We start from the raw sequence: 113,721 nt of genomic DNA, 5'->3' as shown, positions 1-113,721 counted from the left end.
GCAGTTCCCGACCGTCCTGTCGGCGCTGATCGGCCTGGAGCGGGAGCTGCCCCGGCTGCCGGACTACGTCGCCCACGCGCGCGTGGTGGCCGGCGCCCTGCGCGAGGGCCTCACGGAGGCCGGGGTTCCCTTGGTCCGCGTGTTCCCGGAGGAGCCGCACACCCACCAGTTCCAGGTCTGGCTGCCGTACGAGCCGGACGTCGTCGCGAACGCGGCGCTGCGGCAGGTCGAGGAGACGAAGACCGGCCTGTTCGCCCAGGGGTGGAACCGGGGCGGCCCCGGACTGGCGTACACCGAGGTCACGGTGGCCGGGCCGGGTCTGGAGTGGACCGCGGACGACGTGAAGGCGGCGGCCCGCGCGTTCGCGGGGATGCTGCCGGACCGGACGGGCGCGTAGCACGGAGGCACCGGAGTGGCCCGGACCCCGGCCCCGTGCGGCCCGGGGTCCGGGCCGCTCCCGGAGTCTCAGCGGGCGGGCCGCCGGTGCCGGCCGTGCAGCCACCGGCTCAGCGCTCCGCGGAGGCGGCCACGGGCCGGATGCCCGGCCATCACGGCCCGGAACCGGCGGTAGTCGCGCAGCTCCCGGGCGACCTCCCGGTCGTGGCTGCCCGGTGCCGGAGGAGCGGCCTCCCCGTGCTGCGCGGCCCGGTAGCCGTCCAGGAAATACTGCTGCGTGATGCTCATGACCGATCCCCTCTCGGGACGAGGGCCGAGATCCGAGGATGCCGTGCGAATTACCTCATTTGCCCCAGTTGCCCCAGGTTGCGCTTGATCGCAGCGGCTGTCGCCCCGATTGACGGCTGCCGTCAATCGACGGCGGCCGCTGTCGGTGGCGGGGTGCACCATGGGGTCATGAGCGTGCGCATCGACATCGGCGGGCTGCGGCCGGAGCGGATCGCCGTCGTGCCGTCGCCGCTGGCCGAGCTGGGGATGGCACTGCACGCGCTGGCCGAGCCGGGACACCACCCCGGGCTGCAGGGCTGGGTGGCGGGGGTGAGCGCCGGACTCGATCCCCATCTCGCGGACCGGATGTGCGAGGCGGACTTCCTGTGGCGCACGACGTTCTCGGACCTGTTCCTGCCGTGCGCGGGCATCCCCGGCGGGGCCTCGCTGCCGGGCGCGACGCTCGCCGAGGACCTGGACCTGCTGGACAAGCTCACGGACGAGCAGTTCGTGGACGCGGCCCTGGAGTTCACCTGCGCCCTGGCCTACAGCTCCGAGGGGCCGCACGCCCTCTCCGACACCGAGGTGCAGCGGCGCGCCGTGGACCTGGCCGCCTCGCGCGGGCCGCAGCAGACGCGGTTCACCGAGCGGCTGCTGGTGGACCCGCCGGGCGTGCGGGCCTGGCTGCGGCAGTTCCTGGAGGACTGCGACGAGGCCTTCTTCGCCGAGACCTGGTCCCGGCTGCGCCACCCGCTGGCCGCGGAGGCCCGCCACAAGACGGATCTGCTCCGGCACAAGGGCCTGTCCGAGGCGCTGGCCTCCGTCTCCTCCGCCCTGTCCCTGGACGAGACGGCGCGGATCATCACCGTCGACAAACTGACCGAGGGAAGCACGGTCACGGCCGACGGCGGTCTGCTCCTCGTCCCCACCAGCCTCGGCCGTCCCCATCTGATGGTGCTGCACCGGTATCGGTGGCAGCCGGTGCTGCACTACCCCGTCAGCTCCCCCGAGCTCACCGCCCCGCCCTCCGTCGAGCAGCTCACCCTGCGGATGGCCGCCCTGTCCCACCCGGTCCGCATGCGCATCTGCCGCCACCTGGCCCGCAGCGCGTACACCACCGGCGAGCTGGCGCAGGTGCACGGCATGACCGCGCCGGAGATATCCCGGCACCTGGGCGTGCTCAAGAAGGCGGGCCTGATCACCACGCGGCGCCGCGGCCGGTACGTGCTGCACCAGCTCGACGTCGGTGTGGTGGCACGACTGGGCAGCGACTTCCTGGAGGGACTCCTGCGTTGAGGTCCGCTCCGGGTGCGGGCGGTGGGTGGGTCGGTGACGTGCCGGTGCATCAGCCCGTCGCCGTTGCGTGAGGTGTGGCCGTCGGTGGCGACGGGCATCGATGTACCGGCACGTCCCCTCACGCCGGATTCCGGCTGCGGGTCCACGTTCGCTCGGGTTCGGGCGTGAGTTTCAGCCCCTCCGGCTATTGAGGAGCGGGGTCTAGGGGCGGGGTCTGGGGGCGGGGTCTGGGGGCGGGGCCCAGGTCAGTCGAAGCGGATGTGGCGCGCGCTCGTCCGCGCGCGCCGCAGACGGCCGCGCAGGGCCCCGTCCCGGTTCGGCGTGAGCGTCAGTCCCGCGAGGACGGCTATCCGGTCGGCGGTCCTGGCGACCGTCGTCCGGTCGGTCCACAGATGCTCGGCGAACTCCGGCTCCCGCAGCCGCTCCAGGCAGTGGTCGAGCCGTCCCACGGCCCAGCTCTCGCGCCGCAGCGGGGTGTCCTTCCCGGCGACCTGCCCCACGAGGTGCCCGAAGCCGCGTTCACGCAGCCGCCGCAGGACGGTCTCACGCTCGGCCAGCAGCGTGAAGTGCCGTACGTCGTGGCCCAGTTCGCGCAGCCGCCCGACCGTCTCCCCGAAGTACCCGGGGTCCGTGACCGTCATGGGGGCGATGACCACACCGTCCCGCTTGCCGAGCGCGAGGTCGAGCACCTCGACCACACCACGCCGCCAGGACACCAAGTCCTGGAAATCACCCCGGAGTTCGGGCGGAAGCATGCGGTGCAGGCCGAAACCGGCGTGTTCCGGGTCGCAGATGACGCTGCCGGGCAGCCGGCGCTGGATCTCGTGTGCGGTCTGTGTCTTGCCGCCCCCGAAGGGCCCGTTGATCCACAGGAGCATGGGCAGACCCTAGTGCGCGCCGGTCACATCCCGGTCACGCCCCCGCGCCCGCCCCATGGCGCCCCTCCGCCGACGGCGCGGCGCGGGCCGCGGCGGCCGGCTGGCTTCAGCCGAGCCCGCCCGCCCGGACGAGCCCCGTCTCGTAGGCGAGGACGACCACCTGGACGCGGTCACGCAGTCCCAGCTTGGTGAGGATGCGCCCGACGTGCGTCTTCACGGTGGCCTCCGAGAGCACGAGACGGGCCGCGATCTCCCCGTTGGACAGCCCCTGCGCGACGAGGATCATGACCTCGCGCTCGCGGTCGGTGAGCCGTTCGAGACCCTTGTGCTGGGGCTCCCTGCCCGCGTTGGGCAGCAGCGGCGCGAACCGGTCGAGCAGACGCCGGGTGGTGGACGGCGCGACCACGGCGTCGCCGCTGTGCACGGAGCGGATGGCGGCGAGCAGTTCGCCCGGGGGCACGTCCTTGAGCATGAAGCCGGAGGCGCCCGCCTTCAGACCGGAGAACGCGTACTCGTCGAGGTCGAAGGTGGTGAGGATCAGCACCTTCGGCGGGTTCGGGTCCGAGCAGATGCGGCGGGTGGTCTCCACGCCGTCCAGTTTCGGCATGCGCACGTCCATCAGGACCACGTCGACCTCGGTGGCCCTCAGCACCTGCAGGGCCTCGACGCCGTCGCCCGCCTCGGCCACGACCTCCATGTCCGGCTGGGCGGCGAGCACCATCCGGAAGCCGGTGCGCAGCAGCACCTGGTCGTCGACGAGCATCACGCGGATCGCCATCGGGGGCCTTTCACTTCGTCGGGCCGGTCCTCAGGACCGGGTGCGTACGGACTGGCCGGTCGCGAGGACCGGGGTGGGCGGAGGACCGGGGTGTGTACAGGTGTCAGTGGGCCGCTTTGAGCGGCAGCAGGGCGCTGATGCGGAACCCCCCGCCGGGCCGCGGCCCCGCGTCCAGGGTGCCGCCGACCATGCCGACGCGCTCCCGCATGCCGATCAGGCCGTGGCCCTGCCCGTCGGCGCCGCCCTCCTCGTACAGCTCGTGGGGCGCTCCCTTGCCGTCGTCCTCGACGAGCAGACCGAGTCCGTCGTCGAAGTAGACCAGACGAACGCTCGCGCCCGCGTTCGGGCCTCCGTGCTTGCGGGTGTTGGTCAGCGCCTCCTGGACGATCCTGTACGCCGTGAGCTCGACACCGCTGGGCAGCGGGCGGGGGGTGCCCTCCACCTTGAAGTCGACGGGCAGGCCCGAGGTGCGGCACTGCTCGATGAGGTCGTCGAGCTGCTCGACGTCGGGCTGCGGCACGTACTCGCCGACCTCCTGGTGCTCGCCGGTGCGCAGCACGCCGAGCAGCCGACGCATCTCGGCGAGGGCCTGCCTGCCGGTCCCCGAGATGGTCTCCAGCGCCTTCCTGGCCTGCTCCGGGGCGGTGTCCATGACGTACGCGGCACCGTCGGCCTGCACCACCATGACGGAGACGTTGTGCGCGACGACGTCGTGCAGCTCGCGCGCGATCCGGGCGCGTTCGGCGGCGACCGCGACCTTGGCCTGCGCCTCGCGCTCCTTCTCCAGACGGGCGGCCCGCTCCTCCAGCTGCGCGAGATAGGCGCGGCGGGTCCGGAGCGAGTCGCCGAGGACCCAGGCGAGCGCGAACGGAACGGTCTGGAAGATCGCTATGAAGACGCCGCCGGGCTCGCTGGTCCCGTGCGCCGGCCAGCGGAGCTGCGCGATCGTGCCCGCGCACAGACCGCCGACCAGCGCGAGCCGGGAGGCCCAGCGGGCGCCGTTCGCGGCGACGGTGTAGATGATCACCAGCATCGCGAAGTCCTCGGGCGCCGACGGCACGTCCAGGACCAGCTGTGCGAGGCCCGCCAGTACGGCCAGGACCAGCATCTTCTCCGGCATGCGGCGGCGCAGCGCGACGACGGCGCTCAGCGCGACGGCGATCGGGAGCGCCACGGCGGTCGACGACGGTCCCGTCGCTGCGCCGTTGAGATTGCTGATGCTCACCCAGGAGATCCCGAGCAGGGCGACGGCCCAGAAGCTGTCGACCCATGTCGGGTACCTGCGGAGAAGGTCATAGAGGCGCTGCACGTAACCCAGAGTAGGGAGGCGTTCGGTGTGCCCGGGTCAACCGGAGGACCGATCCGGGACCGCCCGTCGTACTCCCCAAGGTGGATGCCCCCGCTTCGGAAGGCTCAAAGGCCCGTCCGGACCGGCCCGGGTCCGCGGCCCGGTCCGGACGGCGGCACCGCCTAGCCTGGCCCCGTGGAACGTGCGGCGACGGGTGAGTGGCGTGGGTGGCGCGAGGCGACGGAGGAGGCGCTGTACGGTCCCTCGGGCTTCTACCGGCGGCCCGAGGGGCCGGCCGGGCATTTCCGGACCTCGGTGCACGCCTCCCCGCTGTTCGCGGGCGCCGTGGCACGGCTGCTGTGCCGCCTCGACACGGCTCTCGGCCGCCCGGACCCGCTGGCCTTCGTCGACATGGGGGCCGGCCGCGGCGAGCTGGTGACCGCCGTCCTCGCCGCCCTTCCCGCCGAGGTGGCCGGCCGCACGCGCGCGTACGCGGTCGAGCGGGCGGACCGGCCCGCCGGCCTCGACCCCCGGATCTCGTGGCTCACCGAGCCGCCGCGGGGGGTCACCGGGCTGCTGTTCGCCAACGAGTGGCTGGACAACGTGCCCGTGGACGTCGCCGAGGCGGGCCGGGACGCGGTGCCGCGGCTGGTCCTCGTCCGCGGCGACGGCACCGAACGTCTCGGGGAGCCCGTCGCCGGGGAGGACGCCCGGTGGCTGCGGACCTGGTGGTGGCCGCGGTCCGGCCCACGGCCCGCCCCGGGAGCGGGACAGGGCCCCGCACACGGGCGGAAGGCACCCGGTCCACACGGAGCGGGGCCGGATCCCACGCCCGCACAGGAAGCACCCCACCCGCAGGAAGCAGGGTCAGACCCCGTGCCCGCCCACGAAGCGCCCCGTCCGCACGGAGCCCGGCCGGGCCCCCTGCCCGTACAAGAAGCACCCCGTCCACCGGGGGCGGGCGCGGCCGCCGGAGAGCCCCTCGCGCCCGCCGAGGGCGCCCGGGCCGAGATCGGGCTCCCCCGGGACCGCGCCTGGGCCTTTGCCGTGTCCACGCTCGACCGGGGGCTCGCCGTCGCCGTCGACTACGCCCACTTCGCGGACGGACGGCCGCCCTTCGGGACCCTCACCGGTTTCCGGGAAGGACGCGGGACGGCACCGGTGCCGGACGGCTCCTGCGACATCACCGCGCACGTGGCGCTCGACGCGTGCACGCTGCCCGGGGGGCGCGTGGTGACCCAGCGCGCGGCCCTGCGCGCGCTGGGCGTGAGCGGCGCCCGCCCCCCGCTCTCGCTCGCGTCGACGGATCCGGCCGCCTATGTGCGCGCCCTCGCGGGCGCCGGACAGGCGGCGGAGCTCACCGCGCCGGGCGGGCTGGGCGACTTCGGCTGGCTGCTCCAGCCCGTCGGCTTCCCCGACGGGCTCCGGGACTCCGCCGACGCCGTCCTGCGCGATGCCCTGCTGCTCGGCGTGCCCGGCCGCGAAGGCCTACTTGTCGATGTCCCCGACCACGAAGAACAGTGACCCCAGGATCGCCACCATGTCGGCGACCAGCGTCCCGGGCAGCAGCTCGGTGAGCGCCTGGATGTTGTTGAAGGAGGCGGAGCGCAGCTTCAGCCGGTACGGGGTCTTGTCGCCCTTGCTGACGAGGTAGTAGCCGTTGATGCCCAGCGGGTTCTCGGTCCAGGCGTACGTATGTCCCTCGGGCGCCTTCAGGACCTTCGGCAGACGCTGGTTGACCGGACCGGGCGGCAGCTCGGCCAGCCGGTCGAGGCAGGCGTCCGCGAGGTCCAGGGAGTTGTGCGTCTGCTCCAGGAGGCACTCGAAGCGGGCCAGGCAGTCGCCCTCCTCGCGCGTGACGACCTTAAGGGTGTCCTGCAGCTCCCCGTACGCGAGGTAGGGCTCGTCGCGGCGCAGGTCGAAGTCCACGCCGGAGGCCCGCGCGATGGGGCCGCTCACGCCGTACGCGTGCACGGCCGCCGGGGCGAGGACGCCCACACCGCGCGTACGGCCCCGGAAGATCTCGTTGCCGAGCACCAGGTCGTCGTACACGCTCATCCGCGAACGCAGCGCGGCGACGCAGGCCCGCGCGCGCGTCGTCCATCCGGCCGGGAGGTCCTCCTTGAGGCCGCCGACGCGGTTGAACATGTAGTGCATGCGCCCGCCGGAGATCTCCTCCATGACGTGCTGCAGTTCCTCGCGCTCGGTGAACGCGTGGAAGATCGGGGTGATCCCGCCCAGTTCCAGGGGGTAGGAGCCGAGGAACATCAGGTGGTTGAGGACCCGGTTGAGCTCCGCGAGCAGCGTGCGCGTCCACACCGCGCGCGCGGGGACCTCCATGCCGAGCATCCGCTCCACGGCCAGGACGACGCCCAGCTCGTTCGAGAAGGCCGACAGCCAGTCGTGGCGGTTGGCGAGCATGATGATCTGGCGGTAGTCGCGTGCCTCGAAGAGCTTCTCGGCGCCGCGGTGCATGTAGCCGATGACCGGCTCCGCGTGCTGGATCCGCTCACCGTCGAGTACGAGCCGCAGTCGCAGCACGCCATGGGTCGAGGGGTGCTGGGGGCCGATGTTGAGCACCATGTCGGTGCTCTCGGCGGCGCCGCCGACACCGACCACGGTCTCCGTCGTAGGAGTCATGGCCACAGTCTCTCGTACGTACGCTTGCTCCATGGAGACGGGGAGCGTGCGGGCCGAGGGGAGCGCGCCGGGGGAGCCGGTCTGGACCGGACTGCCTCCGGGGCTGCTGCGGATGCGAAGGCTGTTGCTGGTGGTGTGGCTGGGACTCCTGGCGATCGTGGTCGGGCTGCTCCTCGTCCTGTTCGCCGGTCCGGGCTGGGCGGCCTTCGCCCTGCTGCCGCTCGCCCTCGCCGGGTGGGGCTGGCGCATGCTGGGGCGCAACTGGCGCTCCTGGCGGTACGCGGAACGCGCCGACGACCTGCTGATCAGCCGGGGGGTGCTGTGGCGTGAGGAGACCGTGGTGCCGTACGGGCGCATGCAGCTGGTCGAGGTGACCTCCGGGCCGCTGGAACGTCACTTCGGGCTCGCCAGCGTGCAGCTGCACACGGCCGCCGCGGCCACCGACGCCTGCATCCCGGGGCTCGATCCGGCCGAGGCCGAGCGGCTGCGGGACCGGCTGACCGAACTGGGCGAGGCACGATCGGCGGGCCTGTGAGCACGGCCTCCCCGGAGCCCTCGGAGCACTCCTCCGCCGCACCGGACGGCCTCCCCGGCGCTACGGCCGGGACGGACGGCCTCTCCGGCGCCACGGTCGGGGTGGACGGCCTCCCCCGTGCCAGGGCCGGGACGGACGGCAGCGGTTCCGTGGCGGACGACGTCGGTTCCGCACCGGACGGCAGCGGTTCCGTGCACGACGGCTACGGCCATGGTTCCGTACAGGACGAGAAGCCTCTGTCCGAGCGGCGGCTGCATCCCGTGACCCCGTTCCGGCGCGCCTGGGCGCCGGTCGCCGTCCTCGCCGGCTGGGCCGTCCACGACCCGGGCCAGGCGCAGGAGCAGCTCACCCGGCTCACCACGACCGCGCTGCTCGTCTCACTCGCCGTGATCGTCCCGGGCGCCGCCCTCTACGGCTTCCTGAGCTGGTGGTTCACCCACTTCGCGGTGACCGACACCGAACTGCGCATCCGTACGGGCCTGTTGTTCCGCCGCACCGCGCACATCCGGCTCGAACGGCTCCAGGCCGTCGACATCACCCAGCCGCTGCTGGCCCGCGTCGCGGGTGTCGCCAAGCTCAAGCTCGACGTCGTCGGGACCGACGAGAAGGACGAGCTCGCCTACCTGGGCGAGGGCGAGGCCCGCAGGCTGCGCGCCGAACTCCTGGCCCGGGCCGCCGGGTTCGCGCCCGAGTCCGCCTCCGAGGTCGGCGAGGCACCGGTGCGGCTGCTGCTGCACGTCCCGCCCGCCGTCCTCGCCGCCTCCGTGCTGCTCACCGGTGCCACCTGGGCCTCCCTGGTCGGCGCGCTCGTCGTCCCCACGCTGCTGTGGTTCGCCACGCACAGCGCCTGGACGGTCCTGGCGACCGGGCTGCCGCTGCTCGGCGCGGCGGGCGCGAGCAGCGTCGGACGGTTCGTCGGCGAGTACGACTGGACGGTGGGCGAGTCCCCCGACGGCCTGCGCATCGACCACGGACTCCTGGACCGCACGCACGAGACGGTGCCGCCCGGACGCGTGCAGACCGTACGGATCATCGAACCCCTGCTGTGGCGCGGCAGATGGGTACGCGTCGAGCTGGACGTCGCCGGGTCGTCGAACTCGGTCCTCGTGCCCGTCGCCCCGCGCGAGGTGGCCGACGCCGTGATCGCCGCGGTGCTGCCCGGCGTGACCGTTCCCGCGTCCCTGGAACGCCCGCCGCGGCGGGCCGGCTGGTGCGTGCCGTTCTGGTGGCGCGGGTACGGGCTCGCCGTCACCGACACCGTGTTCGCCGCGCGCCGGGGACTGCTGCGGCGCCGCCTCCACCTCGTCCCGCACGCCAAGGCGCAGAGCGTCCGGCTGACACAGGGGCCCTGGGAGCGCTTCAAGGGGCTCGCCGACGTCCATATCGACGCCGGAGCCGGCAGGACGGTGACGGCGCGGCTGCGGGATGCCGCGGAGGCGGCGGACCTGCTCCAGGCACAGGCGGACCGGTCCCGCACCGGACGGCGGGAGGCCCGGCCGGACCGGTGGATGGCCTGAGACGCACCGGTCCGCCGGGGGCTCGAACGGGTGAGGGCAGTGGCGTGGTGCCACTGCCCTCGCTTCGTCACGTCTGCCCGGCGGCCGTCCGGCTCAGGAAGCCGCGCTCCGCAGCCCGGTCATGTCGATGTGCTCGGTCTCGTCGTGCTCGGTCAGGTCGATGACCTGACGGTCGGCACCGTCCGAAGCCTCGCCCGCGGGCCCGGCCCCGGCCTCGGCCTGGTGCGCGGCGAGCGCCTCCTGACCGACCACATCGGCGAGGTCCTCGTTCTGCACGGCCTCCATCGCGGCGGCGTCCTCCCCCTCCGTCTGCGTACCGAAGAAGTCGAACCCTCCCTCGACCGAGGGGCGCACCGGCGCGGTCTGCGGGACGACGGCCACCGCCGTCGGCACGGTGAAGTGCCCGGAGCGCTGGGCGGGTCTGGCGGGCGGAAGCGCCGCCCGTGACGGCGACGCCGTCACGGCCCGGCGGGACGTCCCGGGCGCGGCGGGCGGCGACGGCTCGGCCTCGGCGGCCGCGCGCTGGTGCTCGCGGGCCGCCTCGGACTTCCCCTGCGCCCCACCCGCCTCCGCGACGGCGTCCGAGGACGGACCCGTCTCGGCGGCCGGTGCGTTCTTCGGAGCGGCCTCGCCGTTCGCGACGAGGTCCCTCGTGGCGACCAGGTCCTTCGTGACGGCCGCGCCCTTCTGCAGCGCCGCGCGCTTCTTCGCCGCCGCGTCCCTCCGGACGGCCGCGTCGAGCGCGGACCCGCTGGGAGCGGGCATGTCGTTCAGGGACCCGGCCGTCGCCGGACCGAGGTCCGTGTCCGGCAGCGCGAGGGCCACGGACGTCGAAGCCGTCCCGGCGCCTTCCGTCCCCTCCGCGTCGCCCGCTGTCCGGCTCGACGCCGCTCCGGCCCGCAGGAAGAGCGACGAGCCGGCCGGGGAGAACACCTCGGGGGACTCGTCGGTCCCGGCACCGGCCTCCGCCTTCGCGTCCCGGTCGTACTGGGCGTCGGGGAGATCCGTGTCGTCGTCGGGTGCGATGAAGGCCTCGATGGCGTCGTCCGTCCCGCTTCCGGACGCGGACACTCCACTCGCGGAACCCGCGGAACCCGCGGAGCCCTCGGACTCCGCCGTCTCGTCGGACGACGCGGACGCCTCGGATCCGTCCGGTCCCCCGGACGTCCCGGGCGCCACGGACGTGTCCGTCGCGTCCGTGTCCACCGCTCCGGAGGAGTCGGTGGCGTCCGGAGCGTCCGGCGTGCCGTGCGCGTCCGGTGCGTCGGAGGAGTCGGTGCTCTCGATCTCGTCCGGGGCCGTCCGCGCGGCCGGCAGGGCGCGGGCCGGCACCGAAGCCTCTATGGCGAGCTGCCGACGCCCCTCCAGGGCGGTGGCCCGCTCGGTCTCCGCCGTGGCGTACCGCCGCAGCAGCGCCGCGTGCTCGTTGCGCAGGCCGGCCAGCTCGGTGCGCTTGGCGCGCAGCTTCTGTTCCAGCTTGGCGCGCAGTTCGCGCGACTCGTCGAGGTCCGTCTCCAGTTCGGCGACGCGCTCCTCATGGCGCCACTCGTCGCTCGCACGCGCGCGCGTGAGATCGGCGACGCGTTTACCCGCCGCGGTGTCCCATTGACGCAGGACGACTGCGCTGACGACCGCCGTCGCCGCGGCACCCGCGGCCAGGACACGGAGCGCGAACGCGTCCGTGAACAGCCAGGGCCCTATGGCGAAGACGAGCGACACGCCGGCGATCGCCGAAGAAGGCAGCACCCTGTGCAAGGGCGGGGAATGGCGGTGGCGTCCACGTGGCATGGCCAGAAACTTACCGCGCGTAGGCGAATCTTGGTGCCCCGCACGGTAAAAACACAGCCTCCCCGGAGGCTTTGTCCTGTACCGGTCGGCGGCAGAGCACACTACTTGTCCCACAAAGCCCGCCACGCCCCCCGATCTCACCGGCTCCTCGATCAATTCCGGCGGCTCCGGAAGTCACCGAATCGGAATCATCGGCGGACGGCATTCCCCCGCGGGACGGCATTTCTCCGTGCCGGGCAGCCCAATTGGCCCGCCCCGCAGGGCCGGTACGCCCCGTCCCGGTCCGGCACTCCCCGGCCCGGGACGGCACCGCGTCCGGGCCGCCCGGACGCGGCAGCGCACCGGCACGGCCCCGTGCCCGCACCGGAACCGCACCCGTGCGGTCCCGCGTCAGCGGTCGCTCAGCCGTCCGCTGATCCACTGCAGCGTCGCCGGGATCTCCCGCCGCCAGGTGTTGAAGTTGTGGCCGCCGCTGTCGAGGATGATCGACGAGATCCTGGTCGGCCTCTTGGATTTCACCAGGTCTATGAAGTCGAGCGTGGCCTTGTAGTTGGATTCGCCCGCTTTGCTGCTGGTGACGAGGAGCGAGGTGTCCGGCGCGGGTTTGTTCCTCAGGTACCAGCGAAGGTCCGCGCTGTTGCGCAAGGCCTTGTCGCCGCGGAAGAGGTCGCCCGTCGTACGGTCGATCGGCGCCTTGTAGTACGGCGACAGGCCGGCGCCGGCCGCGTACGTCCCGGGGTGGTGGACGGCGAGTTTCAGCGCGCAGTACCCGCCCGTCGAGTCGCCGATGATGCCCCAGCTCCGGGGATTTGTGCCCACCCGGTAATGGTCCGACACGGCTTCGGGGAGGTCCTTGGCGAAGAAGGACTCGGTCTGCGGGCCGCCGGGGATGTCCACGCACTCGGTGTCCCGCGGGGGAGCGACGGTCGGCCGCAGCATCACCAGGATCATCGGCTGGGCCCTGCCCTCCCTGACCAAACGATTCTCCGTCTGCGGGAAGTGCAGGGCCTTGATGAGCGCCTGGGCGGTGCCGGGATAGCCGGTCAGCACCGTGACGGCAGGGAACGTACGCGTGCGGTACCTCGGCTGGAAGTACTCCGGCGGCAGATAGACGTACGCCGGTGTGGCGATCCGGGTCGTACGGCCGACGATGTCGATCTTCTGGATCTGACCGCCGGTCCCCGGCCGGCCCCCGCCCGAGACCATCACCTGCTCGGTGTCCACCACCTGGAGGGGGCCGCCGCCCGGACCGCTCGCGCCGTTGTGGTCGACGACCACACCCTCGCCGCGCTCCCGGCCGAGGAGATCCGCCCAGCTGGCGTAGAACCCGAACGCCTGGTTGGCGCACAGCCCGACCGAGGCGAACAGCGTCACCTGGGTGGCCAGCAGCAGACCGATCCGCCCGCTGACGGACCACCAGGTACGCCGGGCGAGCCGCGGCCACCACCACACCGTGCCGATGAAAAGCAGCACGGCGAGCAGAACCACCAATGCCAGCACCTTGTTGCTCGTGAGACCCATGGGCTGCTCCGCCTGCGCTTTCCGTCCGGGTCCGTCCCGCGCATTGGCGAGCCCTTGCCCTGGACTTTCCTTGCCTTTTGAACCGGCTTTCCGGAAGGGAGTGAACCTGTCTCCCCAAGACACCGTCCTAGAGGGCGCAATGTCGCCGGATGCCGGAATGGCACCGGATTCAAGGTCTCTCGCGGAACCAACGGGATGCGATGTCTGTCAGGATAGATGGGGAATTGTCGGGTGGGGTTCCAGGCCGGACAGGCCGGACTCGGCGCGTACTGCGCGGTCCGAGCCCGGAGGCCGTCCCCGCCCTGATCGCCAGGGCCTGCACGCTCGTAGGTCTCCTGGACATCGCCGCGGGCGTCTTCCCGCGCTTCCGTCACAGCCGTATGCACGCCCTCGCCGAGGTGCTGCCCGGCTCGTTCGGGCCGTTCGCCGCGGCGCTGTCGCTCAGCGCCGGCGTGCTCCTGCTGCTGCTCGCCCACGGACTGCGGCGCCGCAAGCGCCGGGCATGGCGCGCCGCGATCCTGCTGCTGCCCGCGGGTGCCGCCGCGCAGTTCGCGTACCGCCACTCGGTGATAGGCGTCGTCATCTCGGCCGCGCTGCTCGCACCGCTGCTGCGCAACCGCGACGAGTTCGCGGCGCTGCCCGATCCGCGCAGCCGCTGGCGCGCGCTCGCCAACTTCGTTCTCATGGGCGCCGGTTCCCTCGTCCTCGGACTCGTCATCGTCAGCGTCCACGAGGACCGCATGATCGGCGACCCGAGCCTGGCCGACCGCATCAGTCACGTGCTGTACGGCCTGGTCGGCTTCGAAGGCCCCGTCGACTACGCGGGACCCACGTCCTGGACCGTCGCCTTCTCCCTCGGCGCGCTCGGCTGGCTCACCGCCGTCACCACGATCTACCTGGCCTTCCGGCCCGAACACCCCGCCGCCCGCCTCACGGAGGACGACGAGGCCCGGCTGCGCGTCCTGCTGGAGCGGCACGGCGGCCGCGACTCCCTCGGCCACTTCGCGCTCCGCCGCGACAAGGCGGTCGTCTTCTCCCCCAGCGGCAAGGCGGCGGTCACCTACCGGGTCGTCTCCGGGGTGATGCTCGCCAGTGGTGACCCCATCGGTGACGTGGAGGCCTGGCCCGGCGCGATCGAGCGCTTCATGGACGAGGCCAAGGCACACTCCTGGACGCCCGCCGTCATGGGCTGCTCCGAGACGGGCGGCGAGGTGTGGACCCGCGAAACCGGCCTCGACGCCCTCGAACTCGGGGACGAGGCGGTGGTGGACGTCGCGGATTTCTCCTTGTCCGGGCGCGCGATGCGGAACGTGCGCCAGATGGTCAAGCGCATCGAACGCGCAGGCTACGAAACCCGGGTACGGCGCATCCGTGACCTCGGCGAAGGCGAGCTGGAGCGGATACGGCGCGCGGCGGAGGACTGGCGCGGCACCGACACCGAGCGCGGCTTCTCCATGGCGCTCGGCCGTATCGGTGACCCGTCCGACGGCGACTGCCTGATCGCCACCGCGCACAAGACCGACGACCCGCCCGGCCCGTACGGCGACCTGAAGGCCGTCCTGCACTTCGTCCCCTGGGGCGAGGACGGCGTGTCGCTCGACCTCATGCGCCGTGACCGCGCGGCCGACCCCGGCATGAACGAACTCCTCATCGTGGCGGCACTCCAGGCGTCCCCCCGCCTCGGCATCGACCGGATCTCGCTCAACTTCGCGATGTTCCGCTCGGCGCTCGCGCGCGGCGAGAAGATCGGCGCGGGACCGGTGCTGCGCGCCTGGCGCGGACTGCTCGTGTTCCTGTCCCGCTGGTTCCAGATCGAGTCGCTGTACAAGTTCAACGCCAAGTTCCGCCCGCGCTGGGAGCCGCGCTTCGTGGTCTACGCCGCCTCCCGCGACCTGCCCCGCATCGGCTTCGCCGCCATGCAGGCCGAAGGCTTCGTGACCTTCGCCCTGCCCCGGATCCTGCGCCGCCGCGCCCCGGCCCCACGCCCCTGCGCCCACACGCCGACGGAACAGGGGATCAGGGCGGCCTAGGGCCTGTGGTCACGACCGGCCGCGTGGAGCGGCCGGGAGGTGCGGGCCGGGGGCCGTCCGCGCCCCCGGAGGGGCCCGGTGGACCGGCCGGGCGGACGGGGTCCGCGCCCTCGCGCCGAGGATCGCCGTGACCGGCCGGGGCGCCGGGAGCCTCAAGGGGCGATGAGGGTTCCCTCCGGAGGCCTAGGCTGGACGTATGAGTATTGAGCGCGGGCGCGGCCGAGTCGCGGGACTGCCGACGTGGGACCGCTGCGCGGTCATGGGGGTCGTGAACGTCACCCCCGATTCCTTCTCCGACGGCGGCCGCTGGTTCGACACGACGGCCGCGGTCAAGCACGGCCTCGGCCTGGTCGCCGAGGGTGCCGACCTCGTGGACGTGGGCGGCGAGTCCACCCGCCCCGGAGCCACCCGCGTGGACGAGGCCGAGGAGCTCAAGCGCGTCGTCCCCGTCGTCCGCGGACTCGCCTCCGAGGGTGTCACCGTCTCCGTGGACACCATGCGCGCCTCCGTCGCCGAGCAGTCCCTCGCCGCGGGCGCCGCCCTCGTCAACGACGTCAGCGGCGGCCTCGCCGACCCCGCGATGATCCCGGCCGTGGCCGCCGCGGGTGCCCCCTTCGTGGTCATGCACTGGCGCGGCTTCCTGGCCGGTGAGAACGTCCGGGGGACGTACGAGAACGTGGTCGGGGAAGTCCTCGACGAGCTCCACGCGCGCGTGGAGGCCGTCCTGGCGGGCGGCATCGCCCCCGACCGCGTCGTCGTCGACCCCGGGCTCGGCTTCTCCAAGGACCCGGAGCACGACCTGGCCCTCCTGGCCCACCTCGACCGTCTCCGCGCCCTCGGCCACCCCCTGCTGGTCGCCGCCTCCCGCAAGCGTTTCCTCGGCCGCGTCCTGGCCGGCCCCGAAGGCGCCCCGCCCCCCGCGCGCGAGCGCGACGCCGCCACCGCCGCCGTCTCGGCGATCGCCGCCCAGCAGGGCGCCTGGGCGGTCCGCGTGCACGAGGTACGGGCCACCGCCGACGCGGTACGGGTCGCCCGTGCCGTCGAGGGCGCCCGGACCGGCGGGGCGACGGGTCCCGTCGGCGGTCCGGCCGCAGAGGGAGCCCGGTGAGCACACCGCGGACCGACGTCGAACAGGTCGAACTCGCCAACACGGCGTACTACGAGGCGATGGAACGGGGTGACTTCGAGGAGCTGTCCTCCCTGTGGCTCGTCCCGCTGGACACGTCCGACGACGACGTCGAGGGCGAGGGCGCGGTCGTGTCCTGCGTCCACCCCGGCTGGCCCGTCCTGAACGGCCGCGGCGAGGTGCTCCGCTCGTACGCGCTGATCATGGCGAACACGGAGTACATCCAGTTCTTCCTCACCGACGTGCGCGTGTCCGTGTCCGGCGACACGGCCCTGGTGACGTGCACCGAGAACATCCTCAGCGGCGGTCCCGCCCCCGACGACGGCGACGAGCTCGGCCCGCTCGTCGGCCAGCTGGTCGTCGCCACGAACGTGTTCCGCCGTACGGCCGACGGCTGGAAGCTCTGGTCCCACCACGCCTCCCCCGTCCTGGCGGAGTCCGACGAGGAGGAGGACGAGGACACCGCCGGCTGAGCGGACGTACGGCGCCCGGGAGCCGAAAGGTGATTGGAATCGCCGGTCCGGGGTAGGGGCGGCGCTACCGGCCCGTGAGCCGCCGCGTTCCCCAGGGGAAACGCCCGGTGAAGCCTCGTGGCCTTCACCGGTTCGCCCGTCCCCGTGGACGAGCGTTGTCGGTGCCCGCAGGTAGATTCGTTCGAGGCCCGTGTACCGACCCCACTCGGAACGTGACGGCCTTCACCGACAATTGCAGGAGTGATTCGCGTGGATCGTGTCGCGCTGCGCGGCCTCAGGGCCCGCGGGCACCACGGCGTCTTCCAGAAGGAACGCGAGGAGGGCCAGACCTTCATCGTGGACCTGACGCTGGGCCTGGACACCCGGCCGGCCGCGGCCGACGACGACCTGGCGAAGACCGTGCACTACGGCATCGTGGCGGAAGAGGTCGTCGCCGTGGTCGAGGGCGAGCCGGTCGACCTCATCGAGACGCTCGCCGAGCGCATCGCCCGGACGTGTCTCAAGCACGACGGGGTCCAGGAGGTCGAGGTCTGCGTCCACAAACCGGACGCGCCCATCACGGTCCCCTTCGACGACGTGACCGTCACGATCATCCGGAGCCGAGTATGACCGCGTCCTTCACCGAGGATCACAGCGACCCGACCGTCCAGCCGGTGCCCGCCTCCGTGGTCGAGCAGGTCGACGCCGCCGACACGACGCTGAGCAACCCCAGGCGCGCGGTGATCTCCCTCGGGTCGAACCTGGGCAACCGCATGGAGAACCTCCAGGGAGCCATCGACGCCCTGGAGGACACCCCGGGCGTCCGGGTCAAAGCCGTCTCCCCCGTCTACGAGACCGAGCCGTGGGGCGTCGAACCGGGCAGCCAGCCCTCGTACTTCAACGCGGTCGTGGTGCTCAGGACCACCCTCCCGCCGTCCTCGCTCCTGGAGCGGGCCCACGCGGTCGAGGAGGCCTTCCACCGCGTGCGGGACGAGCGCTGGGGCCCGCGCACGATCGACGTGGACATCGTGGCGTACGCCGACGTCGTCTCCGACGACCCGGTGCTGACCCTCCCTCACCCGCGCGCGCACGAGCGGGCCTTCGTCCTCGCCCCCTGGCACGACGTGGATCCCGAGGCGCAGCTCCCCGGCCACGGCGCCGTCGCCCGGCTCCTGGACACCCTCACCCGGGAGGGTGTCGCGGCCCGCGCCGACCTGGAACTCCGGCTGCCCGAGTAGTCGTTAAGGTCAAGACGACCACAGGCCGGCCCGGCACGGGCCCCGGCCGCACGCGGGCTACCGAAGGGGCAACGTGAAAGAGCTGCGGATCAGGACACTGGCTGCCGTGTTCGTGGTGGCCGGAGTGCTGTCCTGGGCGGGCGCCCGCCTGTGGAACGCGGTGGGCACGCTGCCCCGGGTCCCGCTGGCCGCCCCCATCGTCCTCGCCCTGATCGCGATCGTCCTCCTCGCGACGGCCCTGTCGCTGCGCGCCCGCCTCAAGGCCCAGCGCGAGCGCCGCCCCGGCGCCAAGGGCGTCGATCCGCTGATGGCCGCCCGCGCGGTCGTCTTCGGCCAGGCGAGCGCCCTGGTCGCCGCCCTGGTGGCGGGGATGTACGGAGGCACCGGAGTGTTCCTCCTGGAGTCCCTGGAGGTCCCCGCCCGCCGCGACCAGGCCATCTACGCCGGTCTGTCCGTCCTCGCCGGGATCGGCGTGATAGCGGCCGCCTTCTTCCTGGAGCGCGTCTGCAAGCTCCCGGAGGACGACGACGAACACCACGGCGGGGCGGCCCCGGTGGCATAGCCACCACGCCGGGGCGCCGGGCCCCGAAGAGGGTCGTCGTCCCCGGGAGTGCCGTCCGGACCGGTCCGGATCAGACTTCGGGTCTCGGGCCCGCAGAGCCTCAGCGGGCCATGATGAGGCTCATCGCCTCGTTGCGGGTCGCCGCGTCCCGCAGTTGCCCGCGCACCGCCGACGTGATGGTCTTCGCGCCGGGCTTGCGGATGCCGCGCATGGACATGCACATGTGCTCGCACTCCACGACCACGATGACACCGCGCGGTTCCAGGATCTCCATCAGGGAGTCGGCGATCTGTGTCGTCAGCCGTTCCTGGACCTGAGGGCGCCGGGCGTAGACGTCGACGAGGCGCGCCAGCTTGGACAGGCCGGTGATCTTGCCGCTGGTGGACGGGATGTAGCCGACGTGCGCGACGCCCCTGAACGGGACCAGATGATGTTCACAGGTACTGAACACCTCGATGTCCTTCACCAGGACCATCTCGTCGTGGCCCAGGTCGAACGTCGTCGTCAGCACGTCCTCGGGCCGCTGCAGCAGGCCCGCGAATATCTCCTTGTACGCCCTCGCGACCCGACCCGGGGTCTCCCGCAGACCCTCGCGGTCCGGGTCCTCCCCGACCGCGAGCAGGAGCTCTCGTACGGCGTTCTCGGCACGCTTCTCGTCGAACTCGCCGATCACGCCCTCGCCGTCCAGCGTCACGGGGTCGGTCATCTGGTCCTCGTTCCTGTGCGTTCTGCGCGTGCCTCGACGCGTCCAAAAGGTGCGGGCACACGAAAATGCCGCGCCCCCCAGGCTAGAACCTGGGGGGCGCGGCATCCATTCCGGGCCTGGTGAGGCCGCCCGGAGCCGAGCGGACTCAGCTGTCGGCGCGGTCCTCGGGGGCCGTCTCCGTGGCGGGGACGGACTCCGTCGCCGTGGCGATGGAAGCCGTCGATCCGTTCGCCCCGTTCGTCAGCGACAGCTCCTTGGGGGAGAGCACCGGCGGGCGGGTGGACGGGGTGCGACGGGAGGAGCCGGTCCACGCGGGGCGGGCCGGGCGCTTCACGATCGGAGCGAAGACCTCGGCGATCTGCTCCTTGCTCAGCGTCTCCTTCTCCAGCAGCTGGAGCACCAGCTGATCGAGCACGTCGCGGTTCTCGACCAGGATCTCCCAGGCCTCGTTGTGCGCGTTCTCGATGAGCTTCTTGACCTCTTCGTCGACGAGCGCGGCGACCTCTTCCGAGTAGTCGCGCGGGTGCGACATCTCCCGGCCCAGGAAGGGCTCGGTGTTGTCGCCGCCGAACTTGATCGCGCCGAGACGCTCGGTCATGCCGTACTGCGTGACCATCGCGCGAGCGGTGGCCGTGGCCTTCTCGATGTCGTTCGCGGCACCGGTGGTCGGGTCGTGGAAGACGAGCTCCTCGGCCGCGCGGCCGCCCAGCATGTACGCGAGCTGGTCCAGCATCTCGTTGCGCGTGGTGGAGTACTTGTCCTCGTCCGGCAGGACCATCGTGTAGCCGAGGGCACGGCCGCGCGACAGGATCGTGATCTTGTGGACCGGGTCGGAGTTCGGGGAAGCCGCCGCGACCAGGGCGTGTCCGCCCTCGTGGTACGCGGTGATCTTCTTCTCCTTGTCCGACATGATCCGGGTCCGCTTCTGCGGGCCCGCGACCACACGGTCGATCGCCTCGTCCAGCATGCCGTTGTCGATCAGCTTCTGGTTGCTGCGCGCGGTGAGCAGCGCCGCTTCGTTCAGCACGTTCGCCAGGTCGGCACCGGTGAAGCCGGGGGTCCGGCGCGCCACCGCGGACAGGTCCACGTCCGGGGCGACGGGCTTGCCCTTCTGGTGAACCTTGAGGATCTCCAGACGGCCCTGCATGTCCGGGCGGTCGACCGCGATCTGCCGGTCGAAGCGGCCGGGGCGCAGGAGGGCCGGGTCGAGGATGTCGGGCCGGTTCGTGGCGGCGATCAGGATGACGCCGCCCTTCACGTCGAAGCCGTCCATCTCGACGAGCAGCTGGTTGAGGGTCTGCTCGCGCTCGTCGTGACCGCCGCCGAGGCCGGCGCCGCGGTGGCGGCCGACCGCGTCGATCTCGTCGACGAAGACGATCGCCGGAGCGTTCGCCTTGGCCTGCTCGAACAGGTCACGGACACGGGATGCACCGACACCGACGAACATCTCGACGAAGTCGGAACCGGAGATCGAGTAGAAGGGAACGCCCGCTTCGCCCGCGACGGCGCGCGCGAGGAGCGTCTTGCCCGTACCGGGAGGCCCGTACAGCAGGACACCCTTGGGAATCTTCGCGCCGACGGCCTGGAACTTCGCCGGCTCCTGGAGGAACTCCTTGATCTCATGGAGTTCCTCGACGGCCTCGTCCGAGCCCGCGACATCCGCGAACGTCGTCTTCGGGGTGTCCTTGGTGATGAGCTTCGCCTTGGACTTCCCGAAGTTCATGACCCGGGAGCCGCCGCCCTGCATCTGGTTCATCAGGAACAGGAAGACGACGACGATGAGGACGAAGGGAAGCAGGGACAGCAGGATGCCCACGAAGGGGTTCTGCTTGGACGGCGAGACGGTGTAGCCGTCCGGGATCTGCTTGTTCTGGAACTTGTCCTGCAGTGTGTTGGCCAGGGCCACGCCCTGGTCGCCGATGTAGCTCGCCTGGATCTTCGAGCTGCCGTCGACCTTCTCGCCGTCCTTCAGCTCGGCCTTGATGATCTGCTCGTCACCAGTGGTGATCTTGGCTGACTGGACCTTGTTGTCATTGATCGCCTGGACGACCTGGCCGGTGTCCACCGTCTTGTAGCCGCCGGACGAACCGACGACCTGCATCAACACGACCACGGCAAGGACGGCCAGCACGATCCACATGACCGGCCCACGGAAGTATCGCTTCACGTCCATCCATACGGAGCGGTGCCGCCCCGTCCCTCCTGCCATAGTGAGTTTGATAAAGGCTGTTCTTCGGACGGTACCCCAGCATTGTCACCCGAAGCCGCAGGGGACTGCTGGCAATCCCGCCCACGCATGCTCCAACGGCGCGAAACCCGCTGGGGTTCCCGAACGTCCTACAAGGACTGAGGCGTCCTCAGGAAGAGGGTGCTCAGCCGCCGTAGACGTGAGGCGCGAGCGTACCGACGAACGGGAGGTTCCGGTACTTCTCGGCGTAGTCCAGGCCGTACCCGATGACGAACTCGTTCGGGATGTCGAAGCCGACCCACTCCACGTCGATCGCGACCTTGGCCGCGTCCGGCTTGCGCAGCAGCGTGCACACCTTGAGCGAGGCGGGCTCGCGGGAGCCGAGGTTGGAGATCAGCCAGGACAGGGTCAGCCCGGAGTCGATGATGTCCTCGACGATCAGGACGTGCTTGCCCTTGATGTCGGTGTCCAGGTCCTTGAGGATCCGCACCACGCCGGAGGACTGGGTGCCCGCGCCGTACGACGACACGGCCATCCAGTCCATGGTGACGGGGGTGGACAGCGCACGCGCGAGGTCCGCCATGACCATCACGGCACCCTTGAGCACTCCGACGATCAGCAGGTCCTTGCCCGCGTACTCCGCGTCGATCTTCGCGGCCAGCTCGGCCAGCTTCGCGTCGATCTCTTCCTTGGTGATGAGCACCGACTTGAGGTCGGTGCCCATGTCTTTCGCGTCCACCCGCATCACTTTCGGTCGTCCGTCCCACTTTTTCTGGGCTCGTCACCTACAGGGCGCCGTGCAACCGGCGATGGTCCCCTTCGGCTCACCCGCGCGGCCGTTCGGACCGCCCGCGACCCGAGTGAAGGGGTCCCGGGGAGCCGCGCGAGCGGCCCCGGTGCAGGGTCCGGTTTCAGCCTTGCCGAATCACCAGTCTGCCACCCTGGCGCTGGGCGACGACTTTGCCCGGGAGATTGATGGCCCCCTGACCACGCCATCCGGTGATCAGCCGGTCGATCTCCTCGATGTGCCGGGCGAACAGCGAACCGGCCGGAGCGCCCGCCTCGATGGCCGCGCGGCGCAGGATCCGGCGGCGTACGGCGGGCGGCAGGACGTAGAGCTTGGCGCACTCCAGGAGGCCGGCCGCGTCCCGTACGGACGCCTCCGCCTGGCTGGCCCACGCGTCGAGCGCGTCGGCGTCGTCCCGGGAGAGCTGGGCCGTACGGGCGAGAGCCTCGACGACTCCCTTGCCGAGCGCCTTCTCGAGGGCGGGCAGACCCTCGTGACGGAGCCGGGAGCGGGTGTAGGCCGGATCGGCGTTGTGCGGGTCGTCCCAGACGGGCAGCGACTGGACCATGCACGCCTTGCGGGCGGTCTGCCGGTCCAGGTGCAGGAAGGGGCGGCGGTAGCGGCCGTCGGCCCCCGAGACCGCGGCCATTCCGGACAGGGAGCGGATGCCGGAGCCGCGGGCGAGGCCGAGCAGGACCGTCTCGGCCTGATCGTCGCGGGTGTGGCCGAGGAGGACCGCGGTGGCGCCGTGGCGCTCGGCGGCGGAGTCCAGGGCGGCGTACCGGGCGTCGCGGGCGGCGGCCTCGGGGCCTCCGTCGCGGCCGACGGTGACGGCGATCGACTCGGCCGGGGCGAGCCCGAGCTCGGTGAGGCGCAGCACGACTTCGTCGGCGCGCAGCTCGGAGCCGGGCTGCAGCCCGTGGTCGACGGTGACGCCACCGGCACGGATGCCGAGCTTGGGGGCTTCGAAGGCGAGGGCGGAGGCGAGCGCCATGGAGTCGGCGCCGCCGGAGCAGGCGACGAGCACGAGCGGCGCCGGGGTGACGCCCTCCCCCGGTCGGGGCCGGGAGCTCGTGCGGGTCTGGTCGTGCGGGGCGCGTGCGGGCACGGCGAGGCTGCGCCGCGTTCCGGGCGCGGGGACGCGTTCCGCGTCGGGCGCGCAGGGGCGCGCGGCACCGCGCGCGGGCGCGCACCGGGTGTCGTGGGCGGGCGGTTGTTCGGTCAGGATGTCGTGGAGTACGCGGCGGACCGCCAGGCGTATCGCCGCGACCGCAGGATGGGGACCCATGTCCGGTTCCCTTCATGAAGTTTTCGGGGGTTAGCCCGGGGATCTGTCACTCAGAGTGTGTAGATGGTGACAGAACCGGGGCGTTCCCCGAGCATTGCACGCCTACCCGTGCTTCACGGTCCCTCGGACGGGTGATAGCAGGAGCGTTTGCCTGCCATCGGCCGGATTCGTTTCACGACCGTCCCGTAGGGTTCACGACTCCGCCTTGCGGTGCACCCGCGCGACCCAGTCCGCCGGTTTGGCGATCTCCGTCTTGGTCGGGAGCGTGTTCGGCGAGGTCCACACCCGGTTGAAGCCGTCCATGCCGACCTCGTCGACGACCGCCCGTACGAAGCGCTCGCCGTCCCTGTACTGCCTCAGCTTGGCGTCCAGGCCGAGCAGTTTGCGCAGGGCCATGTCGAGGCGGGAGGCACCCTTGGCGCGGCGCTGCTGGAACTTCTCGCGGATCTCGGCGACGGAGGGGACCACGGCGGGTCCGACGCCGTCCATCACGAAGTCGGCGTGGCCCTCCAGGAGGGACATCACGGCGGTGAGCCGGCCGAGGATCTCGCGCTGCGCCGGCGTCTGCACGATTTCCACGAGGGAACGTCCGCCGTCGTCCTCCTCGGTGTCGGGGCGGGAGCCGGAGAGCGACTGCGCGGCCTCTCTGATGCGCTCCAGGACGGTCATGGGGTCGACCTCGGTCTCCGCCAAGAACGACTGGATTTCGCCCTCCAGGTGGTCGCGCAGCCAGGGCACGGCCGTGAACTGGGTGCGGTGCGTCTCCTCGTGGAGGCACACCCACAGACGGAAGTCGTGCGGCTGGACATCGAGTTCGCGCTCCACGTGCACGATGTTCGGGGCGACCAGCAGGAGCCTGCCGCCGCCGTTGCCGGAGGCGGTGGGCGCCCCCGCGGGCAGGTCCCGGGTCGCGGGCGCGAACGTCTCGTACTGCCCGAGGACCCGCGACGACAGGAACGACAGCAGCATGCCCAGTTCGACGCCGGTGACCTTGCCGCCGACGACGCCGAGGACGGCTCCGCCCGGGCTGCTCCCGCGCCGTTCCTGCATCTTGTCCAGAAGGGGCTTGAGGATCTCCCGGAACCCGGCGACGTTCGCCCGGACCCAGCCGGGGCGGTCGACGACGAGGACGGGGGTGTCGTGGACGACGTCCTCACCCATACGGGTGAAGCCCCGGACGTGTTCCTCCGAGGCCTTCGCGTGCCGGCGCAGCTCCGCGACGATGGCCCGCGCCTCGTCCCGGCTCACCTCCGGGCCCGGCCGTACGAGCCGGGTCGCGGTCGCCACCGCGAGATTCCAATCGACCATCCCAGTAGATGCAGCACCACCGATGCTCGTCATGCGTCAACCGTACGTGAGCGGGTCCGGCTGCGGTGAGGGTCCGGAGCCGTCCGCGCCCCCGCCGAGGGGCGGGTGGTGCGTGTGGTTCTCACGGGCCGGGAGGGGTCGCGTTCCGCGTACGGCGCACGGCCTGTCGGCGCGCCGGGGTTCCGCGTACGGCGTACGGCGCACGGCCACCGGCGCGCCAGGTTCTGCACGCCAGGTCCTGCGGCCCCATCCCTAGCGGCAGCCGCACGCCACCAGGGCCGTCGCCGTGTGGTCCAGCGCCGCCCTCGCCAGCGCGGCGTCGGGCGGGTTGGAGGCGTCCGAGGTCAGGAAGGCGAAGGCCAGCAGGCGGCCGTCCTTGTCGACGACCGTGCCGGCAAGGGTGTTGACCCCGGTCAGGGTTCCGGTCTTGGCGCGGACGACCCCGGTGGCGGTGGGGGCGTCGGTGTAACGGGTGCTCAGGGTGCCGGTGAAGCCGGCGACGGGCAGGCCGGTGAGGACGGAACGCAGTTCGGGGTGGGCCGCGTCGCCGGCCTTGGCCAGCAGGGCGGTGAGCAGGTCGGCGGAGACCTTGTCGGCGCGGTCCAGGCCGCTGCCGTCCGCGAACTGAGCCCCGGTCAGCGGGAGTCCGAGCTTCTTCAGCTGGGCACGGATCGCCTTCGCGTCCCCGTCGAAGGAGGGTTCCTCGCCGGCGGCGAGGGCGACCTGGCGGGCCAGCGCCTCGGCGATGTCGTTGTCACTGTTGGTCAGCATCCGCTCGACCAGGGCGGACAGCGGCGGCGAGGAGACGGAGGCGAGGGCCTGGGAGCGGCCCGTCGCCTTCGAGGGGCCGGGCGCCGTCGTGGTGATGCCGTGGTCGTGGAGCAGGTCCGCGAACTTGCCGGCGGCGTCCGCCGCGGGGTCGGCGGCGCGCCCGGCCGGCCCGCTCGTCGAGTGGTCCAGGCGCCCCTCGTCGGCCATCAGGGGCGTGACCTTCGCGATGTTCTCGTTGACCCCGATGGGGTGCAGGCCGGGGCCGGAGTACAGCGAGGTGTCGTAGGAGAGCGTCACGTGGTTCATGTGACGGGCCTTCAGGGCGGTGGCCGTCCGCTCGGCGAGGGTGCCGAGGTCCGCCCAGCCGTCCGCGGGCTTGCGGGCGGTCAGCGTCGGGTCGCCGCCGCCGACGAGCACGACCTCCTTGGTGTCGGGCTCCAGGACCGTACGCGTCTGGATGCGGTGATCGGGACCCCGCGCCGCGAGGGCGGCGACCGCGGTCGCGATCTTCGTGGTGGAGGCCGGCGTCTGGACCTGGTCGGCGCCCTTGCCGTAGAGCCGCTCGCCGGTCGCGACGTCGACCACGACGGCGGTGCGCACCGAGCCGAGGACCGGATTGGCCAGCAGCGGGTCGAGGACGCCCGCGAGCGCCTTCGCGGCGGGCGCGGGCACCGCGCTCGCCGTGCCGCCGAGGCCGGTGAGCACGAAGTCGGCGCTGGGCGCGGGCCGGGGTGACGTACGGCGCGTACCGGACGTACGTGCGTGATCTGTGCCACCCTCGGGCGCCCGCGATGCGGCCCAGTCCCGCTCGGCCGTACGCTGGCCGGTGGAGTCCCAGGGGCCGGCCACGGTCGCCGCTCCGGCCGCGAGTGCCAGGCCGACGGTGGCGGCGACGGCTGTGAGCTGCGGCGTCGTCAACCGCACGGCACGCGGCCGCACGGCACGGGTGACCCGCACCACATGCGGTTTCACCGTCCGCGCGATCCGCACCACATGCGGTCTCGCAGCCCGCCAAGCCCTCAGCTCTGGCACGACCACCAGCCCCTTTCGCGATCACCCACCTGCGTGAGGGACACTTAATCACCAGAACTATGTGCTGATCATGGAGGAGCCACCGGTGGAGTTCGACGTCACGATCGAGATTCCGAAGGGTTCACGGAACAAGTACGAGGTGGACCACGAGACCGGTCGGATCCGTCTGGACCGTCGACTCTTCACCTCGACCAGCTACCCGGCCGACTACGGCTTCGTCGAGAACACCCTCGGCGAGGACGGCGACCCGCTGGACGCCCTGGTCATCCTGGACGAGCCGACCTTCCCGGGCTGCCTCATCCAGTGCCGCGCGATCGGCATGTTCCGTATGACGGACGAGGCCGGCGGCGACGACAAGCTGCTGTGCGTCCCGGCGCACGACCCGCGTGTGGAGCACCTGCGCGACATCCACCACGTGTCGGAGTTCGACCGCCTGGAGATCCAGCACTTCTTCGAGGTCTACAAGGACCTGGAGCCGGGCAAGTCCGTCGAGGGCGCCGACTGGGTCGGCCGTGCGGACGCCGAGGCCGAGATCGAGCGTTCCTACAAGCGCTTCAAGGACCAGGGCGGTCACTGACCTCCCCGCGGGCGGTCGCTGACCTCCGCCTCTTCCGAACGGGCCGCGTGCTCCCCCTGGGGGTCACGCGGCCCGTTCGTGTGTCCGTACGCATACTGAGGCGTACGGAAGGCAAGAAGGACAACCACACAGAAGCGAAAGGCGAGGCTGGAGTTGGTGGCGGACCCGGAAGCGGAAGACCGCAAGCCGCACTCGGACGAGGCGAGGAGCGCCTTCAGTCCGCCCACGGGTGTGGCGCCGCCGGGCCCGGCGGCGGCCGACGAGGAATCGTCGACGACCTCGGAGTTCGCGCTCCCCCAGGGCCTCGACGCACCACAGCCCGCCGGTCCGGAGCAGGAGGGCTCGGCGTTCAGCACGCCGCGCACCTACAGCGCCCGGAACGCGCCTCCCGCCTTCACACCCGCGACCGGCGTCCCCCTGGTCAGCCTGACCAAGGACGCGCCGTGGCAGGACCGCATGCGCACGATGCTGCGCATGCCGGTGACCGAGCGGCCCGCGCCCGAACCCGTCCACAAGGAGGACGAGCCGGGGCCCGCCGTTCCGCGTGTGCTCGACCTGACCCTGCGCATCGGCGAGCTGCTCCTGGCGGGCGGTGAGGGTGCCGAGGACGTGGAGACGGCGATGCTCGCCGTCTGCCGCGCCTACGGGCTCGACCGCTGCGAGCCGAACGTCACCTTCACCCTGCTGTCGATCTCGCACCAGCCGTCCCTCGTGGACGACCCGGTGACGGCGTCACGGACCGTCCGCCGCCGGGGCACCGACTACACGCGCCTGGCGGCCGTCTACCGGCTCGTCGACGACCTGAGCGACCCGGAGACCTCGATCCCCCTGGAGGAGGCCTACAGGCGGCTCGCGGAGATGCGGCGCAATCGGCATCCGTATCCCGGCTGGGCGCTGACGGCCTCCGGCGGGCTGCTGGCCGGCGCGGCCTCCGTGCTCGTCGGCGGTGACGCGATCGTGTTCGTCGCCGCGGCGCTCGGCGCGATGCTCGGCGACCGGCTCGCCTGGCTGTGCGCGGGGCGCGGACTGCCGGAGTTCTACCAGTTCACGGTGGCCGCGATGCCGCCCGCCGCGATAGGCGTGGCGCTCACGGTGGCACACGTCGACGTGAAGGCGTCCGCGGTGATCACCGGTGGGCTCTTCGCGCTGCTGCCGGGGCGGGCGCTCGTCGCGGGGGTGCAGGACGGACTGACCGGCTTCTACATCACCGCGTCCGCGCGGCTCCTCGAAGTCATGTACTTCTTCGTGGGGATCATCATCGGCGTCCTGGTGGTGCTCTATTTCGGCGTGAAGCTGGGCGCGCAGCTCAACCCGGACGCGGCGCTGAACATCTCCGAACGGCCGCTGCTCCAGATCGCCGCGTCGATGGCGCTCTCGTTCACGTTCGCGATCCTGCTCCAGCAGGAACGATCCACCGTCCTGGCCGTGACCCTCAACGGGGGCGTGGCCTGGTCGGTGTACGGGGCGATGCACTACGCGGGTGGGATATCGCCGGTGGCCTCCACGGCCGTCGCCGCGGGTCTGGTGGGCCTCTTCGGACAGCTGCTCTCGCGCTACCGGTTCGCCTCCGCGCTGCCCTACACGACGGCCGCGATCGGGCCCCTGCTGCCCGGTTCGGCGACCTACTTCGGGCTGCTGTCGATCGCGCAGAACAACGTCGACAAGGGCCTGGTGTCGCTCACCAAGGCCGCGGCCCTCGCCATGGCCATCGCGATCGGTGTGAACCTGGGTTCGGAGATCTCGCGGCTGTTCCTGCGCCTGCCGGGCGGCTCCGCCGGCGGGCGGCGGGCCGCCAAGCGGACGCGCGGGTTCTGAGGCCCGGACCCGGGGGGCGGGCGCCTCAGTTCTGCGACGGGCCCTGGCCGTAGGGGTACTGCTCGGCGTCGTACGGACGCCGGGGGTCGCCCTGGGGGTGCTGCTGGGCCTGGCCCTGGTCGTAGCCCTGCTGGTAGCCCTGGTCGTACTGCTGCTGGTCGTAGCCGTAGCCCTGCTCCGAGCCGTACTGCTGCTCGGGCCGGTACTGCTGCTGTTGCGGCTGCTGGTACTGCTGCTGGGCCGGGTAGGCGTCGCCCTGACGGCCGTAGCCCTGCCCCTGGTTCCCCTGGTTCCCGTACGACTGCCTCTGACCCTGGCCCTGGTTCCCGTACGACTGGCCCTGGCTCTGGCCCTGACCGCCGTACGACGGACCGTGACCCTGGTTCCCGTAGACCTGCCCCTGGTTCCCGTACGACGGGCCGTGGCCCTGGTCGCCGTGGAACCCGGCGTGGTCCTGGCCGCCGTACGACCCGTCCCGGCTCTCGTGGACCGGGGGCACACGCAGGGGCCTGGTCGCGTCGTCCATGACAGGAGCGGCGGCGTGGGTGCGGGCCGGGAAGGACTCCGGGAAGTCGTCGAAGCCCTGCGCCTCGTACGGCTCGTAGGACTCCTCGGACTCCTCGGACTCCTGGGGCGGGTTCTTCTTGGCCTGGGAGCGGGCGCGCAGGAACTCGATCATGATCGGGACGACCGAGACGAGCACGATCAGGATCAGGATCAGCTCGATGTGCTTGTTGACGAACTCGATCTTGCCGAGCCAGGAGCCGAGCAGGGTGACACCCGCGCCCCACATCACGCCGCCGATGACGTTGAAGGTGAGGAACGGGCGGTACTTCATGCCGCTGACGCCCGCGATGATCGGCGTGAACGTGCGCACGACGGGCACGAAGCGCGCCAGCACCAGGGACTTCGGACCGTACTTCTCGAAGAACTCGTTGGCCTTGACCACGTTCTCCTGCTTGAACAGGCGGGAGTCCGGGCGGGTGAAGAGCGAGGGCCCGACCTTCTTGCCGAAGAGGTAGCCCGCCTGGTCGCCGAGGACCGCGGCGAGACAGATCAGCGGGACCGCCGCCCACAGCGGGAAGTCCATGGCGTCCGTGGCGATCAGCAGACCGCAGGTGAACAGCAGCGAGTCGCCCGGCAGGAAGAAGCCGATGAGCAGGCCGGACTCGGCGAAGACCACCAGCAGCAGGCCCCAGATGCCGAAGTTGTCCAGGAGCGTGTTCGGATCCAGCCAGCTGGGACCGAGGGCAAGCGTCATCACGGGTCCGGGCTCCTGAGGGGTGAGGGAGGTGCGGCGGTCCTTGTCGGCGGCCAAAGCTATCAACGCGTTGTGCCGACGCCAGGTTCCACCCGTGGCTCCAGGATGCACTGTGCGACGACTGGGACAAAGCTGTGGACCATGGGCATCGATGAATACGGCGGCGGCCAGGGTCCCCACGCGGACGTCCTGGTCGTGACGACGAACGACGTTCCCGGCCATCGTGTCGAGCAGGTCATCGGCGAGGTCTTCGGCCTCACGGTGCGCTCACGCCATCTGGGCAGCCAGATCGGCGCGGGCCTGAAGTCGATGATCGGCGGTGAGCTCAAGGGGCTCACCAAGACGCTGGTGCAGACCCGCAACCAGGCCATGGAACGGCTCGTCGACCAGGCACGCGCGCGTGGCGCCAACGGCGTGCTCATGTTCCGCTTCGACGTCTCGGAGGCGGCGGACGTGGGCACGGAGGTGTGCGCCTACGGCACGGCGGTGGTCCTGGTCAAGGAGTAGCCGGTGCCGGTGCGGGCGGGCCCCCACCGGCACCGGCCGGATCACGCCTCTCCGGGGTGCCTGCCGGCGTTCGCCGCGATGGCGTCCCTCAGGTGCTCGGCCAGCCCCGGCCGCATGGAGTCGTAGAACGCCTTGAACCGTTCGTCCGCGACGTACATGTCACCGAGTCCGCGGTGGATCTCGTACGTGCAGGTGTAGAACCACTTGGTGATGTGCTGCCGGTGCTCCTCGGCCATGTCCATGGCCCGCTCGCCGTCCGGCCGCTCCCCGGCCTCCATCAGGGCGTCGTACCGATCGCCCCAGGAGGCCACCTCGGCCTGCATGCGCTTCCAGTCGTCCTTGGTGTAGCGGGCTGCGCGGCGCTGCGACTCGGCGTACGTCTCCGTGCCGCCCCAGCGGCGTTCGGCCTCCTCCGCGTGCTCCTCGGGGTCCTTGCCCCCGAAGACCTCGAACTTCTCCTCGGGCGTGAGGTTGATGCCCATCGTGCGTGCCTCCATGGCGTGTTCCACGGCCGCGGCCATCTTCTGCAGCTCCTCGATCCGGGCGGTCAGCAGGTCGTGCTGGCGGCGCAGGTGCGCGCGCGGGTCCGCGTCCGGGTCGTCGAGCAGAGCGGCGACCTCGTCGAGCGGGAAGCCGAGCTCCCGGTAGAACAGGATCTGCTGCAGCCGGTCGAGGTCGGCGTCGCTGTAGCGCCGGTGACCCGCGTGGCTGCGCCCGCCGGGGGCGAGCAGTCCGATCTCGTCGTAGTGGTGCAGCGTGCGCACCGTGACTCCGGCGAATCCGGCGACCTGGCCCACTGAATAGCCCACTTCCCGCTCCTTCCTCGGTACGCCCTTCACGATGGGGCCTGACGTGACGTGAGGTGCAAGCCCGAAGTCCCGGGCAGAACCCGGAAGCAACATTCGGGGTGTTATGTCCGATTGGCGCGCTTAGGGTGAGCCCGTGACCCACGAAGCGGCTCCCCCGGGACCGACCCCCGCCCGGGCGACGCCCGCGCGGACGCTGCTGCCGCTGTTCCTCCCCTCCGTGGTCGTCGGCGCGGTCTCGAGCCTTCTGTACGTGGGCGTGAGCAAACTCGCCGACCAGCTCAAGGACGTGCTGTGGACGGACCTGCCGGACGCGCTCGGCATCGGTGGGTACTCCTCGCTCTGGATGATCACCATGCTCACCACCACCGGCATCCTGGTCGGTCTGGTGGTGTGGAAGGTGCCGGGGCACGCGGGCCCCGACCCGGCCACCGTGGGGCTCCAGGCGAAGCCGATGGCCCTCTTCATCCTGCCCGGACTGCTGGTGGCGACCGCGTTGATGCTGGCGGGCGGTCCGAGCCTCGGTCCTGAGAACCCGATCATCGCCACCAACGTCGCGCTGGCGTTCTGGGCGGGCCGCCGGTTCGCGCCCGCGGCGCCCGGCGAGCTGTGGGTGACCCTGGCCGAGGCGGGGACCATCGGCGCCCTGTTCGGCACGCCGGTCGCGGCGGCGCTGGTCATCTCCGAGGCGCTCGCCGGACGGCAGGTGAGGGGCCTGCTGTGGGACAACCTCTTCGCGCCGCTGACGGCCGCCTCGGTGGGCTCGATCACCACGGCGCTGCTGGGACACGCGAGTTTCGACCTGGATCTGCCCCCGCTCGGCAGTCCCGGCTGGGCCGATGTGCTGGCCGCGCTGGTGATCGCCTCCGCCGCGGCGGTGCTCGGCATGGCCGGGGTCTACGCCTTCCCCCACGTCCACAAGGTTTTCGGCCTGCTGCGCCATCCCATGGCGGCCCTGCCCGTCGGCGGCCTCGTGCTCGGCCTGCTGGGCTGCCTGGGCGGGCCGCTGACGCTGTTCAAGGGCCTGGACCAGGTCGCCGAGATCGCCCGGGACCCGGACGGCTGGTCGGCGGGCCGGTTCGCCCTGATGTCCGTGGTGAAACTGGCCGCGCTCGTCGTCGCCGCGTCCTGCGGGTTCCGGGGCGGCCGGATCTTCCCCGCCGTCTTCGTGGGCGCCTCGTTCGGTCTGTGCGCCCATGCGCTGGTGCCGTCGGTCCCGCCGTCGCTGGGACTGGCCGCGGGGGTTCTGGGCACGCTTCTGGCGACCACCCGGCAGGGTTGGGTGAGCCTGTTCACGGCCGCCGTCCTGGTGTCCTCGCCGTCGATCATCGCCCTGCTCTGCATCGCCTCCCTGCCGGCCTGGCTGCTGGTGACGGGACGGCCGCAGATGCAACTGCACGAGGACGGGAGCCCGGTCCGGTGAACCGCCGGGACGCCCTCGTCCGATGAACGAAGGGGACGTCCGTCCCGCCGAACCGTTGGGAGAAGCCCATGCCGCTCCACCAGGGCCAGCAGAAGCCCGATGCCCATCCGCACTCCGTCAACCCCTTCTACGGCGAGGCCAATCCGGTCAGCGGCATGATCGAGGCGCCGCCCAAGCACCGCCTCCCCGACGGCCCGCTGCCGCCGACGATCGCGGCCCAACTCGTCCACGACGAGCTCATGCTGGACGGGAACTCCCGGCTGAACCTGGCCACCTTCGTCACCACCTGGATGGAACCGCAGGCCGGGATCCTGATGGCGGAGTGCCGGGACAAGAACATGATCGACAAGGACGAGTACCCCCGGACGGCCGAACTGGAGAAGCGCTGTGTGTCGATGCTCGCCGACCTGTGGAACGCGCCGGACCCGTCGGCCGCGGTGGGCTGTTCCACGACCGGGTCGAGCGAGGCCTGCATGCTCGCCGGCATGGCGCTGAAGCGACGCTGGTCGAAGCGCAACGCCGACCGCTACCCAGGAGCGCGGCCGAACCTCGTCATGGGCGTGAACGTCCAGGTGTGCTGGGAGAAGTTCTGCAACTTCTGGGAGGTCGAGGCCCGCCAGATCCCGATGGAGGGCGACCGGTTCCACCTCGACCCCGAGGCGGCGGCCGAGCTGTGCGACGAGAACACGATCGGGGTCGTCGGCATCCTGGGTTCCACCTTCGACGGGTCCTACGAACCGATCGCGGAGCTGTGCGCGGCGCTGGACCGGCTCCAGGAGCGCACGGGACTCGACATCCCGGTCCACGTCGACGGCGCGTCCGGCGCGATGGTCGCGCCCTTCATCGACGAGGACCTGGTCTGGGACTTCCGGCTGCCGAGGGTGTCGTCGATCAACACCTCGGGCCACAAGTACGGACTGGTCTACCCGGGCGTCGGCTGGGCGCTGTGGCGGACGGCGGAGGAACTGCCGGAGGAACTGGTCTTCCGGGTGAACTATCTGGGCGGCGACATGCCGACCTTCGCGCTCAACTTCTCCCGCCCCGGGGCGCAGGTCGTCGCGCAGTACTACACGTTCCTGCGGCTCGGCCGGGAGGGCTACCGGGCCGTGCAGCAGACGACCAGGGACGTGGCCCGGGCGCTCGCCGAACGCGTGGACTGCCTGGGCGACTTCCGGCTCATCACCCGGGGGGACGAACTGCCGGTGTTCGCCTTCACGACAGCGCCCGAGGTGACCTCGTTCGACGTGTTCGACGTGTCCCGGAGAATGCGCGAGAACGGCTGGCTGCTGCCCGCGTACACCTTCCCCGAGAACCGCGAGGACCTGTCGGTGCTGCGCGTGGTGTGCCGCAACGGCTTCTCGTCCGACCTCGCCGACCTGTTCATCGAGGACCTGACCCGGCTGCTGCCCGAACTGCGCCGCCAGCCGCATCCGCTGACCCACGACAAGGAGGCGGCCACGGGCTTCCACCACTGAGGGCCCGCCCGCCCGGCCGCCCTCCGAGGCCGTCGGCCCCGACGAGGGGCCGGGCCGGGCTCGTGCGTCGTGCTCGCACGGTGCCGTGGGCCCGCCCGTGCCGACGGACCGCGCCGAGCACGAGGAGACGGACCGCCGGCACACCGCCCGGCCCAGGGGCCGCGCTCAGCCCCAGGAGGAGCCACGCTCCTGCGCGACCAGCTCGAAGGCCGTCTTGCCGTCCAGCGACTCACGGATGATGTCGGCGTGGCCGGCGTGCCGGGCCGTCTCGCGGATCAGGTGGAGCGCCAGCCAGCGCATCGAGACGCGGCCCTCGGGCGGGAACCAAGGGTCCGGCGGAAGCGCGAAGGTGTCGTCCAGGCTCGGCACCGAGCGCAGGAAGTCCTCCGTCTCGGCGGCGACCTTCTCCCAGTACGCGAGCTGCGAGGCGACCGTCTCGCCGTCGGCGAGGACGAAGCACTCGTGCCAGTTCGACTCGTCCCGCTTGATGGCGGGCGGTTCGCCCTTGGCCCGTGCGATCCAGCCCTGCTCGACCTCGGCGACATGCTTGAGCAGCCCGGAGAGGGAGAGTTCGCTGGCGCTCGGCCGGCTCGCGGCCTGCTCCTCGGTCAGTCCGAGCAGCGAACGGCGGATGCCGCCGCGCTGCTCCTCGATGAAGGCGAGCAGCGCCCCGCGCTCGTCGCCCTGCTCTTCCGCTCGCACATGCGTGACCATGACCGGCCGCCTTTCGTCGGGTCCTCCTGGCTGACACGGAAGACGCTACGGACCCTTGCGGTCAGGTTCTGTCCGCAAGGGTCCGGGCACGCTGAACGGTCACGCGAAGGCGTTCCGGAACGCGCGAGGCGTCTCAGAAGGGGAAGCGGCTCCGCCCGTGCTGCACCGAGATCCACTTGGTGGTGGTGAAGGAGTCGACCGTCGTCTCGCCGTTCAGGCGGCCGATGCCGGAGTGCTTCTCGCCGCCGAAGGGGACGAGGGGTTCGTCGTGGACGGTGCCGTCGTTGACGTGGAACATGCCGGTGTCGATCTGCTTGGCGAAGGTCACGCCGCGCTCGATGTCAGCCGTGTGGACGGCACCCGAGAGGCCGTAGGGGGTGTCGTTGACGATCCGGACCGCCTCCTCCTCCCCGTCGAACGGGACGAGGAAGACGACCGGTCCGAAGACCTCCTGGCGCAGCAGGTCCGAGTCGGCGGGGACACCGGTCAGGACGGAGGGCTCGACCAGGTTGTCCGTGGTCGTGCCGTGCACCAGGGCGGTGGCGCCCTCGGCGATCGCCTGCTCGACGACGGCCGACAGCGCGTCCGCCTGGGAGGAGTTGATGACCGGGCCGATGACCGTCTGCGGGTCCCTCGGGTCGCCGGTCTTCAGCGTCCTGACCTTGGCGACGAACTTCTGGGTGAACTCGGCCTCGACCGACCGGTCCACGAGGACACGGTTGGCGGCCATGCAGACCTGCCCCTGGTGGACGTAACGGCTGAAGACCGCCGCGTCGACCGCGTAGTCGACGTCCGCGTCGTCCAGGACCACCAGGGCGCTGTTGCCGCCCAGTTCGAGCACCGAGCGCTTGAAGTTCGCGGCGCAGACCGTGGCGACGTGCCGGCCGACCTTGTCGGAACCGGTGAAGGAGATGACCTTGGGGACCGGGTGCTCGATGAAGGCGTCCCCGATCTCGGCGATGTCGGTGATGACGACGTTGAGGAGACCGCCGGGCAGGCCCGCCTCCTCGAAGATCTTCGCGACCAGGGAGCCGCCGACGATCGGGGTGTTCTGGTGCGGCTTCAGGACCACGCCGTTGCCGAGCGCGAGGGCCGGGGCGACGGACTTGACGGACAGCAGGAAGGGGAAGTTGAAGGGGCTGATGACCCCGACGACGCCGACCGGCACGCGGTAGAGGCGGTTCTCCTTGCCGTCGACCGGCGAAGGGATGATCTTCCCCTCGGGGCGCAGCGCGAGCTGGATCGACTCGCGCAGGAACTCCCGGACGAGGTGGAGCTCGAAGCCCGCCTTGAGGCGGGTGCCGCCGAGCTCGGCGATGATCACCTCGGTGATCTCTTCCTCGCGCTCGTCGATGACGGCGAGCGCCTTCTCGAAGACCGCGCGGCGGGCGTACGCGTTCGTCGCGCCCCACTTCTTCTGGGCGCGCTCGGCGGCGCGGTAGGCCTCGTCGACCTCGTCGACCGTGGCTATCGTGATCGACGCCAGCTTCTCGCCGTCGTACGGGTTGAAATCGATGATGTCCCAGGAGCCCGTCCCCGGGCGCCACTCGCCGTCGATGTACTGCTGGGCCAGGTCGGTGAAGTAGGACGACATGTGCTCCCTCAATCCCTGTGCTGCCGAGTCAGTCCTTGGCCCGGGTCAGCAGACATCCGATCACGGTCTGATCACATGTCATCGTACTTGTGTTTCAAGGGAGTTGAAGGAGACCAGAGAAGTCCGCGGCCACTCTCGGGAGAGCGCGGGAGGGCCGGGAGTCAGGAGAGCTGGAGCAGCCCGCGCAGCAGATCGCGGCTCTCGTCCGGACCCGGGCTGTCCTGCTGCAGCTGCTTGAGCGCGCTCTCGTACTGGTTGACGTCCTCGCGCTTGTCCAGATAGAGCGCGCTGGTGAGCTGCTCCAGATAGACGACGTCCGACAGATCGGACTCGGGGAAGCTCAGGATGGTGAAGGAACCGCTCTCGCCGGAGTGCCCGCCGAAGCTGAACGGCATGACCTGAAGCCGTACGTTGGGCCGCTCGGAGACGTCGATCAGATGCTGGAGCTGTCCGCGCATGACCTCGCGGTCGCCGTAGGGGCGGCGCAGCGCGGCCTCGTCGAGGACGATGTGGAACTCGGGGGCGTTCTCGGAGACGAGGTACTTCTGCCGCTCCAGCCGCAGGGCCACGCGCCGGTCGACGTCGGCGGCGGAGGCACCCCTCATCCCGCGCCCGACGACCGCTCGGGCGTACGCCTCGGTCTGCAGCAGACCGTGCACGAACTGCACCTCGTACACCCGGATCAGGTGGGCCGCGCCCTCCAGGCCGACATAGGTGGGGAACCAGCTCGGCAGGACGTCGGAGTAACTGTGCCACCAGCCCGCGACGTTGGCCTCCTTGGCGAGGGAGAGCAGAGAGGTGCGCTCGGCCTCGTCGTTGATGCCGTAGAGCGTCAGCAGGTCCTCGACATCGCGGGTCTTGAAGCTCACCCTTCCCAACTCCATACGGCTGATCTTCGATTCGGAGGCGCGGATCGAGTAGCCGGCCGCTTCACGGGTGATGCCACGCGCCTCACGCAGGCGCCGCAGATGGGACCCCAGCAGCATGCGCCGCACCACCGAGCCGCTCGACTCACCAGCGCTCACGTTCGTCAGCCTCCCCAACCGTCTTCCAGACGCCGAAGTCTGCCACTAAAACACTTCAAGCAGTACTCGTTCAGTTACGGAAACGGAAAGCAGCCAAAGCCCGCGCACAGAAAAGGATCAGCGAAGGGCCGACAACCGAGAATAAGGTGAAGGAAGAAATGACCAAGAAGTAGCAGAGGAAGGTCCAATTCGGGCGCGTGCACGTGCATCTGCCCTTGCATCTGCTGTACGCATTCGGAACCATGGTCCCCGCGCCACCGCTGCATCGCAACGACCGCGAACACCCGGGAGTGCCTCGCATGGGGACGAATGGATCGACCATGCTCGAACCCTTACGGCAGGGACTTCCGCCTCTCGATCCCGCGGCCGTGTCCAGCGCCGCTTCGTGCGCCTTGCCCGCCCGCTACGAAGCGGTGCGCGAAGCGCGGCAGTTCACCCGCGGAACGTTGGACCAGTGGGAGATCGGCGACCGTTTCGACGACGTCTGCCTGGTGGTCTCCGAACTCGTCACCAACGCCCTGCGGCACGCGCTGCCCTCGGACACCCCCCGCAAGGACGACCAAGGGCCGCCCGTACGCCTGCACTTGATGAGGTGGACCTCACGACTGGTGTGCGCGGTGCGCGATCCCAGCCACGAGAGTCCGGTCGCCGGCGACTCGGACGACTTCGCGGCGGAGTCGGGGCGCGGCCTCTTCCTCGTCGACTCGTTCTCGGACAGTTGGGGCTGGCACCCGCTCGCCGGAACGCTCAGCGGCAAGGTCGTGTGGGCGCTGTTCCGGCTGGGGCCACAGCCGGAGACGGCCGCGCTCTCCCCCGAATGACGAACCGCGGCGCCTTTTGGCGCCGCGGTTCTACGCGCGTTACGGAACGCTGGGTGAAGTTCACCCCAGAATGATGCCGTCCGCCCTGTGATCGGCTCTTCCGCGGCCGACCCTTCCGCGATCGACTCTTTCGTGACCGGCCCTTTCGTGACCGGCCGGTTCGGGACGGCTCACGGCCACGGCCGTCAGCCCGCGATCAGGTGATCGAACTCGCCGTCCTTGATGCCCAGGAGCATGGCTTCGATCTCGGCGCGCGTGTAGACGAGCGCGGGCCCCTCGGGGAACCGCGAGTTCCGCACGGCCACGTCACCGCCGGGCAGCCGCGCGAACTCCACGCAGGAACCCTGCGAGTTGCTGTGCCGGCTCTTCTGCCAGGCGACGCCGTCAAGCTCGGTCGCAGCCATGCCGTTGTACACAAATTCAGCCATACCGTTGTACACGTCATCCACGTCGAACACGTCGTGGTCCACAGGTCGCTCCCCGGTCGTGCAGTGGCTGAGGTGGCCATAGATGCAGTAGTCAACTGACTCGGATCATAGCTCTGTTCATGTGCAGATGCATGGGCAGATGCACGTGCACGCGGGGTGGTCCTGCGGTTACAGCTTTTACCGGCCCTTGACTACCGGCTGTCGTTCGCCCGACTACGGCCTGCACCTCACCGGAGTGCGATCAGGCCTACATCCGGTCCAGCGCATTCCCCGGAAATCGCATCACATGCGACCTCCGGCCCCCGTCCATGATCTTCCGCGCCATCATCTGTGCGGGATCGTCCGGATCGGATCCCTCGTGTACTAAGAAGAGACGCGTACCGCGCCCTTACTGTTCCAGCGTTCATGTAATGGTCCAGTCCGCAGACCTCCGCGCGGTCGCGTCGGCCCGGCGGACACTAGGCATCCGCTCGCCGTCCACTCGGGCCCTTGGGCGAGAACGCGCACGTCAACGGCGCCGGAGACGTGCGCGCGGGGTGCGGGAGAGCGGTCGGCGCGTACCGGTGAGCGACTTCGAACCGGACGTTCCCGGATCCCCGACCGCTCTTGGACTCCTTCCCGGCGCCTCCGACGACTGCCCGGCGATCGTCCGGCACCTTGCGACGGCTGCCCGGTGATCGTCCGGCACCTTGCGACGGCTGCCCGGTGATCGTCCGGCACCTTGCGACGGCTGCCCGGTGATCGTCCGACGACTACCCGATATTTTCCGACGGCTGCCCGGCGCCCGTCGGTGCGTGTCCGTGAGCAACCGCACGCCGGATTCCCGGAAGGGGTCCTGCGGTCCTCCTGATAGCTTGCTGCGATCGTTCGGGCGACCGCATCCATCCCACCCTTGGGGGCTTCAGTGACCACGGCGACCTTCCCGTCCCGCCACGTGCGTGCAGCGGCCGCGACCGCTGGACTGGCGGCGGCGCTCGTGCTGACCGGCTGCAGCAGCGGGAGCGACGACTCCGGGGACGCGTCGGCGAGCCCGAGCGCGTCCGCCACGGACGGCGCCGGCACGGGCGGCGGCTCCGGAGCCACACCGGCGGCGGGCGGCAAGCTCCAGGGCAGCTGGCTCACCACCGCGGGCGGCAAGGCCGTGGTGCTCATGATCAACGGCAAGCAGGCCGGCCTCTTCGCGACCGGCGGCACCGTGTGCAGCGGCACCTCCTCCGAGGAGGCGGGCATGCGGATGATCCGCCTCGCCTGCACGGACGGCAGCAAGAAGCGCGCCGTCGGCATGGTCGACTCCGTCGATGCCACGACGCTCAAGGTCACCTGGGAAGGCGGCCTCGGCAAGGAGACGTACATCAAGAGCCAGGGCGGAAAGCTGCCCACGGGTCTGCCCACGGCGAGCCTGGGCTCCTGATCACCCCACCTCGCGGCCTCGCGGTCAGCCCGATCGGCGGATCGGCGGATCACCCGACCGTGAACCCCACGGGACCGCGCCGGCCCATTCCGACACGGTCGGAAGTTCCGCGGTCAGGATCGGGCGATATCGGTCCCGTGCGGGTGAACGGCCAGGGGTGCGCGACTCCGGCGGACCCGAGTGCGTGATGATCCATGCACAACGTCACGACTCCCAGGGGAACCCATGCGCGCTCTGCCCATCGCCGTCACCGTCCTCGCGGCGGCCCTCGCTCTGACCTCCTGCGACGGCGGCGGCTCCGGCAGCTCCAGCAGCTCCGGGAAATCCGGTGACACGACCGGCTCCGCGAAGAAGGCCGCCGTCCCGGCCTGCGTGATCGGCGACACCGGAATCCAGGTCGGCCCCGCGAACGCCGCCACGGCCGCCGGGGACACGGGCAACGTCCCGGTCACCCTCACCAACAAGGGCGACCGGTGCACCCTGAAGGGCTTCCCCGGACTCTCCGTGGAGGCGGCCGGCACCTCCGCGAAGATCGCGGCGGACACGTCCGCAGCGCCGGAAGAGCTGACCCTCTCCAAGGGGGACACCGCCTCCTTCACCATCACCTACGTACGGGGCGCGGAGGGCGACGCAAAGACCCTCGCCGTGAAGACGCTGAAGATCGGCCTGCCCGGCGCCGACGCCACGCAGAGCTTCCCGTGGTCGTACGGCCCGGTCGCCGGCAAGGGATCGGCGACCGAGCCGAACGCCTCGGTGACGCCGTTCCAGCACGCGGGCGACTGACGACGACGCCCGCGCGGACGCGGCCGCGGTTCCCCGGGAGCGGACACCCCGCCGACGACCGCGGTCCACCGGGCCGGGCACCGGCCGACGACCGTGGCCTCACGGAAGCGGCTGCCGACCGAAGCCCCGCAGCCTCACGGAAGCGGGGGACGTCCGACGAGCCGCGGCCTCACGGAAGCGGGCGTCTGCCCCTCACCTGCGCCCGGTCCGCCGCCGCGGCGCCCTCGTGCCATCCGGCCTCGTCGGTGATCCCGCGCACCCGGGTCGTCACCGTCTGCGGGAACATCCGGTCCAGGTGGTCCGCGACCGCCACGTCACGGGCCGCCAGGACCGGCAGCAGCTCCCCCTCGGTGGCGGTCACCTGGCCCTCGGCGACCGCCGCGAGCCGGTCACCGATCCGGTGCGCGTACGCGGCCAGGAACGACTGCCGGAAGGTCTTCGTGCGCTTGCGGCCGCCCGCCCGCTGCGCCGCCTCCGCCTTCGTCATCGCCGCCGTGGCCTGCACGAGGAGCGAGGTGTAGAGGAGTTCGACGGCTTCCAGGTCGGGTTCGAAGCCGACGACGGTCGAGAAGCAGAGGGCGTCGTTCCACACCGCCCGGCAGCGGTTCGCCCCCGCGACCGCGTCCAGCAGCACCGCCTTGGCCGTCTCGTACGGCGGCTCGACACCGATACGGCAGGCGCCGGGCGCGTCCTTCGCATGGGTCCGGGCCGCGAGCAGCGCCTCGTCGATGCTGTGCCGCGCCATCAGTTCCTGTGCCTTGGCGCTGAGCGCCTCCGCCTCCTCCGGGAACCCGGTCGCCTCCGCCTTCGCGAGCAGGGCGCGGATCCGGGTGAGCATGCGCGTCTCCTGCGGGGCGGCGGCCGTGACCGGCGCCCCGGGCGGGTCGAGCGGCTCGATGGAGGGCAGGCGCAGGAGCAGGCGGTAGAGCTCCAGGGCCGCCGTGGCGCGTGAGAAGCGGTCGGTCCTGAGGTCGTGGGGTTCGGCCTCCAGCTCGTCGAGCTGGGCGGCCCAGCGCGCACCCCGGGACGCGCGGTCGCCTTCGCTCCCACCCCGGGACGCGCGGTCGCCCTCGCCCCCACCCCCGTCCTCGCCGAGGATCAAGGAGATCAGCAGGCGTACGTGTACGTCGTCGAGGTCGCGCCGCACGATCCGTACGACATCGGCGGGCTGCCAGCCGCGCCGCCAGGCCGCCGCGACGAACTCCTCGCCGCGCCGCGCGAGTTCGGCGTCGGAGGCCGGGTCGGCAGCGAGCAGGGACGCGCCGGTGTCGAGGGCCGCGTCGGAGTCGGCGTAGAGGGCGGCCGTGAAGGCGCGCTCCACGGTGCTGGACGTACTCATCCCCCGATCGTGTCACGGGCGGACCGGGGGCCGGCGTGTGGCCCGGCGCCGGTGCCGTCGACCCGTCCACACCCTGTGGACAGTTCCCCGGTCGCCGATTTCGGCCTCTCGCGACATCAGCTGTCAACTTCGGGTTGACGCCCAACGACTGTCAACCTACCGTTGACACATGACGACGAACTCACCCGGCAAGGCATCCGTGCGTCTCGACGACCTCATCGAGGCCATCAAGAAGGTGCACACCGACGCGCTCGACCAGCTCCAGGACGCGGTCCTCGCGGCAGACCACCTGGGCGACGTGGCCGACCACCTGATCGGGCACTTCGTGGACCAAGCACGCCGTTCGGGGGCGTCCTGGACGGACATCGGCAGGAGCATGGGCGTCACCCGGCAGGCCGCGCAGAAGCGGTTCGTGCCGAAGGCGGAGACGGACCTCGACCCCAGCCAGGGGTTCGGCCGCTACACGCCCCGCGCCCGGAGCGTGGTCATGGCCGCGCACAACGAGGCGAAGGCCGCGGGCAACACGGAGGGACTCCCCGAACACCTCGTCCTCGGCCTCCTGTCCGAGGACGAGGGGCTCGCCGCGAAGGCGATCACCGCACAGGGCGTGACCCTGGACGCGGTCCGAGAGGCGGCGTCCGCGGCGCTCCCGCCGGCGGCCGACGAGGTACCGGAGCTGATCCCGTACGGCTCCGCCGCCAAGAAGGTCCTGGAACTCACCTTCCGCGAGGCCCTCCGGCTCGGCCACAACTACGTCGGCACCGAGCACATCCTGCTCGCGCTGCTGGAGTTCGAGAACGGCGACGGCGTTCTCAGCGGCCTCGGCATCGAGAAGACGGCGACGGAGGCCTACCTCGCGCGCGTGCTGGAGGTCATCGCGGGGACGGGACAGCAGAAGGACCAGTAGGGCTCGGTGGTCCGGGTCCCGGGACCCGGACCACCGCCAAGGCCTTCGCGGTGTGTTCACGGCCGTTGTCAGACCCTCCTGCGAGACTCGGAATCATGACCGAGCGCTGGGCTCTCGCGCCGGCCGAGGACGGTGGCGTCGAGATCGCCGCCCTCGGCCCGGACGGGCTGCCCACGGGAGGGGTCCGCCGGGAGGCGGACCTGGCGGAGGCCGTACGGGCCCGGCCGGACGTGAGCCGGTGGGTGTGGCGGTCGACGGCCGATGTCTATCCGAGACTGCTCGCCACGGGGGTGCGAGTGGAGCGGTGTTACGACATGGAGGCCGCCGAGACCCTGCTGCTCGGACACGAGGGGCGGCTCGGCGAGCCCCGGTCGGCGGCCGCCGCGCTGGCGAGACTGCGCGGCGGCCCCGTGCCGCCGGACCCGCCGCAGCGTTCCGCCGAGCCCGGTTCGCAGTCCTCCCTCTTCGAGCCCCGCCCGGTGCACGTGCCGCTGGCCGATCTCCTCACGGTCTACGCCGACCAGCAGCGCCGCCATGCCGCGACCACGCACCCGGACCGGATGCGGCTGCTGACGGCCGCCGAGTCCGCGGGGATGCTGGTCGCCGCCGAGATGAACCGGGCGGGGCTGCCGTGGAGGGCGGACGTCCACCGGGACGTGCTGCACGAACTGCTCGGCGAGCGGTACGCCGGGGGAGGCGAGCCCCGGCGCCTGGCCGAGCTCACCGAGGACGTGTCCGCCGCCTTCGGGCGACGGGTCAGACCCGACCTGCCCGCCGACGTCGTCAAGGCGTTCGCGCAGGCCGGGATCAAGGTCAGGTCCACCCGGCGGTGGGAGATCGAGTCGATCGACCATCCGGCCGTGAAACCGCTGATCGAGTACAAGAAGCTGTACCGGATCTGGGTCGCCCACGGCTGGTCCTGGCTCCAGGACTGGGTGCGCGACGGACGCTTCCGGCCCGAGTACCTGCCGGGCGGGACCGTCACCGGACGCTGGGTCACGAACGGCGGCGGCGCGCTCCAGATCCCCAAGGTGATCCGGCGTGCCGTCGTCGCCGACCCCGGCTGGCGGCTGGTCGTCGCCGACGCCGACCAGATGGAGCCGCGCGTCCTCGCGGCCGTCTCCCGCGACCCCGGCCTCATGGAGGTCGCGGGGCGGGAGAGCGACCTCTACCAGTCGGTGTCGGACCGGGCGTTCTCCGGCGACCGGGACCAGGCCAAGATCGCCGTGCTCGGCGCCGTCTACGGCCAGACGTCCGGCGACGGACTGAAGAACCTCGCCCTGCTCCGCCGGCGTTTCCCCAAGGCGGTCGCCTACGTCGACGACGCCGCCCGGGCGGGCGAGGAGGGGCGGCTCGTGCGGACCTGGCTGGGCCGGACCTGCCCCCCGGCGGCCGGGGCGGGCGACGGCTCGGGGGAGGAGGCGGGCATCCCGCAGGACGATCCCGCCGAGACCGCCGTCGACCAGGGCTGGGTGCCGGGGTACGCCTCCTCCGACTCCCGCGCCCGCGGCCGGTTCGCGCGCAACTTCGTCGTGCAGGGCAGCGCCGCCGACTGGGCCCTGCTGATGCTGGCGGCACTGCGCCGCGCCTGCTCCGGGCTCGCCGCCGAACTGGTCTTCTTCCAGCACGACGAGGTCATCGTGCACTGCCCCGCCGAGGAGGCCGACGCCGTCGTGGCCGCCATCCGCGAGGCGGCCGAACTCGCGGGCCGGCTCACCTTCGGGCAGACGCCGGTGCGCTTTCCGTTCACGACGGCGGTCGTCCAGTGCTACGCGGACGCGAAATGAGCAGTGCCAGGCGGACGCGAGACGGCTACCGCGCCAGCAGCTTCCGCAGTTCGCCCGTCACCGGGCTGTCCGTCTCCTCCAGGGCCTCCAGAGCCGACGTCCACTCCGCGTAGGCCGCTTCGATGTCGCCGCGTTCCCGGAGCAGCAGGCCCCTCTGGTGACGGGCGAGGCCTCCGGTGTAGCGGTCGGCGCGGCGGTCGGCGCGGCACCGCAGCAGATCGCACTCGCGCTCGGCCCGTTCCCACTGGCCGACACCGCGCAGGGCCCGCACCAGGCCGAGCCTGGTCTGCGACTCGCCGTGCCAGTCGCCGTGGCCGCCCAGGATGCGCAGGCTCTCCTCGAAGTGCGGTACGGCGGCGGCCGGTTCGCCGAGCGTGAGGTGGGCGTAGCCGATGTTGCAGTGCGCGGAGTGCCGGATGATCACGTCCTGCGTCGCGTCACCGATGGCGAGACTGCGCTTGTGGTGATCGATGGCGGCCCGCGGGTCGGTGTGCTCGTACAGGTTGCCGAGGTGGCTGTAGGTGATGGCCTCCATGTGCGGGTCGCCCAACTCCCGTGAGAACTGGAGGCTTTGGAGCAGGGCTTCACCTGACTCGGCATGACGGCCGAGGGATTCGAGGAGCATGCCCCGGTTGTTCAGGGCCCGCCGCTGACAGGAACGCACCCCGAGACGGCTCCAGATGGCGAGCGCGTCGTCGTTCAGGGTGAGGGCCTCGCCCACCCGGCCCGTCATGAAGTGCAGGCCCCCGAGGTCACCGAGCGCGTACGCCTCCGCGGCCTCGTCACCGAGCAGCCGTGCCGCGTTGAGCGCGGCCCGCTGGAGGATCTCCAGCTCGGCGACCCGGCCGCTGCGCTGGACGTACGGGTTGAGCATGCGGGCCAGCAGGGGGAAGTACGGCGAGCCGTGCGCGTACCGCTCCGCCAGCGCGACCACGTTGGCCAGTTCCGTGTCGCCCCAGGCGAAGGCCTCCCGCGCGGAGCAGAAGGGGGGTACGGCCGCCACGTCCGCCGCGTGCCCGGCCGGCTGCGAGGCGGTCGGCCTGCTGCGGTCCTCCCGGTCGAGACCGGGTTCGAGAATCGCCTCCAGGGAGCGGGCGGCGACACCGGCGTACCAGCGCAGGGCGTGTTCGGCGACGACCGCGTCATGGCCGAGCGGCACGGCGACACCGTCACCGCCGGGGAGGACCCGGCCGTCACCGCCGAAGACGGCGCCGGCATCACCTGCGGGAAGGCCCTGGCCTGCGAAGTCGGCCCCAGAAGCGGCAGCGGCCGCACCGATGTCCACGCCCGCCGCAGGCAGGACGCAGTCCACAGCGCCCGCGATCTCCCGGGCGAAGTCCCGCACGAGATCGTGCGGCGCGTACCGCCCGTACGCGGTCTCCTCCAGGAGGGCCACATCGACCAGGCGGTCGAGCGCGGCCTCGGCGCGGCGCTCGTCGGTGCCGGTGAGGCGGGCGACGAGGGCGGCTCCGTAGGCGGGCAGGTCGAGCGCGCCGATCCGGCACAGGGCGAGCGCCGCGTCCCGGTCGGCCTTACGCTCGGAAGCGCGCAGCGCGTCGTGCGCGACCGCGAGCGAACGGCGCACGCTCAGGTCGTCGTACTCCAGATGGTGCAACCGGCCTTCCGTGGCGGCCAGTTGACCGGCGAGAACGTCGGGGGTCAGGGCCTGACGGGCAGCGAGGCGGGCCGCGACGACACGAAGAGCGAGCGGCAGCCGGCCGGTGAGTTCGACGAGGGGGTGCCCGCCGTCGAGCCCCTCGCGGCGGCCGGAGACCGCGCGGAGCAGGGCCGCGCTGTCCTCGTCCGACAGCGGTGCGAGCGGGAAACGGTCGGCGCCGTCCAGGGCGGTGAGCGGCGAGCGGCTCGTCACGATCACCGCGCAGCCCGCGCCGGCCGGCAGCAGCGGCCGCACCTGGGCGGCGTGCGCCGCGTCGTCCAGCACCATCAGGGTGCGGGTGGGTGCGAGCATCGAGCGGAGCAACGCCGCTGCCGCGTCAGGATGTTCGGGGATGCGCCGGGGCTCCGTCCCCAGGTCGCGCAGAAGCGCGGCGAGCGCCTGACCGGCGGTGAGCGGGGTCATGCCGGGGGTGGCGCCGTGCAGGTTGACGTACAGCTGACCATCGGTGAATCGTTCCCGCAGTCCGTGGGCGACGTGCAGCGCGAGGGCGCTCTTGCCGACGCCCGCCATCCCGCTGATCACCGCGACACGCGGCATCCCGGCGGCGGGGTCGCCGCCGAAGGACCGGCTGTACGCATCGCCCCGGGCGTCGGCGGAGCCACCGGCGGATGTCCCGCCGTCGGCCGATGCGCCGGCGGCCGTCCCGGTGGCCGTCCGGTCGGGCACCCCGGTGACCGGAGGAGCACCGGGTCCTTCGACGGGCGCGCCGGACGCACGGGCGGATGCACCGGTGAACGCGTCTGCGGATGCTTCGTCGCCGGAACGCCCGGCCGGGTGCGCCGGGTCCTCCGGATACGTGCGACGCGGGGGCTGTTCCGGGTCCAGGACCCCGAACAGCCGGTCGCGGACGTCCTCGCGTCCGGTGAAGTGCGCCGGGGGCGGGGGGAGTTGAGCGGGCCGGGGCGGCGAGGCGCCGTCCCGGGCGGAGCCGCCCGCGGACTCCGCCGCCCCACCGTCGTCGCCCGGACCGGCGTTCCCGTCCGGGCCGACGCCCGCGTCTCGGTCACGGTCCCCGTCCCGATCGGCGTTCCCGTCCTGGCCGCCATCGCCGTCATGGCCATCCCGGTTGCCCTGGCCGTCGCGGCCGGCGTTCCCGCCTCCGACGACACCGGCGTCCCGGCCGCCGTCGCCGTCGCGGCCGACATGGGCATCGCGGTCCACGTTCCCGTCCCCGCCGGCGCTGCCGTCCTGGCCGTCGTCCCGGCCACGGCCGCCGTTCCCGCCCCGACCGCCGTTCCCGTCGCGGCCGACACTCCCGCCCCGGCCACCGTCACCGTCCCGACCAGCACTTCCGCCCCGGCCGATGCTCCTGCCCCAGCCGACACTCCAGCCACTGCCCCCGTCGGTACCCCTGTCCCTGCCCCTGCCCCCGGCTCCATCCCCGGTGTCAGCCCCGGCCCTGCCGCCCTCGCCGCTCCGGACGCGGCCGCCGCCCCCGTCGCCCTCGCTGCTCCAGTCCCTGGCCTGTCGGCGCCGGTCGCCGCCCTTCCTCCGGTCCGCTCCCCCGCCCGGGATCCCGTCGCCGCTCCAGCCCTTGCCCGGGCCCCCGGCCCCGGAAGCACCCCCGTCCACGCCCCGGTCCCCCGCACCGGCCCCGTCCCGGGTCGGCTCGACGGCGCGGAACTCACCCGGGACCCGGTCGTTGTCGCGCAGGATCTCCAGGTGGGCCCTGCGCACGGCCGGTCCCGGCTCGATGCCGAGTTCGTCGAGCAGGCGGGCCCGCAGGTCGCGGTGCACGGCGAGGGCCTCGGCCTGGCGTCCGGTGCGGTGCAGGACGAGCATCAGAAGCCGGTGGAACGACTCGCGGAGCGGATGTTCCACCGTGCGGGCGGCCAGTTCCGGTGCCAGCCGGTCGAGCCGGGAGGCCGTCGGGTCGAGGCACAGCTCCGCCTCGTACCCCCACTCCAGGACGAGCAGCCGGGCCTCCTCCAGACGCTGGACGAACGCGTGCCCGCCGATCTCGGACGGCAGACCGCTCAGCGGGGTGTCGCGCCACAGCGCGAGCGCGGCGGTGGACTCACGCAGTGCCCGCTCCCAGTCACGTTCGGCGTGCGCGTCGCGCGCGACGGCGGCGTGCCGCTCGAAGACGCGGACGTCCAACTCGCCCTCGCCGACCCGCAGGACGTACCCCGGCGGTACCGCGCGCAGCCGTTCCGGATCGTCGAGGAGACGGCGCAGCCGGGTCACATGGTTCTGCAGGGACGCCTGGGCGGAGGCGGGAGGCGCTCCGCCCCACAGCGCGTCCTTGAGCACGTCGACGGAGACGACCCGGCCCGGTTCGAGGAGCAGCGCGGCCAGCAGGGCACGCATCTTCCGGCTGCCGATCGTGCCGATCTCGCCGTTGGCGTCGTACAGGACCGGCGGCCCCAGCAGTCCGAACCGCAGCCCGTTCCGCATCACACCGCCCCACTGCCTTTCCGCACGGCCGCGCCGGCCGCGCACCACGGCGGTTTCGCGCCCTCTCGGGACGGGTTCACGCCGGTCAAGTGATCGTTCCCGAGGGAACCGTTGGCCTCATGTTAGCGATCCGTTGGCGTGGCCTGATGTGATCATTGCATCGGATCTGGCCCGACGGTGCGCGCGTACTACGCGTAACTCGGGGGAGTGTCGCCGCCGTGGCCGGATCCGGGGACGTCAGAGGCCCCGGTCGTCGAGGTGATCGACCGGGGCCTCCGTCCGTACGGAATTCCCGTATGTACCCGTACGTATCCCGTACGCATCCCCGCGCGAGATCCCCGTACCGGCCGCCGGACGGGATTCCCGTGGCGAAATCCCGTCGATGCGCAGAACCGGCGAACCGGGTTCAGATGACCGGTGGGCGGCCGAGGCGGGTGAGCCGCCAGACCGTACGCCACCGCATCGGGCGCCGCTCTCCGCCGGACCGCCGCAGCCCCTCCGCGAATCCACCGAACCAGGCCCGCAGCCCGCCGACCGACCGCGTCCGCAGCAGCGTGAGCACGATCCAGATCCCCAGGTGCACGGGGATCAGCGCCAGGGGCAGCCGGCGACGGGTGAGCCAGACCCGGTTGCGGGCGGTCACCCGGTAGTAGATGGCGTGCCGGGCGGGCGAGGTCTTGGGGTGCTGGAGCAGCAGTTCGGGCTCGTACAGCACGGTCCAGCCGGCGTCGATGGCCCGCCAGGCGAGGTCGGTCTCCTCGTGCGCGAAGAAGAACTCGGCCGGCCAGTCCCCCGTCTCGGCGAGCATCGGCATGGACAGCGCGTGGCCGCCCCCGAGGAAGCCGGTGACCGGTCCGCCGCGCATCGGGTCCTTGGCGCCGACCCGCGGCACATGGCGGCGCTGCGTCTCGCCGTGCTCGTCGGCGATGCGGAAGCCGACGATGCCGAGCCGCGGCCGGGAGGCGTACAGATCACGCACCTTGCGCAGCACGTCGGCGTCCACGAGGAGCCCGTCGTCGTCGAGTTCGACGACCACGTCCACGTCCCCGAACTCACGCAGCCGGCTCAGGCCGACATTCCGGCCACCGGGGCAGCCGAGGTTGTCGTCCACCTCGATGGTGGTCACCTCGCCCGGCAGGCCGAGGCGTTCGGCGAACTCGGGCAGCGGGCAGCCGTTGCCGATGATCACGATCCGGGCCGGCGCCACGTCCTGCTTGGCCACGGAGGTGAGCAGTGCGTCGACCTCGCCGGGCCGGTTGCCCATGGTCACCACGGCAACGGCGATCCGCGGCCCCTCCTCCGCCTGTGACACGACACCCACCCCATCCCGGCCGACAACTGTGCCGCGATGCTAGTCGTTCACCGGGACGCCCCCTCACGTACTCCCTCGGGTACGCCAATATGTCAGCCGTACGAACGTCCCGGTCTCCTCCCATACGTCCGGGGTCAGGAGCGCCGGTTCTCCCTGCGGCGGACGAATTTCAGCCCCGACCAGTCCTCCCCCAGCGCCGCCACCTTCACGTCGACGACACCGAGGGGCAGGAAGAGGTCCCGCAGACCGTTCTCCGTGATGTCGCTGCGGTGCCCGGCCGCGCGGCGTGGCCAGGCGATCCACAGCATGGCCGGGTCGGACAGGTCCTCGACCAAGGCGGCCGCCCGTTCCGCCAGTCCGGCGCGCTCCCGGAAGAAGGCGACGGTGACGTCCACGCCTTCCGGGCCGCCCTCCCCGACCTCGCAGCCCTCGGGCAGCCCGGGAATCTCCCAGTCCGGCGGCCCGTGGACCAGCCGTACCCGGTGCCCCGCCTTGATGCCGATCTTCCGGGCCAGCGGAGTACCGGAGTACCCGCCGTCCGCCGCGCTGGATCCCGTCATTCCCGCAGGATGACACCGCCCGGGACGGTCGGGAGGCGTACGCGCCCCTGCCCTCCGGCCGCTCGGCGACGGGCTTCGGGGCCGGCCGGCCCGCCGGCCGCCCGGGACGCGGCTCGACTACCGGTTGTCGGCGTGCGGGTTCATGCTGGTGAGAGCGGCCCGGTGCCCCCGGGCGTTCCCGGTGCCCCGGGGGCGTCGAGGCTCCCGGGCCGGGGACAGCGTGCGCCCGGTCCACCCTCGGCGGGCGCCACCAGGTTCCGGAGGGCGTCATGAGCTCACCATCCGTCCCGCCGCCCGCGCCACTGCCGCCATGCGGCCCCGGGACCACGGACAAGGGTCTCAAGGGCGGCGCCCTGGGCCTGTTCTCCAGCACGGTGATCGGGCTGGCCTCCACCGCCCCCGCCTACAGCCTGGCGGCGACCCTCGGCGTCATCGTCGGGATCGTGGGCTTCCAGTCGCCGATCGTGGTCATCCTCGCCTTCGTCCCGATGTTCCTGATCGCCTACGGCTACAAGGAGCTGAACCGGGCCGACCCCGACTGCGGCACCACGTTCACCTGGGCGGCCCGGGCCTTCGGCCCCCGGACCGGCTGGCTGGGCGGCTGGGGCATCGTCGCGGCCGACATCATCGTGATGGCCAATCTGGCGCAGATCGCCGGCTCCTACGGCTTCCAGCTCATCGGCGCGGACGGGCTCGCGCAGAACACCTTCTGGGTCACCTTCGTCGGCGTCCTGTGGATCGCCCTGATGACCTTGATCTGCTACATCGGCATCGAACTGTCCGCCAACCTCCAGAAGGCGCTGCTCAGCATCGAGATCGTGGTGCTGTTCCTGCTGGCGATCACCGCGCTGGTCAAGGTGTACGGCGGTACGGCGCCGGGTTCCTCCTCGGAGATCTCGTGGTCGTGGTTCAACCCCTTCGAGATCAACTCGTTCGACGACCTGACCAAGAGCATCCTCGCCGGAGTGTTCATCTACTGGGGCTGGGACACCGCGGTGTCCGTGAACGAGGAGACCGTCGACCGCGACCGCACACCCGGCCGCGCGGCCGTCATCTCGACCGTCATCCTGCTGCTCGTCTACGTCATGGTCACCACGTCCGCGCAGGCCTTCGCGGGGGTCGGCGACAAGGGCATCGGCCTGGGCAACCCGGAGAACTCCGGAGACGTCCTCTCCAGCCTCGGCGCCGAGGTCTTCGGCACCGGGGGCTGGGGCACGGTCGCCACCAAGCTCCTGATCGTCATGGTCCTCACCTCGGCGGCGGCCTCCACCCAGACGACCATCCTCCCCACGGCCCGCACCACCCTGTCCATGGCGGCGTTCAAGGCCATCCCCCAGCGCTTCGCCCGCATCCACCCCCGGTTCCTCACCCCGACCTGGTCCACCGTGGGCATGGGCCTGGCCTCGATCGTCTTCTACGTCATCCTGACCCGGGCGAGCGAGAACGTCCTGGCCGACTCCATCGGCTCCGTCGGCCTGATGATCGCCTTCTACTACGGACTCACGGGCTTCGCCTGCGTCTGGTACTACCGCAAGGTCCTCACGCGCAGCCCGCGCGACCTGTGGACGCGCGGGATCATGCCGGGCCTCGGCGGTCTGATGCTGCTCTACTTCTTCGTCAACGCCTGCATCGTGTACGCCGCCGCCGACTACGGCAGCACCTCGTGGACCCTGCCGTTCCCGCCGCACCGGCAGCTGGGCGGCGTCTTCGTCACAGGCATCGGCGCGCTTCTCCTCGGGGCGATCCTGATGTTCGCGTACAGCGCGTTCCGCCCGTCCTACTTCCGCAAGGAGACGATCCCGGTCTCGTCCCACGACCCGAGCGGCCACTGACCCCCGCCTCGGGGACGCGGGGCCGGGTCAGGCCGGTGCGCCCACCGCGGCGTCCGGCGACCCGCCGGACCGCACCTCGCCCTCGCCGCTGTCGTCGACGTCCGGCGGGACGGTCGACAGAGCGCCGGCGTGCAGATCCTTCGTCCGCAGCATCGTGAAGCCGATGAGCGCGGCGACGAAGACGGGCGTCAGCAGACGGGGACGGGCGTCAGTCGGAGCACACGAAGGCGGGCGTCAGTCGGAGCAGACGGAGGCGGGCCAGCGGCCTGCCATCAGCACGCCGAGCATCTTGCGCAGCACCTCGCGCTCGTCCTCCGCGAGAGCGCCGAAGAAGGCGGACTCGACCTCCGTCGCCACCCGGTCCGCCGTCGCCAGCGCCTCGCGGCCGGACTCCGTGAGGATCAGGTTGTAGCGCCTCCGGTCGGCCGGATTGCGCCGCCGCTCGACGTGCCCGTTGCGCTCCATCTCGTCGATCACCGTCACGACCGTGGTCGGATCGAGATCGAGCAGCCGGCTCAGGTCCTGCTGCGAGAGTTCGGGACCGCCGGCCAGGGCGGCCAGCACGAAGAAGTCGCGGATGCGCATGCCGACCCCGGCCAGCGCCTCCTCCACGTCCTCCACCAGCACCAGCCCGGCCTTGTGGAGCAGGTAGCCGGGGCGCTCGGCGATGAGGAAGTCCTTGCGGAGGGAAGTCCCGTGCTGCCCGGCGTTACCGCTGCGCGCCATGAGCCGGCCCCTTCGATCGTGGCGGTCTCCATCATCGAAGGTACAACGGTTCTCGCGGGCACCCCCGCCCCCTCAGGAGCTCCCCGCGACCACGGCCCGCGCCCCGGACGACGGCCCCGAACGGTCGGCGATCCAGCGACCGGCCCGGAGGGCGCGTCACGCCCTCGCAGCGGCCGCGAGACATGAAGCCGAGCCCCGCCCGGCAGACCGGTTCATGCCTCCCGCCCGGCACGAGGGGACCTGTCGCCTTCGCTGGTCTCGTCCAGCTGCCGGCCGTCTGCCGTCGAGCCCGCGGCTGAGACTGGAACTGGGACCGGAGACCGCCGCGCGGCTCGTGCACGCGCCCGCCACCGTGTCCAGCAAAAGCAAAAGCCCCAGGTCACGGCGAGTGAGTCCTGAGGCTTCCACAGAGCCGCCTTCGGGATTCGAACCCGAGACCTACGCATTACGAGTGCGTTGCTCTGGCCATCTGAGCTAAGGCGGCGCGCTGCTCACACCCATGGTGCGATCAGCAACGTCGGTAAGTCTACACAGTTTCCGGGGGTGCTCCGTACACGTCCCGGGGCGGGCGCTCCGCGGGTGCCCAGCGGGGCTATGAGCAGCGCTTTCCCTTCTCGGGAGGGGTGCCCTGGAGGAGGTAGCGGTTGATCGTGGAGTCGATGCAGGCGCTGCCGCGCCCGTAGGCGGTGTGGCCGTCGCCGACGTAGGTCAAGAGGGTGCCCGAGGAGAGCTGGGAGGCGAGGGACCGGGCCCAGGGGTACGGGGTCGCCGGGTCGCGGGTGGTGCCGACGACGAGGATCGGCGCCGCGCCCTTCGCCTCGATCCGGTGCGGCTCGCCGGTGTTCCTGACGGGCCAGTACGCGCAGTTCAGCGAGGCCCAGGCCAGGCCCTCGCCGAAGACGGGGGACGCCTTCTCGAAGGCGGGCAGCGACTGCTCCACCTGGTTCGGGCCGGAGAAGGCGGGGGGCAGGTCGAGACAGTTCACGGCGGCGTTGGCGGACATCAGATTCGCGTACTGACCGTCGGCGTCCCGCTCGTAATAGCTGTCGGAGAGGGCGAGCAGCCCCGCGCCGTCGTCCTTCTTCATCGCGGAGGTGAGCGCGTCCCGCAGCTGCGGCCAGGCGCTCTCGTCGTACATCGCCGCGATCACCCCGGTCGTCGCGAGCGCCTCGCCGAGCTTGCGGCCGTCCGGGTCGCCTGTCGGGATGGGTTTCTTGTCCAGTTGCTGGAAGAACGCCTTCAGGTTCCTGCCCACCTCGTCCGGGCTCGTGCCCGCGTCGCCGAGCGGGCAGTCGCTCTGCCGCACGCAGTCCTTGGCGAAGGACTGGAAGGCCGTCTCGAACCCCGCCGTCTGCTCCTCGTTCAGCTTGCGCGCGTTCAGGGACGGGTCGAGCGCCCCGTCCAGCACCAGCCGGCCCACCCGGTCCGGATAGAGACCCGCGTACGTCGCCCCCAGGAACGTCCCGTACGACGCCCCCACGTACGACAGCTTCTGGTCGCCCAGCACGGCCCGCAGAATGTCCATGTCGCGGGCCGCCTCGACCGTGGAGACGTGCCGGAGCAGTTCGGGCGAGTGCGCGCCGCAGCCCTCGGCGAACTTCTTGAACGCCTCGACGAGCTGATCCGTCTCCCGGCCGTCGTCCGGCGTGGTGTCCGTCTGCGTGAACGCGTCCATCGCGCGTCCGTTGAGACACTCGACCGGCTCGCTGCGGGCCACGCCCCGCGGGTCGACCGCAACCATGTCGTAGCGGGCGCGGACGTCCGCCGGGTAACCGATTCCGGCGTACGACTGGAGGTAGCCGACCGCCGAACCGCCCGGCCCTCCCGGATTGACCAGCAGCGAACCGATCCGCTTGCCCGGCCCCGTGGCCTTCTTGCGGGAAACCGCCAGCCTGACGTCGCCCGAGCCGGGCTTGTCGTAGTCGAGCGGCGCCTTCATCGTGGCGCACTCGAAGCCGGGGACACCGCAGCTGTGCCAGTTCAGCTTCTGCCCGTAGTACGGCTCCAACGCCGACGGGGTGGCGCGCGGCAGTGCGGTGAGCACCGCCGCGGCCGTCGCGGCCGACGTCGTGGAACTCGCCGTGGAACTCCCCGAGGAGCACGCGGAGACGAACAGCGCCGCGGCGGCCAGCAGCACGCCGCTCGCACGGAGGGGTCGGATCTGCCGTCTGGTGCGCCTCATGTGCATCCCGCGAGCGTAACCTTGCGCGATCGATCGATCACCTTCAGTCGCGGAAGCTGCTCGTACGAGTGACTCGGTCAACCCGCCGCCGAACAACTGCCTCTGACGGGGCCGGCGACAGGGCGGCTCGCCCCTGCCGGGCGCCGGCCACGGAACGGCTCGCCCCGGACCGGACCCCGTCACCAGGCGGTCGCCCCACACAGGGGTGGGCGCCACGGAGCCGTCCGGTCAGCCCGCGCGGAGCGCCATCGTCATCGCCTCCACCGCCAGCAGCGGAGCGACGTTGCGATCGAGGGCCTCACGGCACGCGGCGATCGCGTCGATGCGGCGCAGGGTCGACTCCGGCGAACTGCCGCCCGCCAGCCGCTCCAGCGCGTCCTCCGCCTCCACGTTGGCGATGGCCAGGCGGGAGCCGAGCTGAAGGGCCAGCACGTCGCGGTAGAAGCCGGTGAGGTCGATCAGGGCCAGATCCAGACTGTCGCGCTGCGTACGCGTTCTTCGGCGCTTCTGCCGGTCCTCCAGCTCCTTCATGACGCCCGCCGTGCCCCGTGGCATCCGGCCGCCCTGAGCCGCGCCGAGCGCCGCCTTCAGCTCCTCGGTCTCCTTGACGTCGACCTCCTCGGCGAGCTGCTTCGCGTCCTCCGCGGCGGTGTCGATCAGCTCCTGGGCGGCCTTGAGGCAGCCGCCGACGTCGTCGATCCGCAGCGGGAGCTTGAGGACGGCGGCACGGCGCTGCCGGGCGCTCGGGTCCGTCGCGAGGCGACGGGCCCGACCGATGTGACCCTGCGTGGCGCGCGCGGCGGCCGCCGCGACGGCGGGCTCGATGCCGTCACGGCGGACGAGGATGTCGGCGACGGCGTCCACCGGCGGGGTACGCAGCGTGAGCAGCCGGCAGCGGGAGCGGATGGTGGGGAGCACGTCCTCGATGGACGGCGCGCACAGGAGCCAGACCGTGCGGGGAGCGGGTTCCTCGACGGCCTTGAGCAGGACGTTGCCCGCGCCTTCCGTCAGACGGTCCGCGTCCTCCAGGACGATGACCTGCCAGCGGCCGCCCGCGGGGGACAGCTGGGCGCGCCGGACCAGGTCACGGGTCTCCTTGACGCCGATGGAGAGCAGATCGGTACGGACGATCTGCACATCGGCGTGGGTGCCGACCAGGCTCGTGTGGCAGCCGTCGCAGAACCCGCAGCCGGGGATCCCGCCGAGCGCACGGTCGGGGCTCACGCACTGCAGGGCGGCCGCGAACGCGCGCGCGGCCGTGGAGCGGCCCGAGCCGGGCGGGCCCGTGAACAGCCAGGCGTGCGTCATCTTGGACGCCTCGGGAAGCGGGGCGTTCGCGGCGACCGCCGTGACGAGGGCGTCGGCGTCCCGGGCAGCGGCGGCGAGTTGCTCGCCCACCTTCTCCTGGCCCACCAGGTCGTCCCACACAGGCATGGGCTCCGCCCTCCGTCGCACTTTGTCTCGCGTCGTCCATTGTGCGGGTCGCCACCGACAACGGGGCACACCCGGCCGTTCACCGACCTCTGACCGGGTCGGCCGTGCGGACCGAGCCGGCCGAGCCGGACCGGGGTCGTCGGCCGCCGGCCACGGGCCACGGGCCCGCCGGACATCGACCGGCGGACCCGGGCACGAACCCCGGGTCCGAGTCCGGCCGTCAGGCGCCGGCCGGCCGGCGCGGACCGTCGCCCGCCACGGGCGAAGGCCACCGCCCGGTGACCGCCCCTCCGACTGCCCTGGCGATCAGCCGTCAGGGCAGTACTAGCGTCGCCGCCCGCCTCGACCGCGCCCGCGGCCCTCGTCCCAGTCGTCCTCGTCCTCGCCCTCGCGCGGGCCCAGCAGTTCGTCCGCCAGGGTCGGGAGATCGTCGAGCGGGGTCTCCTCGGCCCAGTCGGGGCGGGGCCTGCGGCGCGGGGCGCCCGTCTCGTCCACCTGCGGCAGTTCCCGCGTGCGGTCGGAGGGACCCTCGGGCCCCGGCGCCGGCCGCTCGTCGCGGAAGAAGCCCCGGGGCATCCGGTCCGCGGGGTCGCCGGGCGGCCCGTCGGCCCTGGTCTCCGCGCCCCTGTCCCGTACCGGAGGAAGGACGGCCGTCTCGTCGGCAGCGCCCGGACCCGGGGTGACGGGCGGCAGCACCGCCGTCTCGTCCGCCGCCCCGCCCGGAACCGGCGGCTTCGGCAGCGTGGCCGTGTCCTCGGTCTCGGAGCGGGAACCCGGACGGGTGCCCGAGCGGCGCTCGTCCGGTCGTACGGGCGGAAGCACGGCGGTCTCGTCGGCCGCCGCCGGATCGGTGACGACGGGCGTGGGAACCGTCGTCTCGTTGTCCGGAACGGAAGCCGCCACGGCCCACGACGGCGTGGACGCGGAACGGGAAGCGGACGCGGAGGACGACGGCGAGGACGTCGAGGCCCCGCCGGTGTCCCGTCCCGTCCCCGCAGCGGGCTCCGGCCTCTTCGGGCCGCCGGCCCTCGGAGCGGTCCCGGCGCCCGACACCGCGGCGTCGGCCGAAGCCGCCGCGGCGGCCGAAGCGGCGGCGGCCTCCGCGGCGATCCGCCGGGCCTCCTCGGCCCTCAGCAACGCCTCCTCGGCCTTCCGCTGCTTCTCCAGACGGCGCGCCTCGGCCTCGGCACGCAGCCGCGCCTCCTCCTCGGCCTGTCTGCGCGCCCGCTCCTGCTCCGCGGCGCGGGCCTCCTCCTCGGCGAGAAGCCGGGCCCGCTCCTCCTCGGCCCGGCGGCGGGCCTCCTCGGCACGCTGCCGGGCCTCCTCCGCCTGGCGCTCGGCCTCACGCCGCTGGGCCTCTTCCAGCTCCCGCTGCTTGCGCTCCTCCTCCTCGGCGCGCAGCTTGGCGAGCTGGGCCTGACGCTCGCGCTCCAGACGCTCCTCCTCGGCCTTGCGCGCGGCCTCCTCCTCGGCCTTGCGCCGGGCCTCCTCCTCGGCCGCCCTGCGCGCCTCCTCCTGGGCCTTCACCTCGGCCTCGGAGAGGGGCAGCATGACGTCGAGGCGGTGCCGTACGACGGTGGTGACGGCCTCGGGCTCCTGCGCGGCGTCGACGACCAGGTAGCGGCTCGGGTCGGCGGCGGCGAGCGTCAGAAAACCGGAGCGCACGCGCGTGTGGAACTCGAGCGGCTCCGACTCCAGCCGGTCGGGCGCCTCGGTGAAGCGCTCTCGGGCGGCCTCGGGCGACACGTCCAGCAGAACGGTCAGATGCGGTACGAGCCCGTTCGTCGCCCAGCGGTTGATGCGGGCGATCTCCGTGGGCGACAGGTCGCGGCCCGCGCCCTGGTAGGCCACGGACGAGTCGATGTAGCGGTCGGAGATGACAATGGCGCCCCGCTCCAGCGCGGGACGGACGACCGTGTCGACGTGCTCCGCGCGGTCGGCGGCGTACAGCAGGGCCTCGGCGCGGTGCGAGAGGCCCGCGGACGACACGTCGAGGAGGATCGAGCGCAGCCGCTTGCCGACGGGCGTGGCGCCCGGCTCACGGGTCACCACGACCTCGTGGCCCTTGGCCCGGATCCAGTCGGCGAGGGCCTGCGCCTGGGTGGACTTGCCGGCCCCGTCGCCGCCCTCCAGGGCGATGAAGAAGCCGTTCGTCGCGGGCACCTGCGACGGGTCGTCACCGCCGCGCAGGGCGTCCAGCAGGTCCTTGCGCAGCGGCACGCCGGAACGGTCGTCGACCTTGGCGAGCACCAGGGCGGCGACGGGCAGCAGGAGCGCGCCGACCAGCATCAGGGTGAAGGCGGCGCCGCCGTGCGCGAACACGAACTTGCCGCTCTCCAGGCGGTGCGGGCCGATCGCGGCGGCCACCAGCGGCGCCACGATCGCACCGACCGCGACGAAGACCCGTACGACCGCGTGCAGGTGTTCGGTCGTGCGGGCCCGCCGGTAGTCCTCGGTCTCCTGGTCGAGCAGCGCGTGCCCGGTGTTCGCGGCGACACCCGCGCCGAGGCCGGCGAAGGTGAGGAGCAGCAGCACGGTGGTGACGTCCGGGACGAGGCCGGCGGCCAGCAGCATGATCCCGGTGAAGGCGATCGCGAGGGCGAGGAGCCTGCGCCGCGACAGCGACGGGAGCAGGGAGGGCGCCGTGCGGATGCCGGCGACGACGCCGCCGGTCAGGGCCAGCACCAGCAGCCCGTACAGCACCGGGCCGCCGCCCAGGTCGATGGCGTCCAGCACGGAGACGGCGACGGCGGCCGAGATCGCCCCGGCGACGGCCGCGCAGGCCGGCACCAGGAGCGGGATCGCGCCGGTGCGGCCCTTGTCGCCGCCGGTGCCCGTCTTCGGGCGGCGCAGTCCTTCGAGCGGCGACCGCGCGCGCGGGGTGCGGGCGTCGGGCAGTTCGAGGAAGGCGACCACCGACAGGGAGGCCGCGAACAGTCCGGCCGCCACGTACGAGGCGAGCGCCGCCTGGTGCAGGTGGAACCAGTCGATCCCGGCGCCCAGCATGTTGCTGACGAGGGAGACGACGACCAGGGTGAGGGCGGCGAGCGGCAGCGCGACGAACGCGGTCCGCAGGGACAGCCGTCGCAGCGCGTCCATGTGGTCCGGCAGGGGGCGCACGGTGGCGCCCTCCAGCGGTGGCGCGGGCAGCAGTGCGGGGGCCGCGCTCTCCCGGCACACCGTCCAGAACCGCTCGGCGACCCCGGACACGAAGACGATGACCAGGAGCACGGCGAGCGCGTTGTCCGGGGTCCAGTCGATGAACAGGGGCGCGACGATGAGGAGCACGGCCCGCAGGCCGTCGGCCCCGAGCATGGTCCAGCGCCGGTCGAGGGGCCCGTCGGGTGAGGTGAGCGACGTCAGGGGGCCGAGGAGCACAGCCCCGAAGAGCAGCGTCGCGAGGACACGGGCTCCGAAGACGGCCGCCACGGCGAGGGCGGCCCCGCGGACGCCGCCGCCGAAGGAGCCCTCGGAGATCGCCGCCTGGAGGGCGAGGACGACCAGGACGAACAGGGCCAGGGCGTCCGCGACACCTCCCACGAGGTGTGCGCTCCACAACCGCTTCAGCTGCGGTTGACGCAGCAGGGCGCGGACGGCACGCTCGCGCGAATCCGCGACCAGGGCTTCGTCGGGGGCCCAGTTGTGGGCCGTTGGCTGCTCGGCTCGCGTCATCCTGCCAGCCTATCCGGACCCGCTGACTCCCTGGAGGCGTGCCCGAACAAACGGACGCCCCCACACCAAATGGTGTAGGGGCTTCCGCTCTCTGACGGGTCCGGACGATCTCCGACAGGTCCGGCCGGTGGCTCGGCCTTCGCGGGCCGCAGACCCGGCCCGGGCCGGCCGGTGACTCAGCCTTCGGAGGCCGCCGTCTTCTTCGCGGCGGTCTTCTTGGCGGGTGCCTTCTTGGCAGCCGTCTTCGAAGCCGTCGTCTTCTTGGCGGCGGTCTTCTTGGCCGGCGCCTTCTTCGCGGGCGCCTTCTTCGCGGTCTTCTTGGCCGGGCCCTTGGCGCGCTTCTCGGCGAGCAGTTCGTAGCCGCGCTCCGGCGTGATGTCCTCGACGCTGTCGCCGGAGCGCAGGGTCGCGTTCGTCTCGCCGTCGGTGACGTACGGGCCGAAGCGGCCGTCCTTGACCACCACCGGCTTCTCGCTGACCGGGTCGGTGCCCAGTTCCTTCAGCGGCGGCTTGGCGGCCGCGCGGCCCCGCTGCTTGGGCTGGGAGTAGATCTCCAGCGCCTCTTCCAGCGTGATGGTGAAGAGCTGGTCCTCGGCGGTGAGCGACCGCGAGTCCGTGCCCTTCTTCAGGTACGGACCGTAGCGCCCGTTCTGCGCGGTGATCTCGACACCCTCGGCGTCCGCGCCGACGACGCGCGGCAGCGACATCAGCTTGAGGGCGTCCTCCAGGGTCACCGTGTCGAGCGCCATCGACTTGAACAGCGAGGCGGTACGCGGCTTGACGGCGTTCTTGCCCGTCTTCGGGGTGCCCTCGGGGAGCACCTCGGTGACGTACGGGCCGTAGCGTCCGTCCCTGGCGATGATCTGGTGGCCCGTCTGCGGGTCGGCACCGAGCTCGAAGTCACCGCTCGGCTTGGCGAGCAGTTCCTCCGCGAGTTCGACCGTCAGCTCGTCCGGGGCCAGGTCCTCGGGCACGTCGGCGCGCTGGTGGTTCTCGGCGTCCTTCTCCCCGCGCTCGACGTACGGGCCGTAGCGGCCGACGCGCAGCACGATGTCGTTGCCGACCGGGAACGAGGACACCTCACGGGCGTCGATGGCGCCCAGGTCGGTGACGAGCTCCTTGAGACCGCCCAGGTGGTCGCCGTCGCCGTTGCCGGCCTCGGCGGCACCGGTCGCGTCGCCCTCGCCGAAGTAGAAGCGCCTGAGCCACGGCACGGCCTGCGCCTCACCGCGGGCGATGCGGTCGAGGTCGTCCTCCATCTTGGCGGTGAAGTCGTAGTCGACGAGCCGCCCGAAGTGCTTCTCCAGGAGGTTGACCACGGCGAACGACAGGAAGGAGGGCACCAGGGCCGTCCCCTTCTTGAAGACGTAACCGCGGTCGAGGATCGTGCCGATGATCGACGCGTACGTCGACGGGCGGCCGATCTCGCGCTCTTCGAGCTCCTTGACCAGGGAGGCCTCGGTGTAGCGGGCCGGCGGCTTGGTGGCGTGGCCGTCGACCGTGATCCCCTCGACGGACAGCGGGTCGCCCTCGCCGACCTGCGGGAGGCGGCGCTCACGGTCGTCGAGCTCGGCGTTCGGGTCGTCCGCGCCCTCGACGTACGCCTTCAGGAAGCCGTGGAAGGTGATCGTCTTGCCGGACGCGCTGAACTCGGCGTCCCGGCCGTCGGCGGAGGTGCCGGCGATCTTCACGGTGACGGAGTTGCCGACCGCGTCCTTCATCTGGGAGGCGACGGTCCGCTTCCAGATCAGCTCGTACAGCCTGAACTGGTCACCGGTCAGTCCCGTCTCGGCGGGGGTGCGGAAACGGTCGCCCGAGGGACGGATCGCCTCGTGCGCCTCCTGCGCGTTCTTGACCTTCCCGGCGTACGTGCGCGGCTGGGCCGGCAGGTAGTCGGCGCCGTACAGCTGGGTGACCTGGGCGCGGGCGGCCGTGACCGCCGTGTCCGACAGGGTCGTGGAGTCCGTACGCATATAGGTGATGAAGCCGTTCTCGTACAGCTTCTGCGCCACCTGCATGGTCGCCTTCGCGCCGAAGCCGAGCTTGCGCGAGGCCTCCTGCTGGAGCGTCGTCGTGCGGAACGGCGCGTACGGCGAGCGGCGGTAGGGCTTGGACTCGACCGAGCGGACCGCGAAGTTCGTGTCCGCCAGGGCGGCGGCGAGCGCGCGGGCGTTCGTCTCGTCCAGGTGGAGCGTGTTCGCGCTCTTGATCTGGCCGAGCGAGTCGAAGTCGCGGCCCTGGGCGACGCGCTTGCCGTCGACCGAGGTCAGGCGCGCGACGAGGTTGGACGGGTCGCTGGCGTCACCGGTGCGGCCGGTGCCGAAGGTGCCGGTCAGGTCCCAGTACTCGGCGGAACGGAAGGCGATGCGCTCGCGCTCCCGCTCGACGACGAGCCGGGTCGCCACGGACTGGACGCGGCCGGCCGACAGCCGCGGCATGACCTTCTTCCACAGGACCGGCGAGACCTCGTAGCCGTAGAGGCGGTCGAGGATGCGGCGGGTCTCCTGCGCGTCGACCATGCGCTTGTTCAGTTCGCGCGGGTTGGCGACGGCGCTGCGGATCGCGTCCTTGGTGATCTCGTGGAAGACCATCCGGTGGACGGGAACCTTGGGCTTCAGGACCTCCAGGAGGTGCCAAGCGATGGCCTCGCCCTCGCGGTCCTCGTCGGTGGCGAGGAAGAGCTCGTCGGAGTCCTTCAGCAGGTCCTTGAGCTTCTTGACCTGGGCCTTCTTATCGGCGTTGACCACATAGATCGGCTGGAAGTCGTGTTCGACGTCCACACCGAGGCGGCGGACCTCACCGGTGTACTTCTCCGGCACCTCCGCGGCGCCGTTGGGGAGGTCGCGGATGTGCCCGACGCTCGCTTCGACGACATAGCCGGGGCCCAGGTAGCCCTTGATCGTCTTCGCCTTGGCAGGCGACTCGACGATGACGAGTCGGCGGCCGCCGTGTGCGGTGTCGCTGGTCGGGGACAACTTCGCTCTTCTCTCCGGTCGACGCGGAATCTCCTCGGGGCTTGGCTCCCGAGGGGTCGGGTCATGCTGACGCTGCGGAGTGTGACGGTACATCCCGCCCCCGTGTCAAACGGGAAAAGCCCGCAACGGCCACTCGAACGGTAACCCGACTACCGCCATTCCTGCCGCCCGGAGTGTCGACCTGCCCTTCCGGGCCTATCCGGAGGGTAACTTTCCAGTTACCGGAGCCGCAGTCCTCACGCGCGGTCTCACACGCGCGTGAAGCACCACGCTCCGAGCGTCAGCGCACCGCTTCCGGCGAGGCTCGCGAGGGTCGCCGATGCGACGCGGTTCACACCGTGGGCGACCGGCTCACCATGGCGCACCCGGACCACCGTCCAGGCCAGGATTCCGCCCCCGAACAGGGAGAACACCAACCCCGCGAAGATCGCCGGCCCGCTTTCCATGGCTCTGTCCTTTCACCCCGGGACCTCAGGTTCGGGAGGCTGACACGTCCCGGCAGCCGACGTACGAACCCACGGTGAACGCCGGGCGTCCGGCGTCCCATGAGGCACCCACCCCGCACCCGGCACCGCGGTCCACCCCACCGTCCCCTTCCCTCCCGGCGCGCCCCCCGGTACTCCCGACTGTGGCGAATCCGTCGTCGCCCCTGGAGGAACGGGGTCGCACCACAGGCAGGCCTGGAGACGGGACGGGGACTGCGCGGAAACGGGAACGGGAGCAGAAACGGGTACGGGTGCGGGAACGGGGACAGCGGCGAAAGAGAAACCGGAGGGGGAAGCAGGCACGGGGAGGGAGACGGATACGGAGAAGAGCATGGGCCACGAGGAGGGACACGTGCGCGGCTCTTCGGATGTTGGCCGGTTTCCCCTCCCGACCACCCGATCCGATGTCCGGCGGAAGGCGCGCGGGGACGGCGGGAGACCCTCCGGTGGCGGCCCGGCGGGCCGGGAAACCGGAGGACCAGCGGGCCGGGAAACCGGAGGTCCCCGGTGTCGCGGCTACTCGACCGGCTCCAGGAAGCCCTGCTCGACCAGCAGACGGATCTGCGCGGGTGTCCGGTCCCGCAGCAGCACCGGGTCCTCGCCGACCAGTTGGGCGATGGCGTCGAGGATCCGCCCCGCGCTCAGCGTGCCGTCGCACACGCCGGCGAAGCCCGCGCCGACCGTGTCCACCTTGGTGGCCCGGCGCATTCCCCGGTGCTGACGCAGCACCACGTGCTCCGGGTCCTCGGCGCCGGGCAGCCCGACCTGCTCCTGCACGACCTCCGCCACGAGTCTGAAGTGCCCGGCGAGCAGACCCGCGTCGTCGTGCCGTCTCAGATAGTCGACCCGGTCGAAGTGCTCGCGCACGGCGTCGCCGAGCGGCTGCTCGACGGAGTGCGGCCACTCCTCGACGGTGATCGAGGGCTCGGCCGCCGCCGTCCGGCGGAGCGTGATCCATCCGAAGCCGACGGCCTTCACCTTGCGGGCCTCGAACTCGTCGAGCCACGCGTCGTACCGCGCCTGGTAGTCGGCCGGGTCGGCCCGGTGGTCGCCCGAGTCGCGCAGCCACAGCTCCGCGTACTGCGTGATGTCCTGCACCTCGCGCTGCACGATCCACGCGTCACAGCCTCGCGGCACCCAGGAACGCAGCCGGTCCTGCCAGTCCTCGCCCTCCACGTGCTGCCAGTTGGCCAGGAACTGGGCGTACCCCCCTTCGTTCAGCCGGTCCCCCGCCTCCTGAACGAGCGTGCGGCACAGATCGTCCCCGCCCATGCCGCCGTCGCGGTACGTCAGCCGGGCGCCCGGCGAGATCACGAACGGCGGGTTCGAGACGATCAGGTCGTACGTCTCGTCGGCGCGGACCGGCTCGAAGAGGGAGCCCTGGCGCAGGTCGGCGGCCGGGGCGCCGGAGAGCGCGAGGGTGAGCGCGGTGATGTCCAGCGCACGGGGGTTCAGATCGGTCGCCGTCACCCGCGTGGCGTGCTGCGCGACGTGCAGGGCCTGGATTCCGGAGCCGGTACCGAGATCGAGCGCAGAGTCGACGGGTGTCCGCACGGTGATGCCGGCGAGGGTCGTGGAGGCGCCCCCCACTCCGAGGACGACACCCTCCTCCCGGCTGCCGATACCGCCCGCACCGCCGACGGCGCAGCCGAGGTCGGACACGATGAACCAGTCCTCGCCACCAGGCCCGCCGTAGGGCCGGATGTCGACGCTCGCCGCGACCTCGTCCCCGCCCGTCCGGGTCAGCCAGCCGCTCTCCAGGGCGTCCTCGACGGGCAGCACGTTCCTCACGCGCGCGTGAGGAACGGGCTGCTGCAGCAGGAACAGCCGTACGAGCGTCTCCAGCGGTGTGTCCCCACGGGTCGCCCGGAGGGCGGGCACGGTCTCGCTGCGGGCCAGTGCCGCGTACGCGGGGGCGCCGAGCAGGTCGAGGAGGCCGTCCGCGGTGAAGGAGGCGTCGAGGAGGGCGCTCCGCAGCCGGGCGGCGATGTCGGCACGATCGGACGAGGGCAACGGTGACAGGCTGGTGTGACTCACGCCTCCCATTGTGTCCGCTGTCGCCCATCGGCACCCACACCTGTGGACAGAGCCGCGCCCTGTGGACGACGGGCGCGGCAGGCGCGGTGCACACCGGGTCCGGCAGCACGCCGGGCAGGCCGAGAGCCCGGCGCGTGTACGTACCGGGCCCTCTTCGGTCCTGTGGACGAACTCAGCCGTCGACCGGTGCCGTGGACGGCTGAGCGTCGGCCGCCTTGCGGGTGGTCTCAGCCGTTGGCCGCCGTCGAGGCCCCGGACGCCGACTTGCAGCTCTCCTGCTGCGCCATCGCCTTGCCCACGTCGCCCTCCTCCAGCTGCTTCAGGGCGTCACTCCCGCTCTGGCTCAGCTTGCCGAGCTGGGTGGCGATGCCCTTGAGGCCCTCGGCGAACTTGGCCTGGTCCTTGGTGTCGAGCTTGGCGACCTGTGTCTTCAGGTCGGCGTACGACGCCGAGATGGTGTTGAGCTCCTTGACCGCGTTGGCCTGCTTCGTCTTGCCGTCCTGGACGTCCGGCGGTCCCGCGTTGTCGACGGCGCCGCCGATCGCCTTGTACGCGTCGGACATGTCCTGGAAGGCCTGGGCGTCGGTCTTCTGGACAGCCTCCGGCGTGCTGTTGTCCGAGGTCTGCTTCTGGATCGCGGCGTTCGCTTCCTCGATCTTCTGCGCCTGCGGCTTCACCGCGTCACAGACCTGCTTGGCCCAGGAGTTCAGCTTGTCGTTGCCGTTGTCGCTACTGCTGCTGCATCCCGACAGAGCGATCACCAGTACCGCACCGCCGGACAGTACGGCCGCGAGCTTCTTGTTCACCGGTTTGGTCCCTTCCATGGCTCTCGGCCCCGGAACATACACGCCATGCGGGCGACACCCACATGGCGTGTGTCCGGTAAGACGCCTATTGAAGCCATTTGCACCAAGCGAGAGAAGGCTCACGACAGCGGCGCGAACACACGCGGGGCGGGCGTACGGCGCGTCAACACGCGCCGTACGCCCGCCCGTTGGCTCACTCCCCGATCCGGCCCGGAAATCGGTGCCGCATCAGGTGCGGAACCCGTGCGTCACGAAACCACCGCCGGATCGGCCGACTTGGCGACCCCTTCGTCGTTGCCCTCCTCGTCGCCCATGGCGATCCTGCGCCGCTTGGAGACGTACACGGCGCCCACGATCACGATGAGCGCGAGGATGGCGATGAACACCCGTACGCCGACGCTCTTGTCGTCGCCGTACGAGAATTTGACGATCGCCGGAGCGATCAGCAGCGACACCAGGTTCATGACCTTCAGCAGCGGGTTGATCGCGGGGCCGGCCGTGTCCTTGAACGGGTCACCGACCGTGTCACCGATCACCGTCGCCTCATGGGCCTCACTGCCCTTGCCGCCGTGGTGGCCGTCCTCGACGAGCTTCTTGGCGTTGTCCCACGCGCCACCGGAGTTGGCGAGGAAGACGGCCATCAGCGTGCCGGTACCGATCGCACCCGCGAGGAACGAACCGAGCGCGCCGACACCGAGCGTGAACCCGATCGCGATCGGTGTCAGCACCGCGAGCAGGCCCGGTGTGGCGAGTTCACGCAGCGCGTCCTTGGTGCAGATGTCGACGACGCGCCCGTACTCGGGTGTCTCCGAGTAGTCCATGATCCCGGGGTGTTCGCGGAACTGCCGCCGCACCTCGTAGACCACGGCCCCGGCGGACCGCGACACCGCGTTGATCGCCAGCCCCGAGAAGAGGAAGACGACCGCGGCACCCGCGATGAGACCCACCAGGTTGTTGGGCTGCGAGATGTCCATCATCAGGTTCATCGGCGCGCCCGGTCCCGAGACCTTCTCGCCCACGTCGCTCGCGGCCGTGGTGATCGCGTCACGGTACGAACCGAAGAGGGCCGAGGCCGCGAGGACGGCGGTGGCGATGGCGATGCCCTTGGTGATGGCCTTGGTGGTGTTGCCGACGGCGTCCAGGTCGGTGAGCACCTGCGCGCCCGCACCCTCGACGTCGCCGGACATCTCGGCGATGCCCTGCGCGTTGTCGGAGACGGGGCCGAAGGTGTCCATCGCGACGATGACACCGACCGTGGTGAGCAGGCCCGTTCCGGCGAGCGCCACCGCGAACAGCGCCAGCATGATCGACGTACCGCCCAGCAGGAACGCCCCGTACACGCCGAGGCCGATCAACAAGGCGGTGTAGACGGCCGATTCGAGACCGATGGAGATGCCGGCGAGGACGACGGTGGCCGCGCCGGTCAGGGAACTCTTGCCGATGTCCCGGACGGGACGACGGCTGGTCTCGGTGAAGTAGCCGGTCAACTGCTGGATGAGGGCGGCCAGGACGATGCCGATCGCGACGGCGACGACCGCGAGGACCCGCGGGTCACCGTCCTTGGCCTTGATCGCCGCGTCCGTGACCCCGTCCAGTTCGGCGTAGGTACCCGGGAGGTAGGCGTAGACGGCGAGGGCGACGAGCACGAGCGAGATCACCGCGGAGATGAAGAACCCGCGGTTGATCGCGGACATGCCGCTGCGGTCGGAGCGCCGGGGCGCCACCGCGAAGATGCCGATCATCGCGGTGACGACGCCGATCGCGGGCACGATCAGCGGGAACGCGAGCCCGGAGTCGCCGAACGCCACCTTGCCGAGGATCAGCGCGGCGACGAGCGTGACGGCGTACGACTCGAAGAGGTCCGCGGCCATGCCGGCGCAGTCGCCCACGTTGTCGCCCACGTTGTCGGCGATGGTCGCGGCATTGCGCGGGTCGTCCTCCGGAATGCCCTGCTCGACCTTGCCGACCAGGTCGGCCCCGACGTCGGCCGCCTTGGTGAAGATGCCGCCGCCGACACGCATGAACATGGCGATCAACGCCGCGCCCAGACCGAAGCCCTCAAGGACCTTCGGCGCGTTGGCCGCGTACACGAGCACCACACAGGAGGCGCCCAGCAGACCGAGCCCCACCGTGAACATGCCGACGACGCCACCGGTGCGGAAAGCGATCTTCATGGCTTTGTGCGAGACGGCGGTGAGATCCTTTTCTGGCTCACCCTTCGCCGGGGTCGCTTCCCTTGCCGCGGCGGCCACGCGGACATTGCTCCGTACGGCGAGCCACATACCGATATAGCCGGTGGTCGCCGAGAACGCCGCGCCGATCAAGAAGAAGATCGACCTTCCGGCGCGCTGATTCCAGTCGTCCGCGGGCAGCAGCATGAGCAGGAAGAACACCACGGCGGCGAATACGCCGAGCGTGCGCATCTGACGTCCCAGGTAGGCATTCGCGCCCTCCTGGATCGCCGTCGCGATCTTCTTCATGCTGTCGGTGCCCTCGCCGGCCGCGAGAACCTGGCGCACCAGGATCCCGGCGACCACGAGTGCTGCCACGGCGACGACCGCGACGACCATCACGATGAGACGGTTGCCGGACGTCAGAACCGCGGCTGCGAAGGTTGTGGGGTGGTCAAACTGATGAGGGGTAGAAAGCCCCGCCATTCGTCCTCCTTGACGCTTGGGCTGAGCTCAAGATGTGGACGGATTCTAGGTACCGGAACCTGATCAAAACAGTACGCGGTAAGCGGAATTAGCCTTCACTTGCTCTTCAGCAAATGATCGACAGGCGTCTACGGACCCAAATGCAGTAATGCCCCAGAAGCGTTGACGCTTGATCCAATTATCGCGCAAGTGATCGTGAATCAATTCACGAAACGCCGTGCACGATCACCATATGGCGGAGCGCGAGTTCCCGGACATGCCGAAGGGCCCCACCGAGTAGGGCCCTTCAGGACAATGTTAAAGAGTTGAAGAGAGGCTGCTGTCAGGGAAGAGCGACGGCCGGCGGCATGATGGGCCAGCTCATCCTGATCAGTCCGCCATGCTCTCCGGCGATGACTTCCACGTCGTCGACGAGGCCGCTGATGACCGCGAGGCCCATCTCGTCCTCCTCGGTCTCCGCGTCGGAGCCGTCCGAGGCGGCGCCGGACGCCGCCCCACCGGGCACCGAACCCGGCGACTCGTCGCCGACCTCGATGGAGAACTGCTTCTCCTCCTCGATCAGCGCCACGTGCACCGGCGCCGAGATACCGCCGCTCTGATGCAGTCCGACGGCACGAGTACAGGCTTCGCCGACGGCGAGCCTGACCTCGTCGAGAACGGCCTCGTCCACTCCGGCCCTGCGCGCCACCGCTGCCGCCACCAGTCGGGCGGTCCTGACGTGCTCGGGCAGCGCGCTGAAGCGGAGTTCAACGGTGGCCATGCATCCCCCTCTGAACTACGGGCGTGCTGTCCGGGGGCCGGGCCGTGGGCCCGGTCCCCGATGTGTGCGATGCCGGGCCCACGACCCGGGAGACCGGCCGTCAGTCGGTCGCGTTGACCGCCTCGTCCACCGAGGTGTGAATCGGGAACACCTTGGTGAGACCGGTAATACGGAAGATCTTCAGAATGCGCTCCTGGTTGCACACCAGACGCAGCGAGCCCTCATGGGCCCGGACACGCTTCAGGCCGCCGACCAGCACGCCGAGACCGGTGGAGTCGAGGAAGTCCACGCCCTCCATGTCGACGACGAGGTGGAAGCTGCCGTCGTTCACCAGCTCGACCAGCTGCTCCCGCAGCTTGGGCGCGGTATATACATCGATTTCGCCGCCGACCTCGACGACCGTACGGTCGCCATTAGGGCCGGACACATTGCGAGTCGACAGGGACAGGTCCACGGATCCTCCAGCACCTTGCTATCGAGCGGTCGCCCCATGGGACACCTCGGCAGAGCCCCCGGGACGGTTCGCCAGCCGCGATGGCATTCAATCACTTACCGGCAGGCGTGCACGACGCCTTGGGCCCATTGTCCGTCACGCCAGTGACACACTCGATGCCGATGGCCAAGAATCACCGATCCGATCGATCCTCGGCGGACACCGCTTCCCGCCCGTCGCCGAGCACCGTCCTGGACCGGCTCGCCTCGGGGCCGAGCCGGTCTTCGCGCATCACTCATACGGAGCACTTGCCCCCGCGAGAGGGTCGTCATGCCGTCTGGCCCGACCGGATCCGTTCGGAGGTCATCGCGGCGGTGCAGGCCGCGGGCATCGAGCACCCCTGGGCCCACCAGGCGCGCGTCGCCGAGCACGCCCTCGACGGCGAGTCGGTGATCGTCGCCACCGGCACCGCCTCGGGCAAGTCCCTGGCCTACCTCGCGCCTGTCCTGACGGCCCTCCTGGAGGGCTCCGAGGCCCCGAACGGCAGGGGTGCCACCGCCCTCTACCTGGCCCCCACCAAGGCCCTGGCGGCCGACCAGCGCCGCTCGGTGAAGGAACTTTCACAGCCGCTGGGCAATGCCGTACGCCCAGCCGTGTACGACGGCGACACACCCTTCGAGGAACGCGAATGGGTACGCCAGTACGCCAACTACGTCCTGACCAACCCCGACATGCTGCACCGGGGGATACTGCCCTCCCACCCCCGCTGGTCCTCCTTCCTGCGCGCCCTGCGCTACGTCGTCATCGACGAGTGCCACACCTACCGCGGCGTCTTCGGCTCCCACGTCGCCCAGGTGCTGCGCCGTCTGCGCCGCCTCTGCGCCCGCTACGGCGCCTCCCCCGTCTTCCTGCTGGCCTCCGCGACCGCCGCCGAGCCCTCGGTCGCGGCGCGCCGCCTGACCGGCCTCCCGGTCGTGGAGGTGGCCGACGACGCCTCCCCGCGAGGGGAACTCGTGTTCGCCCTGTGGGAGCCCCCTCTCACCGAACTGCACGGCGAGAAAGGTGCACCCGTCCGGCGTACCGCCACCGCCGAAACGGCCGACCTGCTGACCGACCTCACCGTCCAGGGCATGCGCTCGATCTCCTTCGTACGGTCCCGGCGCGGCGCCGAGCTGATCGCGGTCATCGCCCAGGAACGCCTCGCCGAGATCGACCGCTCGCTGGTCCGGCGCGTCGCCGCCTATCGCGGTGGCTACCTCCCCGAGGAACGCCGTGCCCTGGAGAGCGCGCTGCACTCCGGAGAGCTCCTCGGCCTCGCCGCCACCACGGCCCTCGAACTCGGCGTCGACATCTCCGGCCTCGACGCCGTCGTCATCTCCGGCTACCCGGGCACCCGTGCCTCCCTCTGGCAGCAGGCCGGCCGCGCGGGCCGCTCCGGGGAGGGCGCACTGGCCATCCTGGTCGCCCGCGACGACCCGCTGGACACCTTCCTCGTCCACCATCCCGAGGCCCTGTTCGACCAACCGGTGGAATCCACGGTCCTCGACCCCGACAACCCCTACGTCCTGGCCCCCCATCTGTGCGCCGCAGCCTCCGAGATCCCGCTCACGGAGGAGGACTTGGAGCTCTTCGGCCCCGCCACCGCGGGTCTGCTGCCCCAGCTGGAGGCCGCGAAGCTGCTGCGCCGCCGGGCCACGGGCTGGCACTGGACCCGCCGGGAGCGGGCCGCCGACCTGACCGACATCCGCGGGGGCGGCGGCAGCCCGGTTCAGGTCGTCGAGGCCGGGACCGGCCGCCTGCTCGGCACGGTCGACGAGGGCGCCGCGCACACGGCGGTCCACGAGGGCGCGGTCCATCTGCACCAGGGCCGTACGTACCTGGTGCGCAAACTGGACCTGGACGACTCCGTCGCCCTGGTCGAGGAGGCCAGCCCGCCGTATTCGACGGTCGCCCGCGACACGACCACCATCGCCGTCCTCGAGACCGACACCGAAGTCCCCTGGGGAGACGGCCGGTTGTGCTACGGCTCCGTGGAAGTCACCAATCAGGTCGTCTCCTTTCTGCGTCGGCGTGTCATCACCGGTGAGGTGCTCGGCGAGACGAAGCTCGACCTCCCTCCCCGTACGCTCCGTACCCGTGCCGTCTGGTGGACGGTCACTGAGGACCAGCTGGACGCGGCCCGGATCAACCCGGAGATCCTCGGCGGCACCCTGCACGCCGCCGAGCACGCGTCGATCGGCATGCTGCCGCTGTTCGCCACCTGCGACCGCTGGGACATCGGCGGCGTCTCGGTCCCCCTCCACCCGGACACGCTCCTGCCCACCGTCTTCGTGTACGACGGCCACCCGGGCGGCGCCGGATTCGCCGAGCGCGCCTTCCACACCGCCCGCTCCTGGCTCACGGCCACCCGCCAGGCCATCGCCTCGTGCGAGTGCGACGCCGGCTGCCCGTCCTGCATCCAGTCCCCCAAATGCGGGAACGGCAACGAACCGCTGCACAAGCGAGGCGCCGTACGCCTGCTCACGGAACTCCTGCGGGCGGCACCCGAGGAGTCGGGTGGGGAGTAGTCGGGTGGGGAGTGGCCGGGTGGGGAGTGGCCGGGTGGGATGTGGTTCGGGCGGCGAGTCCGGGCCGGAGGGACGGGGACACCGGTCGGACGGGCGGGGTCGACGGCCGGACGGGGGATAGCCGTCGGCTGGTTGGGGGATCCGTCGGCCGGTTGGGGGATCCGTCGGCCGGTTGGATGAAAGTTGGGCGCGTAAGGCCGAACGAGTGAATGCCGGGTGCGTGACGGCCGGGGCCGGGTGCCTGAGGGGGCTCATGGACCCGGGAACCCACGGCCCCACAGACTCCCGGGGTGTCCGTGACCCCATCGGCCCGGAGACCCTGAGAAGGCCCCGAAGGGCTCATGGGTCTCACCGGCCCGGATCTCCTCGAGGAGGCCCTGGAGACCCCTCTGGTTCCACCGGTACCGGAAGCCCTGGAGAACCTACGTCCCCCGGAGGACCGGGAGGGCCCGGAAGGCCGGGAGAGCCCGGAGAACCGGGAGGGCCCACAGGCGCCGACGGTTCCGCAGGCCCCGCAGGCCCCGCCCTCGATCTCACCTCGGCGGTGATCGGTCCTGTTCCGGACGCCGCCGTCACGTCCGAGATCTGGCCCTCGACCGCGCACCGCACGAGCCGCGCGCCCTGCGCCCGGGCCACGCGTTCCGCGTGGGCGCAGGCCACCGTGCCACCGTCGCTCCAGTGGTCCGCAGCAGCGAGGGCCGCCAAGTCCGCGGCCCCTGCCGCCCGGTGCCGCACCACAACGGCCTGCCCCATCGACAGCACCGCTCCGAAGACGGCGCACAGCACAGCGATCGCACCCACCGTCCACACCGTCGCCGAACCTCTGTCGGAGGACGCGCGCCACCGCACACGGCGGCCGCCCCCAACGGGTGGCCACACCCATCGCCGACTCCGCCGGCGACTCCGGCTCCTCATCTCCCTTCCACCCCCGCAGTCGTGTCCCCCTTGGCCGTGTCCCCCACCGTCGCCTCCGCCAGCGCCACCGCCTCGTCCTTCAGCTCGAGGGACAGCGCGGCAGGACCGGGTGTCTTCGCTCCGACCGTCACCCGGACCAAGTCGTCTTCCCGGCCCACCGTGACCGTCGCACCAGGAGGGGCCGCCCGGAGGGCCGTCGCCAGGACCACTTCCGGCGGGTCCTGGCGCGCCGCCGACCGGGCACCCGCCCTCGCCGCGTCCACGCACTGGATCTGGGCGGACGCGGCGAGCAGGGCCCAGACCAGCGCCATGCCGACGAGCACCAGAGAAGGCAGCACCACAGCGGCCTCCGCGGTGACGAAGCCCCCGTCCCGCCGCATGACCGGACCGGCTCCCGACCGGGCTGCCCTCGGGCCGCGTTCACATCTGGACATTGAGCGCCCGCCCCACGATGCCCTGCAGTTCCTCACCGACCTGCCCGCTCGTCACCACCTTGTAGAGGGCCGCCGCGAAGGCCACAGCCGCGATGACACCCACCGCGTACTCGGACGTGACCATCCCCGCGTCCTTCCGCGCCGCAGCCGCAGCGAGCATCCAGCCCCACATCCGCACACACCCATGCCCTCGTACCCGCTCTCGCTCCTGCTCTCGTGCCTGTCCTCGCTCCTGCCCTCGGCCCCGTCCTCGCCCCAGTCCTGGAACTCGCACCATCCTGCTCATTTCAACCTCCTTGAGATTCAGCCCTGTCAGGCGCTTCGCCCGCTTGCCGTTCGCCACTCGCCACTGCCGCCGCCCGTCACCCACCACCCCCTCGCAGCAACCCGCCGGCCAGCCCGATCACCACGGGCAGCACGCCGATCGCAAGGAATGCGGGCAAGAAGCACAGCCCCACCGGCGCGGTGACCATGACAGCCGCCCGGCGTGCCCGCGCCGTCGCGGTGCGCCCCCACTCGGCACGGGCCTCCGCCGCGAGCCGGCCGACCGGCACAGCCGCCGGTACGCCCGAGTCGCCCGCCCGTTCCAGCAGTCTCGCCAGCCCCTGGGCGCCCGGCAGTGATGCCAACCTCTGCCAGGAAACCGCTGGTTCGCCCCCGAGACGCACCTCCGCCGCACCCCTGGCCAGCCGCTCTCCCACCGGTCCGCCCAATGCCTCGCCGACGGCGCGGGCCGCCGCCACCGGGCTCGCGCCCGCCGCGATGCAGGCGGCCACCAGATCTGCGGCGAGCGGCAGTTGACGGACTGTCGACGTCACATCGCACTCCTCCGGGAGCGCCGGATTCCGCCGCCGGAACCACCACCGGATGCCGACACCCGCCACCAGCCCCGCCAGAGCTCCGGCGAGACCGCCGATCAGCACCCAGCCGGCGCACACCACGCCCAGCAGGGACAGCCATCGTCGGCCGTGACGCAGCACCTCGGGTCGACGCGGTGACGGCACGGCTTTCGGGAGCAGCAGCTCGGCCAGCCGTCTGCGCACTCTCCTCGCCCGCCGCACCGTCCCGAGCCAGCGGACCGGCGGGCCGACCAGGAGCACTCCGCACACCAAGACCCCCAGCCTGTGGACAACTTCCGCGCTCATTCCGTCTCCGCTCCTCGTACGATCCGCAGCGCCCACCACAGCCCCACGCCTTCCAGCACTCCGCCGACGACCAGGCAGCCCAGCCCGGGACCGGTGTGCAACAGCACGTGCAGCGGGTCCGCGCCGAGCGCGGTGCCGAGCAGGAGGCCAAGGACGGGCAGGCCCGCAAGCATCGAGGCGGTCGAGCGCGATCCCGCCAACTGGGCTCGTATGTCGGCCCTTTGATCGCGTTCGGCTCGTAGCGCGGCTTCCAGCCGGTCCAGTCCGGCCGCGAGCCCCGCACCCCGGTCCACGGCCACACGCCAGCAGGCGGCGAGCCCCACCAGTCCGTCGGCGCCGGGCTGCCCTGCCGCCTCGGTGAGCGCACCCGGCACGTCTCCGCCGAACCTCGCCGCGGCCAGGACCAACGGCTGTGCGTCAGCCAGTCCGTCCGAATCGCGTGCGGCCGCGAGCAGCGCCTCGCCGGGTTGGCGTCCGGCTCTCACCTCCCCGGCGAGCGCTCCGCACAGGGCGATCACCGCGTCGCCGCGTCGCTCCCGCTCGCGCCGAGCCTCGCCCGCCCGCCGCACCCGACACAGCAGGGGCATGCCGACGGCTCCGAGGAGCAAGGGCACGACCGACATGCCCAGCACCGCGATCACCGATCCCGCCACCAGCGACCAGGCTTCGGGCCTCAACCGCCCGCGCAGCCCTCGCCAGTCGACACGAATCCGCTTCCACCGGACCGGCCCGGTCGCCGCCTCTCCACCGGCGAGCAGCACCCTCGCTCTGCGCACGTCCGAGCCGTGCCCGCCGATCAGCCAGGCCGCGATCCCCGCACACGCCGCGGCCGCTCCCACGGGCGCGTCCGCCATCTCACCGATCCTCATCCCGTTCCCCTTCCGCACCCCGGCGTCCGGCCCGTGCCGTCATCCCGGCGTGCGCCATCTGCGAAGGGCTCCTCGCGCTCCGCCGGCCCGAAGGGGCTCCCTTTTCTCCCGAGCCCGGCCTGCCCGCGATGCCCGCAGCTTCGACATCCCTGGCTTCGGTTTCCCTGATCTCCGCACCCCTGGCTTCCCTCTCGAAGGAGCTCCCGCAGCCGCTCCCACCCCCGCTCGCGGACGAAGGCCTCCTCGCCCCACCGCAGTGCGGGCACTGTCACCACCAGCCCCGACGGGTCGCGTTCCAGTACATGGACCTCGGCGATCCGGCGCCGCCCGGCCCGGTCGCGCACGAGATGCAGGACCACGGACAGTGCCGCAGCCAGTTGGCTGTGCAGGGCGGCCCTGTCGAGCCCGGCCGCGGTGCCCAGCGCCTCCAGGCGAGCCGGGACCTGCGCCGCCGCGTTGGCGTGAAGAGTTCCCGAGCCGCCCTCGTGCCCTGTGTTCAGGGCTGCGAGCAGCGAGACGACCTCGGGACCGCGTACTTCCCCGACCACCAGCCGGTCAGGTCTCATCCGCAGGGCCTGCCGGACGAGATCCTGGAGCGAGACAAGGCCGACGCCCTCCTGGTTGGCGGGCCGCCCTTCCAGTCGCACCACATGCGGATGGTCGGGCCGCAGCTCGGCCGAGTCCTCGGCGAGCACGATCCGCTCCCCGGGACCCACCAGTCCCAGCAGTGCACTCAGCAAGGTCGTCTTCCCCGAACCCGTGCCTCCGCTGATGAGGAAGGACAGCCGGGCGTCCAGCAGCGCTCTGAGCACCTGGTCCCCGCCGGGCGGCACGGTCCCCGCCGCCACCAGTTCGTCGAGGGTGAACGCGCGCGGCCGTACGACACGCAGGGACAGGCAGGTGGAGCCGACGGCGACCGGTGGCAGCACCGCGTGCAGACGTGTTCCGTCCGGCAACCGGGCGTCCACCCAGGGGCGGGCGTCGTCGAGCCGCCTGCCGGCCACGGCCGCAAGGCGCTGCGCGAGGCGCCGTACGGCTGCCACGTCCGGAAAGGAGACGGAGGTCAGTTCCAGGCCGCCGCCGCGGTCCACCCAGACCCGGTCGGGCGCCGACACGAGCACGTCGGTGACCGACGGGTCGGCGAGCAGCGGTTCCAGTGGACCGCTGCCGACCAGCTCGGATCGCAACCGCTCGGCCGCGCCGAGGACTTCGGCGTCTCCGAGCACTCTCCCCTGCTCGCGCAGCGCCTGTGCCACGCGGGCGGGAGTCGGTTCGGATCCGCTCTCGGCCAGCCACTGCCGCACGCCGTCCAGCAGTCCGGCCCCACCGTCCGCTCCAGCACCGGACCCGTCCCACGCTCCCGTGTCTCCGGGCACGAAGCCTGCGATGCCGCCCCGCGCTTCCTTTCTCCCGGAGAGATACGACCGGGGTCCGTCCCGCGTATCCGCATGCCCGGACAAGGAGTGCCCGGGACCGTCCCGTGTGTCCGTCCGCGCGGGTGGACAGCCCGCGGACGTGCCCTGACGCCCCGGTCCCCAGCGGGCGTCGATCGCCGCGCCATGGTCCGTTCCCTGGGTCGTGTCGCCGCTCATACGCCCGCTCCCTCGACCGGAACCCGAGCCCAGAAGGCTGTACAGAACCGAGCCAGAGGTCCCTTCGCCGCGCTCCCCGGTGGCGGCCCGCCGTCCAACGGGAACGACTCCGAGGGCAGTTCACCCACCAGGGGCAGGTCGAGCAGACGGGCGACCTCACGGTCGTCGAGACCCGGCGTGCAAGGCCCGCGGACCACGATCCGCAGATCGCGCAGGACCATGCCGACCGCGGACGCCACCCGCCCGGCCGCCGCGATGGAGCGCAGGTCGGCGGGGACCACCAACAGTCCCATGTCGAGCTGGGCGAGGATCTCGGCGACACCTTCGTCGACGCGGCGGGGCAGGTCGACGACCACCGCGCCACCGCGCCGTCTGGCGGCGGCCAGCACCGCGCGCACCGCTTGCGGGGGAACGGTGACCGCGTCGCTCCGGTCCCAGCTCAGAACCCGCAGGGCGTGCAGCCGGGGCAGGGACTCCTCCAGGGCACCGCCGCCGACCCTGCCGCGGGATGCCGCGAACGCCGGCCAGCGCAGCCCCTCGGCCGCTTCCCCGCCCAGGAGTACATCGAGTCCGCCTCCGAGAGGGTCCGCGTCCACGAGCAGGGTGCGCTTCCCCTCACGCGCCGAGGTGACGGCGAGGGCGCAAGCCAGCGTGGAGGCCCCGGCCCCGCCGCGGCCGCCGAGCACGCCGACGGTGAGGGCGGGCCGGCCGACTCCTTCGGCCACGTCGGCGATGCGGTCGACAAGCCATTGCTCGCCGTCCGGCAGCACCAGGACGTGGTCGGCGCCGATCTCCACGGCACGCCGCCAGACTCCGGAGTCGTCCTGATCCCGGCCGACCAGGACCACTCCCCTTCTCCGCGCTGCGCCCCGCACGCGCGGTACCGCGTCGTCGCCGACCAGGACGAGAGGCGCCGTCTCCCAACTGCCCCTGCGTTCCGGAATCCCGTGATGGACCTCGGGCCGCGCTCCCGCCGCGGCGCACAGGCGCAGCAGGTCGTCGAGGAGGTCGACATCCTCGGTGACGATCAACGGTCCGCCCTGCCGCCCCTCGGCAGTGGGCGGCCGGTCATGGGTGATGACTCCGGCCACGTTCTCCAGCCCCCTTCGCTGCTTCTTGCGCGGGGCCCTCCTGGACCCCGTGATTCCCGCTCGTGTGAAGAGCCGCCAAGCGGCCTCCATATGAACGGCCGATACGAACCGGCCAAACGCGTCCGACAAACGGAACCCGGCCATGAACTGGCCGCGAACGGAGCGCGTGAGAATCACGGTGCAGCGATCCTGGAAATCGTGTGGATCTTGGTCGAAAACTGTGGACAACTCGACGGCTGTGAATATCGCCTTCACGCCTACCGGTGAACGTTCAACGGCTTCCGCAGAGCATCCCAACAGCTACGCACAGTGACGGATCGTGGGTGCGCGAAGAGCGCGGAATCACCGGTGCCGGGGAGGTCACGGGGTCGCGCAGAGGAGGGGAAAACCCGTCCGGACATGCGACGACCCCCGCCGGGGGGGAGAGCGGGGGTCGTCCCCACGGCCGACTCGGGGGGGGAGGAGTCGGACCGGGTTAGCACGGTCGCGAACGATCCGTGACTTCCATGGTGTACCCGAGAGCCCTCTCAGGCAAACCCACGCGCCTCACCTTACGCCGAATGGTGGGCCCTATGCTCAACCTCGTGGAAAACCACTCCTTGCCTCGTACAGCGGCCTTCTTCGACCTGGACAAGACGGTCATTGCGAAGTCGAGCACGCTCACCTTCAGCAAGTCGTTCTACCAAGGCGGACTGATCAACCGCAGGGCGGCCTTGCGCACCGCATACATCCAGTTCGTGTTCCTGGCGGGCGGCGCCGACCACGACCAGATGGAGCGGATGCGCAAGTACCTGTCCTCGATGTGCCGCGGCTGGAACGTCCAACAGGTCAAGGAAATCGTCGCCGAGACGCTGCACGACCTCATCGACCCGATCATCTACGACGAGGCCGCGTCGCTCATCGAGCAGCACCACAAGGCCGGCCGGGACGTCGTGATCGTGTCCACGTCCGGCGCCGAGGTCGTCGAGCCGATCGGCGAACTGCTCGGCGCCGACCGCGTCGTGGCCACGCGCATGGTCGTCGGCGAGGACGGCTGCTTCACCGGAGAGGTGGAGTACTACGCCTACGGACCGACGAAGGCAGAGGCGATCAAGGAACTGGCCGCGTCCGAGGGGTACGACCTCCCCCGCTGCTACGCCTACAGCGACTCGGCGACCGACCTGCCGATGCTGGAGTCCGTCGGGCACCCGCACGCGGTGAACCCGGACCGCGCATTGCGCCGCGAGGCGGTCGCCCGCTCGTGGCCGATTCTGGACTTCCACCGCCCGGTCCGGCTGAAGCAGCGGCTGCCCGCCCTGTCCGTACCCCCCCGGCCCGCTCTCGTCGTGGCCGCCGCGGTAGGAGCGGCAGCGGCCACGGCGGGACTCGTCTGGTACGCCAGCCGCCGTCGCGCGGCGGCGATGTGAGCCGTCACGCGCGCGTGACGACCTTGAAGGCGACTCCAAAGAAGTCCATTTCTCACCCTTTTGAACCTAAAAGTAAAGAAGTGCGGCCCAGGGGTTTCACTTCCTCCGGACCTGGAGTACAAAGGGTTTAACGGCCCGCGAGACCAAGGACATCCGAGAGGATCACCTTCAAACGCAATCAGGCCCCACGGACCGAGCATGAACATCGAGCACCCACGCGACGTCGACCCGTCGATTACGGGCCAGCCGCACCAGGTGGCGGGCAAAAGTTCCCGGCCTGATGGGCACCATTTCGAGGACGCTTGGTACCCCGGTGAACATGCCAGCGGCGGTACGAGCTCTCGTACCGCCGCAACCCTTTCCGGACGATCGACCCTCGCCTACGCGGCGCCTCGCTGCAGTGCTTCACAGACCGCGGCGGACTCCCTGGCACCCAGCTCGACCGCCCGGCCGCAGTGCGCGATCCAGGCCGCCATGCCGTCCGGGGTGCCGGAGACATAGCCGTCCAGTGCCGCGAGATAGGCCGCACGGCCCAGTTCCGCGTGGCCGACCTCCGCCGGGCAGATGGACTTCGGGTCGAGGCCGCTGCCGATCAGAACGATGCGCTCGGCAGCACGGGCGACCAGTCCGTTGTGGGAGGCGAAGGGACGCAGGGCGATCAGCTCGCCGTGGACGACGGCCGCCGTGACCAGCGCCGGGGCCGAACCGCCCGCGATGATCAGCTGGGACAGGCCCTCGAGACGGCCTGCGACCTCGTCCGCGTCCGGCAGCGGCAGCTCCACCAGGGGCTCGTCCGCCTTCTCCCCGCCCTGCCTCGGCCGGCCCACCGCGTCGCCCCGGTCGGCCGCGGCCACCAGGTGGAGCCGGGCCAGCACACGCAGGGGCGACTGCCGCCAGATGGACAGGAGCTGGCCCGCCTCGGCGGTCAGCCGCAGGGCGGCGCCGACCGTCCGGTCCTCCTCCTGCACACTGAAATCGGTACGCCGACGCACCTCTTCGAGAGCCCAGTCGGCCCCGGACAGCGCCGCGGAACCACGGGCCCCGCGCAGTGCCGCCTCGGACGTGATCTCGTTGCTGCGCCGCCGCATGATCCGGTGTCCGTAGACCCGGTCCACGGCCTTGCGCACGGACTCCACGGAATCGGCCACCCCGGGAAGCGAACCGAGGGCCGCGAGCGGATCGGCGGTCGCACCTGTCGTACTCATGAGTACGACATTACGCACCCCGGGCCCGCACCCCACGAAGGAGTGGTCTTCTTCACGCGGCGCGAGCACCTGCAGCGACGATCCCACTACTCTTGGTGAACATGAAAATTGCTTTCGTCGGGAAGGGCGGCAGCGGCAAGACCACCCTGTCGTCGCTCTTCATCCGCCACCTCGCCGCCTCGGGGGCACCTGTCGTCGCCGTGGACGCCGACATCAACCAGCATCTGGGGGCCGCGCTCGGGCTCGAGGAGACGGAGGCCGCGGCGCTCCCCGCCATGGGCGAGCGACTGCCGCTCATCAAGGACTACCTGCGCGGCTCCAACCCACGCATCGCGTCCGCCGAGACGATGATCAAGACGACCCCGCCCGGGGAAGGCTCCCGGCTGCTGCGGGTCGATGAGACCAATCCGGTGTACGACGCCTGCGCACGGCCGGTGGAACTCGACGGCGGCGTCATCCGTTTGATGGTCACCGGCCCGTTCACCGAGGCCGATGTGGGAGTGGCTTGCTACCACTCCAAGACCGGTGCGGTGGAGCTGTGCCTGAACCACCTCGTCGACGGCCGGAACGAGTACGTCGTCGTCGACATGACGGCGGGCTCCGACTCCTTCGCGTCCGGCTTGTTCACCCGCTTCGACATCACGTTCCTTGTCGCCGAGCCGACCCGGAAGGGAGTTTCCGTCTATCGCCAGTACAAGGAGTACGCCCGCGACTTCGGCATCGTCCTGAAGGTCGTCGGCAACAAGGTGCAGAACCAGGACGACATCGACTTCCTGCGAGCGGAGGTCGGTGACGACCTCCTGGTCACGGTCGGGCACTCGGACTGGGTGCGCGCCATGGAGAAGGGCCGCCCGCCCCGGTTCGAGGTCCTGGAAGAGGCCAACCGGCGCTCGCTGCACGCCTTGCGGACCGCCGCCGACGCCACGTACGAGCTGCGCGACTGGGAGCGGTACACGCGCCAGATGGTGCAGTTCCACCTCAAGAACGCCGCCGGCTGGGGCAACGCCAAGACCGGGGCGGACCTCACAGGACAGGTCGACCCCGGTTTCGTACTCGGCGATAGCCCCCTGGCCACCGCATGACCGGCCGGCCGGGGCGCAGCTCCCGGCCGGGTGACGCCCGGAGCGAAGCGTCACCACGACTTGAGGAACAGGACGGCCTGAGGAACAGAACGGCTTGAGGGACAGGACGGCTTGAGGGACAGGACGGCCCGGGGCTCCGTTACGGCTTGACCGCCGGCGCCCCGGGGACACCCTTCGGGGCCGGAGCCGGACGCCGGGCGAGGAAGGACGCCCAGCCCTGCTTCGGCGCCTGGCCGACCTCGAGGCCGCGGAGCTTGTCGAGGATGGCCGGGTCCTGGGCGTCGAGCCAGTCGGCCAGTTGCCGGAAGGAGACACAGCGCACCTCGGCCTTGGTGCAGACGCGCTCGACGACCTCGCCGACGGCACGCATGTAGGTACCGCCGTTCCAGGACTCGAAGTGGTTGCCGATGATCAGTGGAGCCCGGTTGCCGTCGTAGGCACGGTCGAAGCCCTTCAGCAGTCCGTCGCGCATCTGGTCGCCCCAGAGCCGCTGTTCGGCCGGGTCGCCCTGAGCCTTCGTACCCGACTGCTCGACCATGAAGTTGTAGTCCATGGCGAGCTGTTCGTGGGAGTGTCCGGGGAAGGGGACGAGCTGCATCGACAGGTCCCACAGACCCTCCTTCCGCTTCGGCCAGACCTGCTCGTCGACACCGCTGGTGTCGTAGCGGAAACCCAGCTCGCGGGCCGCCTTCATGAAGTTCTCCCGGCCCTCCAGACAGGGCGTGCGGGCGCCCACGAGTTCCTTGTCGTAGTCGAAGGGCAGCGAAGCCGCTTCCTTCAGGCCCGTGTTGGTCCTCCAGGACTTCACGAACGACTTCGCCTGGGCGATCTCGCTCTTCCAGTCCGCGACCGACCACTGGCCGACCCCGGCCTCCGTGCCGCAGAAGTGGCCGTTGAAGTGCGTACCGATCTCGTTGCCCTCGAGCCATGCGCCGCGCAGTTGCTCCACGGTGTCCTTGACGCCCTGCTCGTCGTTGAAGCCGATCTCCGAGCTGCCGGGCGAGTGCCGCGGCGGCCGGTACAGGTCACGCTTGCCCTCCGGCAGCATGTACACGCCGCTGAGGAAGTACGTCATGGTCGCCCTGTTGGCCTTGGAGAGCTTGCGGAAGTGGGAGAAGAGCTTCTGGCTGTCCTCACCGGCACCGTCCCAGGAGAAGACCACGAACTGCGGTGGCCTCTGGCCGGGCTTCAACCGTTCGGGCCGCGGCAGATGCGGCTGCGCCCCGGTGTACGAAGTGGAACCGTCGCCGATCAGGCGGACCGCGGCCTTGGGCGCAGGGGCCCCCGCCGCCTTCTTCGCGCCGTGCGCGCGTTCCTGCGGACCCGTGGTGCCGCCCGCGCAACCGGCACTCGCCGTGGCGCAGACCACGGCGAGTGCCGTACCCGCGGCGATCCTCTGGGTGACGGCCATGTCCCGCCCTCCTTCTCCTCCGTCGGGCAGCGCCGGTCGGGGCACTGGCGCGGCTGCGCACCGGCAGCGCCGCCAAGGTTTCACGGGAAAGAAAAAGAATAAGTACGACAAGCCGACCAAAAGCCCACCTCACCCCGAGGAGTGAATTAATAACCCATTCGCCCCCATTTTCGACATCAACCCTTTACTCTGCATTACGATCCATTTACCGAGCGTTGAAGAATCCCGCCGCTGCACGCCGTGACCCACGGCCGCGACCCGCCCCCCGCCATCAACGACGGGGGATCACCTGTTCCGCGACCGCGCTGCCCCGGAGGAGACGGGAACCATGTCTGCCTGCGTCCCCACCCGCGCCACCGACCCGACTCGGCCCGCGCAGATCCATCAGCCCCACAGCCCCCCACCGACCCCGCCCCGACGCTTCCGCTTCGCGGGCGCCGATCTGTCCGCCGCGATCGCGGTCTTCCTGATCGCCCTCCCCCTGTCCCTGGGCATCGCCCTCGCCACCGGCGCGCCTCTCCAGGCCGGCCTGGTCGCCGCCGCCGCCGGCGGACTGGTCGTGGGACGGCTCGGAGGCTCACCGCTCCAGGTGAGCGGCCCCGCCGCCGGGCTCACCCTCGTCACGGCCGAGCTCATCCAGCACTACGGCTGGCGCGCGACCTGCGCCATCACCGTGCTCGCGGGAATCGCCCAAGTGGGCCTCGGCTGCGTGCGCGTGGCCCGCACGGCCCTCGCCGTCAGCCCCGCCATCGTGCACGGCATGCTCGCCGGCATCGGGGTGACCATCGCCGTCGCCCAGCTGCACATCGTGCTGGGAGGAGTCCCGCAGAGCTCCGTCCTCGACAACCTCGTCGCACTGCCGGACCAGGTGGCCCGCATGCACTCCGCGGCGGTGTCGATGAGCGTGCTGACCCTGGCGCTGCTGCTCGCCTGGCCACGCCTTCCCGGGCGGACCGGGCAGGTGCTGCGCAAGGTCCCCGCCGCGTTGATCGCCGTCGCCGGAGCCACCCTGACCGCCTCGCTCGCCGGACTGACGCTGCCCAGGGTCGAACTGCCGTCCTGGAGCAGCCACGCACTGGCCGGGCTGCCCGAGGGCCCGGTGCTCGGCATCGCGACCGCCGTCCTCACGGTGACGCTGGTGTGCAGCGTGCAGTCGCTGCTCGGAGCCGTCGCCGTGGACAAGCTGGTGAGCGGCCGCCCGGAACTCCAGGGCCGCGTGGGCCGTTCCCGCCTCGACCGGGAACTGCTCGGGCAGGGCGCCGCCAATGTCGTCTCCGGCGCACTCGGCGGACTGCCCGTCGCCGGGGTCGCCGTGCGAAGTTCCGCGAATGTGCAAGCGGGTGCCGTCAGCCGGAACTCCACGATCCTGCACGGCGTTTTCGTAGTGATTGCCGCGCTGCTGATGGTCCCGATCCTGGAGCTGATCCCCCTCGCATCGCTCGCCGCCCTGGTGATGGCCGTCGGCATCCAGATGGTTTCCCTGCATCACATCCGCACAGTCACCCGCCACCGTGAGGTGCTGGTGTACGCCGTCACCACGCTCGGCGTCGTGTTCCTCGGAGTTCTCGAGGGTGTGGCTCTGGGGGTCTCCGTGGCCGTCGGTGTCGCCCTGCACCGTCTCGGCCGCACCCGCATCACACACGAAGAGAGGGAAGGAGTCCATCACGTCCATGTACGAGGTCAGTTGACGTTCCTCGCGGTGCCCCGGCTCAGCCGCACCCTGCATCTCGTGCCCCGCGGGGCGGACGTCGCCGTGCGGCTGGACGGCTCGTTCATGGACCACGCGGCATACGAGTCACTGCAGGACTGGCAGAACACCCACGTCGCCCAGGGCGGCACGGTCGACATCGGCGGGCGGACCGGAACACGGATCGCCGAGCCCGCGAACTCCGGACACTGCCGCTGCCGGCCCTGGACACCCTGGCGGAACCACCAGTGCGACGCCTCCGCGGAACCGGGGTCCCAGCCCTCGGAGGCACTTTCCGACGGACAGGAGGAGACCGTCGAGGTCAGACCGAGTGGACATCAACTGGCGCGTGGAATCAGCGCGTTCCAGCGCAACACCGCACCCCTGGTGCGCGATGAGCTGGCCCGGCTGGCGCGGGAAGGGCAACGGCCGTCCCAGCTGTTCCTGACCTGTGCCGACTCCCGGCTCGTCACCTCGATGATCACATCCAGTGGTCCGGGCGACCTCTTCGTCGTGCGGAACGTCGGCAACCTCGTGCCGTTGCCCGGAAAGGAGAGCGGGGACGACTCGGTGGCCGCGGCCATCGAGTACGCGGTGGACGTACTGAAGGTGCGGTCCATCACGGTGTGCGGCCACTCCGGATGCGGTGCCATGCAGGCTCTGCTGGCGTCGGAGCCCAAAGGGGCGCTCACGCCGCTCAGGCGGTGGCTGCGGCACGGGCGACCGAGTCTGGACCGGATGGCCGCCGACGGCAGACCGCGGGCGCAGATCGCCGGACGGGCGCCCGCCGACTCGGTGGAGCAGCTCTGTCTGACCAATGTCGTACAGCAGTTGGAGCACCTGCGGGCACACGAGTCCGTGGCACGGGCCCTGAAGGAGGGCGTGCTCGAACTGCAAGGGATGTACTTCCACGTCGGAGAAGCCCAGGCGTATCTGCTGACCGACGCCGACGGGGCCGAACTGTTCACTCACGTGGGCGCGTTCGAGCATGCGGGTGCGGCGGAGGAACTCCGGCGCCCGGCGTGATCGGGCGGCGGTGCGCGGTCCTGGTCGGCGGGACCGCGCACCACGTCCAGCCTCCTGTGCCGGAGCTCCGGCACCGGCACCTGAGCAGGGCGTCGACACCCCGGCCACGGGGCGGGGTGTCGACGCCCCGGCCGAGGAGTGGGCTGCGGAGGAACCGCGGCACCGGATAGCCGAGGCCGGGATGTGGAGTGCGTGGAGTGCAGGGTTCCGGAATGGTGTGGACTCCGGAACATTGGGTCGGGAGGGGCGGGGCACAGGGGCAGGGGGAACAGGGACACGGGGCAGACGCAGGACGGGGGCGGAGCGGGGGCAGGACGGTGGCAGGGCGGGGGCGGAACGGGGGCAGGACGACGGCAGGGCGGGCGCAGGGCAGGGGCAGAGGGCTGGGCGGAAAAGTGGCCGGCACCCCCACCCCCGACCGCACCCCCTTCCTCGTAGGCGGAGTGCGCGGGCAACGCGTGCGGGCCACATGTGCGGGCGGCGTGCCTCGAATGTGTGAACCCGGTGGCCGGTACGTACGTGCCACAAGGGGGCAGACTCGTGCGAAGCCGTGTGGTCTCGCGAGGGGCCGCGGGGTCGTACCACGAGGCGCGGAGGTGCCGCCCGGGCCCCGGTCCGGACCGGCGACCCGGGATAGGTCTAAACCAATTTCAGGTCGGCTCTTGTCACCGGGCCCCCGGTCTGATGAGCTGTGGCCTGGGACACAACGGACACCCTGGGAAAGGGAGATGTCGTGAGCAACGAAAGCCTGGCCAACCTGCTGAAGGAAGAGCGCAGGTTCGCGCCGCCCGCCGACCTGGCGGCGAACGCCAATGTCACCGCGGAGGCGTATGAGCAGGCCAAGGCTGACAGGCTCGGCTTCTGGGCCGAGCAGGCCCGTCGGCTGACCTGGGCCACCGAGCCGACCGAGACGCTGGACTGGTCTAACCCGCCGTTCGCGAAGTGGTTCGCCGACGGAAAGCTGAACGTCGCGTACAACTGCGTGGACCGGCATGTCGAGGCCGGGAACGGTGACCGCGTCGCCATCCACTTCGAAGGCGAGCCGGGTGACAGCCGGGCCATCACCTACGCCGAGCTCAAGGACGAGGTGTCGAGGGCCGCGAACGCCCTCACCGAGCTGGGCATCGGCAAGGGCGACCGGGTCGCCGTCTACCTGCCGATGATCCCCGAGGCCGTCGTCGCGATGCTGGCCTGTGCCCGTATCGGCGCCGCGCACTCGGTCGTCTTCGGCGGGTTCTCCGCCGAGGCGATCTCCACCCGCATCCAGGACGCCGACGCCAAGCTGGTCATCACCGCCGACGGCGGTTACCGGCGCGGGAAGCCGTCCGCGCTCAAGCCCGCCGTCGACGAAGCGGTGAGCCGGGTCGACGGCGTCGACAAGGTGCTCGTGGTGCGCCGCACCGGCGAGGACGTCGCCTGGACCGAGGGCCGCGATGTGTGGTGGCACGACATCGTCGGGCGGCAGTCGGCCGAGCACACCCCGGAGGCGTTCGAGGCCGAGCACCCGCTGTTCATCCTCTACACCTCCGGGACCACCGGGAAGCCGAAGGGCATCCTGCACACCTCGGGCGGCTACCTCACGCAGGCCTCGTACACCCACCACGCCGTCTTCGACCTCAAGCCGGAGACCGACGTGTACTGGTGCACGGCCGACATCGGCTGGGTCACCGGGCACTCGTACATCACGTACGGACCGCTCTCGAACGGCGCGACGCAGGTGATGTACGAGGGGACCCCGGACACTCCCCACCAGGGCCGGTTCTGGGAGATCGTGCAGAAGTACGGGGTGACGATCCTGTACACGGCGCCCACGGCCATCCGTACGTTCATGAAGTGGGGCGACGACATCCCCGCGAAGTTCGACCTGACCTCGCTGCGGGTGCTCGGGTCGGTCGGCGAGCCGATCAACCCCGAGGCGTGGATCTGGTACCGCAAGCACATCGGCGGGGACCGTACGCCGATCGTCGACACCTGGTGGCAGACCGAGACCGGCGCGATGATGATCTCGCCGCTGCCCGGGGTCACCGAGACCAAGCCGGGCTCGGCGCAGCGGGCACTGCCCGGCATCTCGGCCACGGTCGTCGACGACGAGGCGAACGAGGTGCCCGACGGCGGTGGCGGCTACCTCGTGCTGACCGAGCCGTGGCCGTCCATGCTCCGTACGATCTGGGGTGACGACCAGCGGTTCCTCGACACGTACTGGTCCCGCTTCGAGGGCAAGTACTTCGCCGGTGACGGAGCCAAGAAGGACGACGACGGTGACGTCTGGCTGCTCGGGCGCGTCGACGACGTGATGCTCGTGTCCGGGCACAACATCTCGACGACCGAGGTCGAATCGGCCCTCGTCTCCCACCCGGCGGTCGCCGAGGCGGCGGTCGTGGGTGCGGCGGACGAGACCACCGGGCAGGCGATCGTCGCCTTCGTCATCCTGCGCGGGACGGCTTCCGCCGAGGACGAAGGACTGATGGCGGAGCTGCGCAACCACGTCGGCACCACGCTCGGTCCCATCGCCAAGCCGAAGCGGGTCCTGCCGGTGGCCGAGCTGCCGAAGACCCGGTCCGGGAAGATCATGCGTCGGCTGCTGCGCGACGTGGCCGAGAACCGCGAGCTCGGTGACGTCACGACGCTCACCGACTCCACGGTGATGGACCTGATCCAGGCGAAGCTGCCGGCCGCACCCAGCGAGGACTGAGGCGGGAACACCCCGCCGGCCCGGCCCTGAGGGGTGCGGGAGCACACTCACCGTGCTCCCGCACCCCTCACGCGTTTCCGCGCCCCACGACGAGCACCAGACCCATGCCCCACCCCCGTGACACCCCACGCCGTAGCCCGTAGACCCGCGCCCCGTCACTCCGTCGGCTCGTCGCTCTGTGGGCCCGTCGGCCCAACCGGCAGGCCTCGCGCGCGGTTCAGTCGTAACGTGAAGATCCCCCACCGAGCCGGTCGCATCATGGGTAAAGTAAGCAAAGCGTCAAAGACGCGACAAGATCGTTCATGGTGTGCCGGGAAGTCTGGTCGGCGAGTGTTTTCGTCCTGCCTGCTCGACCGGAGGTTCTCCCCGTGGCCGCGCCCCCCAGCACCACCCCGCGCAAGTTCCTCGGCCTGATGTCCCTGCCCGAACGGAACTTCGTGGCGGACGCGCTGCGCACCGAGACCGTGGGCGGAGTGCTCCTGCTGATGGCCGCGGTCGCGGCGCTGATCTGGGCGAACACCCTTCCGCACAGCTATGAGGCCGTCTCCCACTACCACTTCGGGCCGGCCGCGCTCGGACTCGATCTGTCCGTGGAGCACTGGGCGGCCGACGGGCTGCTCGCCGTCTTCTTCTTCGTCGCCGGCATCGAGCTGAAGCGCGAACTGGTGGCCGGGGACCTGCGGGACCCGAAAGCCGCTGTGCTGCCCGTGGCCGCCGCGGTCTGCGGCATGGCCGTTCCCGCGATCGTCGACGTCGTGACCAACGTGATCGGCGGGGGCTCGCTCGACGGATGGGCCGTCCCCACCGCCACCGACATCGCCTTCGCCCTGGCCGTACTCGCCGTCATCGGGACGTCGCTGCCGTCCGCGCTGCGCGCCTTCCTGCTCACCCTCGCCGTCGTCGACGACCTGTTCGCGATCCTGATCATCGCGGTCTTCTTCACCAGCTCCATCGACTTCGCGGCGCTCGGCGGGGCGCTCGTGGGCCTGGTGGTCTTCTGGCTGCTGCTGCGCAAGGGCGTACACGGCTGGTACGTGTACGTCCCGCTCGCGCTGGTCATCTGGGCCCTGATGTACAACAGCGGCATCCACGCCACCATCGCCGGTGTCGCCATGGGTCTGATGCTGCGCTGCCATCCGCACGAAGGCGAGGAGCACTCCCCCGGCGAGCACATCGAGCACCTGGTGCGGCCGGTGTCGGCGGGACTCGCCGTGCCGCTGTTCGCCCTGTTCAGCGCCGGCGTCGCGGTCTCCGGCGGCGCGATCCACGATGTGTTCACCCGGCCCGAGACGCTCGGTGTGGTGCTCGGGCTCGTCGTCGGCAAGGCGGTCGGCATCTTCGGCGGCACATGGCTGACGGCCCGGTTCACCAGGGCCTCGCTCAGTGAGGACCTGGAGTGGGCCGACGTCGCCGCCGTCGCCACCCTCGCCGGCATCGGTTTCACCGTCTCCCTGCTGATCGGCGAGCTCGCCTTCGCGGGCGACACGGCCCTCACCGACGAGATCAAGGCAGCCGTCCTGATCGGCTCGTTCATCGCGGCCGTCCTCGCCACGGCGCTGCTGAAGATACGCAACTCCACGTACCGCTCCCTGTGCGAGGCCGAGGAGCGCGACGAGGACCTCGACGGCATCCCCGACGTCTACGAGCAGGACAAGCCGGCGTACCACCTACGCATGGCGGCGATCCACGAGGAGAAGGCCGCGGAACACCGCAGGCTTGCCGAACTGGCGGGTGGGGCAAGCGAGGGGAACGACGGTCCGGCATGATCTGACAGGACCGTACAAACACATGCAGAAGAGGGAGATCGCGATGAGCGCACCCGACGGGGCCCCGGTCGGTGCCGAACGCAGTATCGGCCAGTTGGTCGCCGCGGCGACGACCGAGATGTCCGCGCTGGTGCACGACGAGATCGCGCTGGCGAAGGCGCAGCTCAAGCAGGACGTCAAGCGCGGAGCGGTCAGCGGCGGCGCGTTCTCGGCGGCCGGCGCGGTCCTCATCTTCTCCCTGCCGATGCTCAGCTTCGCCCTCACCTACGGCATCCGGACCTGGAGCCACTGGAATCTCGCGATCTGCTTCCTGCTGTCGTTCGCGGCGAACGTACTGGTCGCGGTGGTGCTCGCGCTGATCGGCCTGCTCTTCGCGAAGAAGGCCAAGAAGAGCCAGGGACCGCAGAAGGTGGCTGCCTCCATGAAGGAGACGGCGGGTGTTCTGCAGAACGCCAAGCCGCACCCGCGGCCCGAACCGGTCGAGGACGTCGCCAAGGCTGTGGCACGCTCATCCTCATGACGGACCCTGCCACACCTTCGGCGCAACCCACCTCGGTCGTACGGATCGACCTTCCCGGCGGCAGAAAAGTCACGCACCGGGACGTGGCCGCCAACGGCGCGCGCTTCCACATCGCCGAGCTCGGCGACGGGCCGCTCGTCCTGCTGCTGCACGGCTTCCCGCAGTTCTGGTGGGCCTGGCGCCACCAGCTCGTCGCGCTCGCCGACGCCGGGTTCCGGGCCGTCGCCATGGACCTGCGGGGCGTCGGGGGCAGTGACCGCACCCCGCGCGGTTACGACCCCGCCAACCTCGCGCTCGACATCACCGGGGTCGTGCGCTCCCTCGGCGAGCCCGACGCCGCTCTGGTCGGGCACGACCTCGGCGGCTATCTGGCGTGGACGGCGGCCGCCATGCGGCCCAAGCTCGTCCGCCGGCTCGCGGTGTCGTCCATGCCGCATCCGCGGCGCTGGCGTTCGGCCATGCTCTCCGACGTCAGGCAGACGACGGCGGGCTCGTACATCTGGGGGTTCCAGCGTCCCTGGATCCCGGAGCGTCAACTCGTCGCCGACGACGCCGCCCTGGTGGGCCGTCTGGTGCGCGACTGGTCGGGGCCCCGGCAGCCGGACGAGGAAGCGCTGGAGACGTACCGCCGGGCCATGCGCATCCCCTCGACCGCGCACTGCTCCATCGAGCCGTACCGGTGGATGGTGCGGTCCATGGCGCGCCCGGACGGCATCCAGTTCAACCGGCGCATGAAGCGGCCGGTGCGGGTGCCGACCCTGCATCTGCACGGCTCGCTCGATCCGGTGATGCGGACGCGGAGCGCGGCGGGCTCCGGAGAGTACGTCGAAGCTCCGTACCGCTGGCGGCTGTTCGACGGGCTCGGTCACTTCCCGCACGAAGAGGATCCGGTCGCTTTCTCCACCGAGCTGATCAACTGGCTGAAGGATCCGGAACCCGACCGGTGACACCTCGGTCACCCTCGCGTGACCGCCCGAACACGTCCGGTTCCGCGGCCGGAACGGGGATCGTGAACACCCGTCCTACGAACGGCCAATTGCCCGGCGCATAGGCCAATTGAAGGGCCGGGGCGAGGTTATCGACCTTCGGGCAGGGGCAGACGTCGGGGTATGGGCTGGACGCACGACTACAGTGACGCAGCACGCAATCGCCGCTCGGCCACGGGTCTGAGCTCTCGCCAAGGGGGCTCCCCGCAATGGGCGGGCACGGATCCGCGTGTGGGGATTCCGCACATTCTGCGGCGCCGGGCCCGCTGGGTCTCCGTGCGTCTGCGCCATCCACGCGGCTGAGGCCCCACCGGCCGACCGAAACACGCGGCCGCCGCTGTCCAGGCGGCCGGGATCCCGCCCGACGGCAGAGTGCGCGGCTGTCGCCGTCCAGGACCCCGCCCGCCGGTCAGAGCGCGCAGCTGTCGCTGTCCACCTGCTGGTCGGCCGTACGCCCCTTGGCGATGTCCTGACGGACCTCGTCCGCGGTGAGTGCGTAGCCGGTCTCGGCGTCGTCGAGCGACTTCGCGAAGACCACGCCGTACACCTTGCCCTCGGGTGTCAGCAGCGGTCCGCCCGAGTTGCCCTGACGGACCGTCGCGTACAGCGAGTAGACGTCGCGGCGCACGGTCTTGCGGTGGTAGATGTCCGGGCCGTTGGCCGTGATGCGGCCCCGCACGCGCGCGGGCTGGATGTTGTACGAGCCGTTCTGCGGGAACCCTGCGACGATCGCGCTGTCGCCGCTGCTCGCGTCCGCGGTGCTGAACCGCAGGGCGGGCGCCTTCAGGTTCGGTACGTCGAGTACGGCGATGTCGCGCTCCCAGTCGTAGAGGACGACCGTGGCGTCGTACTTCTTGCCCCGGCCGCCTATCTGGACGGTGGGTTCGTCGACTCCGCCGACCACGTGCGCGTTGGTCATCACGCGGCGGTCGCTGAAGACGAAACCGGTGCCTTCGAGGACCTTGCCGCAACTCTGGGCGGTGCCCATGACCTTGACGATGGAGTTCTGCGAGCGGGTGGCGACGGGGCTGGCGGCGAGCTGGGGGTCGGGCGGCTGGACCTCGGTGATGGGCTCGTTGGCGAACGGGCTGAAGACCTGCGGGAAGCCGTTCTGCGCGAGCACCGAGGAGAAGTCGGCGAACCAGGTGTTGGCCTGGTTGGGCAGCGCGCGGGAGACCCCGAGCAGCACCTTGGAGTTGCGGACCTCCTTGCCCAGCGTCGGCAGCGTGGTGCCGGCGAGGGCGGAGCCGATCAGCCAGGCGACGAGCAGCATCGCGACGACGTTCACCAGGGCGCCGCCCGTCGCGTCCAGGGCTCTGGCCGGGGACCAGGTGATGTACCGGCGGAGTTTGTTGCCGAGGTGGGTGGTGAGGGCCTGGCCGACGGAGGCGCAGACGATCACGACGACGACGGCGACGACGGCTGCGGTCGTACTCACCTTGCTGTCGTCGGTCGTCCAGCTCCAGACGACCGGGAGCAGATAGACGGCGACGAGACCACCGCCCAGGAAGCCGATCACCGACAGGATGCCGACGACGAAGCCCTGGCGATAGCCCACGATCGCGAACCACACGGCGGCGACCAGCAACAGGATGTCCAGCACATTCACGAAGGTCACCTTGTCACGCGCGCCAGTCGAGCGGGACGTGCTTCTCGCGGTCCCACGGACGCTCCCAGCCCGCGAAATGAAGGATCTTGTCGATCACTCCGGCCGTGAAACCCCAGACCAGGGCCGATTCGACCAGAAATGCCGGACCTCGGTAGCCGCTCGGGTGCACGGTGGTCGCGCGGTTGGCCGGGTCCGTGAGATCCGCCACGGGGACGGTGAAGACCCGGGCCGTCTCGCCCGGGTCGACGACGCCGACCGGCGTCGGGCGGCGCCACCAGCCGAGAACCGGGGTGACCACGAAACGGCTGACCGGGATGTACAGCCTGGGCAGGACGCCGAAGAGCTGGACGCCGGCCGGGTCGAGGCCGGTCTCCTCCTCGGCCTCGCGCAGGGCGGCGTTCAGCGGCCCGTCGGTGGCCGGGTCGCCGTCCTCGGGGTCGAGGGCGCCGCCGGGGAAGGAGGGCTGTCCGGCGTGCGACCTGAGGGTGCCCGCCCGTTCCATGAGCAGCAGCTCGGGGCCGCGCGGGCCCTCGCCGAAGAGGATGAGCACCGCGGACTGGCGGCCCGCGCCGTCGGCCGGCGGCAGGAAGCGGCTCAGCTGGAGCGGTTCCACGGTCTCCGCGACCCGGGCGACCGGGCCCAGCCAGCCGGGCAGCCCGTCCTTGCTGAGCATCGGCCCGCCCTGTGTGTTGCCGGCGTCCTGTGTGTTGCCTGCGCGCTTCACCGCCACCCCCGTTCTGCTGTTCCCAACGCCCGCCGGGGCCGTGTTCGTTCCGTCATCCGGCGCCCAGCGAGGGTGCGGGCCTGCCGCCCGCGTCCAGATAGGACTGCGGGGGGTTGAGCCGCTGTCCGGGGAAGCCGCCCTTCTCGTACTTCAGGAGCTTCTTCGCCTTCTCGGGGTCGGTCTCGCCCTCCCCGTACGCCGGGCAGAGCGGGGCGATGGGGCAGGCGCCGCAGGCGGGCTTGCGGGCGTGGCAGATACGTCGGCCGTGGAAGATCACGTGGTGCGACAGCATGGTCCACTCGCTCTTCGGGAAGAGCCCGCCCACAGCCGCCTCGATCTTGTCCGGGTCGGTCTCCGCGGTCCACTGCCAGCGCCGCACCAGCCGCTGGAAGTGGGTGTCGACGGTGATCCCCGGCCGCCCGAAGGCGTTGCCGAGCACGACGAAGGCGGTCTTGCGGCCCACTCCGGGCAGTTTCACGAGGTCTTCGAGGCGTCCGGGCACCTCGCCCCCGAAGTCGTCCCTCAGGACCCTGGAGAGCCCTATGACGGATTTGGTCTTGGCCCGGAAGAACCCGGTCGGGCGCAGGATCTCCTCGACCTCCTCCGGGTCGGCCTCGGCGAGGTCCTCGGGAGTCGGGTACCTGGCGAAGAGCGCCGGCGTCGTCTGGTTCACCCGCAGGTCGGTGGTCTGGGCGGACAGGACCGTGGCGACGACCAGCTGGAAGGGGTTCTCGAAGTCCAGTTCCGGGTGGGCGTACGGGTACACCTCGGCGAGTTCGCGGTTGATGCGGCGGGCGCGGCGGACCAGGGCGGTGTGCGACTCGCCGCGCGGCACCTTCTTGGCGGCCGCTGTCGGCGGGCTCGCCTTCTCGGCAGCCGCCCGGGTCACCTTCCCTGCGGCCGACTTCGCGCCCTTCTTCGCGGCCGTCTCCGTGGTCCCCGCGGCTGCCCCAACCGCCGTCTCCTTCTTCCCGGCCGTCTTCCGTGCCGCCTTCACCGGCTTCGACTTTGCCGCTTTTGTCGATTCGTTGGTTCCGTCGGGGACCTGTTCGCCCACAGCGGAATCACGACGTACAGCCACCCGCCCAGCCCCCTTGGCCTGTGCTCTCACCGGCGATTTGGACACCCGGCCAGCCTAAAGCCCGGCACCGACATCCGCCCCGGACCCTGAAGATCGGCCCCCAATTGGCCCCCTGCCGCACTCGTCGGGACGCCAGTGCGGCAGACTTGTGACTGATCACACTGTTTGGACCGTCCGGCAAGATGGGGAACACGGTCCCCTGGTACCAAGGGGGAGCAAGATCCCCTGAGCAGGCCGACAAGGAGAGAACTCGTGGACGACGTTCTGCGGCGCGCCCCGCTCTTCGCGGCGCTCGATGACGAGCAGGCCGCGGAGCTCCGCGCCTCCATGAGTGAGGTGACCCTCGCGCGAGGCGACGCCCTCTTCCATGAGGGCGACCCCGGCGACCGCCTCTATGTGGTCACCGAGGGCAAGGTGAAGCTCCACCGCACCTCCCCCGACGGACGCGAGAACATGCTCGCCGTCCTCGGCCCCGGCGAGCTGATCGGCGAACTGTCGCTGTTCGACCCGGGCCCGCGCACGGCGACCGCCACCGCGCTCACCGAGGTCAAGCTGCTCGGCCTCGGCCACGGCGACCTCCAGCCCTGGCTGAACGCGCGGCCCGAGGTGGCCGCCGCCCTGCTGCGCGCCGTCGCCCGGCGCCTGCGCAAGACCAACGACCAGATGTCCGACCTGGTCTTCTCGGACGTGCCCGGCCGTGTCGCGCGCGCCCTTCTCGACCTGTCGCGCCGCTTCGGTGTGCAGTCCGAAGAGGGCATCCACGTCGTGCACGACCTCACCCAGGAGGAGCTGGCCCAGCTCGTCGGCGCCTCCCGCGAGACCGTCAACAAGGCGCTCGCCGACTTCGCGGGCCGCGGCTGGCTCCGCCTGGAGGCCCGCGCGGTGATCCTCCTGGACGTGGAGCGGCTCGCCAAGCGCTCGCGCTGACGCCTGTGACCGTACGTCGACGGGGTCCCGCCTCCTTCCGAGGCGGGACCCCGTCGACGTCACCCTTCCGGGGCAGAGCGCGCCCGCGGGCTCCCCGGGCCGACCCGTACAGCCGTGAACGACCTGCGGAACGGCTCCCCTTCGCGGCACAGTGGGCGCATGCCCGCGCAGGAACCCCGCAGAGGGCTCGACGCCTAGGGATGCATCGAGCGCGAAGGATCACTAGCGCGCGTGCCCCACGTCTTCCGGCCCGTCGTCGCGGCGGCCCGTGACCGCCTCGCGGACGTCTTCGGGGCCGGCTCGACGACGCGTACCTCTACGGCCCGATCCCGCGCGGCACCGCACGCCCGGGCCGCTCCGACCTCGACCTGCTGCTGCCGCACCGGCGCGAGCGGATCGCCGCGGCCCGGACGGGACCCAGGCCCTGTCCGACCGTTCCCGTCCGCCCTAGATGAGCCCGTGCTCCCGCAGATAGTCCATCTGCGCCCGCACGGACAGCTCGGCCGCGGGCCACAGCGACCGGTCCACGTCCGCGTAGACGTGGGCGACGACCTCTTCCGGCGCCCGCAGGCCGTTCTCGACGGCGGTCTCGACCTGGGCGAGCCGGTGGGCACGATGAGCGAGATAGAACTCGACCGCGCCCTGTGCGTCGTCGAGGACCGGCCCGTGACCGGGCAGGACGGTGTGCACGCCGTCGTCGACCGTCAGCGAGCGCAGCCGGCGCAGCGAGTCGAGATAGTCGCCCAGACGCCCGTCGGGATGGGCCACCATGGTCGTACCGCGCCCCAGGACGGTGTCCCCGGTCAGCACGGCCCGGTCGGCCGGGAGATGGAAGCACAGCGAGTCGGAGGTGTGCCCGGGCGTCGACACGACGCGCAGTTCGAGCCCGTCGAGGCCGATCACGTCTCCCGCGGCCAGCCCCTCGTCCCCGAGCCGCAGCGCGGGGTCCAGGGCGCGCACGGCGGTGCCCGTCAGTTCGGAGAAGCGCGACGCGCCCTCCGCGTGATCGGGATGCCCGTGCGTGAGCAGGGTCAGCGCGACACGCTTCCCGGCCTTCTCGGCCGTGTCCAGGACCGTGCGCAGGTGTACGTCGTCCAGGGGGCCCGGGTCGATGACGACGGCGAGCTCGGAGTCCGGCTCGGACACGATCCACGTGTTCGTGCCGTCCAGGGTCATCGCGGAGGCGTTGGGAGCGAGGACGTTCACCGCGCGCGCGGTGGCGGGGCCGGAGAGGACCGCGCCGCGCGGCCGGCCGGGAAGGGCTGCTGCGTCGGTCATGCGGACGCTCCGCCGGTCGGGATGTGCTTGGTGAACTCGTCGTGCCCGGGCCAGGAGAGAACGACCTCGCCGTCCTCCAGGCGCGCCTCGGCCAGGACCGGGGTCAGATCACGGGCGGCCGCGCCGGCGAGGGCGTCGGCGGCCCTCTCGTACGCCACGATCCCGCGCAGGGTCGCGATGGTGGGCGGCATCATCAGCAGCTCGCCCTTGTCGTAACCGGCCGCCGCGTCGGCCGGACGGATCCACACCGTGCGGTCGGCCTCCGTGGAGGCGTTCCGCGTGCGCTGGCCCTCCGGGAGGACGGCCACGAAGAACCACGTGTCGTAGCGGCGGGCCTCGAACTCCGGTGTGATCCAGCGGGCCCAGGCCCCGAGCAGGTCCGAACGGAGCACGAGCCCTCTGCGGTCGAGGAACTCGGCGAAGGACAGGTCCCTGGCGACCAGGGCCGCCCGGTCCGCCTCCCAGTCGTCCCCCGTGGTGTCACCGACCACGCTGTCCGGGCTGGGGCCGGCGAGCAGGACGCCCGCCTCCTCGTACGTCTCCCGTACGGCCGCGCAGACGATGGCCTGGGCGGAGGTCTCGTCCACGCCGAGCCGCTGCGCCCACCACGCACGCGTGGGCCCGGCCCAGCGGATCTGCTGCTCGTCGTCGCGCGGGTCCACGCCGCCGCCCGGATACGCGTACGCGCCTCCGGCGAAGGCCATGGAGGTGCGCCGGCGCAGCATGTGGACCACGGGGCCGGTCTCGCCGTCCTTGACCAGCATCACCGTGGCGGCGCGCCGGGGCGTGACCGGCGTCAGCGTGCCCTCGGCCAGCGCCCGAATCCGCTCCGGCCACTCCGCCGGAAACCATTGCCCATTCCCCATGGCCGGAGGCTATCCCGAGCCGGGCGGATGTTCGAGGCCTCACCGCCCCACAGGCGACTTCCGCCGCTCCGCCCCGGCCCCCGCTCCTCAGACGCCGGAGGGGCTGAATCCTCCCCGACCGGGCCTGGAATGCGGACCGGCCGGGGCTGGAATGCGGACCGGCCGCACCGACGCACCCGCAGCCGGGTACGCGCGGGAGGGGCCGTGCCGGTACATCAGATGCCCGCAGGCCGGACGGATCGTCACCCGCGCACGCCTCGCGACGCCGCTGGGATCCGTTCGGATGCGGGCGGATGTACCGGCACGGCCCCGACTCACCCACCGGACCCGACCCGGCCCGGCCCGGTGACCCCCCGGAGGGCTACGCGTGCGTGAGCTCCACCTGGATCTCGACCTCGACCGGCGCGTCCAGCGGCAGCACGGCCACACCGACCGCGCTCCGGGCGTGCACGCCCTTGTCGCCGAGGACCGCACCCAGCAGCTCGCTCGCCCCGTTCAGGACACCCGGCTGCCCGGTGAAGTCCGACGCCGAGGCGACGAAACCCACGACCTTGACGACACGCGCGATGCGGTCGAGGTCGCCCACGACCGACTTCACCGCCGCCAGGGCGTTCAGCGCGCACGTACGGGCCAGTCCCTTGGCCTCCTCGGCCGTGACCTCGGCCCCCACCTTCCCGGTGACCGGAAGCTTCCCGTCCACCATCGGAAGCTGCCCGGCGGTGTACACGTACACGCCCGACTGCACGGCGGGCTGGTACGCGGCCAGCGGCGGAACGACGTCCGGAAGGGTCAGTCCCAGCTCGGCGAGCTTCGCCTCGACAGCCCCGCTCATGCGGACTTCTCGCGCTTCAGGTAGGCCACGAGCTGCTCGGGGTTGTTGGGGCCGGGCACGACCTGCACGAGCTCCCAGCCGTCCTCGCCCCAGGTGTCCAGAATCTGCTTCGTGGCGTGGACGAGCAGCGGCACAGTGGCGTATTCCCATTTGGTCATGTGGCCGACTGTAGCCGCTGACGACCACCGTCTCCCGCCCGAGCCACCCGCCGCGAGCGACGCCGACGGCACCGCTTGTCCACAGCCTCCTGCTTACTCCGGCGGCGGACTGGTTAGGCTCGAATACGTGAGCAGGCTCCAGGTCGTCAGCGGCAAGGGCGGTACCGGCAAGACCACGGTGGCCGCAGCCCTCGCGCTCGCCCTCGCGACCGAGGGCAAGCGCGCCCTTCTGGTCGAGGTCGAGGGCAGGCAGGGCATCGCGCAGCTCTTCGAGACAGAAGCGCTGCCCTACGAGGAGCGGAAGATCGCCGTCGCTCCGGGGGGCGGGGAGGTGTACGCCCTCGCCATCGACCCCGAACTGGCGTTGCTGGACTACCTCCAGATGTTCTACAAACTGGGCGGAGCCGGCCGCGCCCTGAAGAAGCTCGGCGCGATCGACTTCGCGACCACCATCGCCCCCGGGCTGCGGGACGTCCTCCTGACCGGCAAAGCCTGCGAGGCGGTGCGGCGCAAGGAGAAGAGCGGCCGCTTCACGTACGACTACGTGGTGATGGACGCGCCCCCCACCGGCCGCATCACCCGCTTCCTGAACGTCAACGACGAGGTCGCCGGCCTCGCGAAGATCGGCCCGATACACAATCAGGCCCAGGCCGTCATGCGCGTCCTCAAGTCGCCCGAGACGGCGGTCCACCTGGTGACGCTGCTGGAGGAGATGCCCGTACAGGAGACCGCGGACGGGATCGCGGAGCTGCGTGCCGCGAAGCTCCCCGTGGGCCGGATCATCGTGAACATGGTGCGCCCGGCACTCCTCGACGGCGTCGACCTGGCCCTCGCCGAGACCACCCCCCGTACGGCGATCGCCAAGTCGCTCTCCTCGGCCGGTCTCGGCGGCGCGCGGCGCGGCGGCCTGGCCGAGCGGCTGGTGGGACCGCTGCTCCAACAGGCCGACGAATACGCCGAGCGGTACACACTGGAGACGGAGCAGCGGAGCGTGCTGGCCGAACTGGGCCTGCCGCTGCACGAACTCCCGCTGCTCGCCGAGGGCCTGGATCTGGCGGGCCTGTACGAACTGGCCGCACAGCTGCGCAAGCAAGGGATGTCATGAGCCTGGACTCCGCCCGCGTCCTCGATCTCGATCCGCTGCTCGACGACCCGCAGACCCGCATCGTGGTGTGCTGCGGCTCGGGCGGTGTCGGCAAGACGACCACGGCGGCGGCCCTCGGGCTGCGTGCCGCGGAGCGCGGCCGCAAGGTGGTCGTGCTCACCATCGACCCCGCGCGCAGGCTGGCGCAGTCCATGGGCATCGACTCCCTCGACAACACTCCGCGCCGGGTGAAGGGCGTCGAGGGGAGCGGCGAACTGCACGCCATGATGCTCGACATGAAGCGCACGTTCGACGAGATCGTCGAGGCGCACGCGGACGGCGACCGGGCGGCGGCCATCCTCGGCAACCCCTTCTACCAGTCGCTTTCGGCGGGCTTCGCGGGCACGCAGGAATACATGGCGATGGAGAAGCTGGGCCAGTTGCGGGCGCGCGACGAGTGGGACCTGATCGTGGTCGACACGCCGCCCTCCCGCTCGGCGCTGGACTTCCTGGACGCACCGAAGCGGCTCGGTTCCTTCCTCGACGGGCGGCTGATCCGGCTGCTGACGGCGCCGGCGAAGCTGGGCGGCCGCGCGGGCATGAAGTTCCTGAACGTCGGGATGTCGATGATGACGGGCACCCTGGGCAAGCTCCTCGGGGGTCAGCTCCTCAAGGACGTGCAGACGTTCGTCGCGGCCATGGACACCACCTTCGGCGGCTTCCGCACCCGGGCCGATGCCACGTACAAGCTGCTCCAGGCGCCCGGCACTGCGTTCCTGGTGGTGGCGGCGCCCGAGCGGGACGCGCTGCGCGAGGCCGCGTACTTCGTGGAGCGGCTGGCCGCGGAGGAGATGCCGTTCGCCGGGCTGGTGCTCAACCGGGTGCACGGCAGCGGGGCCACGCAGCTGTCCGCCGAGCGGGCGCTCGCCGCCGCGGAGGATCTCGATTCCGCCGAGGCGGAGCACCCCGACCCCGCGGCCGCGGAGAACCCGGAATCCTCCGTCGCGGAAAATCTTGCCGACGCCCGCATTGTGGATCAGGCGGACGGGAAAGCTGGACTTCGTAACTCTCGTGGCACGTACGGCAGTTCAGAATCACCGGCTTCCGGTGCATCAGCTCCTGACGAAGGCTCCCCCGCCATCACGGACAGGACAGCCGGCACGGACCGCGGCACCGCGACGGACCACAGCACAGCGACGGACCACAGCACCGCCACGGACACAACCGCCGCCACGGACCCCGAGCGCTCCATCGACCAGCTCACCGCGGGCCTGCTGCGGCTCCACGCCGAGCGCATGCAACTGCTCTCCCGCGAGCAGCGCACGCGTGACCGCTTCGCCGCGCGTCACCCGGAGGTGCCGGTGGCGGAAGTGGCCGCGCTGCCCGGCGACGTCCACGATCTGTCGGGGCTGCGGGACATCGGGAACAGGCTCGCGGCCCACCGGCCGGAGCTTCCCGAAAGCTGAGCACGGAGCCCTTGAAACGGAGCCCTTGAAGAGGCGCGGGCGAAGACGCTCCGCCGAAGACCCTGAAGGGGCCTTCAAGGCCCTGCTCGGCCCCGCGACCGCCGGACGGGCCCCGGCAGGGCCCGCACGGATCCGAGGGGCCCGAGAGCGGCGTCCTGGCCGCGATGGGCGAACTCCCCTCAGCCCACCGCCGCGTAGCGCTCGTACACCTCTTCCTCGTCGAGGGGCAGCAGGCCCGCCCCACGCTCGTACTCCGTACGCGCGGTCTCGAGCAGGCGCCGCCACGAGGTGACGGTCGGCCGCCGGCGCAGCAGCGCGCGGCGTTCACGCTCGGTCATACCACCCCACACGCCGAATTCGACGCGGTTGTCGAGCGCATCGGCGAGGCACTCCGTGCGCACCGGACATCCGGTGCACACCGCCTTGGCCCTGTTCTGCGCTGCTCCTTGAACGAACAGTTCATCTGGATCGGTAGTGCGGCAGGCCGCCTGCGCACTCCAGTCGGTTACCCAGCCCATACCGGCGCCGTCCTCTCCCGAATCGAGGCTCCCCCACGGCGGCAGCGGCATATTCACCGCCGCCAGTTGAGGACGTTACGGAAGGTGGGCACAGCGCAACACCCCCTTCGGGCCCAATCTTGAATGGCCCGAACGGACTATGCGTAAGCGGCAGATCACCCGGGGGAGTGAGCCGGGGACATACGCGACCATCCCGGCGAACCGGGACACTTGGGTCGAGTCACAACGGACGCCACGTGACACACGAGGCTGATTCGGACACGTGCTCCACAAGAGCGCGGAACCTCCGGAACGATTCGGGGTCGCCGGACGTATTGATACGTGGCCGCACTGCTGTGACAGTTGGGAGCAGCTTAGGCCAAGGCATATACGCGTGTCCGGCAAATGAGAACGTAGGCTGCCCTCATGCCAAAGAAGCGCTCGGGCGGTGGTCTGTCCCCTACGCAGCAGGCCGCCAAGTTCCTCGGTGTCAGCGTGCTCGCGGGCGCCGTCATGGCCGGAATCGCGCTGCCCGCCGCGGGCGCGCTCGGTCTGGCGGCCAAGGGTTCGGTCCAGGGATTCGATGACATTCCGGACAATCTGAAGAGTCCGTCGCTGAGTCAGCGGACCACGATCCTGGACAGCAAGGGCGGTCAGATCGCGACCGTCTACTCGCGCGACCGCACGGTGGTCGACCTCAAGGACATCTCGCCCTACATGCAGAAGGCGATCGTCGCGATCGAGGACTCGCGCTTCTACCAGCACGGTGCGATCGACCTGAAGGGCATCCTGCGCGCGGTCAACCAGAACGCGCAGAACGGCGGCGTGGCCCAGGGCGCCTCCACGCTGACCCAGCAGCTGGTGAAGAACTACTTCGTGGAGGAGGCCGGCGACGACCCGACCAAGGTCGCCCAGGCCACCCAGCAGACCATCGGCCGCAAGATCCGTGAGCTCAAGTACGCGATCCAGCTGGAAGAGAAGCTGGGCAAGAAGAAGATCCTCGAGAACTACCTGAACATCACGTTCTTCGGGGAGCAGGCGTACGGCATCGAGGCCGCCTCCCAGCGCTACTTCTCCAAGCCCGCCAAGAACCTGAAGCTCCAGGAGGCGGCGCTCCTCGCGGGCATCGTCCAGTCGCCGAGCCGGTACGACCCGGTCAACGACGAGGAGGAGGCCCTCAAGCGCCGCAACACCGTGCTGCAGCGCATGGCCGAGGTGCACGACATCTCCCAGGAGCAGGCCGACGCCGCCAAGGCGACGAAGCTCGGGCTGCACGTCAGCCAGCCGAAGAACGGCTGCATCACGGCGATCAAGGGCGCCGGCTTCTTCTGCAAGTACGTGGAGCACGTCTTCCTGAGCGACCCGGTCTTCGGCAAGACCAAGGAGGACCGGGCGAAGGTCTGGAACCAGGGCGGCCTGACGATCCGTACGACGCTCGACCCGCAGTCCCAGGCGTCGATCCAGGCGTCGCTGAAGAAGCACGTATGGAAGTCCGACAAGGTCGCCGCGGCGGCCACCCTGGTCGAGCCCGGCACCGGGAAGATCCTCGGGATGGGCCAGTCCAAGCCGTACGGCTACGGAAAGAACGAGACCGAGTACAACTACTCGGTCAACTACGACATGGGCGGCTCGAACTACGGCTTCCCGACCGGTTCGACGTTCAAGCCGTTCGTGGCCGCGGCCGCGCTGGAGCAGGGCCGGCCGGCGACGCAGGAGTACTCCTCGCCGAACTCGATGCTGTACCCCAGCCCCGTGCAGACCTGCAGCAGCAAGCCGTGGACGAACCAGGCGAACGAGCGCGTCCCGAACGAGAGCGCGTCCGAGAAGGGCCCGTATCAGCTGAAGGAGGCGATGGCCAAGTCGGTCAACACCTACTTCGTGCAGATGATCTCCGACATCGGGCTGTGCCCGGTGATGAACCAGATCGACAAGCTCGGCGTGGTCCAGGGCAACGGCGACAAGCTGCCCGAGGTGCCCTCCATCGCCCTGGGCGCCAAGGGCATCTCGCCGCTCACCATGGCCACGGCCTACGCCGCCTTCGCCTCCCGCGGCATGTACTGCACCCCGGTCGCCATCGAGTCGATCAGCCAGCAGATCGGCGGCCGTGAGAAGTCCCTGGACGTGCCCAAGTCGACCTGCTCGCGGGCCATGTCGGAGCCGACCGCGGACACCGTCAACAGCCTGCTGAGCGGCGTGATCGACTCCGGTACGGGCCAGCAGGCCGGCCTCGCCGACCGCGACAACGCCGGTAAGACGGGTACCACCGACTCGCGCAAGAACGCCTGGTTCGTCGGCTACACGCCGAACCTCTCCGGCGCCGTCTGGGTCGGCAGCGCCACCCAGCAGGTCCGCATGGAGCACATCGTGATCGGCGGCGTCTACCAGGACAAGGTGTACGGCGGTCAGGTCCCCGGCCCGATCTGGCGGGACCTGATGACCGGCGCTCTCGACGGCAAGGACGCCCCGTCCTTCAACCTGATCAACATCCCCGACCCCGACAAGAACAAGGGCCAGGACCAGGGCGACGACGGGAACAAGGGCCGCGGCCGCCACGGCGGCAGGGGGAACGGCAACACCATCAACGGCAACACCATCAGCGGCCAGTCCGACGGCGGAGTGACATTCCCGACGCCTTCCTTCTCCCTCCCCGACGGCTTCATCCAGGGCAACACGAACAACGGCAACGGAAACGGCGGCCAACGCTGACCCGTACGCCGGGAGCGGACGCGCGAGCGCACGAACGCCCCGTGGGCCAGGAGTCGATCCTGGCCCACGGGGCGTTCGGCGTAAGGGGTGTTCGGCGTGCGGGGACGCCATGGCGGGCCGTACACCCGTGGGGCGCTGGTCCATCGCGACGCGACCGGACCCCGACCGGCGTGGTCAGCCCGCGATCAGCCGCGCACAACGGTGGCGACGCAACCGAGCCCGACCGGCGTGGCGTCAGCCCGCGAGCAGCTGCTTCACGACGGCGGCGACACGACCGCCCTCGGCCTGCCCGGCCACCTTCGGGTTCACGATCTTCATGACGGCACCCATCGCGCGCGGGCCCTCGGCGCCGGCCGCCTTCGCCTCCTCGACGGCCTGGGCCACGATCTGCCGAAGCTCGTCGTCGGACAGCTGCTTGGGCAGGTACGTGGCGAGCACCTCGCCCTCCGCCCGCTCACGCTCGGCCGACTCGGGGCGCCCGCCCTGCGTGAAGGCCTCAGCCGCCTCACGGCGCTTCTTCGCCTCGCGGGCGATCACCTTCTGCACTTCGTCGTCGGAGAGTTCGCGCTTGATCTTGCCCGCGACCTCCTCATTGGTGATCGCGGAGAGGGTCAGCCGGAGCGTCGAGGAGCGGAGCTCGTCGCGCCCCTTGATCGCGGCGTTGAGGTCTTCCTGCAACTTCGACTTGAGCGTGGTCATGGCGTCAAGTGTCGCAGGTGTGGTGACACGGACGCCTGTTGATTTCGCAGCGCGCCCGGCAGCGGCCCGGAGCCCGCCCGGAACCGCTCCTTCCCCACAGCCCCCGTCCGGGGTTTCCCGGCTCCCTGTCGGGGGTTTCCCGGCTGTCCACAGGCGGGTGAGAGCGCTCGCCGGAGTCTGACACGATGGACGCATGCGCGCGCGATACGGAGTACCCCTGGGAATCACGGCGGTGGGCGCCGCCGGTCTGCTGTACTCGGCGGGGTTCGAGGCCCGATCCTTCCGCCTGCGGCGGGTGACCGTCCCGGTCCTGCCGCCGGGAATGCGGCCGCTGCGCATCCTCCAGGTCTCCGACATCCACATGGTGAGCGGACAGCGCAAGAAGCAGCGCTGGCTGCGCTCCCTGGCCGGCCTGCGCCCCGACTTCGTGATCAACACCGGGGACAACCTCTCGGACCCGGAGGGCGTGCCCGAGGTGCTGGACGCGCTCGGCCCCCTGATGGAGTTCCCGGGCGCCTACGTCTTCGGCTCGAACGACTACTACGGCCCCACGCTCCGCAACCCCGCCCGCTACTTGTTCGAGAAGGCCGCGGGTCGTCACGGGCTGAACGGCAACAAGCCGGTCGTGGGCGCCGTCCACAACCCGTGGGAGGACCTGCGCGACGGCTTCGACACCGCGGGCTGGCTGAACCTGACGAACACCCGGGGAACGCTGAAGATAGAAGGCGCGGCGATCGAGCTGACCGGCCTGGACGACCCCCACATCAAGCGCGACCGCTACGCGCGCGTGGCCGGCGGCCCGTCCGAGTCCGCCGACTTCTCGATGGGCGTGGTGCACGCGCCGTACCTGCGCAGCCTGGACGCCTTCACCGCCGACGGATACCCCCTGATCCTGGCGGGCCACACCCACGGCGGCCAGATCTGCCTCCCCTTCTACGGCGCCTTCGTCACCAACTGCGACCTGGACACGGACCGCGTCAAGGGCCTCTCTCGGCACACGGCGGAGGGCCGGACCTCGTACATGCACGTCTCGGCAGGCTGCGGCGCGAGCCGCTACACACCGGTCCGCTTCGCCTGCCCGCCGGAGGCGTCACTGCTGACGCTGGTGGAGCGAAGGTAAAGGGACCGGGACCGGAGCCCGAGGGTCGCCGCCCGGTCGATGACCGAAGGGCGGCGGCCGGAGGAGTCGGGACCGGAGTACATCCCCCGACCAGACCAGACCAGATCGGACTGGACGGGACGGGACCGCACCGGGCCAAGCCGACCTTCTACGTCACAGGCTCGGCTTCCCCAGGCTGCCGAGAACGGTACAGAACTCCACCGACACGAACCGTCACCGAGTGCGCCCCCGACCGCGCTCCCGAACAACATCCCGACTGGTCACGTAACCCGATCGGTCGACCCATATCGCCCAAATGCCCCGCTCTGCTTAGCGTGGGGACATGATCAACCCCATACCCAGGGACATACCCGATCTCCCCGCGATACCGGGCATCCTCCCGTCGAACCGCTCCTTCGTCCCCGCGACGGCGGTCGTGGCCCCTGCCCGCCGCCCCGCCACGGCTGCCTACCGCATCCTGGTGGCCCTCGCCGCGGCGACGGGCGTGGCCATCGAGATCAGGCTGGGCACCCCGGTCCGGGTACTGAGCTACTTCACGATCCAGACCAATCTGCTCGTCGCCGTGGTCTTCGCGGCGTCGGCCCGCCGGGCCTGGTCGGCGCGCAGGCCCCTCCCTGGGGTACTGACCGGCGGCACACTGATCTACATCTCGATCACGGGCCTGGTCTATCACCTGCTCCTGGCGAACGAGTCGACCCCGTTCTCCATGACCGGAGGCAACGACACGCTCCCCGGCTGGCACGCGGTCGCCGGCCAGCTCCTCCACACGGTCACGCCGATCGCCGTGGTCCTCGACTGGCTGCTGCTGACCCGCCCGACCCCGCTGGCGTTGCGCAACGCGGCGACCTGGCTGATCTACCCCCTCGCCTACCTGACCTTCTGCCTGGCCCGCGGCGCGATGCTGACGGCCGGCACCCCGGTGCGCTACCTCTACCCCTTCGTCGACGTGGACCGACACGGCTACGGAGGCATCCTCGGCAACACCGCCGTCCTGGGCGTCGCCTTCTACCTCCTCGCCCTCCTCGTCGTCGTCCTCGACCACCTGCGCCCCGACCCGGTCCGGCGCCACGTCCGACGCCCAGAAAACCGGATTTCGTCTCAGGCCACCGGTGGGCTAAAGTAAACGACGTCGCCGCGAGAGCAGCGACAATCGGGGTGTAGCGCAGCTTGGCAGCGCGCTTCGTTCGGGACGAAGAGGTCGTGGGTTCAAATCCCGCCACCCCGACGCTGGTCAGAGGCCACATACGGAGATCCGTATGTGGCCTCTGTCGTATCCGGGGGCCAAACAGGGGGCCAAAGGCTTTGGGTCAAGCCCTGTGGACCTCTGCCCCTTCATCGGCGTCAGCGAAGATCTCGTCCATCGCTTCGGCCCCCTGCGTGATCACCGGGCGGAGCTGCTTCCGGTAAACCGCTTCCGTCGTCGCCTGACTGCTGTGACCGACCAGGAGCGCGATCCGCTCCAACGGGATCCCGTGATCCGAAAGCAGGGACACGAAGCTGTGCCGTAGCTCCCGCGGTGTCCACTCCGGCTCCAGTCCTGCTTTCTTCACGATGGCCTTGAAGTCTCGCCGGACGTTGGCGGCATCGAGCGGTTCGCCGCTCCGAGTCGTGAAGACACGGCCGGCCGGGCTCCAGGGCATCCCCTTCGAGGCCCGCTCCTGCTTTTGCCACCTCAGGTGCTCTTCGAGGACGTCGACCACCTGCTTCGGCAGAGCAATGGTCCTGCGGCTCTTCCTGGTCTTGGTCTCCCCGTGCTTACGCACCGAACGCCACACCGCGACGTGCTGCGGCACCCCCTCCAGCGGTGACAGGAAAACGTGGTCCCACGTAAGGGGACGCGCTTCCTCGGTGCGAACGCCGCTGAGGAGCGAGACCACGAGATAGGCGTACAGCCGTGACGGCCGAGCGGCGACGAGCACGGCCTTTGCCTGCTCCAGGTTCAGAGCCTTGCTCGGACGACCGGGGCGTCCCTCTGGCGCGGTCACGAGTAGGGCGACGTTCCGTGCGGCCTTGTCCCGTCGCTGAGCGTGCGCGATGGAGCGGCGCAGGATGGCGAGCAGGTCGCGCAGGCTTCGCGTCGCCAAGAATTCGGCCCTGCCGTCCAACCAGTCGTCGACGTCGTCCGCGCTGAGTTCCTTCAGCTTGGCCTTGCCGATGAGCGGGATCAGGTGCTTGTTCGCCATCGAGCGGTTCTTGCCGATGGTGCCCTTCTCATCGCGTCCCTTAAGCCCACGCTCCAACCAGTCGTCCACCGCGTCGGCCACGGTGTAGTTGGCTGGCGCCTTGACGCCCGTCTGCACCTCCTTCTTCAAATCCCTGATCTTCTGACGGACTTCGGTCTTCGTCTTGCCGTACACCTTCGGTCGACGGCGCTTGCCATTCGGCGCGTACCCCAGAGAGACGGCCCCTACGTAGCTCTTCTTGACGGGGTCCCAATAGATCGTGTCCGCACCGTGGCCTGCTCTGGTGGTGCGTTTCGGCGTCTCGGTCATGCGGCGTTGTGCCTCCATAGGACAGGGCCGCGCCCTTCGGGGCGCGGCCCTGTTGCAGTGGATGGTTGGGAGTTCAGGCGGTGGCTTCTGCCTCACGCTTGAGGAGTTCGACGTACTGCTCGATGTACTCAGGCGGTACGAGTCGACGACGACCGATGCGAACGGTCTGGAGTCGTCCGAGGCGTATCTCCTCGTAGACCATCGAGCGGCCGATCCTGAGAGCTTTCGCGGCCTCTTCGGGCCGGTAGAGGAGTTGTCCAGCAGGTGCAACGGCGGTGCTCATGCGGCGTGCCTCCTCGGCAGGGTTCCAGGGGCGGTGGTCCCCTTCCTGTCAGGTCCGCTACTTCCGCTACCTCCGCTACCGCCCTGCTCAGGGGCATGATCGAGGTAGCGGATAGGGGTGGAGGTAGCGGATAGAGCCGCTACTGGCCGACAGGGCGGCCCGTGGGCCGGTAGCGGATGAGGTGGTGCGGGTAGCGGATAAATCCGGGCTTGCCGCTACTTTTCTAGGCCTCTGACCTGCTCGGTAGCGGAGGTAGCGGAAGTAGCGGACTCTCAGGGGGTGGGGGGCAGTAGCGCTCCCACGCATCGTGAAGGTCCGCGGCGTAGTAGCCCTTCATCACGCTGCCGCCCGTCTTGATGTTCCGGGCCGCTACCGGGGTGTTGTCCGCAGTCATGTATTCGCGCAGCATTCGCGCGAGACCGCGGGCGTCGAGGGGCTTGCCGCTCATGTCCGCCCACGGGGCCTCTTCGAGGCTGTGGAGGCGGTCAAGGACAGCGACGGTTGGCAGGCGGTCGATGCCGTTGAACACGTAGTCCCGCAGGTCCGTCAGGAGCCGGATACCGATGCTGCCCTTGTCCCCGACTTTGGCAGCGTTGACCAGTTCCACGCACGCCGCGCGAGCCCGCTCCGGCCACGCTCCCCCGGCTGCATCGGCAACCGCGAGCAGCGGTTCCCACACGTCCGCCGGCCGGTCGGTGACCTCCGGAGGCAACGTGGGGAACACTCCGTCGACCAGGTGCCGCACGGACTGGGCCCAGTCAGCGAGCCGGTCGCGCAGGGCGTTGCCTTCCTTCTCGTGGATGCGCTGCCGGTAGGCCTCCACGAATTCGTTCCTCGCGCGGCGGCGCATGCGGACGATGACCGAGCGGGTCAGGATCGTGTCCGGCAGCGAGCCGAGCCCTGCCATGGCTACGGCGCAGTACGAGGGGAATTCCTGTACTTGCTGGTTGGCACCGTCGCCGACGCAGCGCCACATACCAACTCCGCGGCGGTGTCCGGCATTCAGGAACCCGCGCAGGGGCTCGTTGTCTCCGGCCTTGGGCCCGAACACGGTGTCTACTTCGTCGAAGAGGATCGTGGGTCGCGTTTCCAGGGTCGACACCGCGCGGAAGAGCACCGACGCGGATGCGTTGGCCGCAACGAGCGGCTTGGGCACCAGGGTTTCGATGATCTCCAGCGCGCGGGACTTCCCCGAGCCGGGCTCCGGTGAGAGGAACGCGATCCTCGGTGTGGCGTCGAAGCAGTCGAGCAGGTGCGCGTGAGCGTTCCACAACGTCACGGCGACGTAGGCCGCTTCGAGGGGGAAGACGTTGAAGCGGCGGTGGAAGGCTTCCACTTCATCGAGCAGAGCGGAGCCGTCCGTGGGGTGTGCCAGCGGTTTGGTGGTCATGCCGCGGCCTTCCCTTCCTGGGTAGTGCGGAGCGGGCAGTTGTCGCGGTGCGCGGTGTGGTCGCTGATCAGGGCCAGCACCCTGCGGTGGCCCACGGCGCTGAGGTCCCTGCCGCACAGGCACCGCGATGTGGCCGTGGGGATCGCGCCTTTTGGAGCGCGGATGTGGAGCCAGGCGACCGGATACCGGCCGTCTCCCTGCTGCGTGTCAGGACGAAGAGCTGAAATAACGCCTTCGGCGCCGCCCGTCGACTCGCCCTCAGCCGGATCGAGCGCGGCTTGTGCGGCGGCGCACGGGCCGGTCGAAGTGGCGGGGAGGCTCTTCAGTGGGAGGCGGGGCGGGGTGCTCATGCGGCCCTCCCCCGCTGGTTTCGTGCAATCGACCAGTTCAGACCGCTCCGAATGGTCGCTTCACAGGACCGCAGCGAGAGACCTGCCTGCTCCCCCGCCCACTGAAGAGCCTCCTCAACCTGCTCCCTGGGGAGGTCGCCCCACGCGATGAACCGCCCCAGGGCTCGCGCGGCCCGCAGCAGCGTGGCGTTGCGCTCGCCCTCTGGGGCCTGCCGGACGGACGTGATTTCCGCGTTCAGACCCGCTACGGCGTAGCTGGATGCCTGCGCGGACGACGGCGCAGCCATAAGCGCCCGCGATGCCTGACGAGTCGCCAGGCGAACATGCAGCCAATCCGGCAGCACGATGGGCGGTGTGTCGTCGACGATGGCGTACGCACCAGTGGGGGTAAGGCTGCCGGGGGCGACGACGTAGCCACCCCAGGCTCGGGTGTCGATGCGCTTGCCGAGCCGTCCGGCCGTGTTGCCGAGTCGAATTCCGGGCGGGGCGGTGAAGTACAGGTGGACTCCGCCGCCTGCGGTCCGGATCGTGTGGGTGGTGGGAACGGCCTGTCCGGCGCGCTCGCAGAGCGCACGAAAGGTCGTCACGCCGGAAGGCGTGTCCGCACTGCTCCTGCGCTTGGGCATGTCGAGGTCGACGACGACCAGCCCAGACGGACCGGTCGCAATGCCCACGTTGAACGGCAGGTCGCCCCAGGCACGGCGGATGCGGTCCGGGTCGATGGTGGCTCGCTCTTCCCACTTGCGATGGCCAG

The 113,721-nt window shown here is 71.1% G+C and carries 95 protein-coding genes, 2 tRNA genes and 1 pseudogene (2 of these 98 cut by a window edge); 39 read left to right on the top strand and 59 right to left on the bottom strand.

Features of this window, described 5'->3' with window-relative positions; all coding sequences use genetic code 11:
* Nucleotides 1-397, top strand: the end of a protein-coding gene (locus ACH4S8_RS33020) for a threonine aldolase family protein (RefSeq protein ID WP_398400634.1). 815 nt of this gene lie to the left of the window's left edge; the window shows 397 of its 1,212 coding nt (coding positions 816-1,212); the start codon falls outside the window, past its left edge; its stop codon occupies nucleotides 395-397.
* A gap of 68 nt (nucleotides 398-465) precedes the next feature.
* On the opposite strand, the gene ACH4S8_RS33015 is transcribed toward ACH4S8_RS33020, so the two are convergent.
* Nucleotides 466-684: a hypothetical protein gene (locus ACH4S8_RS33015; RefSeq protein WP_398400632.1), complete on the bottom strand. Its 219-nt coding sequence runs from the start codon at nucleotides 682-684 to the stop codon at nucleotides 466-468.
* Nucleotides 685-852: 168 nt separating this feature from the next.
* Between ACH4S8_RS33015 and ACH4S8_RS33010 the strand changes: the two genes are divergently transcribed.
* Nucleotides 853-1,959: a DUF5937 family protein gene (locus ACH4S8_RS33010; RefSeq protein WP_398400630.1), complete on the top strand. Its 1,107-nt coding sequence runs from the start codon at nucleotides 853-855 to the stop codon at nucleotides 1,957-1,959.
* 245 nt (nucleotides 1,960-2,204) lie between these two features.
* Here the strand turns inward: ACH4S8_RS33010 and ACH4S8_RS33005 are convergent, their stop codons facing one another.
* From ACH4S8_RS33005 to ACH4S8_RS32995, 3 genes are all read right to left on the bottom strand, one after another.
* Complete coding sequence (locus ACH4S8_RS33005) at nucleotides 2,205-2,837, bottom strand: AAA family ATPase (RefSeq protein WP_398400628.1); 633 nt, start codon at nucleotides 2,835-2,837, stop codon at nucleotides 2,205-2,207.
* Nucleotides 2,838-2,943: 106 nt separating this feature from the next.
* Nucleotides 2,944-3,615 (bottom strand): response regulator, encoded by a 672-nt coding sequence (locus ACH4S8_RS33000; protein ID WP_398400626.1) that lies wholly within the window; start codon nucleotides 3,613-3,615, stop codon nucleotides 2,944-2,946.
* Between the two features lie 103 nt (nucleotides 3,616-3,718).
* A complete protein-coding gene (locus ACH4S8_RS32995; RefSeq protein ID WP_398400624.1) occupies nucleotides 3,719-4,924 on the bottom strand; it encodes a sensor histidine kinase in 1,206 nt (401 codons plus the stop codon).
* A 174-nt stretch (nucleotides 4,925-5,098) separates the two neighbouring features.
* Between ACH4S8_RS32995 and ACH4S8_RS32990 the strand changes: the two genes are divergently transcribed.
* Nucleotides 5,099-6,427 carry an SAM-dependent methyltransferase gene (locus tag ACH4S8_RS32990; protein WP_398400621.1) on the top strand — a complete coding sequence of 443 codons (1,329 nt, stop codon included), beginning with the start codon at nucleotides 5,099-5,101 and terminating at the stop codon, nucleotides 6,425-6,427.
* Here ACH4S8_RS32990 and ACH4S8_RS32985 read toward each other — a convergent pair.
* A complete protein-coding gene (locus ACH4S8_RS32985) occupies nucleotides 6,392-7,543 on the bottom strand; it encodes an NADH-quinone oxidoreductase subunit D (protein ID WP_398400619.1) in 1,152 nt (383 codons plus the stop codon). The two genes, ACH4S8_RS32990 and ACH4S8_RS32985, sit on opposite strands and share 36 nt — an antisense overlap.
* A gap of 31 nt (nucleotides 7,544-7,574) precedes the next feature.
* Between ACH4S8_RS32985 and ACH4S8_RS32980 the strand changes: the two genes are divergently transcribed.
* Nucleotides 7,575-8,078, top strand: coding sequence for a PH domain-containing protein (locus tag ACH4S8_RS32980; protein WP_398400617.1), 504 nt, complete (start codon nucleotides 7,575-7,577; stop codon nucleotides 8,076-8,078).
* A gap of 191 nt (nucleotides 8,079-8,269) precedes the next feature.
* A complete protein-coding gene (locus ACH4S8_RS32975; protein ID WP_398400727.1) occupies nucleotides 8,270-9,595 on the top strand; it encodes a PH domain-containing protein in 1,326 nt (441 codons plus the stop codon).
* A 93-nt stretch (nucleotides 9,596-9,688) separates the two neighbouring features.
* Here ACH4S8_RS32975 and ACH4S8_RS32970 read toward each other — a convergent pair whose 3' ends face one another.
* Together ACH4S8_RS32970 and ACH4S8_RS32965 are read right to left on the bottom strand one after the other, a co-directional pair.
* Entirely contained in the window at nucleotides 9,689-11,383 is a 1,695-nt protein-coding gene (locus ACH4S8_RS32970) for a hypothetical protein (RefSeq protein WP_398400615.1), read from the bottom strand.
* A gap of 390 nt (nucleotides 11,384-11,773) precedes the next feature.
* Complete coding sequence (locus ACH4S8_RS32965) at nucleotides 11,774-12,904, bottom strand: alpha/beta hydrolase (RefSeq protein WP_398400613.1); 1,131 nt, start codon at nucleotides 12,902-12,904, stop codon at nucleotides 11,774-11,776.
* A gap of 224 nt (nucleotides 12,905-13,128) precedes the next feature.
* Here ACH4S8_RS32965 and ACH4S8_RS32960 point away from each other — a divergent pair, with 224 nt between their 5' ends.
* From ACH4S8_RS32960 to ACH4S8_RS32935, 6 genes are all read left to right on the top strand, one after another.
* Nucleotides 13,129-14,934: a phosphatidylglycerol lysyltransferase domain-containing protein gene (locus tag ACH4S8_RS32960; RefSeq protein WP_398400611.1), complete on the top strand. Its 1,806-nt coding sequence runs from the start codon at nucleotides 13,129-13,131 to the stop codon at nucleotides 14,932-14,934.
* 196 nt (nucleotides 14,935-15,130) lie between these two features.
* On the top strand, nucleotides 15,131-16,042 hold the full coding sequence (gene folP / locus ACH4S8_RS32955) for a dihydropteroate synthase (protein ID WP_398400609.1): 912 nt from the start codon (nucleotides 15,131-15,133) through the stop codon (nucleotides 16,040-16,042).
* Nucleotides 16,039-16,533: a nuclear transport factor 2 family protein gene (locus tag ACH4S8_RS32950; RefSeq protein WP_398400607.1), complete on the top strand. Its 495-nt coding sequence runs from the start codon at nucleotides 16,039-16,041 to the stop codon at nucleotides 16,531-16,533. Before folP ends, ACH4S8_RS32950 begins: the two co-directional genes overlap by 4 nt.
* A 249-nt stretch (nucleotides 16,534-16,782) precedes the next feature.
* A complete protein-coding gene (folB, locus tag ACH4S8_RS32945) occupies nucleotides 16,783-17,142 on the top strand; it encodes a dihydroneopterin aldolase (protein WP_398400605.1) in 360 nt (119 codons plus the stop codon).
* A complete protein-coding gene (folK, locus tag ACH4S8_RS32940; protein ID WP_398400603.1) occupies nucleotides 17,139-17,750 on the top strand; it encodes a 2-amino-4-hydroxy-6-hydroxymethyldihydropteridine diphosphokinase in 612 nt (203 codons plus the stop codon). The genes folB and folK overlap by 4 nt, the downstream gene beginning before the upstream one ends.
* A 73-nt stretch (nucleotides 17,751-17,823) precedes the next feature.
* Nucleotides 17,824-18,312 (top strand): DUF3180 domain-containing protein, encoded by a 489-nt coding sequence (locus ACH4S8_RS32935; protein WP_398400601.1) that lies wholly within the window; start codon nucleotides 17,824-17,826, stop codon nucleotides 18,310-18,312.
* 100 nt (nucleotides 18,313-18,412) lie between these two features.
* Here the strand turns inward: ACH4S8_RS32935 and folE are convergent, their stop codons facing one another.
* The 6 genes from folE to dacB all read right to left on the bottom strand — a co-directional run bounded on the left by folE (nucleotide 18,413) and on the right by dacB (nucleotide 26,398).
* Nucleotides 18,413-19,018 (bottom strand): GTP cyclohydrolase I FolE, encoded by a 606-nt coding sequence (gene folE / locus ACH4S8_RS32930; protein WP_398400599.1) that lies wholly within the window; start codon nucleotides 19,016-19,018, stop codon nucleotides 18,413-18,415.
* A gap of 145 nt (nucleotides 19,019-19,163) precedes the next feature.
* Nucleotides 19,164-21,191: an ATP-dependent zinc metalloprotease FtsH gene (gene ftsH / locus ACH4S8_RS32925; protein ID WP_398400725.1), complete on the bottom strand. Its 2,028-nt coding sequence runs from the start codon at nucleotides 21,189-21,191 to the stop codon at nucleotides 19,164-19,166.
* Nucleotides 21,192-21,390: 199 nt separating this feature from the next.
* Nucleotides 21,391-21,951, bottom strand: coding sequence for a hypoxanthine phosphoribosyltransferase (gene hpt, locus ACH4S8_RS32920; RefSeq protein WP_037625953.1), 561 nt, complete (start codon nucleotides 21,949-21,951; stop codon nucleotides 21,391-21,393).
* Nucleotides 21,952-22,117: 166 nt separating this feature from the next.
* Complete coding sequence (gene tilS, locus ACH4S8_RS32915; RefSeq protein ID WP_398400596.1) at nucleotides 22,118-23,281, bottom strand: tRNA lysidine(34) synthetase TilS; 1,164 nt, start codon at nucleotides 23,279-23,281, stop codon at nucleotides 22,118-22,120.
* A gap of 192 nt (nucleotides 23,282-23,473) precedes the next feature.
* Entirely contained in the window at nucleotides 23,474-24,622 is a 1,149-nt protein-coding gene (locus tag ACH4S8_RS32910) for a zinc-dependent metalloprotease (RefSeq protein WP_398400594.1), read from the bottom strand.
* Nucleotides 24,623-24,841: 219 nt separating this feature from the next.
* The gene (dacB, locus tag ACH4S8_RS32905) at nucleotides 24,842-26,398 is read right to left on the bottom strand and encodes a D-alanyl-D-alanine carboxypeptidase/D-alanyl-D-alanine-endopeptidase (RefSeq protein ID WP_398400592.1); all 1,557 of its coding nucleotides are present in this window, start codon (nucleotides 26,396-26,398) and stop codon (nucleotides 24,842-24,844) included.
* A 79-nt stretch (nucleotides 26,399-26,477) separates the two neighbouring features.
* Between dacB and ACH4S8_RS32900 the strand changes: the two genes are divergently transcribed.
* Nucleotides 26,478-26,969, top strand: a complete 492-nt coding sequence (locus ACH4S8_RS32900; protein WP_037625961.1) for an inorganic diphosphatase — start codon at nucleotides 26,478-26,480, stop codon at nucleotides 26,967-26,969.
* 156 nt (nucleotides 26,970-27,125) lie between these two features.
* Complete coding sequence (locus tag ACH4S8_RS32895; RefSeq protein WP_398400590.1) at nucleotides 27,126-28,784, top strand: threonine/serine exporter ThrE family protein; 1,659 nt, start codon at nucleotides 27,126-27,128, stop codon at nucleotides 28,782-28,784.
* Between the two features lie 25 nt (nucleotides 28,785-28,809).
* On the opposite strand, the gene ACH4S8_RS32890 is transcribed toward ACH4S8_RS32895, so the two are convergent.
* The gene (locus tag ACH4S8_RS32890) at nucleotides 28,810-30,048 is read right to left on the bottom strand and encodes a DedA family protein (RefSeq protein ID WP_398400588.1); all 1,239 of its coding nucleotides are present in this window, start codon (nucleotides 30,046-30,048) and stop codon (nucleotides 28,810-28,812) included.
* A 138-nt stretch (nucleotides 30,049-30,186) separates the two neighbouring features.
* Between ACH4S8_RS32890 and ACH4S8_RS32885 the strand changes: the two genes are divergently transcribed.
* Nucleotides 30,187-30,552, top strand: a complete 366-nt coding sequence (locus tag ACH4S8_RS32885) for a YbjQ family protein (RefSeq protein WP_037625965.1) — start codon at nucleotides 30,187-30,189, stop codon at nucleotides 30,550-30,552.
* Nucleotides 30,553-30,593: 41 nt separating this feature from the next.
* Here ACH4S8_RS32885 and ACH4S8_RS32880 read toward each other — a convergent pair whose 3' ends face one another.
* Entirely contained in the window at nucleotides 30,594-31,361 is a 768-nt protein-coding gene (locus tag ACH4S8_RS32880; RefSeq protein ID WP_398400586.1) for a MerR family transcriptional regulator, read from the bottom strand.
* 133 nt (nucleotides 31,362-31,494) lie between these two features.
* Between ACH4S8_RS32880 and ACH4S8_RS32875 the strand changes: the two genes are divergently transcribed.
* Nucleotides 31,495-32,781, top strand: a complete 1,287-nt coding sequence (locus ACH4S8_RS32875) for an ion channel protein (protein WP_398400584.1) — start codon at nucleotides 31,495-31,497, stop codon at nucleotides 32,779-32,781.
* A 68-nt stretch (nucleotides 32,782-32,849) separates the two neighbouring features.
* Nucleotides 32,850-34,256 (top strand): glutamate decarboxylase, encoded by a 1,407-nt coding sequence (locus ACH4S8_RS32870; RefSeq protein ID WP_398400582.1) that lies wholly within the window; start codon nucleotides 32,850-32,852, stop codon nucleotides 34,254-34,256.
* Nucleotides 34,257-34,421: 165 nt separating this feature from the next.
* Here the strand turns inward: ACH4S8_RS32870 and ACH4S8_RS32865 are convergent, their stop codons facing one another.
* The 3 genes from ACH4S8_RS32865 to ACH4S8_RS32855 form a co-directional block, all read right to left on the bottom strand.
* Nucleotides 34,422-34,970 carry a DinB family protein gene (locus ACH4S8_RS32865; protein ID WP_398400580.1) on the bottom strand — a complete coding sequence of 183 codons (549 nt, stop codon included), beginning with the start codon at nucleotides 34,968-34,970 and terminating at the stop codon, nucleotides 34,422-34,424.
* A gap of 133 nt (nucleotides 34,971-35,103) precedes the next feature.
* A complete protein-coding gene (locus ACH4S8_RS32860; protein ID WP_398400578.1) occupies nucleotides 35,104-36,564 on the bottom strand; it encodes an aldehyde dehydrogenase family protein in 1,461 nt (486 codons plus the stop codon).
* Between the two features lie 161 nt (nucleotides 36,565-36,725).
* A complete protein-coding gene (locus ACH4S8_RS32855; protein WP_398400722.1) occupies nucleotides 36,726-37,550 on the bottom strand; it encodes a helix-turn-helix domain-containing protein in 825 nt (274 codons plus the stop codon).
* Nucleotides 37,551-37,888: 338 nt separating this feature from the next.
* Here ACH4S8_RS32855 and ACH4S8_RS32850 point away from each other — a divergent pair, with 338 nt between their 5' ends.
* A complete protein-coding gene (locus tag ACH4S8_RS32850) occupies nucleotides 37,889-38,410 on the top strand; it encodes an ATP-binding protein (protein ID WP_398400576.1) in 522 nt (173 codons plus the stop codon).
* A 185-nt stretch (nucleotides 38,411-38,595) separates the two neighbouring features.
* Here the strand turns inward: ACH4S8_RS32850 and ACH4S8_RS32845 are convergent, their stop codons facing one another.
* On the bottom strand, nucleotides 38,596-38,880 hold the full coding sequence (locus tag ACH4S8_RS32845) for a DUF397 domain-containing protein (protein WP_103552684.1): 285 nt from the start codon (nucleotides 38,878-38,880) through the stop codon (nucleotides 38,596-38,598).
* A gap of 892 nt (nucleotides 38,881-39,772) precedes the next feature.
* Here ACH4S8_RS32845 and ACH4S8_RS32840 point away from each other — a divergent pair.
* The gene (locus tag ACH4S8_RS32840) at nucleotides 39,773-40,249 is read left to right on the top strand and encodes a hypothetical protein (RefSeq protein ID WP_398400573.1); all 477 of its coding nucleotides are present in this window, start codon (nucleotides 39,773-39,775) and stop codon (nucleotides 40,247-40,249) included.
* 225 nt (nucleotides 40,250-40,474) lie between these two features.
* A complete protein-coding gene (locus ACH4S8_RS32835; protein ID WP_398400571.1) occupies nucleotides 40,475-41,032 on the top strand; it encodes a DUF4232 domain-containing protein in 558 nt (185 codons plus the stop codon).
* Between the two features lie 169 nt (nucleotides 41,033-41,201).
* Here ACH4S8_RS32835 and ACH4S8_RS32830 read toward each other — a convergent pair whose 3' ends face one another.
* Nucleotides 41,202-42,371, bottom strand: coding sequence for a DUF2786 domain-containing protein (locus ACH4S8_RS32830; protein ID WP_398400569.1), 1,170 nt, complete (start codon nucleotides 42,369-42,371; stop codon nucleotides 41,202-41,204).
* A gap of 169 nt (nucleotides 42,372-42,540) precedes the next feature.
* On the opposite strand from ACH4S8_RS32830, the gene ACH4S8_RS32825 reads away from it, so the two are divergent.
* Nucleotides 42,541-43,278: a Clp protease N-terminal domain-containing protein gene (locus ACH4S8_RS32825; protein WP_398400567.1), complete on the top strand. Its 738-nt coding sequence runs from the start codon at nucleotides 42,541-42,543 to the stop codon at nucleotides 43,276-43,278.
* Between the two features lie 95 nt (nucleotides 43,279-43,373).
* Complete coding sequence (locus tag ACH4S8_RS32820) at nucleotides 43,374-45,065, top strand: bifunctional 3'-5' exonuclease/DNA polymerase (protein WP_398400565.1); 1,692 nt, start codon at nucleotides 43,374-43,376, stop codon at nucleotides 45,063-45,065.
* A 25-nt stretch (nucleotides 45,066-45,090) separates the two neighbouring features.
* Here ACH4S8_RS32820 and ACH4S8_RS32815 read toward each other — a convergent pair whose 3' ends face one another.
* The 3 genes from ACH4S8_RS32815 to ACH4S8_RS32805 form a co-directional block, all read right to left on the bottom strand.
* Nucleotides 45,091-49,140, bottom strand: coding sequence for a BTAD domain-containing putative transcriptional regulator (locus ACH4S8_RS32815; protein WP_398400563.1), 4,050 nt, complete (start codon nucleotides 49,138-49,140; stop codon nucleotides 45,091-45,093).
* A 406-nt stretch (nucleotides 49,141-49,546) separates the two neighbouring features.
* Nucleotides 49,547-50,461 carry a glycosyltransferase family 2 protein gene (locus ACH4S8_RS32810; protein ID WP_398400561.1) on the bottom strand — a complete coding sequence of 305 codons (915 nt, stop codon included), beginning with the start codon at nucleotides 50,459-50,461 and terminating at the stop codon, nucleotides 49,547-49,549.
* 125 nt (nucleotides 50,462-50,586) lie between these two features.
* Nucleotides 50,587-51,012: a DUF3052 domain-containing protein gene (locus ACH4S8_RS32805; RefSeq protein WP_398400559.1), complete on the bottom strand. Its 426-nt coding sequence runs from the start codon at nucleotides 51,010-51,012 to the stop codon at nucleotides 50,587-50,589.
* Between the two features lie 269 nt (nucleotides 51,013-51,281).
* Between ACH4S8_RS32805 and ACH4S8_RS32800 the strand changes: the two genes are divergently transcribed.
* A complete protein-coding gene (locus tag ACH4S8_RS32800; protein ID WP_398400557.1) occupies nucleotides 51,282-52,844 on the top strand; it encodes an APC family permease in 1,563 nt (520 codons plus the stop codon).
* A gap of 27 nt (nucleotides 52,845-52,871) precedes the next feature.
* On the opposite strand, the gene ACH4S8_RS32795 is transcribed toward ACH4S8_RS32800, so the two are convergent.
* The 13 genes from ACH4S8_RS32795 to bldG all read right to left on the bottom strand — a co-directional run bounded on the left by ACH4S8_RS32795 (nucleotide 52,872) and on the right by bldG (nucleotide 71,032).
* The gene (locus ACH4S8_RS32795; RefSeq protein WP_398400555.1) at nucleotides 52,872-52,997 is read right to left on the bottom strand and encodes a hypothetical protein; all 126 of its coding nucleotides are present in this window, start codon (nucleotides 52,995-52,997) and stop codon (nucleotides 52,872-52,874) included.
* Between the two features lie 81 nt (nucleotides 52,998-53,078).
* On the bottom strand, nucleotides 53,079-53,570 hold the full coding sequence (locus ACH4S8_RS32790) for a MarR family winged helix-turn-helix transcriptional regulator (RefSeq protein WP_398400553.1): 492 nt from the start codon (nucleotides 53,568-53,570) through the stop codon (nucleotides 53,079-53,081).
* Nucleotides 53,571-53,980: 410 nt separating this feature from the next.
* A tRNA-Thr gene (locus ACH4S8_RS32785) sits at nucleotides 53,981-54,054 on the bottom strand.
* A gap of 108 nt (nucleotides 54,055-54,162) precedes the next feature.
* Complete coding sequence (locus ACH4S8_RS32780) at nucleotides 54,163-55,758, bottom strand: alpha/beta hydrolase (RefSeq protein ID WP_398400551.1); 1,596 nt, start codon at nucleotides 55,756-55,758, stop codon at nucleotides 54,163-54,165.
* Nucleotides 55,759-55,980: 222 nt separating this feature from the next.
* Complete coding sequence (locus tag ACH4S8_RS32775) at nucleotides 55,981-57,186, bottom strand: DNA polymerase III subunit delta' (protein WP_398400549.1); 1,206 nt, start codon at nucleotides 57,184-57,186, stop codon at nucleotides 55,981-55,983.
* A 324-nt stretch (nucleotides 57,187-57,510) separates the two neighbouring features.
* Complete coding sequence (gene tmk / locus ACH4S8_RS32770; RefSeq protein WP_398400547.1) at nucleotides 57,511-60,858, bottom strand: dTMP kinase; 3,348 nt, start codon at nucleotides 60,856-60,858, stop codon at nucleotides 57,511-57,513.
* 176 nt (nucleotides 60,859-61,034) lie between these two features.
* Nucleotides 61,035-63,833: a type I DNA topoisomerase gene (gene topA, locus ACH4S8_RS32765; protein ID WP_398400545.1), complete on the bottom strand. Its 2,799-nt coding sequence runs from the start codon at nucleotides 63,831-63,833 to the stop codon at nucleotides 61,035-61,037.
* A 248-nt stretch (nucleotides 63,834-64,081) separates the two neighbouring features.
* Nucleotides 64,082-64,279 carry a hypothetical protein gene (locus tag ACH4S8_RS32760; RefSeq protein WP_398400543.1) on the bottom strand — a complete coding sequence of 66 codons (198 nt, stop codon included), beginning with the start codon at nucleotides 64,277-64,279 and terminating at the stop codon, nucleotides 64,082-64,084.
* 555 nt (nucleotides 64,280-64,834) lie between these two features.
* Nucleotides 64,835-66,364 (bottom strand): methyltransferase, encoded by a 1,530-nt coding sequence (locus ACH4S8_RS32755; protein WP_398400541.1) that lies wholly within the window; start codon nucleotides 66,362-66,364, stop codon nucleotides 64,835-64,837.
* 218 nt (nucleotides 66,365-66,582) lie between these two features.
* A complete protein-coding gene (locus tag ACH4S8_RS32750) occupies nucleotides 66,583-67,179 on the bottom strand; it encodes a small secreted protein (RefSeq protein ID WP_398400539.1) in 597 nt (198 codons plus the stop codon).
* A gap of 230 nt (nucleotides 67,180-67,409) precedes the next feature.
* Nucleotides 67,410-69,818, bottom strand: a complete 2,409-nt coding sequence (locus ACH4S8_RS32745; protein WP_398400537.1) for a sodium-translocating pyrophosphatase — start codon at nucleotides 69,816-69,818, stop codon at nucleotides 67,410-67,412.
* Between the two features lie 322 nt (nucleotides 69,819-70,140).
* Nucleotides 70,141-70,578, bottom strand: a complete 438-nt coding sequence (locus ACH4S8_RS32740) for an ATP-binding protein (protein WP_398400535.1) — start codon at nucleotides 70,576-70,578, stop codon at nucleotides 70,141-70,143.
* A 100-nt stretch (nucleotides 70,579-70,678) separates the two neighbouring features.
* Entirely contained in the window at nucleotides 70,679-71,032 is a 354-nt protein-coding gene (bldG, locus tag ACH4S8_RS32735) for an anti-sigma factor antagonist BldG (protein ID WP_037625427.1), read from the bottom strand.
* An 80-nt stretch (nucleotides 71,033-71,112) separates the two neighbouring features.
* On the opposite strand from bldG, the gene ACH4S8_RS32730 reads away from it, so the two are divergent.
* Nucleotides 71,113-73,578: a DEAD/DEAH box helicase gene (locus tag ACH4S8_RS32730; protein WP_398400532.1), complete on the top strand. Its 2,466-nt coding sequence runs from the start codon at nucleotides 71,113-71,115 to the stop codon at nucleotides 73,576-73,578.
* Nucleotides 73,579-73,926: 348 nt separating this feature from the next.
* Here ACH4S8_RS32730 and ACH4S8_RS32725 read toward each other — a convergent pair whose 3' ends face one another.
* The 7 genes from ACH4S8_RS32725 to ssd form a co-directional block, all read right to left on the bottom strand.
* The gene (locus ACH4S8_RS32725) at nucleotides 73,927-74,493 is read right to left on the bottom strand and encodes an Rv3654c family TadE-like protein (RefSeq protein WP_398400530.1); all 567 of its coding nucleotides are present in this window, start codon (nucleotides 74,491-74,493) and stop codon (nucleotides 73,927-73,929) included.
* Nucleotides 74,490-74,873, bottom strand: coding sequence for a TadE family type IV pilus minor pilin (locus ACH4S8_RS32720; RefSeq protein ID WP_398400528.1), 384 nt, complete (start codon nucleotides 74,871-74,873; stop codon nucleotides 74,490-74,492). Before ACH4S8_RS32720 ends, ACH4S8_RS32725 begins: the two co-directional genes overlap by 4 nt.
* 40 nt (nucleotides 74,874-74,913) lie before the next feature.
* Entirely contained in the window at nucleotides 74,914-75,099 is a 186-nt protein-coding gene (locus tag ACH4S8_RS32715) for a DUF4244 domain-containing protein (RefSeq protein WP_398400526.1), read from the bottom strand.
* 190 nt (nucleotides 75,100-75,289) lie between these two features.
* On the bottom strand, nucleotides 75,290-76,072 hold the full coding sequence (locus ACH4S8_RS32710) for a type II secretion system F family protein (RefSeq protein ID WP_398400524.1): 783 nt from the start codon (nucleotides 76,070-76,072) through the stop codon (nucleotides 75,290-75,292).
* Complete coding sequence (locus ACH4S8_RS32705; protein ID WP_398400522.1) at nucleotides 76,069-76,941, bottom strand: type II secretion system F family protein; 873 nt, start codon at nucleotides 76,939-76,941, stop codon at nucleotides 76,069-76,071. The genes ACH4S8_RS32710 and ACH4S8_RS32705 overlap by 4 nt, the downstream gene beginning before the upstream one ends.
* On the bottom strand, nucleotides 76,938-78,317 hold the full coding sequence (locus ACH4S8_RS32700; protein ID WP_398400520.1) for a TadA family conjugal transfer-associated ATPase: 1,380 nt from the start codon (nucleotides 78,315-78,317) through the stop codon (nucleotides 76,938-76,940). The genes ACH4S8_RS32705 and ACH4S8_RS32700 overlap by 4 nt, the downstream gene beginning before the upstream one ends.
* A gap of 212 nt (nucleotides 78,318-78,529) precedes the next feature.
* Complete coding sequence (ssd, locus tag ACH4S8_RS32695; RefSeq protein ID WP_398400518.1) at nucleotides 78,530-79,624, bottom strand: septum site-determining protein Ssd; 1,095 nt, start codon at nucleotides 79,622-79,624, stop codon at nucleotides 78,530-78,532.
* A gap of 572 nt (nucleotides 79,625-80,196) precedes the next feature.
* Between ssd and ACH4S8_RS32690 the strand changes: the two genes are divergently transcribed.
* The gene (locus ACH4S8_RS32690) at nucleotides 80,197-81,030 is read left to right on the top strand and encodes an HAD family hydrolase (RefSeq protein ID WP_398400516.1); all 834 of its coding nucleotides are present in this window, start codon (nucleotides 80,197-80,199) and stop codon (nucleotides 81,028-81,030) included.
* A gap of 380 nt (nucleotides 81,031-81,410) precedes the next feature.
* Here the strand turns inward: ACH4S8_RS32690 and ACH4S8_RS32685 are convergent, their stop codons facing one another.
* Nucleotides 81,411-82,235 (bottom strand): oxidoreductase, encoded by an 825-nt coding sequence (locus ACH4S8_RS32685; protein ID WP_398400514.1) that lies wholly within the window; start codon nucleotides 82,233-82,235, stop codon nucleotides 81,411-81,413.
* Between the two features lie 101 nt (nucleotides 82,236-82,336).
* On the opposite strand from ACH4S8_RS32685, the gene ACH4S8_RS32680 reads away from it, so the two are divergent.
* Nucleotides 82,337-83,317 carry an ATP-binding protein gene (locus tag ACH4S8_RS32680; RefSeq protein WP_398400512.1) on the top strand — a complete coding sequence of 327 codons (981 nt, stop codon included), beginning with the start codon at nucleotides 82,337-82,339 and terminating at the stop codon, nucleotides 83,315-83,317.
* Nucleotides 83,318-83,456: 139 nt separating this feature from the next.
* On the opposite strand, the gene ACH4S8_RS32675 is transcribed toward ACH4S8_RS32680, so the two are convergent.
* Nucleotides 83,457-84,728 carry a hypothetical protein gene (locus tag ACH4S8_RS32675; protein WP_398400510.1) on the bottom strand — a complete coding sequence of 424 codons (1,272 nt, stop codon included), beginning with the start codon at nucleotides 84,726-84,728 and terminating at the stop codon, nucleotides 83,457-83,459.
* Nucleotides 84,729-85,056: 328 nt separating this feature from the next.
* Between ACH4S8_RS32675 and ACH4S8_RS32670 the strand changes: the two genes are divergently transcribed.
* From ACH4S8_RS32670 to ACH4S8_RS32645, 6 genes are all read left to right on the top strand, one after another.
* A complete protein-coding gene (locus ACH4S8_RS32670; RefSeq protein WP_398400508.1) occupies nucleotides 85,057-87,441 on the top strand; it encodes a SulP family inorganic anion transporter in 2,385 nt (794 codons plus the stop codon).
* Between the two features lie 691 nt (nucleotides 87,442-88,132).
* On the top strand, nucleotides 88,133-90,133 hold the full coding sequence (gene acs, locus ACH4S8_RS32665) for an acetate--CoA ligase (RefSeq protein WP_398400506.1): 2,001 nt from the start codon (nucleotides 88,133-88,135) through the stop codon (nucleotides 90,131-90,133).
* A gap of 413 nt (nucleotides 90,134-90,546) precedes the next feature.
* Nucleotides 90,547-91,899, top strand: coding sequence for a Na+/H+ antiporter NhaA (nhaA, locus tag ACH4S8_RS32660; RefSeq protein ID WP_398400720.1), 1,353 nt, complete (start codon nucleotides 90,547-90,549; stop codon nucleotides 91,897-91,899).
* A 43-nt stretch (nucleotides 91,900-91,942) separates the two neighbouring features.
* On the top strand, nucleotides 91,943-92,419 hold the full coding sequence (locus ACH4S8_RS32655) for a phage holin family protein (RefSeq protein WP_398400504.1): 477 nt from the start codon (nucleotides 91,943-91,945) through the stop codon (nucleotides 92,417-92,419).
* Complete coding sequence (locus ACH4S8_RS32650) at nucleotides 92,416-93,366, top strand: alpha/beta fold hydrolase (RefSeq protein WP_398400502.1); 951 nt, start codon at nucleotides 92,416-92,418, stop codon at nucleotides 93,364-93,366. The genes ACH4S8_RS32655 and ACH4S8_RS32650 overlap by 4 nt, the downstream gene beginning before the upstream one ends.
* Before the next feature lie 162 nt (nucleotides 93,367-93,528).
* Nucleotides 93,529-93,708, top strand: a complete 180-nt coding sequence (locus tag ACH4S8_RS32645; RefSeq protein ID WP_398400500.1) for a hypothetical protein — start codon at nucleotides 93,529-93,531, stop codon at nucleotides 93,706-93,708.
* A 106-nt stretch (nucleotides 93,709-93,814) separates the two neighbouring features.
* On the opposite strand, the gene ACH4S8_RS32640 is transcribed toward ACH4S8_RS32645, so the two are convergent.
* From ACH4S8_RS32640 to nth, 3 genes are all read right to left on the bottom strand, one after another.
* Nucleotides 93,815-95,014 (bottom strand): MarP family serine protease, encoded by a 1,200-nt coding sequence (locus ACH4S8_RS32640; protein WP_398400498.1) that lies wholly within the window; start codon nucleotides 95,012-95,014, stop codon nucleotides 93,815-93,817.
* A gap of 13 nt (nucleotides 95,015-95,027) precedes the next feature.
* A complete protein-coding gene (locus ACH4S8_RS32635; RefSeq protein ID WP_398400718.1) occupies nucleotides 95,028-95,687 on the bottom strand; it encodes an NUDIX hydrolase in 660 nt (219 codons plus the stop codon).
* 103 nt (nucleotides 95,688-95,790) lie between these two features.
* The gene (gene nth / locus ACH4S8_RS32630; RefSeq protein ID WP_398400496.1) at nucleotides 95,791-96,864 is read right to left on the bottom strand and encodes an endonuclease III; all 1,074 of its coding nucleotides are present in this window, start codon (nucleotides 96,862-96,864) and stop codon (nucleotides 95,791-95,793) included.
* A 207-nt stretch (nucleotides 96,865-97,071) separates the two neighbouring features.
* On the opposite strand from nth, the gene ACH4S8_RS32625 reads away from it, so the two are divergent.
* The gene (locus ACH4S8_RS32625) at nucleotides 97,072-97,746 is read left to right on the top strand and encodes a Crp/Fnr family transcriptional regulator (RefSeq protein ID WP_006382668.1); all 675 of its coding nucleotides are present in this window, start codon (nucleotides 97,072-97,074) and stop codon (nucleotides 97,744-97,746) included.
* A gap of 204 nt (nucleotides 97,747-97,950) precedes the next feature.
* A pseudogene (locus tag ACH4S8_RS32620) lies at nucleotides 97,951-98,168 on the top strand (nucleotidyltransferase); the annotation flags it as partial.
* Nucleotides 98,169-98,193: 25 nt separating this feature from the next.
* Here the strand turns inward: ACH4S8_RS32620 and ACH4S8_RS32615 are convergent.
* The 4 genes from ACH4S8_RS32615 to ACH4S8_RS32600 form a co-directional block, all read right to left on the bottom strand.
* The gene (locus ACH4S8_RS32615; RefSeq protein WP_398400494.1) at nucleotides 98,194-99,024 is read right to left on the bottom strand and encodes an MBL fold metallo-hydrolase; all 831 of its coding nucleotides are present in this window, start codon (nucleotides 99,022-99,024) and stop codon (nucleotides 98,194-98,196) included.
* Entirely contained in the window at nucleotides 99,021-99,890 is an 870-nt protein-coding gene (locus ACH4S8_RS32610) for an NUDIX hydrolase (RefSeq protein WP_398400492.1), read from the bottom strand. Before ACH4S8_RS32610 ends, ACH4S8_RS32615 begins: the two co-directional genes overlap by 4 nt.
* 361 nt (nucleotides 99,891-100,251) lie before the next feature.
* Entirely contained in the window at nucleotides 100,252-100,722 is a 471-nt protein-coding gene (locus ACH4S8_RS32605) for a RidA family protein (protein WP_398400490.1), read from the bottom strand.
* Complete coding sequence (locus tag ACH4S8_RS32600) at nucleotides 100,719-100,880, bottom strand: DUF4177 domain-containing protein (protein WP_075033571.1); 162 nt, start codon at nucleotides 100,878-100,880, stop codon at nucleotides 100,719-100,721. The genes ACH4S8_RS32605 and ACH4S8_RS32600 overlap by 4 nt, the downstream gene beginning before the upstream one ends.
* Nucleotides 100,881-101,007: 127 nt before the next feature.
* Here ACH4S8_RS32600 and ACH4S8_RS32595 point away from each other — a divergent pair, with 127 nt between their 5' ends.
* Both ACH4S8_RS32595 and ACH4S8_RS32590 read left to right on the top strand, forming a co-directional pair.
* Entirely contained in the window at nucleotides 101,008-101,985 is a 978-nt protein-coding gene (locus ACH4S8_RS32595) for an ArsA family ATPase (RefSeq protein ID WP_398400487.1), read from the top strand.
* Complete coding sequence (locus ACH4S8_RS32590) at nucleotides 101,982-103,430, top strand: ArsA family ATPase (protein ID WP_398400485.1); 1,449 nt, start codon at nucleotides 101,982-101,984, stop codon at nucleotides 103,428-103,430. Before ACH4S8_RS32595 ends, ACH4S8_RS32590 begins: the two co-directional genes overlap by 4 nt.
* Nucleotides 103,431-103,609: 179 nt before the next feature.
* Here ACH4S8_RS32590 and wblA read toward each other — a convergent pair whose 3' ends face one another.
* Entirely contained in the window at nucleotides 103,610-103,948 is a 339-nt protein-coding gene (gene wblA, locus ACH4S8_RS32585; RefSeq protein WP_028799159.1) for a transcriptional regulator WblA, read from the bottom strand.
* Nucleotides 103,949-104,353: 405 nt separating this feature from the next.
* On the opposite strand from wblA, the gene ACH4S8_RS32580 reads away from it, so the two are divergent.
* Entirely contained in the window at nucleotides 104,354-106,633 is a 2,280-nt protein-coding gene (locus tag ACH4S8_RS32580) for a transglycosylase domain-containing protein (RefSeq protein ID WP_398400483.1), read from the top strand.
* A 234-nt stretch (nucleotides 106,634-106,867) separates the two neighbouring features.
* Here the strand turns inward: ACH4S8_RS32580 and ACH4S8_RS32575 are convergent, their stop codons facing one another.
* On the bottom strand, nucleotides 106,868-107,332 hold the full coding sequence (locus tag ACH4S8_RS32575; RefSeq protein ID WP_398400481.1) for a GatB/YqeY domain-containing protein: 465 nt from the start codon (nucleotides 107,330-107,332) through the stop codon (nucleotides 106,868-106,870).
* A gap of 193 nt (nucleotides 107,333-107,525) precedes the next feature.
* On the opposite strand from ACH4S8_RS32575, the gene ACH4S8_RS32570 reads away from it, so the two are divergent.
* From ACH4S8_RS32570 to ACH4S8_RS32560, 3 genes are all read left to right on the top strand, one after another.
* Complete coding sequence (locus ACH4S8_RS32570; protein WP_398400479.1) at nucleotides 107,526-108,452, top strand: metallophosphoesterase; 927 nt, start codon at nucleotides 107,526-107,528, stop codon at nucleotides 108,450-108,452.
* Between the two features lie 322 nt (nucleotides 108,453-108,774).
* Nucleotides 108,775-109,575, top strand: a complete 801-nt coding sequence (locus tag ACH4S8_RS32565) for a Pr6Pr family membrane protein (protein WP_398400477.1) — start codon at nucleotides 108,775-108,777, stop codon at nucleotides 109,573-109,575.
* A gap of 28 nt (nucleotides 109,576-109,603) precedes the next feature.
* Nucleotides 109,604-109,677, top strand: a tRNA-Pro gene (locus tag ACH4S8_RS32560).
* Between the two features lie 82 nt (nucleotides 109,678-109,759).
* Here ACH4S8_RS32560 and xerC read toward each other — a convergent pair.
* The 5 genes from xerC to ACH4S8_RS32535 form a co-directional block, all read right to left on the bottom strand.
* Nucleotides 109,760-110,944, bottom strand: a complete 1,185-nt coding sequence (xerC, locus tag ACH4S8_RS32555; protein ID WP_398400475.1) for a tyrosine recombinase XerC — start codon at nucleotides 110,942-110,944, stop codon at nucleotides 109,760-109,762.
* 73 nt (nucleotides 110,945-111,017) lie between these two features.
* Nucleotides 111,018-111,227 carry a helix-turn-helix domain-containing protein gene (locus tag ACH4S8_RS32550; protein WP_398400472.1) on the bottom strand — a complete coding sequence of 70 codons (210 nt, stop codon included), beginning with the start codon at nucleotides 111,225-111,227 and terminating at the stop codon, nucleotides 111,018-111,020.
* A 223-nt stretch (nucleotides 111,228-111,450) separates the two neighbouring features.
* Entirely contained in the window at nucleotides 111,451-112,617 is a 1,167-nt protein-coding gene (locus tag ACH4S8_RS32545) for a DUF3631 domain-containing protein (protein WP_398400470.1), read from the bottom strand.
* Nucleotides 112,614-112,967 carry a hypothetical protein gene (locus ACH4S8_RS32540; protein WP_398400468.1) on the bottom strand — a complete coding sequence of 118 codons (354 nt, stop codon included), beginning with the start codon at nucleotides 112,965-112,967 and terminating at the stop codon, nucleotides 112,614-112,616. Before ACH4S8_RS32540 ends, ACH4S8_RS32545 begins: the two co-directional genes overlap by 4 nt.
* Nucleotides 112,964-113,721, bottom strand: partial view of a bifunctional DNA primase/polymerase gene (locus tag ACH4S8_RS32535; protein ID WP_398400466.1) — the 3' portion only. 133 nt of this gene lie beyond the right edge of the window; only the last 758 of its 891 coding nucleotides appear in the window; the start codon falls outside the window, past its right edge; it ends in the stop codon at nucleotides 112,964-112,966. Before ACH4S8_RS32535 ends, ACH4S8_RS32540 begins: the two co-directional genes overlap by 4 nt.

This window comes from Streptomyces sp. NPDC021080, assembly GCF_044333225.1.
Taxonomy (GTDB): Bacteria; Actinomycetota; Actinomycetes; order Streptomycetales; family Streptomycetaceae; genus Streptomyces.
The sequence above is the reverse complement of the archived record's forward strand: the minus strand, read 5'-3'. Positions and strand labels throughout refer to the sequence as shown.

What these genes read in the sequence shown, in the direction of transcription:
- ACH4S8_RS33015 (WP_398400632.1), bottom strand. Translation starts at nt 684, where the DNA reads ATGAGCATCACGCAGCAGTATTTCCTGGACGGCTACCGGGCCGCGCAG.
- ACH4S8_RS33010 (WP_398400630.1), top strand. Translation starts at nt 853, where the DNA reads ATGAGCGTGCGCATCGACATCGGCGGGCTGCGGCCGGAGCGGATCGCC.
- ACH4S8_RS33005 (WP_398400628.1), bottom strand. Translation starts at nt 2,837, where the DNA reads ATGCTCCTGTGGATCAACGGGCCCTTCGGGGGCGGCAAGACACAGACC.
- ACH4S8_RS33000 (WP_398400626.1), bottom strand. Translation starts at nt 3,615, where the DNA reads ATGGCGATCCGCGTGATGCTCGTCGACGACCAGGTGCTGCTGCGCACC.
- ACH4S8_RS32985 (WP_398400619.1), bottom strand. Translation starts at nt 7,543, where the DNA reads ATGACTCCTACGACGGAGACCGTGGTCGGTGTCGGCGGCGCCGCCGAG.
- ACH4S8_RS32980 (WP_398400617.1), top strand. Translation starts at nt 7,575, where the DNA reads ATGGAGACGGGGAGCGTGCGGGCCGAGGGGAGCGCGCCGGGGGAGCCG.
- ACH4S8_RS32970 (WP_398400615.1), bottom strand. Translation starts at nt 11,383, where the DNA reads ATGCCACGTGGACGCCACCGCCATTCCCCGCCCTTGCACAGGGTGCTG.
- ACH4S8_RS32965 (WP_398400613.1), bottom strand. Translation starts at nt 12,904, where the DNA reads ATGGGTCTCACGAGCAACAAGGTGCTGGCATTGGTGGTTCTGCTCGCC.
- folP (WP_398400609.1), top strand. Translation starts at nt 15,131, where the DNA reads ATGAGTATTGAGCGCGGGCGCGGCCGAGTCGCGGGACTGCCGACGTGG.
- folK (WP_398400603.1), top strand. Translation starts at nt 17,139, where the DNA reads ATGACCGCGTCCTTCACCGAGGATCACAGCGACCCGACCGTCCAGCCG.
- folE (WP_398400599.1), bottom strand. Translation starts at nt 19,018, where the DNA reads ATGACCGACCCCGTGACGCTGGACGGCGAGGGCGTGATCGGCGAGTTC.
- ftsH (WP_398400725.1), bottom strand. Translation starts at nt 21,191, where the DNA reads ATGGACGTGAAGCGATACTTCCGTGGGCCGGTCATGTGGATCGTGCTG.
- hpt (WP_037625953.1), bottom strand. Translation starts at nt 21,951, where the DNA reads ATGCGGGTGGACGCGAAAGACATGGGCACCGACCTCAAGTCGGTGCTC.
- tilS (WP_398400596.1), bottom strand. Translation starts at nt 23,281, where the DNA reads ATGGGTCCCCATCCTGCGGTCGCGGCGATACGCCTGGCGGTCCGCCGC.
- ACH4S8_RS32910 (WP_398400594.1), bottom strand. Translation starts at nt 24,622, where the DNA reads ATGACGAGCATCGGTGGTGCTGCATCTACTGGGATGGTCGATTGGAAT.
- ACH4S8_RS32885 (WP_037625965.1), top strand. Translation starts at nt 30,187, where the DNA reads ATGGGCATCGATGAATACGGCGGCGGCCAGGGTCCCCACGCGGACGTC.
- ACH4S8_RS32870 (WP_398400582.1), top strand. Translation starts at nt 32,850, where the DNA reads ATGCCGCTCCACCAGGGCCAGCAGAAGCCCGATGCCCATCCGCACTCC.
- ACH4S8_RS32865 (WP_398400580.1), bottom strand. Translation starts at nt 34,970, where the DNA reads ATGGTCACGCATGTGCGAGCGGAAGAGCAGGGCGACGAGCGCGGGGCG.
- ACH4S8_RS32860 (WP_398400578.1), bottom strand. Translation starts at nt 36,564, where the DNA reads ATGTCGTCCTACTTCACCGACCTGGCCCAGCAGTACATCGACGGCGAG.
- ACH4S8_RS32855 (WP_398400722.1), bottom strand. Translation starts at nt 37,550, where the DNA reads ATGCTGCTGGGGTCCCATCTGCGGCGCCTGCGTGAGGCGCGTGGCATC.
- ACH4S8_RS32850 (WP_398400576.1), top strand. Translation starts at nt 37,889, where the DNA reads ATGGGGACGAATGGATCGACCATGCTCGAACCCTTACGGCAGGGACTT.
- ACH4S8_RS32835 (WP_398400571.1), top strand. Translation starts at nt 40,475, where the DNA reads ATGCGCGCTCTGCCCATCGCCGTCACCGTCCTCGCGGCGGCCCTCGCT.
- ACH4S8_RS32830 (WP_398400569.1), bottom strand. Translation starts at nt 42,371, where the DNA reads ATGAGTACGTCCAGCACCGTGGAGCGCGCCTTCACGGCCGCCCTCTAC.
- ACH4S8_RS32825 (WP_398400567.1), top strand. Translation starts at nt 42,541, where the DNA reads ATGACGACGAACTCACCCGGCAAGGCATCCGTGCGTCTCGACGACCTC.
- ACH4S8_RS32820 (WP_398400565.1), top strand. Translation starts at nt 43,374, where the DNA reads ATGACCGAGCGCTGGGCTCTCGCGCCGGCCGAGGACGGTGGCGTCGAG.
- ACH4S8_RS32815 (WP_398400563.1), bottom strand. Translation starts at nt 49,140, where the DNA reads ATGCGGAACGGGCTGCGGTTCGGACTGCTGGGGCCGCCGGTCCTGTAC.
- ACH4S8_RS32805 (WP_398400559.1), bottom strand. Translation starts at nt 51,012, where the DNA reads ATGACGGGATCCAGCGCGGCGGACGGCGGGTACTCCGGTACTCCGCTG.
- ACH4S8_RS32800 (WP_398400557.1), top strand. Translation starts at nt 51,282, where the DNA reads ATGAGCTCACCATCCGTCCCGCCGCCCGCGCCACTGCCGCCATGCGGC.
- ACH4S8_RS32795 (WP_398400555.1), bottom strand. Translation starts at nt 52,997, where the DNA reads ATGCTGCGGACGAAGGATCTGCACGCCGGCGCTCTGTCGACCGTCCCG.
- ACH4S8_RS32790 (WP_398400553.1), bottom strand. Translation starts at nt 53,570, where the DNA reads ATGGCGCGCAGCGGTAACGCCGGGCAGCACGGGACTTCCCTCCGCAAG.
- ACH4S8_RS32780 (WP_398400551.1), bottom strand. Translation starts at nt 55,758, where the DNA reads ATGCACATGAGGCGCACCAGACGGCAGATCCGACCCCTCCGTGCGAGC.
- ACH4S8_RS32775 (WP_398400549.1), bottom strand. Translation starts at nt 57,186, where the DNA reads ATGCCTGTGTGGGACGACCTGGTGGGCCAGGAGAAGGTGGGCGAGCAA.
- tmk (WP_398400547.1), bottom strand. Translation starts at nt 60,858, where the DNA reads ATGACGCGAGCCGAGCAGCCAACGGCCCACAACTGGGCCCCCGACGAA.
- ACH4S8_RS32760 (WP_398400543.1), bottom strand. Translation starts at nt 64,279, where the DNA reads ATGGAAAGCGGGCCGGCGATCTTCGCGGGGTTGGTGTTCTCCCTGTTC.
- ACH4S8_RS32755 (WP_398400541.1), bottom strand. Translation starts at nt 66,364, where the DNA reads ATGGGAGGCGTGAGTCACACCAGCCTGTCACCGTTGCCCTCGTCCGAT.
- ACH4S8_RS32750 (WP_398400539.1), bottom strand. Translation starts at nt 67,179, where the DNA reads ATGGAAGGGACCAAACCGGTGAACAAGAAGCTCGCGGCCGTACTGTCC.
- ACH4S8_RS32745 (WP_398400537.1), bottom strand. Translation starts at nt 69,818, where the DNA reads ATGGCGGGGCTTTCTACCCCTCATCAGTTTGACCACCCCACAACCTTC.
- ACH4S8_RS32740 (WP_398400535.1), bottom strand. Translation starts at nt 70,578, where the DNA reads ATGGCCACCGTTGAACTCCGCTTCAGCGCGCTGCCCGAGCACGTCAGG.
- ACH4S8_RS32730 (WP_398400532.1), top strand. Translation starts at nt 71,113, where the DNA reads ATGGCATTCAATCACTTACCGGCAGGCGTGCACGACGCCTTGGGCCCA.
- ACH4S8_RS32725 (WP_398400530.1), bottom strand. Translation starts at nt 74,493, where the DNA reads ATGAGGAGCCGGAGTCGCCGGCGGAGTCGGCGATGGGTGTGGCCACCC.
- ACH4S8_RS32720 (WP_398400528.1), bottom strand. Translation starts at nt 74,873, where the DNA reads ATGCGGCGGGACGGGGGCTTCGTCACCGCGGAGGCCGCTGTGGTGCTG.
- ACH4S8_RS32715 (WP_398400526.1), bottom strand. Translation starts at nt 75,099, where the DNA reads ATGTGGGGCTGGATGCTCGCTGCGGCTGCGGCGCGGAAGGACGCGGGG.
- ACH4S8_RS32710 (WP_398400524.1), bottom strand. Translation starts at nt 76,072, where the DNA reads ATGAGCGCGGAAGTTGTCCACAGGCTGGGGGTCTTGGTGTGCGGAGTG.
- ACH4S8_RS32705 (WP_398400522.1), bottom strand. Translation starts at nt 76,941, where the DNA reads ATGAGGATCGGTGAGATGGCGGACGCGCCCGTGGGAGCGGCCGCGGCG.
- ACH4S8_RS32690 (WP_398400516.1), top strand. Translation starts at nt 80,197, where the DNA reads ATGCTCAACCTCGTGGAAAACCACTCCTTGCCTCGTACAGCGGCCTTC.
- ACH4S8_RS32685 (WP_398400514.1), bottom strand. Translation starts at nt 82,235, where the DNA reads ATGAGTACGACAGGTGCGACCGCCGATCCGCTCGCGGCCCTCGGTTCG.
- ACH4S8_RS32680 (WP_398400512.1), top strand. Translation starts at nt 82,337, where the DNA reads ATGAAAATTGCTTTCGTCGGGAAGGGCGGCAGCGGCAAGACCACCCTG.
- ACH4S8_RS32675 (WP_398400510.1), bottom strand. Translation starts at nt 84,728, where the DNA reads ATGGCCGTCACCCAGAGGATCGCCGCGGGTACGGCACTCGCCGTGGTC.
- ACH4S8_RS32670 (WP_398400508.1), top strand. Translation starts at nt 85,057, where the DNA reads ATGTCTGCCTGCGTCCCCACCCGCGCCACCGACCCGACTCGGCCCGCG.
- nhaA (WP_398400720.1), top strand. Translation starts at nt 90,547, where the DNA reads ATGTCCCTGCCCGAACGGAACTTCGTGGCGGACGCGCTGCGCACCGAG.
- ACH4S8_RS32655 (WP_398400504.1), top strand. Translation starts at nt 91,943, where the DNA reads ATGAGCGCACCCGACGGGGCCCCGGTCGGTGCCGAACGCAGTATCGGC.
- ACH4S8_RS32650 (WP_398400502.1), top strand. Translation starts at nt 92,416, where the DNA reads ATGACGGACCCTGCCACACCTTCGGCGCAACCCACCTCGGTCGTACGG.
- ACH4S8_RS32645 (WP_398400500.1), top strand. Translation starts at nt 93,529, where the DNA reads ATGGGCTGGACGCACGACTACAGTGACGCAGCACGCAATCGCCGCTCG.
- ACH4S8_RS32635 (WP_398400718.1), bottom strand. Translation starts at nt 95,687, where the DNA reads ATGCTCAGCAAGGACGGGCTGCCCGGCTGGCTGGGCCCGGTCGCCCGG.
- ACH4S8_RS32615 (WP_398400494.1), bottom strand. Translation starts at nt 99,024, where the DNA reads ATGACCGACGCAGCAGCCCTTCCCGGCCGGCCGCGCGGCGCGGTCCTC.
- ACH4S8_RS32610 (WP_398400492.1), bottom strand. Translation starts at nt 99,890, where the DNA reads ATGGGGAATGGGCAATGGTTTCCGGCGGAGTGGCCGGAGCGGATTCGG.
- ACH4S8_RS32605 (WP_398400490.1), bottom strand. Translation starts at nt 100,722, where the DNA reads ATGAGCGGGGCTGTCGAGGCGAAGCTCGCCGAGCTGGGACTGACCCTT.
- ACH4S8_RS32600 (WP_075033571.1), bottom strand. Translation starts at nt 100,880, where the DNA reads ATGACCAAATGGGAATACGCCACTGTGCCGCTGCTCGTCCACGCCACG.
- ACH4S8_RS32590 (WP_398400485.1), top strand. Translation starts at nt 101,982, where the DNA reads ATGAGCCTGGACTCCGCCCGCGTCCTCGATCTCGATCCGCTGCTCGAC.
- wblA (WP_028799159.1), bottom strand. Translation starts at nt 103,948, where the DNA reads ATGGGCTGGGTAACCGACTGGAGTGCGCAGGCGGCCTGCCGCACTACC.
- ACH4S8_RS32580 (WP_398400483.1), top strand. Translation starts at nt 104,354, where the DNA reads ATGCCAAAGAAGCGCTCGGGCGGTGGTCTGTCCCCTACGCAGCAGGCC.
- ACH4S8_RS32575 (WP_398400481.1), bottom strand. Translation starts at nt 107,332, where the DNA reads ATGACCACGCTCAAGTCGAAGTTGCAGGAAGACCTCAACGCCGCGATC.
- ACH4S8_RS32570 (WP_398400479.1), top strand. Translation starts at nt 107,526, where the DNA reads ATGCGCGCGCGATACGGAGTACCCCTGGGAATCACGGCGGTGGGCGCC.
- ACH4S8_RS32565 (WP_398400477.1), top strand. Translation starts at nt 108,775, where the DNA reads ATGATCAACCCCATACCCAGGGACATACCCGATCTCCCCGCGATACCG.
- xerC (WP_398400475.1), bottom strand. Translation starts at nt 110,944, where the DNA reads ATGACCGAGACGCCGAAACGCACCACCAGAGCAGGCCACGGTGCGGAC.
- ACH4S8_RS32550 (WP_398400472.1), bottom strand. Translation starts at nt 111,227, where the DNA reads ATGAGCACCGCCGTTGCACCTGCTGGACAACTCCTCTACCGGCCCGAA.
- ACH4S8_RS32545 (WP_398400470.1), bottom strand. Translation starts at nt 112,617, where the DNA reads ATGACCACCAAACCGCTGGCACACCCCACGGACGGCTCCGCTCTGCTC.
- ACH4S8_RS32540 (WP_398400468.1), bottom strand. Translation starts at nt 112,967, where the DNA reads ATGAGCACCCCGCCCCGCCTCCCACTGAAGAGCCTCCCCGCCACTTCG.